This is a genomic window from Sulfuracidifex tepidarius, from assembly GCF_008326425.1.
Taxonomy (GTDB): domain Archaea; phylum Thermoproteota; class Thermoprotei_A; order Sulfolobales; family Sulfolobaceae; genus Sulfuracidifex; species Sulfuracidifex tepidarius.
In genome coordinates, this window is sequence record NZ_AP018929.1 from 1,094,290 (window position 1) to 1,205,115 (window position 110,826).

The 110,826-nt window shown below is 42.6% G+C and carries 135 protein-coding genes, 5 tRNA genes and 3 pseudogenes (2 of these 143 cut by a window edge); 67 read left to right on the forward strand and 76 right to left on the reverse strand.

The window, feature by feature from the left end; translation table 11 throughout:
• The 3 genes in view from pyrH to lysS are tightly spaced (at most 60 nt apart) and all read left to right on the forward strand, a layout consistent with a single transcriptional unit that may run on beyond the window.
• Positions 1–687: the 3' portion of a UMP kinase gene (pyrH, locus tag IC007_RS05185; RefSeq protein WP_149528457.1), read on the forward strand. Its footprint begins 9 nt before the window's first position; the window shows 687 of its 696 coding nt (coding positions 10–696); the start codon falls outside the window, past its left edge; its stop codon occupies positions 685–687.
• 5 nt (positions 688–692) lie between these two features.
• Positions 693–968, forward strand: a complete 276-nt coding sequence (locus IC007_RS05190) for a hypothetical protein (RefSeq protein ID WP_054845568.1) — start codon at positions 693–695, stop codon at positions 966–968.
• 60 nt (positions 969–1,028) lie between these two features.
• Positions 1,029–2,414 carry a homocitrate synthase gene (lysS, locus tag IC007_RS05195; RefSeq protein WP_173569915.1) on the forward strand — a complete coding sequence of 462 codons (1,386 nt, stop codon included), beginning with the start codon at positions 1,029–1,031 and terminating at the stop codon, positions 2,412–2,414.
• Between the two features lie 205 nt (positions 2,415–2,619).
• Here lysS and IC007_RS05200 read toward each other — a convergent pair.
• Positions 2,620–2,713, reverse strand: a tRNA-Leu gene (locus IC007_RS05200).
• A gap of 112 nt (positions 2,714–2,825) precedes the next feature.
• Between IC007_RS05200 and IC007_RS05205 the strand changes: the two genes are divergently transcribed.
• A complete protein-coding gene (locus tag IC007_RS05205) occupies positions 2,826–3,176 on the forward strand; it encodes a DsrE family protein (RefSeq protein WP_054845570.1) in 351 nt (116 codons plus the stop codon).
• Between the two features lie 38 nt (positions 3,177–3,214).
• Positions 3,215–3,601: a HEPN domain-containing protein gene (locus IC007_RS05210; protein WP_054845571.1), complete on the forward strand. Its 387-nt coding sequence runs from the start codon at positions 3,215–3,217 to the stop codon at positions 3,599–3,601.
• Between the two features lie 64 nt (positions 3,602–3,665).
• On the opposite strand, the gene IC007_RS05215 is transcribed toward IC007_RS05210, so the two are convergent.
• Complete coding sequence (locus tag IC007_RS05215; RefSeq protein WP_149528458.1) at positions 3,666–4,226, reverse strand: acetate uptake transporter; 561 nt, start codon at positions 4,224–4,226, stop codon at positions 3,666–3,668.
• A 170-nt stretch (positions 4,227–4,396) separates the two neighbouring features.
• Between IC007_RS05215 and IC007_RS05220 the strand changes: the two genes are divergently transcribed.
• Positions 4,397–4,474 (forward strand) — tRNA-Arg (locus tag IC007_RS05220).
• Positions 4,475–4,794: 320 nt separating this feature from the next.
• Here IC007_RS05220 and IC007_RS05225 read toward each other — a convergent pair.
• The 16 genes and pseudogenes from IC007_RS05225 to IC007_RS05300 all read right to left on the reverse strand — a co-directional run bounded on the left by IC007_RS05225 (position 4,795) and on the right by IC007_RS05300 (position 15,256).
• On the reverse strand, positions 4,795–5,439 hold the full coding sequence (locus IC007_RS05225; protein ID WP_054845573.1) for a DUF434 domain-containing protein: 645 nt from the start codon (positions 5,437–5,439) through the stop codon (positions 4,795–4,797).
• Complete coding sequence (gene alaS, locus IC007_RS05230) at positions 5,411–8,092, reverse strand: alanine--tRNA ligase (protein WP_149528459.1); 2,682 nt, start codon at positions 8,090–8,092, stop codon at positions 5,411–5,413. Before alaS ends, IC007_RS05225 begins: the two co-directional genes overlap by 29 nt.
• Positions 8,093–8,138: 46 nt before the next feature.
• Complete coding sequence (rpl12p, locus tag IC007_RS05235; RefSeq protein WP_054845574.1) at positions 8,139–8,450, reverse strand: 50S ribosomal protein P1; 312 nt, start codon at positions 8,448–8,450, stop codon at positions 8,139–8,141.
• A 43-nt stretch (positions 8,451–8,493) separates the two neighbouring features.
• A complete protein-coding gene (locus IC007_RS05240; protein ID WP_054845575.1) occupies positions 8,494–9,492 on the reverse strand; it encodes a 50S ribosomal protein L10 in 999 nt (332 codons plus the stop codon).
• Between the two features lie 6 nt (positions 9,493–9,498).
• Positions 9,499–10,158: a 50S ribosomal protein L1 gene (locus IC007_RS05245; protein ID WP_054845576.1), complete on the reverse strand. Its 660-nt coding sequence runs from the start codon at positions 10,156–10,158 to the stop codon at positions 9,499–9,501.
• Positions 10,155–10,667 (reverse strand): 50S ribosomal protein L11, encoded by a 513-nt coding sequence (locus IC007_RS05250; RefSeq protein WP_054845577.1) that lies wholly within the window; start codon positions 10,665–10,667, stop codon positions 10,155–10,157. The genes IC007_RS05245 and IC007_RS05250 overlap by 4 nt, the downstream gene beginning before the upstream one ends.
• Before the next feature lie 5 nt (positions 10,668–10,672).
• Complete coding sequence (locus IC007_RS05255; protein ID WP_149528460.1) at positions 10,673–11,131, reverse strand: transcription elongation factor Spt5; 459 nt, start codon at positions 11,129–11,131, stop codon at positions 10,673–10,675.
• A gap of 4 nt (positions 11,132–11,135) precedes the next feature.
• Positions 11,136–11,321: pseudogene (locus tag IC007_RS13820) on the reverse strand (preprotein translocase subunit SecE); the annotation flags it as partial.
• Positions 11,322–11,411: 90 nt separating this feature from the next.
• Positions 11,412–12,320, reverse strand: a complete 909-nt coding sequence (gene ftsY, locus IC007_RS05265) for a signal recognition particle-docking protein FtsY (RefSeq protein ID WP_054845579.1) — start codon at positions 12,318–12,320, stop codon at positions 11,412–11,414.
• A 324-nt stretch (positions 12,321–12,644) separates the two neighbouring features.
• On the reverse strand, positions 12,645–13,076 hold the full coding sequence (pfdA, locus tag IC007_RS05270; protein ID WP_084739665.1) for a prefoldin subunit alpha: 432 nt from the start codon (positions 13,074–13,076) through the stop codon (positions 12,645–12,647).
• A 14-nt stretch (positions 13,077–13,090) separates the two neighbouring features.
• A complete protein-coding gene (rpl18a, locus tag IC007_RS05275; protein WP_054845581.1) occupies positions 13,091–13,351 on the reverse strand; it encodes a 50S ribosomal protein L18Ae in 261 nt (86 codons plus the stop codon).
• 1 nt (position 13,352) lies between these two features.
• Positions 13,353–14,024: a translation initiation factor IF-6 gene (locus tag IC007_RS05280; protein WP_054845582.1), complete on the reverse strand. Its 672-nt coding sequence runs from the start codon at positions 14,022–14,024 to the stop codon at positions 13,353–13,355.
• The gene (locus IC007_RS05285) at positions 14,021–14,287 is read right to left on the reverse strand and encodes a 50S ribosomal protein L31e (protein WP_054845583.1); all 267 of its coding nucleotides are present in this window, start codon (positions 14,285–14,287) and stop codon (positions 14,021–14,023) included. Before IC007_RS05285 ends, IC007_RS05280 begins: the two co-directional genes overlap by 4 nt.
• 3 nt (positions 14,288–14,290) lie before the next feature.
• Positions 14,291–14,446, reverse strand: a complete 156-nt coding sequence (locus IC007_RS05290) for a 50S ribosomal protein L39e (RefSeq protein ID WP_054845584.1) — start codon at positions 14,444–14,446, stop codon at positions 14,291–14,293.
• Entirely contained in the window at positions 14,433–14,765 is a 333-nt protein-coding gene (locus IC007_RS05295) for a DNA-binding protein (protein ID WP_370685231.1), read from the reverse strand. The genes IC007_RS05290 and IC007_RS05295 overlap by 14 nt, the downstream gene beginning before the upstream one ends.
• 29 nt (positions 14,766–14,794) lie before the next feature.
• The gene (locus tag IC007_RS05300; RefSeq protein ID WP_054845586.1) at positions 14,795–15,256 is read right to left on the reverse strand and encodes a 30S ribosomal protein S19e; all 462 of its coding nucleotides are present in this window, start codon (positions 15,254–15,256) and stop codon (positions 14,795–14,797) included.
• Positions 15,257–15,321: 65 nt separating this feature from the next.
• On the opposite strand from IC007_RS05300, the gene IC007_RS05305 reads away from it, so the two are divergent.
• A complete protein-coding gene (locus tag IC007_RS05305) occupies positions 15,322–16,485 on the forward strand; it encodes a nicotinate phosphoribosyltransferase (protein WP_149528461.1) in 1,164 nt (387 codons plus the stop codon).
• On the opposite strand, the gene IC007_RS05310 is transcribed toward IC007_RS05305, so the two are convergent.
• Positions 16,482–17,534: an AbrB/MazE/SpoVT family DNA-binding domain-containing protein gene (locus IC007_RS05310; protein ID WP_054845588.1), complete on the reverse strand. Its 1,053-nt coding sequence runs from the start codon at positions 17,532–17,534 to the stop codon at positions 16,482–16,484. The two genes, IC007_RS05305 and IC007_RS05310, sit on opposite strands and share 4 nt — an antisense overlap.
• Positions 17,535–17,595: 61 nt before the next feature.
• Complete coding sequence (locus IC007_RS05315) at positions 17,596–18,585, reverse strand: DUF711 family protein (RefSeq protein WP_054845589.1); 990 nt, start codon at positions 18,583–18,585, stop codon at positions 17,596–17,598.
• Positions 18,586–18,629: 44 nt separating this feature from the next.
• On the opposite strand from IC007_RS05315, the gene IC007_RS05320 reads away from it, so the two are divergent.
• The 4 genes from IC007_RS05320 to IC007_RS05340 all read left to right on the forward strand — a co-directional run bounded on the left by IC007_RS05320 (position 18,630) and on the right by IC007_RS05340 (position 21,066).
• Positions 18,630–19,043 carry a DsrE family protein gene (locus IC007_RS05320; protein WP_054845590.1) on the forward strand — a complete coding sequence of 138 codons (414 nt, stop codon included), beginning with the start codon at positions 18,630–18,632 and terminating at the stop codon, positions 19,041–19,043.
• Positions 19,040–19,276, forward strand: a complete 237-nt coding sequence (locus tag IC007_RS05325; protein WP_054845591.1) for a sulfurtransferase TusA family protein — start codon at positions 19,040–19,042, stop codon at positions 19,274–19,276. The genes IC007_RS05320 and IC007_RS05325 overlap by 4 nt, the downstream gene beginning before the upstream one ends.
• A gap of 58 nt (positions 19,277–19,334) precedes the next feature.
• Positions 19,335–20,240: a cysteine synthase family protein gene (locus IC007_RS05330; RefSeq protein WP_054845592.1), complete on the forward strand. Its 906-nt coding sequence runs from the start codon at positions 19,335–19,337 to the stop codon at positions 20,238–20,240.
• 154 nt (positions 20,241–20,394) lie between these two features.
• Positions 20,395–21,066: a BUD32 family EKC/KEOPS complex subunit gene (locus tag IC007_RS05340; protein WP_054845593.1), complete on the forward strand. Its 672-nt coding sequence runs from the start codon at positions 20,395–20,397 to the stop codon at positions 21,064–21,066.
• Here the strand turns inward: IC007_RS05340 and IC007_RS05345 are convergent.
• Positions 21,047–21,232, reverse strand: coding sequence for a hypothetical protein (locus tag IC007_RS05345; RefSeq protein ID WP_054845594.1), 186 nt, complete (start codon positions 21,230–21,232; stop codon positions 21,047–21,049). The genes IC007_RS05340 and IC007_RS05345 overlap by 20 nt on opposite strands.
• Before the next feature lie 37 nt (positions 21,233–21,269).
• On the opposite strand from IC007_RS05345, the gene moaA reads away from it, so the two are divergent.
• The 4 genes from moaA to IC007_RS05365 all read left to right on the forward strand — a co-directional run bounded on the left by moaA (position 21,270) and on the right by IC007_RS05365 (position 24,888).
• Positions 21,270–22,187 carry a GTP 3',8-cyclase MoaA gene (gene moaA, locus IC007_RS05350; protein WP_054845595.1) on the forward strand — a complete coding sequence of 306 codons (918 nt, stop codon included), beginning with the start codon at positions 21,270–21,272 and terminating at the stop codon, positions 22,185–22,187.
• Positions 22,184–23,251, forward strand: a complete 1,068-nt coding sequence (locus IC007_RS05355; protein WP_054845596.1) for a M24 family metallopeptidase — start codon at positions 22,184–22,186, stop codon at positions 23,249–23,251. Before moaA ends, IC007_RS05355 begins: the two co-directional genes overlap by 4 nt.
• Before the next feature lie 84 nt (positions 23,252–23,335).
• Positions 23,336–23,962 (forward strand): GTP cyclohydrolase I, encoded by a 627-nt coding sequence (gene folE, locus IC007_RS05360; RefSeq protein ID WP_054845597.1) that lies wholly within the window; start codon positions 23,336–23,338, stop codon positions 23,960–23,962.
• Between the two features lie 29 nt (positions 23,963–23,991).
• Complete coding sequence (locus IC007_RS05365; RefSeq protein WP_054845598.1) at positions 23,992–24,888, forward strand: DUF7343 domain-containing protein; 897 nt, start codon at positions 23,992–23,994, stop codon at positions 24,886–24,888.
• A 53-nt stretch (positions 24,889–24,941) separates the two neighbouring features.
• On the opposite strand, the gene glnA is transcribed toward IC007_RS05365, so the two are convergent.
• The 4 genes from glnA to IC007_RS05385 form a co-directional block, all read right to left on the reverse strand.
• On the reverse strand, positions 24,942–26,354 hold the full coding sequence (gene glnA / locus IC007_RS05370) for a type I glutamate--ammonia ligase (RefSeq protein WP_054845599.1): 1,413 nt from the start codon (positions 26,352–26,354) through the stop codon (positions 24,942–24,944).
• A gap of 118 nt (positions 26,355–26,472) precedes the next feature.
• A complete protein-coding gene (locus IC007_RS05375) occupies positions 26,473–27,081 on the reverse strand; it encodes an ATP-binding cassette domain-containing protein (protein WP_054845600.1) in 609 nt (202 codons plus the stop codon).
• Complete coding sequence (trxA, locus tag IC007_RS05380) at positions 27,078–27,476, reverse strand: thioredoxin (RefSeq protein ID WP_054845601.1); 399 nt, start codon at positions 27,474–27,476, stop codon at positions 27,078–27,080. The genes IC007_RS05375 and trxA overlap by 4 nt, the downstream gene beginning before the upstream one ends.
• A gap of 4 nt (positions 27,477–27,480) precedes the next feature.
• The gene (locus tag IC007_RS05385) at positions 27,481–28,830 is read right to left on the reverse strand and encodes a class I adenylate-forming enzyme family protein (RefSeq protein ID WP_054845602.1); all 1,350 of its coding nucleotides are present in this window, start codon (positions 28,828–28,830) and stop codon (positions 27,481–27,483) included.
• A 44-nt stretch (positions 28,831–28,874) separates the two neighbouring features.
• Here IC007_RS05385 and IC007_RS05390 point away from each other — a divergent pair, with 44 nt between their 5' ends.
• From IC007_RS05390 to IC007_RS05405, 4 genes are read left to right on the forward strand one after another with little or no spacing between them, the layout of a single operon-like run.
• Positions 28,875–29,750, forward strand: a complete 876-nt coding sequence (locus IC007_RS05390) for a beta-ribofuranosylaminobenzene 5'-phosphate synthase family protein (RefSeq protein ID WP_149528462.1) — start codon at positions 28,875–28,877, stop codon at positions 29,748–29,750.
• Positions 29,751–29,758: 8 nt separating this feature from the next.
• Complete coding sequence (locus IC007_RS05395) at positions 29,759–30,760, forward strand: methyltransferase domain-containing protein (protein ID WP_054845740.1); 1,002 nt, start codon at positions 29,759–29,761, stop codon at positions 30,758–30,760.
• 1 nt (position 30,761) lies between these two features.
• On the forward strand, positions 30,762–31,283 hold the full coding sequence (locus IC007_RS05400; RefSeq protein ID WP_054845604.1) for a gamma carbonic anhydrase family protein: 522 nt from the start codon (positions 30,762–30,764) through the stop codon (positions 31,281–31,283).
• Complete coding sequence (locus IC007_RS05405; RefSeq protein WP_149528463.1) at positions 31,267–32,235, forward strand: radical SAM/SPASM domain-containing protein; 969 nt, start codon at positions 31,267–31,269, stop codon at positions 32,233–32,235. Before IC007_RS05400 ends, IC007_RS05405 begins: the two co-directional genes overlap by 17 nt.
• Here the strand turns inward: IC007_RS05405 and xerA are convergent.
• A complete protein-coding gene (gene xerA, locus IC007_RS05410) occupies positions 32,232–33,086 on the reverse strand; it encodes a site-specific tyrosine recombinase/integron integrase (protein WP_054845606.1) in 855 nt (284 codons plus the stop codon). The two genes, IC007_RS05405 and xerA, sit on opposite strands and share 4 nt — an antisense overlap.
• Positions 33,087–33,188: 102 nt before the next feature.
• Positions 33,189–33,962 (reverse strand): hypothetical protein, encoded by a 774-nt coding sequence (locus IC007_RS05415; protein WP_149528464.1) that lies wholly within the window; start codon positions 33,960–33,962, stop codon positions 33,189–33,191.
• A gap of 228 nt (positions 33,963–34,190) precedes the next feature.
• Between IC007_RS05415 and IC007_RS05420 the strand changes: the two genes are divergently transcribed.
• Positions 34,191–35,123, forward strand: a complete 933-nt coding sequence (locus IC007_RS05420; protein WP_149528465.1) for an ornithine cyclodeaminase family protein — start codon at positions 34,191–34,193, stop codon at positions 35,121–35,123.
• Between the two features lie 9 nt (positions 35,124–35,132).
• On the opposite strand, the gene IC007_RS05425 is transcribed toward IC007_RS05420, so the two are convergent.
• Complete coding sequence (locus IC007_RS05425; protein WP_054845608.1) at positions 35,133–35,654, reverse strand: cob(I)yrinic acid a,c-diamide adenosyltransferase; 522 nt, start codon at positions 35,652–35,654, stop codon at positions 35,133–35,135.
• A gap of 15 nt (positions 35,655–35,669) precedes the next feature.
• Positions 35,670–37,190 (reverse strand): cation:proton antiporter domain-containing protein, encoded by a 1,521-nt coding sequence (locus IC007_RS05430; RefSeq protein ID WP_173569911.1) that lies wholly within the window; start codon positions 37,188–37,190, stop codon positions 35,670–35,672.
• A 227-nt stretch (positions 37,191–37,417) separates the two neighbouring features.
• On the opposite strand from IC007_RS05430, the gene IC007_RS05435 reads away from it, so the two are divergent.
• From IC007_RS05435 to IC007_RS05450, 4 genes are all read left to right on the forward strand, one after another.
• Positions 37,418–38,419 (forward strand): acryloyl-CoA reductase, encoded by a 1,002-nt coding sequence (locus IC007_RS05435; RefSeq protein WP_149528466.1) that lies wholly within the window; start codon positions 37,418–37,420, stop codon positions 38,417–38,419.
• A gap of 264 nt (positions 38,420–38,683) precedes the next feature.
• A complete protein-coding gene (locus tag IC007_RS05440) occupies positions 38,684–39,883 on the forward strand; it encodes an amidase (protein ID WP_054845609.1) in 1,200 nt (399 codons plus the stop codon).
• Between the two features lie 15 nt (positions 39,884–39,898).
• Positions 39,899–40,558 carry an archaeal proteasome endopeptidase complex subunit beta gene (gene psmB / locus IC007_RS05445; RefSeq protein ID WP_054845610.1) on the forward strand — a complete coding sequence of 220 codons (660 nt, stop codon included), beginning with the start codon at positions 39,899–39,901 and terminating at the stop codon, positions 40,556–40,558.
• Between the two features lie 33 nt (positions 40,559–40,591).
• On the forward strand, positions 40,592–41,035 hold the full coding sequence (locus IC007_RS05450; RefSeq protein WP_054845611.1) for a YbhB/YbcL family Raf kinase inhibitor-like protein: 444 nt from the start codon (positions 40,592–40,594) through the stop codon (positions 41,033–41,035).
• A 430-nt stretch (positions 41,036–41,465) separates the two neighbouring features.
• On the opposite strand, the gene IC007_RS05455 is transcribed toward IC007_RS05450, so the two are convergent.
• The 4 genes and pseudogenes from IC007_RS05455 to IC007_RS05475 form a co-directional block, all read right to left on the reverse strand.
• Complete coding sequence (locus tag IC007_RS05455; RefSeq protein WP_054845612.1) at positions 41,466–42,116, reverse strand: hypothetical protein; 651 nt, start codon at positions 42,114–42,116, stop codon at positions 41,466–41,468.
• A gap of 4 nt (positions 42,117–42,120) precedes the next feature.
• Positions 42,121–42,924, reverse strand: a pseudogene (locus IC007_RS05460) (ABC transporter ATP-binding protein).
• A gap of 4 nt (positions 42,925–42,928) precedes the next feature.
• Positions 42,929–43,162 (reverse strand): hypothetical protein, encoded by a 234-nt coding sequence (locus IC007_RS05470; protein ID WP_149528469.1) that lies wholly within the window; start codon positions 43,160–43,162, stop codon positions 42,929–42,931.
• A 160-nt stretch (positions 43,163–43,322) separates the two neighbouring features.
• Entirely contained in the window at positions 43,323–43,772 is a 450-nt protein-coding gene (locus tag IC007_RS05475) for a hypothetical protein (RefSeq protein ID WP_149528470.1), read from the reverse strand.
• A 288-nt stretch (positions 43,773–44,060) separates the two neighbouring features.
• On the opposite strand from IC007_RS05475, the gene IC007_RS05480 reads away from it, so the two are divergent.
• Both IC007_RS05480 and IC007_RS05485 read left to right on the forward strand, forming a co-directional pair.
• Complete coding sequence (locus IC007_RS05480) at positions 44,061–45,056, forward strand: replication factor C small subunit (RefSeq protein WP_149528471.1); 996 nt, start codon at positions 44,061–44,063, stop codon at positions 45,054–45,056.
• A complete protein-coding gene (locus IC007_RS05485) occupies positions 45,053–46,333 on the forward strand; it encodes a replication factor C large subunit (protein WP_054845615.1) in 1,281 nt (426 codons plus the stop codon). The genes IC007_RS05480 and IC007_RS05485 overlap by 4 nt, the downstream gene beginning before the upstream one ends.
• Here the strand turns inward: IC007_RS05485 and moaC are convergent.
• The 4 genes from moaC to IC007_RS05505 are packed head-to-tail and all read right to left on the reverse strand — an operon-like array spanning position 46,317 to position 48,863.
• A complete protein-coding gene (gene moaC / locus IC007_RS05490; RefSeq protein ID WP_054845616.1) occupies positions 46,317–46,763 on the reverse strand; it encodes a cyclic pyranopterin monophosphate synthase MoaC in 447 nt (148 codons plus the stop codon). The genes IC007_RS05485 and moaC overlap by 17 nt on opposite strands.
• Positions 46,764–46,808: 45 nt before the next feature.
• Complete coding sequence (locus IC007_RS05495; protein WP_149528472.1) at positions 46,809–47,060, reverse strand: helix-turn-helix domain-containing protein; 252 nt, start codon at positions 47,058–47,060, stop codon at positions 46,809–46,811.
• A complete protein-coding gene (locus IC007_RS05500) occupies positions 47,057–48,316 on the reverse strand; it encodes an ORC1-type DNA replication protein (protein WP_232049047.1) in 1,260 nt (419 codons plus the stop codon). The genes IC007_RS05495 and IC007_RS05500 overlap by 4 nt, the downstream gene beginning before the upstream one ends.
• A 37-nt stretch (positions 48,317–48,353) precedes the next feature.
• Complete coding sequence (locus IC007_RS05505; protein ID WP_054845618.1) at positions 48,354–48,863, reverse strand: THUMP domain-containing protein; 510 nt, start codon at positions 48,861–48,863, stop codon at positions 48,354–48,356.
• A 33-nt stretch (positions 48,864–48,896) separates the two neighbouring features.
• On the opposite strand from IC007_RS05505, the gene gins23 reads away from it, so the two are divergent.
• The 3 genes from gins23 (at position 48,897) to IC007_RS05520 (ending at position 51,870) form a co-directional block, all read left to right on the forward strand.
• Positions 48,897–49,439 carry a DNA replication protein Gins23 gene (gene gins23 / locus IC007_RS05510; protein ID WP_054845619.1) on the forward strand — a complete coding sequence of 181 codons (543 nt, stop codon included), beginning with the start codon at positions 48,897–48,899 and terminating at the stop codon, positions 49,437–49,439.
• Entirely contained in the window at positions 49,414–51,480 is a 2,067-nt protein-coding gene (gene mcm, locus IC007_RS05515; protein ID WP_174861571.1) for a minichromosome maintenance protein MCM, read from the forward strand. The genes gins23 and mcm overlap by 26 nt, the downstream gene beginning before the upstream one ends.
• 231 nt (positions 51,481–51,711) lie before the next feature.
• On the forward strand, positions 51,712–51,870 hold the full coding sequence (locus tag IC007_RS05520; RefSeq protein WP_149528474.1) for an AbrB/MazE/SpoVT family DNA-binding domain-containing protein: 159 nt from the start codon (positions 51,712–51,714) through the stop codon (positions 51,868–51,870).
• A gap of 405 nt (positions 51,871–52,275) precedes the next feature.
• On the opposite strand, the gene IC007_RS05525 is transcribed toward IC007_RS05520, so the two are convergent.
• From IC007_RS05525 to IC007_RS05540, 4 genes are read right to left on the reverse strand one after another with little or no spacing between them, the layout of a single operon-like run.
• Positions 52,276–52,491: a hypothetical protein gene (locus tag IC007_RS05525; RefSeq protein ID WP_054845742.1), complete on the reverse strand. Its 216-nt coding sequence runs from the start codon at positions 52,489–52,491 to the stop codon at positions 52,276–52,278.
• Between the two features lie 19 nt (positions 52,492–52,510).
• Complete coding sequence (locus IC007_RS05530; protein ID WP_054845743.1) at positions 52,511–52,846, reverse strand: hypothetical protein; 336 nt, start codon at positions 52,844–52,846, stop codon at positions 52,511–52,513.
• Positions 52,847–52,854: 8 nt separating this feature from the next.
• Positions 52,855–53,349, reverse strand: coding sequence for a CDP-2,3-bis-(O-geranylgeranyl)-sn-glycerol synthase (locus IC007_RS05535; RefSeq protein WP_054845620.1), 495 nt, complete (start codon positions 53,347–53,349; stop codon positions 52,855–52,857).
• Positions 53,340–53,852: an ATP-binding protein gene (locus IC007_RS05540; RefSeq protein ID WP_054845621.1), complete on the reverse strand. Its 513-nt coding sequence runs from the start codon at positions 53,850–53,852 to the stop codon at positions 53,340–53,342. Before IC007_RS05540 ends, IC007_RS05535 begins: the two co-directional genes overlap by 10 nt.
• Before the next feature lie 54 nt (positions 53,853–53,906).
• Here IC007_RS05540 and IC007_RS05545 point away from each other — a divergent pair, with 54 nt between their 5' ends.
• Both IC007_RS05545 and tmk read left to right on the forward strand, forming a co-directional pair.
• Positions 53,907–54,467, forward strand: a complete 561-nt coding sequence (locus tag IC007_RS05545; RefSeq protein WP_149528475.1) for a hypothetical protein — start codon at positions 53,907–53,909, stop codon at positions 54,465–54,467.
• 77 nt (positions 54,468–54,544) lie between these two features.
• Positions 54,545–55,108 carry a dTMP kinase gene (gene tmk / locus IC007_RS05550; protein WP_054845623.1) on the forward strand — a complete coding sequence of 188 codons (564 nt, stop codon included), beginning with the start codon at positions 54,545–54,547 and terminating at the stop codon, positions 55,106–55,108.
• Here the strand turns inward: tmk and IC007_RS05555 are convergent.
• Positions 55,080–55,439 carry an Sjogren's syndrome/scleroderma autoantigen 1 family protein gene (locus tag IC007_RS05555; protein WP_054845624.1) on the reverse strand — a complete coding sequence of 120 codons (360 nt, stop codon included), beginning with the start codon at positions 55,437–55,439 and terminating at the stop codon, positions 55,080–55,082. The genes tmk and IC007_RS05555 overlap by 29 nt on opposite strands.
• 45 nt (positions 55,440–55,484) lie before the next feature.
• On the opposite strand from IC007_RS05555, the gene IC007_RS05560 reads away from it, so the two are divergent.
• From IC007_RS05560 to IC007_RS05580, 5 genes are all read left to right on the forward strand, one after another.
• On the forward strand, positions 55,485–55,754 hold the full coding sequence (locus IC007_RS05560) for a stationary phase-response protein (protein ID WP_054838775.1): 270 nt from the start codon (positions 55,485–55,487) through the stop codon (positions 55,752–55,754).
• 35 nt (positions 55,755–55,789) lie between these two features.
• A tRNA-Leu gene (locus tag IC007_RS05565) sits at positions 55,790–55,874 on the forward strand.
• Between the two features lie 80 nt (positions 55,875–55,954).
• Positions 55,955–56,051, forward strand: a tRNA-Glu gene (locus IC007_RS05570).
• A 432-nt stretch (positions 56,052–56,483) separates the two neighbouring features.
• Positions 56,484–56,669, forward strand: coding sequence for a hypothetical protein (locus tag IC007_RS05575; protein WP_054845625.1), 186 nt, complete (start codon positions 56,484–56,486; stop codon positions 56,667–56,669).
• 248 nt (positions 56,670–56,917) lie between these two features.
• On the forward strand, positions 56,918–58,018 hold the full coding sequence (locus IC007_RS05580; protein ID WP_054845626.1) for an MFS transporter: 1,101 nt from the start codon (positions 56,918–56,920) through the stop codon (positions 58,016–58,018).
• A 97-nt stretch (positions 58,019–58,115) separates the two neighbouring features.
• Here IC007_RS05580 and IC007_RS05585 read toward each other — a convergent pair whose 3' ends face one another.
• The 7 genes from IC007_RS05585 to IC007_RS05615 all read right to left on the reverse strand — a co-directional run bounded on the left by IC007_RS05585 (position 58,116) and on the right by IC007_RS05615 (position 62,312).
• Positions 58,116–59,234 carry an ATP-binding cassette domain-containing protein gene (locus IC007_RS05585; RefSeq protein WP_149528476.1) on the reverse strand — a complete coding sequence of 373 codons (1,119 nt, stop codon included), beginning with the start codon at positions 59,232–59,234 and terminating at the stop codon, positions 58,116–58,118.
• Complete coding sequence (locus IC007_RS05590; RefSeq protein ID WP_149528477.1) at positions 59,207–59,779, reverse strand: hypothetical protein; 573 nt, start codon at positions 59,777–59,779, stop codon at positions 59,207–59,209. The genes IC007_RS05585 and IC007_RS05590 overlap by 28 nt, the downstream gene beginning before the upstream one ends.
• Positions 59,776–60,345, reverse strand: coding sequence for a hypothetical protein (locus IC007_RS05595; protein ID WP_054845629.1), 570 nt, complete (start codon positions 60,343–60,345; stop codon positions 59,776–59,778). The genes IC007_RS05590 and IC007_RS05595 overlap by 4 nt, the downstream gene beginning before the upstream one ends.
• 58 nt (positions 60,346–60,403) lie before the next feature.
• Positions 60,404–60,631, reverse strand: coding sequence for a hypothetical protein (locus IC007_RS05600; RefSeq protein ID WP_054845630.1), 228 nt, complete (start codon positions 60,629–60,631; stop codon positions 60,404–60,406).
• Positions 60,606–61,526, reverse strand: a complete 921-nt coding sequence (locus IC007_RS05605) for an NAD-dependent epimerase/dehydratase family protein (RefSeq protein ID WP_149528478.1) — start codon at positions 61,524–61,526, stop codon at positions 60,606–60,608. Before IC007_RS05605 ends, IC007_RS05600 begins: the two co-directional genes overlap by 26 nt.
• A 52-nt stretch (positions 61,527–61,578) precedes the next feature.
• Positions 61,579–62,178, reverse strand: a complete 600-nt coding sequence (locus tag IC007_RS05610) for a class I SAM-dependent methyltransferase (RefSeq protein ID WP_054845631.1) — start codon at positions 62,176–62,178, stop codon at positions 61,579–61,581.
• A 59-nt stretch (positions 62,179–62,237) separates the two neighbouring features.
• A tRNA-Arg gene (locus IC007_RS05615) sits at positions 62,238–62,312 on the reverse strand.
• Between the two features lie 47 nt (positions 62,313–62,359).
• On the opposite strand from IC007_RS05615, the gene IC007_RS05620 reads away from it, so the two are divergent.
• On the forward strand, positions 62,360–65,026 hold the full coding sequence (locus tag IC007_RS05620; protein ID WP_149528479.1) for a DNA-directed DNA polymerase I: 2,667 nt from the start codon (positions 62,360–62,362) through the stop codon (positions 65,024–65,026).
• A 106-nt stretch (positions 65,027–65,132) separates the two neighbouring features.
• Here the strand turns inward: IC007_RS05620 and IC007_RS05625 are convergent, their stop codons facing one another.
• From IC007_RS05625 to IC007_RS05635, 3 genes are all read right to left on the reverse strand, one after another.
• Positions 65,133–65,582 carry a DUF2286 domain-containing protein gene (locus IC007_RS05625; RefSeq protein ID WP_054845632.1) on the reverse strand — a complete coding sequence of 150 codons (450 nt, stop codon included), beginning with the start codon at positions 65,580–65,582 and terminating at the stop codon, positions 65,133–65,135.
• Between the two features lie 10 nt (positions 65,583–65,592).
• Complete coding sequence (locus IC007_RS05630; RefSeq protein ID WP_054845744.1) at positions 65,593–66,024, reverse strand: protein-lysine N-methyltransferase; 432 nt, start codon at positions 66,022–66,024, stop codon at positions 65,593–65,595.
• Between the two features lie 71 nt (positions 66,025–66,095).
• Entirely contained in the window at positions 66,096–66,398 is a 303-nt protein-coding gene (locus IC007_RS05635) for a hypothetical protein (protein ID WP_054845633.1), read from the reverse strand.
• A gap of 35 nt (positions 66,399–66,433) precedes the next feature.
• Here IC007_RS05635 and pgsA point away from each other — a divergent pair, with 35 nt between their 5' ends.
• Positions 66,434–67,024, forward strand: coding sequence for an archaetidylinositol phosphate synthase (gene pgsA / locus IC007_RS05640; protein WP_084739675.1), 591 nt, complete (start codon positions 66,434–66,436; stop codon positions 67,022–67,024).
• Here the strand turns inward: pgsA and IC007_RS05645 are convergent.
• Positions 66,935–67,840, reverse strand: a complete 906-nt coding sequence (locus tag IC007_RS05645) for a hypothetical protein (RefSeq protein ID WP_054845635.1) — start codon at positions 67,838–67,840, stop codon at positions 66,935–66,937. The genes pgsA and IC007_RS05645 overlap by 90 nt on opposite strands.
• Before the next feature lie 49 nt (positions 67,841–67,889).
• Here IC007_RS05645 and metG point away from each other — a divergent pair, with 49 nt between their 5' ends.
• Positions 67,890–69,578, forward strand: coding sequence for a methionine--tRNA ligase (gene metG / locus IC007_RS05650; RefSeq protein WP_054845636.1), 1,689 nt, complete (start codon positions 67,890–67,892; stop codon positions 69,576–69,578).
• Here the strand turns inward: metG and IC007_RS05655 are convergent.
• Positions 69,567–71,693 (reverse strand): V-type ATP synthase subunit I, encoded by a 2,127-nt coding sequence (locus IC007_RS05655; protein ID WP_054845637.1) that lies wholly within the window; start codon positions 71,691–71,693, stop codon positions 69,567–69,569. The genes metG and IC007_RS05655 overlap by 12 nt on opposite strands.
• A 71-nt stretch (positions 71,694–71,764) precedes the next feature.
• Here IC007_RS05655 and IC007_RS05660 point away from each other — a divergent pair, with 71 nt between their 5' ends.
• From IC007_RS05660 to IC007_RS05715, 12 genes are all read left to right on the forward strand, one after another.
• Positions 71,765–72,067 carry a V-type ATP synthase subunit F gene (locus IC007_RS05660; protein ID WP_054845638.1) on the forward strand — a complete coding sequence of 101 codons (303 nt, stop codon included), beginning with the start codon at positions 71,765–71,767 and terminating at the stop codon, positions 72,065–72,067.
• Positions 72,068–72,072: 5 nt separating this feature from the next.
• On the forward strand, positions 72,073–72,648 hold the full coding sequence (locus IC007_RS05665) for a V-type ATP synthase subunit E (RefSeq protein WP_054845745.1): 576 nt from the start codon (positions 72,073–72,075) through the stop codon (positions 72,646–72,648).
• Positions 72,649–74,427 (forward strand): V-type ATP synthase subunit A, encoded by a 1,779-nt coding sequence (locus tag IC007_RS05670; protein ID WP_149528480.1) that lies wholly within the window; start codon positions 72,649–72,651, stop codon positions 74,425–74,427.
• Positions 74,424–75,812 (forward strand): V-type ATP synthase subunit B, encoded by a 1,389-nt coding sequence (locus IC007_RS05675; protein ID WP_149528481.1) that lies wholly within the window; start codon positions 74,424–74,426, stop codon positions 75,810–75,812. The genes IC007_RS05670 and IC007_RS05675 overlap by 4 nt, the downstream gene beginning before the upstream one ends.
• Positions 75,809–76,450 (forward strand): V-type ATP synthase subunit D, encoded by a 642-nt coding sequence (locus IC007_RS05680; protein ID WP_054845639.1) that lies wholly within the window; start codon positions 75,809–75,811, stop codon positions 76,448–76,450. The genes IC007_RS05675 and IC007_RS05680 overlap by 4 nt, the downstream gene beginning before the upstream one ends.
• Positions 76,437–76,598, forward strand: a complete 162-nt coding sequence (locus IC007_RS05685) for an ATPase (protein ID WP_149528482.1) — start codon at positions 76,437–76,439, stop codon at positions 76,596–76,598. Before IC007_RS05680 ends, IC007_RS05685 begins: the two co-directional genes overlap by 14 nt.
• 19 nt (positions 76,599–76,617) lie before the next feature.
• Positions 76,618–76,923 (forward strand): ATP synthase subunit C-like protein, encoded by a 306-nt coding sequence (locus IC007_RS05690; protein ID WP_054845640.1) that lies wholly within the window; start codon positions 76,618–76,620, stop codon positions 76,921–76,923.
• 44 nt (positions 76,924–76,967) lie between these two features.
• On the forward strand, positions 76,968–78,413 hold the full coding sequence (proS, locus tag IC007_RS05695; protein ID WP_149528483.1) for a proline--tRNA ligase: 1,446 nt from the start codon (positions 76,968–76,970) through the stop codon (positions 78,411–78,413).
• A 34-nt stretch (positions 78,414–78,447) separates the two neighbouring features.
• Positions 78,448–78,735 carry a 30S ribosomal protein S26e gene (locus IC007_RS05700; RefSeq protein ID WP_054845641.1) on the forward strand — a complete coding sequence of 96 codons (288 nt, stop codon included), beginning with the start codon at positions 78,448–78,450 and terminating at the stop codon, positions 78,733–78,735.
• A 196-nt stretch (positions 78,736–78,931) separates the two neighbouring features.
• Positions 78,932–79,945 (forward strand): pyridoxal 5'-phosphate synthase lyase subunit PdxS, encoded by a 1,014-nt coding sequence (gene pdxS, locus IC007_RS05705; protein WP_054845642.1) that lies wholly within the window; start codon positions 78,932–78,934, stop codon positions 79,943–79,945.
• Positions 79,942–80,529 carry a pyridoxal 5'-phosphate synthase glutaminase subunit PdxT gene (gene pdxT, locus IC007_RS05710; RefSeq protein ID WP_054845643.1) on the forward strand — a complete coding sequence of 196 codons (588 nt, stop codon included), beginning with the start codon at positions 79,942–79,944 and terminating at the stop codon, positions 80,527–80,529. The genes pdxS and pdxT overlap by 4 nt, the downstream gene beginning before the upstream one ends.
• A gap of 62 nt (positions 80,530–80,591) precedes the next feature.
• The gene (locus tag IC007_RS05715) at positions 80,592–82,100 is read left to right on the forward strand and encodes a holliday junction branch migration ATPase PINA (RefSeq protein ID WP_054845644.1); all 1,509 of its coding nucleotides are present in this window, start codon (positions 80,592–80,594) and stop codon (positions 82,098–82,100) included.
• 214 nt (positions 82,101–82,314) lie between these two features.
• Here the strand turns inward: IC007_RS05715 and hjc are convergent, their stop codons facing one another.
• From hjc to IC007_RS05745, 6 genes are all read right to left on the reverse strand, one after another.
• Positions 82,315–82,770 carry a Holliday junction resolvase Hjc gene (gene hjc, locus IC007_RS05720; protein WP_054845645.1) on the reverse strand — a complete coding sequence of 152 codons (456 nt, stop codon included), beginning with the start codon at positions 82,768–82,770 and terminating at the stop codon, positions 82,315–82,317.
• A 43-nt stretch (positions 82,771–82,813) separates the two neighbouring features.
• The gene (gene ilvC / locus IC007_RS05725) at positions 82,814–83,812 is read right to left on the reverse strand and encodes a ketol-acid reductoisomerase (protein WP_370685232.1); all 999 of its coding nucleotides are present in this window, start codon (positions 83,810–83,812) and stop codon (positions 82,814–82,816) included.
• The gene (locus IC007_RS05730) at positions 83,793–84,191 is read right to left on the reverse strand and encodes a hypothetical protein (protein WP_054845647.1); all 399 of its coding nucleotides are present in this window, start codon (positions 84,189–84,191) and stop codon (positions 83,793–83,795) included. Before IC007_RS05730 ends, ilvC begins: the two co-directional genes overlap by 20 nt.
• Entirely contained in the window at positions 84,169–85,887 is a 1,719-nt protein-coding gene (locus IC007_RS05735) for an acetolactate synthase large subunit (RefSeq protein WP_149528484.1), read from the reverse strand. Before IC007_RS05735 ends, IC007_RS05730 begins: the two co-directional genes overlap by 23 nt.
• A gap of 201 nt (positions 85,888–86,088) precedes the next feature.
• Entirely contained in the window at positions 86,089–86,580 is a 492-nt protein-coding gene (locus tag IC007_RS05740) for a magnesium-dependent phosphatase-1 (RefSeq protein WP_054845648.1), read from the reverse strand.
• A 4-nt stretch (positions 86,581–86,584) separates the two neighbouring features.
• Positions 86,585–87,349 carry a GTPase gene (locus IC007_RS05745; protein WP_054845649.1) on the reverse strand — a complete coding sequence of 255 codons (765 nt, stop codon included), beginning with the start codon at positions 87,347–87,349 and terminating at the stop codon, positions 86,585–86,587.
• Between the two features lie 33 nt (positions 87,350–87,382).
• On the opposite strand from IC007_RS05745, the gene IC007_RS05750 reads away from it, so the two are divergent.
• The gene (locus IC007_RS05750) at positions 87,383–88,324 is read left to right on the forward strand and encodes a hypothetical protein (protein WP_149528485.1); all 942 of its coding nucleotides are present in this window, start codon (positions 87,383–87,385) and stop codon (positions 88,322–88,324) included.
• Here the strand turns inward: IC007_RS05750 and IC007_RS05755 are convergent.
• Complete coding sequence (locus tag IC007_RS05755) at positions 88,254–89,156, reverse strand: UbiA family prenyltransferase (protein ID WP_173569913.1); 903 nt, start codon at positions 89,154–89,156, stop codon at positions 88,254–88,256. The two genes, IC007_RS05750 and IC007_RS05755, sit on opposite strands and share 71 nt — an antisense overlap.
• Before the next feature lie 36 nt (positions 89,157–89,192).
• Between IC007_RS05755 and IC007_RS05760 the strand changes: the two genes are divergently transcribed.
• A complete protein-coding gene (locus tag IC007_RS05760) occupies positions 89,193–89,393 on the forward strand; it encodes a PolB1-binding protein PBP2 family protein (RefSeq protein WP_054845652.1) in 201 nt (66 codons plus the stop codon).
• Here IC007_RS05760 and IC007_RS13825 read toward each other — a convergent pair.
• From IC007_RS13825 to speD, 3 genes and pseudogenes are all read right to left on the reverse strand, one after another.
• Positions 89,367–89,930, reverse strand: a complete 564-nt coding sequence (locus IC007_RS13825; RefSeq protein ID WP_232049029.1) for an NAD(P)/FAD-dependent oxidoreductase — start codon at positions 89,928–89,930, stop codon at positions 89,367–89,369. The genes IC007_RS05760 and IC007_RS13825 overlap by 27 nt on opposite strands.
• Positions 89,931–90,185: 255 nt before the next feature.
• A pseudogene (locus tag IC007_RS14075) lies at positions 90,186–90,293 on the reverse strand (NAD(P)-binding protein); the annotation flags it as partial.
• Positions 90,278–90,652 (reverse strand): adenosylmethionine decarboxylase, encoded by a 375-nt coding sequence (gene speD / locus IC007_RS05770; protein ID WP_054845654.1) that lies wholly within the window; start codon positions 90,650–90,652, stop codon positions 90,278–90,280. The pseudogene IC007_RS14075 and the gene speD, both read right to left, overlap by 16 nt.
• 310 nt (positions 90,653–90,962) lie before the next feature.
• Between speD and IC007_RS05775 the strand changes: the two genes are divergently transcribed.
• Entirely contained in the window at positions 90,963–91,253 is a 291-nt protein-coding gene (locus tag IC007_RS05775) for a DUF211 domain-containing protein (RefSeq protein ID WP_054845655.1), read from the forward strand.
• Positions 91,243–92,208 (forward strand): TIGR00269 family protein, encoded by a 966-nt coding sequence (locus IC007_RS05780; RefSeq protein ID WP_149528487.1) that lies wholly within the window; start codon positions 91,243–91,245, stop codon positions 92,206–92,208. The genes IC007_RS05775 and IC007_RS05780 overlap by 11 nt, the downstream gene beginning before the upstream one ends.
• On the opposite strand, the gene IC007_RS05785 is transcribed toward IC007_RS05780, so the two are convergent.
• Positions 92,184–92,711 (reverse strand): cob(I)yrinic acid a,c-diamide adenosyltransferase, encoded by a 528-nt coding sequence (locus IC007_RS05785; RefSeq protein WP_054845656.1) that lies wholly within the window; start codon positions 92,709–92,711, stop codon positions 92,184–92,186. The two genes, IC007_RS05780 and IC007_RS05785, sit on opposite strands and share 25 nt — an antisense overlap.
• An 89-nt stretch (positions 92,712–92,800) precedes the next feature.
• On the opposite strand from IC007_RS05785, the gene leuS reads away from it, so the two are divergent.
• The gene (gene leuS / locus IC007_RS05790) at positions 92,801–95,626 is read left to right on the forward strand and encodes a leucine--tRNA ligase (RefSeq protein ID WP_149528488.1); all 2,826 of its coding nucleotides are present in this window, start codon (positions 92,801–92,803) and stop codon (positions 95,624–95,626) included.
• Here leuS and IC007_RS05795 read toward each other — a convergent pair.
• On the reverse strand, positions 95,594–96,193 hold the full coding sequence (locus IC007_RS05795; protein WP_054845657.1) for a hypothetical protein: 600 nt from the start codon (positions 96,191–96,193) through the stop codon (positions 95,594–95,596). The two genes, leuS and IC007_RS05795, sit on opposite strands and share 33 nt — an antisense overlap.
• A 60-nt stretch (positions 96,194–96,253) precedes the next feature.
• Between IC007_RS05795 and hisC the strand changes: the two genes are divergently transcribed.
• From hisC to serS, 11 genes are read left to right on the forward strand one after another with little or no spacing between them, the layout of a single operon-like run.
• Positions 96,254–97,366, forward strand: a complete 1,113-nt coding sequence (gene hisC, locus IC007_RS05800; RefSeq protein ID WP_232049030.1) for a histidinol-phosphate transaminase — start codon at positions 96,254–96,256, stop codon at positions 97,364–97,366.
• Positions 97,344–98,204 (forward strand): ATP phosphoribosyltransferase, encoded by an 861-nt coding sequence (gene hisG / locus IC007_RS05805; RefSeq protein ID WP_054845748.1) that lies wholly within the window; start codon positions 97,344–97,346, stop codon positions 98,202–98,204. Before hisC ends, hisG begins: the two co-directional genes overlap by 23 nt.
• Positions 98,205–98,903, forward strand: coding sequence for a 1-(5-phosphoribosyl)-5-((5-phosphoribosylamino)methylideneamino)imidazole-4-carboxamide isomerase (gene hisA, locus IC007_RS05810; RefSeq protein WP_054845658.1), 699 nt, complete (start codon positions 98,205–98,207; stop codon positions 98,901–98,903).
• On the forward strand, positions 98,896–99,477 hold the full coding sequence (gene hisBd / locus IC007_RS05815; protein ID WP_149528489.1) for an imidazoleglycerol-phosphate dehydratase: 582 nt from the start codon (positions 98,896–98,898) through the stop codon (positions 99,475–99,477). Before hisA ends, hisBd begins: the two co-directional genes overlap by 8 nt.
• Positions 99,474–100,223, forward strand: coding sequence for an imidazole glycerol phosphate synthase subunit HisF (gene hisF / locus IC007_RS05820; protein ID WP_149528490.1), 750 nt, complete (start codon positions 99,474–99,476; stop codon positions 100,221–100,223). Before hisBd ends, hisF begins: the two co-directional genes overlap by 4 nt.
• The gene (gene hisD, locus IC007_RS05825; protein WP_054845659.1) at positions 100,220–101,425 is read left to right on the forward strand and encodes a histidinol dehydrogenase; all 1,206 of its coding nucleotides are present in this window, start codon (positions 100,220–100,222) and stop codon (positions 101,423–101,425) included. Before hisF ends, hisD begins: the two co-directional genes overlap by 4 nt.
• A complete protein-coding gene (gene hisE, locus IC007_RS05830; protein ID WP_054845660.1) occupies positions 101,418–101,702 on the forward strand; it encodes a phosphoribosyl-ATP diphosphatase in 285 nt (94 codons plus the stop codon). Before hisD ends, hisE begins: the two co-directional genes overlap by 8 nt.
• Entirely contained in the window at positions 101,699–102,286 is a 588-nt protein-coding gene (gene hisH / locus IC007_RS05835; RefSeq protein ID WP_054845661.1) for an imidazole glycerol phosphate synthase subunit HisH, read from the forward strand. Before hisE ends, hisH begins: the two co-directional genes overlap by 4 nt.
• Positions 102,287–102,288: 2 nt before the next feature.
• Positions 102,289–102,645, forward strand: coding sequence for a phosphoribosyl-AMP cyclohydrolase (gene hisI / locus IC007_RS05840; RefSeq protein ID WP_149528491.1), 357 nt, complete (start codon positions 102,289–102,291; stop codon positions 102,643–102,645).
• A gap of 25 nt (positions 102,646–102,670) precedes the next feature.
• Positions 102,671–103,072 carry a metal-sulfur cluster assembly factor gene (locus tag IC007_RS05845; RefSeq protein ID WP_149528492.1) on the forward strand — a complete coding sequence of 134 codons (402 nt, stop codon included), beginning with the start codon at positions 102,671–102,673 and terminating at the stop codon, positions 103,070–103,072.
• A 25-nt stretch (positions 103,073–103,097) separates the two neighbouring features.
• Positions 103,098–104,456 carry a serine--tRNA ligase gene (serS, locus tag IC007_RS05850; protein ID WP_054845662.1) on the forward strand — a complete coding sequence of 453 codons (1,359 nt, stop codon included), beginning with the start codon at positions 103,098–103,100 and terminating at the stop codon, positions 104,454–104,456.
• Between the two features lie 55 nt (positions 104,457–104,511).
• On the opposite strand, the gene IC007_RS05855 is transcribed toward serS, so the two are convergent.
• The 10 genes from IC007_RS05855 to IC007_RS05900 form a co-directional block, all read right to left on the reverse strand.
• Complete coding sequence (locus tag IC007_RS05855) at positions 104,512–106,032, reverse strand: B12-binding domain-containing radical SAM protein (RefSeq protein ID WP_232049031.1); 1,521 nt, start codon at positions 106,030–106,032, stop codon at positions 104,512–104,514.
• A gap of 42 nt (positions 106,033–106,074) precedes the next feature.
• Positions 106,075–106,314: a hypothetical protein gene (locus tag IC007_RS05860; protein WP_054845663.1), complete on the reverse strand. Its 240-nt coding sequence runs from the start codon at positions 106,312–106,314 to the stop codon at positions 106,075–106,077.
• A gap of 217 nt (positions 106,315–106,531) precedes the next feature.
• Positions 106,532–106,834 (reverse strand): DNA-directed RNA polymerase subunit M, encoded by a 303-nt coding sequence (locus IC007_RS05865; RefSeq protein ID WP_054845664.1) that lies wholly within the window; start codon positions 106,832–106,834, stop codon positions 106,532–106,534.
• Positions 106,835–106,888: 54 nt separating this feature from the next.
• Positions 106,889–107,359 (reverse strand): Lrp/AsnC family transcriptional regulator, encoded by a 471-nt coding sequence (locus IC007_RS05870; RefSeq protein ID WP_054845665.1) that lies wholly within the window; start codon positions 107,357–107,359, stop codon positions 106,889–106,891.
• 51 nt (positions 107,360–107,410) lie between these two features.
• Positions 107,411–108,016, reverse strand: coding sequence for a MarC family protein (locus IC007_RS05875; protein WP_054845666.1), 606 nt, complete (start codon positions 108,014–108,016; stop codon positions 107,411–107,413).
• Positions 108,013–108,312, reverse strand: a complete 300-nt coding sequence (locus IC007_RS05880) for a hypothetical protein (protein WP_054845667.1) — start codon at positions 108,310–108,312, stop codon at positions 108,013–108,015. Before IC007_RS05880 ends, IC007_RS05875 begins: the two co-directional genes overlap by 4 nt.
• Positions 108,290–108,598, reverse strand: a complete 309-nt coding sequence (locus IC007_RS05885) for a hypothetical protein (RefSeq protein WP_054845668.1) — start codon at positions 108,596–108,598, stop codon at positions 108,290–108,292. The genes IC007_RS05880 and IC007_RS05885 overlap by 23 nt, the downstream gene beginning before the upstream one ends.
• On the reverse strand, positions 108,595–109,470 hold the full coding sequence (pyrD, locus tag IC007_RS05890) for a dihydroorotate dehydrogenase PyrD (protein WP_054845669.1): 876 nt from the start codon (positions 109,468–109,470) through the stop codon (positions 108,595–108,597). The genes IC007_RS05885 and pyrD overlap by 4 nt, the downstream gene beginning before the upstream one ends.
• Positions 109,448–110,596 (reverse strand): dihydroorotase, encoded by a 1,149-nt coding sequence (gene pyrC / locus IC007_RS05895; protein WP_054845750.1) that lies wholly within the window; start codon positions 110,594–110,596, stop codon positions 109,448–109,450. The genes pyrD and pyrC overlap by 23 nt, the downstream gene beginning before the upstream one ends.
• Positions 110,586–110,826: the final stretch of a hypothetical protein gene (locus IC007_RS05900; RefSeq protein ID WP_054845670.1), read on the reverse strand. The gene runs 317 nt beyond the window's last position; only the last 241 of its 558 coding nucleotides appear in the window; its start codon lies off the right edge, out of view; the stop codon is at positions 110,586–110,588. Before IC007_RS05900 ends, pyrC begins: the two co-directional genes overlap by 11 nt.

A 110,826-nucleotide genomic window follows, 5' to 3' on the forward strand; every position in this document is an offset into this window, starting at 1 on the left:
AGACCATCTATTGTTATAAAAATAAGCGGAAAGTTTTTTGACGAGAATGACGCTTCAGCTAACATTTCATTCCTCAGACAAGTTGTATCATCCCTAGCTGGATCATATAGAATAGGTATAGTTAGCGGGGGTGGAGGTAACGCAAGGAAATACATAAAGTTAGGAAGGGAACTGAAGTTAAATGAGTCCTATCTCGATCTTCTTGGGATATGGGCTTCTAGGCTCAACGCGAACCTTATAGCCTTTGCTTTGGGGGATTTAGCTTATCCTGCGGTGCCTGATAGTCTAGAAGACTTCGTCGAGAAATGGAGCTCAGGTAAGGTCGTAGTTACAGGAGGTTTTCAACCCGGGCAGTCTACTGCTGCTGTAGCAGCGCTAGTAGCTGAGGCAATTAGCGCAAGTAAGCTTGTTGTAGCTACGAACGTAGATGGAGTATACGACAAAGATCCTCGGGATCACGCTGATGCAGTGATGTTGAAAGAACTTACACTTTCCAGATTGAGGGAGATTCTAGAGAGCAGTCAGTCAGTTAAGGCTGGAACATATGAGCTTCTAGATCCCATGTCAATGAAGATAATTCAGAGGTCAAAGATTCAGGTAATAGTCATGAATTACAAGAACATCTCTGCATTAACAAGCTTAATCAAAGAGAATAAAGCCATAGGATCTATTGTAATTCCAGAGTGATGTAAATGTCAGTCTTAGATGAGCAGGAGTTTGTGACGCTTAGGAAATACAAGGGTAAGGTAGACGTTTCCAGGATCACTTCAATACTCGACTCAATAGAGGAGGAACTCAAGAAGACAGACAACGTAAGGACAGCGATCATCTATGTCTTTGCAAATAACGTAGATGAGATCAAGTCGAACAAGGAGCTATACGAGGTTATATTCAGGGCACTTGAGAAATTTAGCCCTAAACTAGGATTTGAGAATGTAGCTGAATTGATAAAAAGTTCCGTTTTGTAGTACGAGGTTAGAACTATCTTTTACGTTATCGTTTAAAATCCTCGTCAATGAGTAGTACTTATCATGAAAGTAGGCATACTAGATTCTACTTTAAGAGAAGGAGAGCAGACTCCAGGAGTAGTTTTCACGGTAGATCAGAGAGTAGAGATAGCGAAGACGATGTCTGAAGTAGGAGTCTCGATGATAGAAGCTGGTCACCCGGCAGTTTCTCCTGATATCTATGAAGGGATAAAGAGAATAATGAGGTTAAGAAAGGACGGCGAAATAAGGTCTGAGATAGTAGGGCATAGCAGAGCAGTAAAGAGAGACGTAGAAGTGGCTGCTGAGCTGGAAGTGGATAGAATAGCCATATTTTACGGAGTTAGTGAGATCCACCTTAAGGCGAAGCATCACGCTACAAGGGAAGAAGCGCTCTCCACAATTTCAGAAGTGATAAGTTACGCTAAGAGCCACGGTGTAAACGTCAGGTTCACCGCTGAAGACGCTACAAGGACAGACTTCGATTATCTAGTTCAAGTGGCCAGAACGGCGAGGGACGCCGGTGCGGATAGGATAGGCATAGCAGATACAGTAGGCATACTTTATCCTTCCAAGACTAGAGAGCTGTTCAGTAACTTGGTAGCCCAGGTACCGAACGTGGAATTTGACATCCATGCCCATAATGATGTGGGACTTGCGGTCGCTAATTCCCTCGCGGCAGTGGAGGGCGGGGCTACAATTATTCACGCTACGGTTAATGGATTAGGAGAGAGAGTTGGGATAACACCATTGCAGCAAGTAGCAGCAGCTGTAAAGTACCATTTCGGGATAGATGTGATAAAACTCGATAGGTTACAACAAGTGTCTACTTTGGTGGAGAAGTACAGCGGAATACCTATGCCTCCGAACTACCCCGTTACAGGGGACTACGCATTCATGCATAAGGCAGGAATCCATGTTGCAGGTATACTTAACGACCCGAGAACCTATGAGTTCATGCCTCCGGAGACCTTCGGTAGGTCTAGGGATTATGTAATCGACAAGTACACTGGAAAACACGCTTTGAAGGACAGGTTTGAGAAGCTAGGAGTAAATCTTTCAGAACAAGAGATAGACCAAGTTCTCGCAAAGATTAAGGCTAATCAGAACACTAAATTCTTTAGGGACGTAGATCTTCTAGAGATAGCCGAAGAAGTTACTGGGAGAGTTCTGAAGCCTAGGCCACCAGAGAAGATTGAGTCGTTGGTTTGGGTCTTATGTGAATCTAACGTCTATACTACAGCTGTAACAAGGAGGCTTTCTGTACTCCAAGGCGTAAAGGAGGTAATGGAGATATCTGGAGATTACGACATTTTGATGAAAGTTGAAGCTAATGATACAGTAGAACTAAATCAAATTATAGAGAACGTAAGATCCGTAAAAGGAGTCAAATCTACCTTGACGTCTTTAGTTCTAAAGAAGATGTGAATATTATGTAATAAAAAAGCATAGAAAGAGGAAAAAAGATAAAAATAAACTATTGATGATATTTTTGCCTTTTATCTTGATAGTTCTTTGATTATTCTTGCAAGTTGATTTATATGTTTTCTTATAGAAAGATGTAGTATTTTTAATATTTTAGCCCAGAATAATATATCAACGTAAAAATGGATTTTTACATAAGTCTATAAGGTGCGGGAGCGGGGATTCGGACCCCGGATGGCCTTCGCCAGCGGATCTCTCAATGGGTCTTGAGTCCGCCCCCTTAACCGCTCGGGCACTCCCGCTGACCTAAATGATTTATTGATATATTACATAAAAAGCTTGTTCTCTATTTTATCAAGTTAAACCTCTTTCTATAAAGAAAACGTTTTAAACGATAAAAAATCACCTTTCGTTATGGCAAAAATCTTCGTTATTTTAACTGCTGGAAAAGACGATATGAATAGGGTAAATATGGGAATAAATTTTGCTATGGGCGCAAAGAAGAATGCAGGTGCTGACGTATCTTTGATGTTTCTCGGAAGAGGAGTGGAGATCTTAATGAAGGACGCAATGTACTTTCAACAAATGTCAAAGCAGATAGAGGGTCTGAAGTCAGCAGGAGTTGAATTGTCTTACTGTACTGTATCAGTCAAAAACTTGGGACTCAGTGAGCAGATGCTTTACACTGACGGAATTAAGGGAGTAATGGGAGGAGTAGAAACAGTGAAGAAGGTATCAGAAGGCTATACTCCTATAACCTTCTGAGCGTCTATTTTAAGTATTTTTTAGTTTGTGTTTCTTTTATGGATCCTCTCATAGAGAAAGGAATTTATTATCTTGAAGCTGCAAGGCTTTTAGTATCTCAGAAACTATACGAGCAAGCATCAATTATGGTATTTTATGGTATACCTTATCTTATAAAAGGGATAGTTAGAGATAAGACAAAGTCATACATTTACACTAGGGATGTAAATTCTATGCTTAACTTCATTGGCAGAAGGGCAGAGTATAGTCAGATAATAAAAAGTTTCCTTTCTAGAAACAAAGAAAAAATGGAAGAACTTCTTCTCCTAAAGAGGTATCTCAATTATGATGTTATAGACGGAATAACAAAGGAGAAAGCAGAGATGTTCCTAACCTTGTACGAGGATGCCGTAAATTTATGTAAGGATCTGGGATCATGTAATTAGAACCTAAATAAAAATTATTGTGATAATAAAAAATAAATTGAAATAAATAAGAGAGAAAATAGATTTAACTTAGCGGAGCTCTTCCTAAAGGAGCTTTAACTCCAAGAGAAGGAGCTACAATTTGTACTAACCCAGTATACCAAGCGACTATTGCAGTCAGTATGCCAATTATTCCGCCCGCATGAGTTAATGTTATTGAGTTATCTATTGCACCAGCCCCTAAAAGGAAGAAAGTTATCCATAGAAGCAGAAAAGTTAAGAATAAGGATAAGTTAGATTTGAAAGTTGCGATCCACATCACAAAAGTGAATATACCGAAGCCTATTAGAACGGCTCCTATTCCAGAAGCTGGGGTTGGACCAGAAAGTCCAGACGCTGTGAAGAAGAACCATTCCCAAAACGCACCGTAGGTGAAGAAAGCTACGTAGCCGAAGTTATTACCTTCTTTCAGTTCCAGAATTCCGGCAATTATTTGAGCTAAACCTCCATAAAATATAGCTAATCCAAATACGCTTGAAGGACTTCCGTGGAGGATATCCGCATTATACAAGCTTAATATTAGTGTAGTTAGGGCGAACCCAGACAACCCTAGAGGGCCAGGATTAGGTTTGTTTTGACTCATGATAGTTCCTTCATAAGAAACTTTAAAAAGTTTATAATTGAGTGTAAATAGCTTAATTTTAAAAATAAATAATACTCTCGCTCTTTTCCGTTATGTTTTCTTGCTGAAGTGTTCTATCGAACATGCAAAAGAAATAAAAATAGACACATCTAAAGAGTAATTAGTCCTAGCGTGGACCCGTAGCTCAGCTAGGACAGAGCGCCGGCCTCCTAAGTCGAGGGTCGGGGGTTCAAATCCCCCCGGGTCCGCCACCTTATGTTTTCAGATTTGAAGTGGCATGTGTTTTTATACAGTGAAGGCTAAAGTACGAACCATCCATCACATTAGTTCCTGTTTCATTCTTTTTGCCGACAAATAGAAGCTCTTAAGTTTGTTCGACCTAGAAGATCTAATATGAGATAGACAATGTCTAAACCGGAACTGACGGAGAGACGTATCGTATTGACATCACTTTAAGGCTTCCAGATGGGAATTACTAAGCTGGTAGTTGCTATGAGCAGAATATTGCACGGAACTCCTCCTGAAGTTCATCTTTATCGCGAGACCTTCCTCTCAGCTCACGCCAAGATAATTATATGTGGAATTTAATTGAGTTAATGTCTATCACGTGCTTTGCTAGATTCGTGCTTTCAGAAAGTAGATTGATAATCCTTTTCGCTTTCATCAAAATGAGGAAATCGTTTGAAGCCACTAAGCTGTCAGAATTTATCAAAAATGAATCAACAGTCTTAGATAGGACAGTTCTAGCTCCTACGACTTGCATGTGTTTGGCTATCTCTCCGCTTTTGCTGACCTGTGCATCCAGCACGAAAGTACATTCTTTGTTCATTGAGAAACAAAGTTCGTTTAAAATAGTTAATGCGGAGATGATTAGGTTCTTCTCTTTCTTGAATTTACCCATTCCTACGTCTCTTATATAACCGTCGTCGCAAGTATACGCTTCACCGAACGAAAGAGAAATCACAGAAAAAGCTAAGTTAAATCCATCTACCAATACCTTCTTGAATGAATCGTTTTTGCTCTCTTCTTCTCTCTTCTTTATCCTGGCGATCTCTTGGTCACTATGGACACATCTATATAGGATTAGCCTTTCCTCCTCAGAGAGTAGGTATCTCGAAGTTAAGACGTATAAGGATACTTGTCTGCTGTAACCTCTATTTAGGAGGAACTTGTAATCTTGGATCGCTTCATTTAAGCGACTTTCTGATGATGTCAACTACGCTTCCGCTCTCTTTGATAGAGAAGCTTGCAAAGGTTCCCTTACCTCCTCCCTTAGCGCCGGCTTTTCTCAGTTCATTTATAACATTTTGTAGATCTATATCAGCAGAGCTAGCTATTTCCACCCTATTCCCCAGAATTGCTAACGCTATACTCTTCTTCCCAGAAGTGAAGTACTTCATGATATCCTTGGTTATCTCCTGGTCTATGGGGGTGAAAACATACAGATAGACGTCACCTATTTTCTCTGGTTCCGTTCTCTCTACTATTTCCTTTATGTACATTCTCCTGTATTCTTGAAGCGCAGTCTCAAGCTTGGCTCTCTCCTCTATCAAACGTGACATTCTCCCCTCTAACTGCTCTGGTGCTGTGTCTACCATTTTTGCAACCCTATTTAGTGAATCCTCAAGCCTATTTGCATATTCTGAAACTCTGTCTCCGGCGACGTATTCTAGCCTTATTACACCATCTTGGATCTTTTCAGCTTTAACGATTTTCACACCTCCTATCTCTGAGGTGTTTCTGACATGAGTCCCTCCACATCCCTCCACGTCCCATCCTTTAATTTCCAGTAACCTAACAGTTGGGGTGTTCGGAACTCCACCTTCGTATATAGAGTCACCGTATTTAGTCTCGGCTTCGGTTCTGCTCAAGTGTATTGCCTTAACCTCCCTGTGGTCATTTATTATGTGGTTAGACATAGCCTCTATTTCCCTTACTTGGTCTGCCGTGAGCATCTTGTGGTGAGTTATGTCAAGCCTACCTTTCTCAGGAGTTTTCTCAGCTCCGGCTTGCCATACATGTTCTCCCAGTAATTTCTTAGCTGACGCTAGAATCACATGGGTCACCGTGTGGTGTCTCATTGTTCTAAACCTGGACTCCCAATCTATTGTACCCTTGACTGAGGTTCCCTCCTGTATTTTGACCTCTCTATCCAAAATGTGGACTATTACGTCTCCAACTTTCTGGGTGTCAATGACATGCACTTCACCTTCAGGTAGGTATAACGTACCTCTATCTCCTATCTGTCCTCCTCCTTCTGGGTAGAAAGTAGTTCTGTCTAAGACTACATATTTTCCGTTAATTACCTTGACTACTCTTCCCTCAAATTCCCTTTGGTACTGGTCCTGATAGTACAGCTTCTCTGTAGCTTGTAATCCCCTTACCTCTTTCACGACTTCGGTGGGAAGCTTGGCTTTCTCTTTTCCTTTTATCGGTGCAGACTGATGCCTCCTGGCTACGAGTGCATAGAAGTTATCTGGGATCTGGATTTCAACGCCTCTCTTTTTCAACTCCTCGGAAAGCATATCTGGAGGAACCCCGTTGGAGTCGTAGATCTGAATCAAATCTTCTGTGGACACGCCTTTCTTGGACAAGCTTGATGCTATTGAGGGAACCTTAGAGTAAAGTTCCTCAAACTTGTTCTGTTCGTTTTCTACTACGTCAAGGATATAGTCCTTGTTCTTGATGAGTTGCGGGAAGTCCTCTCCCCAGAAGTTTATTTGCTCCCGAACTAGCTCGTAGAACCTGATGTCGGATCTCAGTAACTTAGCTACTCTCATAGCTCTCCTCATAACTAGCCTACCTAGATAACCTTCTCCTGAGTTAGACGGTACTAAACCATCTCCTAACATCAATGCGACGGTTTTGGAGTGATCAAGGAGTTGGAATACCCTAGCAGCTCTAGTGAGCTCCTCGTCTACTACTTTGACGTCTTCTCCTATTTCTTTTGCTACAGCTTCCCTATGTTTCTTTATTGTTTCAGGGTTATCAGGATCTATCTTTCCTGCAAGTCTTGAAGCCTCCTTGAACATGGTTTCATCTACGTAATCGACTCCTATTCTCTTGAAGAACTTGTAAACTAGGTCTCCATAAATTGCATGGAAAGCCGTTGGGGTCTTCTGAGTTACCCATGCCAGTCTCTCAACTCCGTATCCAGTGTCGACTATTCTGAGGGATAAGGGAGAATATTTACCGTTTTCTTCTTTCTTATATTGCATGAATACCAAGGTTGCAAGTTCTAATCCTCCCACTGTTACTTCCAAACACGGTCCTGCGTTACCTCCTCCTTCCCACCAAGATTCCTTAAAGTTCAGTTCCTCCTCAGGTATCCCCATTTCCTCTGTAAAGAACCTGGTTGCCAACTCTACAGTTTTCTCCTTCCAATAGATTTCTTTATCGGGATAATTGAAAGCGTGATGTGCAGCCATTTCAAACGTGGTCAAATGCCTTCCGAACGTTACTCCTACGTTGTCTATATCTTCCAACCTTATCGCTGGCTGACTCACTACTAGAGGGTTAGCAGGAGGAGGAACTAGCCCGCTTGTGACGTGAGGTTGAAAATCCACTATGCTCGCTATGGTTAGATATAAGTCCTCTCTCCATCTGGCCAGGACTGGCTTCGGCTTGATTGGTGTATGGCCATTTCTTTGAAAGAATGATATAAACTTCTCCCTTGCTTCTCGTACAGACAGGGGTTTACTCTTTATAGGTATATCAAAGAAATAATAGTCCGTACAAGGAATGTCTGAGCATACTTCCTTTGTCTTATCCTTACTCCAGAATGGAGTCTTACACGACTTACAAGTTCTTCTAAGATAATCTCTTTCTTTGAAAAAATTGAGAGAATACTCGCTTTCACTGATTTGCATTAGAAAAGAAAAGAACGGAGATGGTTAAAGAATTTTTGGCTTCACTTTATCCGAAGAGGGAAGCCAGACCTCCAGCGATTTCCTCCTCGCTTGGTCCCTTCTTCTCCTCTTCTTCCTTCTTCTCCTCTTTCTTCTCCTCTGCTGGTGCTTGTGCAGGAGCTGCTACAGCTGCAACTTGCATCGTAGAAGCATTCTTCAGGACTTCCTCTATATTCACTTCTTTCAATGCTGCAGCTACTGCCTTGACCCTTACATCATCAACTTGTATTCCTGCGGCTGTTAGTACTGCCTTTAGGTTATCTTCTGATATTTCTTTCTTTGAAGCGTGGAGAAGCAAACTAGCGTATATGTATTCCATACCTATTTCACTCTTATGAAGTTGTTACATGTGATATTTAAGCTTACCCAAACAAGGAGGAAATGCTACCTCCTATTTCCTCCTCGCTTGGTCCCTTCTTCTCCTCTTCTTCCTTCTTCTCCTCTTTCTTCTCCTCTGCTGGTGCTTGTGCAGGAGCCTTTGGAACGTTTATTCCCAGATCAACTTTCCCTTCTAGTGCTGAAGCTAATGCATATGCCTTTGCCATAGCTCTGGAGAATACTTGTTCTGCAGTCTCTGACGTTACATAGCCGCTCTCTGCCGCTAAAGCCATTGCGTTCCTGTAAGCTTTTCCTAATGTCAGTTTCAATACTTCTGGAACTGGGTATGCTATCTCCACAGCTACTGCCATTGATTCCTGGTAGGCTTTGGCTATGTTGTTAGTATATTCATTTAGGTCTATCTTCATCTCCTCTGCAGGTATTAGTAACCCTTCATAGTAAGCGCTCTTTAGGCTTAACTTGATGTAGACTGGCATTATGCCTAATTTCTGGAGTATCGGAATTGCGTCATCGGGTATCTTGGAACCCGGCTTAGCTATTACAGTATCTTCAGCTACGAATATTTTCCCTTCTTGCACTCTCGTCTTTATCTTGAGCTTTCCGAAGGTGCTTAACACAGGACCCGCTGCAAATCCTGTATCTCCTGCTGGTATCATAACTTCCTCTTCTGCTATGTCTCCGGCTTTAGCGAACCTCTTTAACTTAAATTTATCGAAGAATATAGAGAAAGTAAATGGATTGTCATTAGTCAAAATGAAAATATTTGGTCCAGTAAGGTATTTCTCTAACTTGCTTACGTCTATACCAGCGTTCTTAGCTGCGATTCCAAATAAGGAATTCTTGGTAACCCTTACTGTTGCTTTTCCTCTCAACTGTTTCCTTATTTCGTGAAGTTTGTCTGCAGGGAACCCCTCTAAGCTGGCTATAATTATGGTCTTGTTTCTCTTTAGTTCTTCAGTGAGTTCCTCTACTTCATCTATCTTCCACTTTGCTATTTTCTTTTCTTGTACTTCCATTGCCATTTGTCATCACCTTGTGCTTACTTTAATTGGCTTACCCATGGTGGTCTTTATATAAATATTTCCTACTTTCGATAAGGCGTTGGAGACTTTAGTTTCTATCACACTTAACACAGCCAAAGAGTTCTCTGCTAAGTCGTCGGGTTTCTGATCTTCCAATCCTATGAGGGCTTGCGCGTGAGGTTGATCCTTAGTTTTCAGCAAAGTGGATCTCTTGTATCTGTTTACGTACTCAGTTACGTCAGCTGCACCAGGTAGGGGAGTAGGAAACTTCCCTCTTGGACCTAGAGCCGGTCCAAGTATACGCCCGGCTAATGCCATGGAATCAGGAGCAATCAGGAACCAATCGTTTTGCGTTGCTATTTTCTTAATTGCCCTCTTATTTCCTTGGAGCTTCTGTAGTTCGTCCTTAGGCAAAAGTAGGTTAGGTTCTGCTTTCTTTGTATATTCTGTTTGCTCGAAAGTGGGAACAACTAAAACCTTCCTTTCTTTTGACGGTGGTTTAGGTAAACTTACTACTTCTCTTAGTTTTATGTCTCCTCTCTTCATGTCAACGTCTCTGAAAGTAACTATCATATCAACGCTCTGTTTAAATTCTCTTTTAGTTTTGTTTTCCTCTTCCAAAGCTTTGCCTATAGCTTCTGCCAGTTTCTCTTTCGCGACTATCATTGAGTTTCACCATTCCACTTTTCTTCATACTTATTTAACACTTCATCAAACTTTCCTTCATCAACTTCCTTTACCATCTCCTTTGGATCTCTTCCGTCAACTGTGATCCCTATTTCGTGGGCTGAACCCAACAAGCTCTTCACGGCACTCTTGACGCTCTTGCATGTCATGGATGGCTTCTTCATTAACGCAACCTTCGCTATACTCTCAATGCTCACGTTACCTATCTTCTTATGGGCTGTGTCTCCGGAAGGTTCATTAGCACCCGCTTCCTTCAACAGTAAAGCGGTAGTTGTAGGAATTCCTACAGATACTGTATATTTCTTTGTATTAGTATCAACTTCTACGCTGACTGGGACGCTCATTCCTTTAAACTGGGCTGTTGCCTCATTAATTTTCTTTACTACTTCTCCAACGTTAAGCTTAAGTTGAGATAGAGCTGGAGCCAACGGTGGGGCTGGCTTCGCATTTCCTCCTTCTACCATAATCTTTATGGTTTTAGTGGGCACATTTTTCACCTCTTTAAAACTTTAACTTGATCTATGGGCACGGTTACTGTCAAAGGAAAAGCAGATTCTAGAATATTTAACACTACCTCTCCTTTCTCCTCCTCTACCCTTACAACTTGTGCCTGCATTCCTCTGAACGGTCCGGAATTAATCTCTACCATCTGATCCTTTTCTAGTTTAACCTTTACCAAATTAGAGGAAATCATCTTAGCTACATCGTTCTTATTTAAAAGGCCCTGCGCTAATCCCTTTACGTTCCTGATTCCATTTATCAACAATTTCACTATATGAGGACCTCCAGCCTCAATAACGATGTATCCTTTTAGAGAGTGTGGCACCAAAATAGAATATATTTCAGACAAGTTGTTGGTCTTTATTCTCTCTTCTAACATGAGGGCCACGTTGATTTCCTGGCCTCCAGTGACCTTGACTGCATAGTAGTTTCTCATCTTGGGCCTTTCCATTGACTCACCCTACAACGTAGGCCATTATTGCTTGTATAGCGAAAGCTAACAACCCAACAACCAATATAATTAAACCTGTAATTCTCAGGTTGAACTTGTAAGTTTCTTTATCAGGTTTCTTTGCTACTGTAATTATTCTGTTCCAATCTTCCCTTCTATGCTGAAACCATGCTACGACAAAGTTGCTGCTACCCTTGCCTTTTGAGCCTGCGTTCTGTTTGCTTTTTGGCGTAGATTTACTTGACATATAGTAAAGGATACTGAATTATAGAATATTAGTTTAACTACTGAATAGCCTATCGATGAACCACTGAGCTGAGAAAGGCTCTAAGTTCTCGTATTCCTGACCTACACCCAGGAATATAACAGGTTTCTTTAGCTCGTAAGCTAAGGAAAGGACAACTCCTCCTTTAGCGTCAGCGTCCACTTTCGTAAGTATCACAGCATCGAAACCAATAGCGTTCTCAAAATACTTAGCTTGTTCAAGCGTGTCGTTCCCTCCCAACGAGTCCAAAACCAATATCTTAAAATTAGGCTTAGCTATCTTCATAACTCTTCTCAGTTCATTGGTTAGGTCTGCATCAGTATTCATTCTTCCTGCTGTGTCGACAAGGACTACGTCTATGTTTCTACTCTTAGCTGATTGGATCGCATCGAAAGCCACTGCAGCAGGGTCGCCACCATATTTTCCCTTAACCATAGGTACTTCGAGTTTCTGTGCGTGTATCGCAAGTTGTTCTTGGGCGGCGGCCCTGAAAGTGTCAGAGGCTGATACTATGCACGTTAATCCGTTCTTCTTCAGCATGTAAATGAACTTCGCTATTGTTGTGGTTTTTCCTACACCATTGACACCGAAGAAAACTATAACGAAAGGCCTTTGAGACTCTTTTATTATTTTTATTATATCTATATTTTCATTTTTTGTTAAAATTTCTTCTATAGATTTTTTTAGTGTATCCATAACTGTTTGCTCCAGATCTTCACTTCGCCTTATTTTCTTCCCGACTATAGCTTTCTTTATATCATCAAGCAATTTCTCGGTTACCTCGTATGTTACGTCGCTTTCTAATAGCTGATACCGGAGCTCCTCTATTAGGTCCTCTACGTCCTTTTCTTTTATCTCTTTATATCTAAAGATATCGAAAAATCCCGTCCTTTTCTTTTCGTCCTTTCTTTCGGTTCCAGTTATGCTGGTCTCTTTCTCGACTTCGTTATCTCCCGCTTTAACTTCTGTGGAATTCTGCGTTGAAGGGTTGGGCTGTTCCGTTGTTTGCGGGACCTCCTTGCTTACCTCCTTGGGAAGATCTTTCTGCTCGTTTCTTGATACATTATCTAATTCAATATGGCTTTCTTCTTCAATTGAGGTTTTTTCCTCAACTTTTGGAGCTTCCTTTTCTCGAGGTGATTGGGAAACTGCTTGATTTTGGGGTGTCTCCTGAGGTTTTTCAGGTTCTTCCTTGAACTTTCCTACAAAATTAGAAAAAGCTTTTTTTAATTTATCGAAACAGGAGAATCACCTTGGCTGTTCTGCCTGCGCCCTTTCAAGAATCTCGGCTATCTGATAGTAGGCAGTAGCAGCCTTATCCCTTTCCGCTATCATACCTTGAAGAGCTTTATTGACCTCGTCCTTCCTACTGTCAAGGAACTTCTTTGCGTGATCTGGAGAAACTTCTGCATAGTATCCTAGACCTATATTCAAAGTTACCTTTGAGTTGTCCTTAACTTCACCTTTAATCAGTAGGAAGCCTTTCCTGTCCACCGTAATCAATTGATCCCCTTTTTCATTGATGTTATCTAAAAACTGCTTCGCCGATTCTATAGACGCAAGTGAATCTGTTAGGTCAGCTATAGATTTTTGTAGCATATCAATGTATCTTTTTAGATAATCTGCTTGTGCTAACAAGTCCTCCAAGGAGACTTGCATCTCTCTATTCTGATCTGCCATTATTAGTCACCTTTTTAGATTACTATATGATCTAATTGCATAAGATCCTTTATTCTCTTATCATTTATAGAATTTGGATCTACTTCCTTTATCTCTTCTATTTTAATGTTCTTCCTCTTTATCTTGTTCTTACTGCCAAAGTTTGAATATATTATTTCCTTTGCTTGATTCTCGCTTAATGCTCTCACATACTTAACGAACTTTTGCCTTACTGGATAATGAGATTCTCCAAATAGAGCTATGCCCTTTACCAGAAATGTTTTTATTTCTGACATTTCAATCACCAAATGCTTTTTGTATTCTTAAAATCTCTGGTCCAGTTGTACTCGAACCTATAAGTATTCCTTTATTGTTTAACACTAAACCGCTTTTTATGAAAGTATTTCCAAAATTTATTGTACCTATATCAAAATTCACCTTAAAAACCCTTTCAAGTCTTTTTATATCATCTTCTGTTGCATCTATATGAACTAGCCCTCCCTTATCGTTTACTGCACCTACCGCGCCGACGCTCACTATGTTGGCTATTGAACCTTTCTCTACATCATCAATGCCAGTTATTTTCTTGAGGAACTTCACTTCAGTATCTGTAAAGTCTGGGTATACAATAGCACCCTTGTTATTAATTAAAATCGTATTTCCGAAAGCGGTTACCCTAGAATCGAAAACCTCGACCCTGCAGTCTTTCAACTCTTTCTTCAAGAAGGACACCTCTTCGTCCGTTGATGTCTTGGGAAGCAGAATAACGTTGTCATTTCCAGCTATGAAAACACCCAACAAGAAAGTTCCAGATATCTGAGTTTCTATCACTTCAGTTTCTAGGTTTTCGTTTATGGCCTCAATCAGTTTCTTGTCGGTACCACGTGGAACTAGAGAATATTTGTTATTTGTAAAAATATAAATTCCTATATTATCTGACCCAAATATGCTTGTTCTCTGCAGATTCATTCACTCTTGATTACGGGTCTTACTAGAAATGTTTTTTCTCCAATTTTAGTTACTGCTATCGTGACTCTGTTCTGTATTTTTTCCCTTCCATTTATAGAGACTACTTGGTTCAGTATCGGATCGAGAACTACCCTCTCAGCGTTAAAATGCCTAGCTACAGTATCTCTTATTATATGCATTGCCCTTCTGCTCCTGACGTTCCTTTTTCCCATTACTGCTCTTCTAAGGTTTATTACCATCTCGAAATTATCCTTCTCCTTCATTTATTACACCTTTAGGTCGTTTCTTCTCCAGTCTCTTCTCATTAAGTTGTACTTATATTTTCCGTTAGTTCTCAATATGACCCATACTGGTACGCTCTCATTGTTCTTCATTGCCTTTCCTAGTCTGAGCTTTTTGCCCAAATTTTTATGCGTGCTCATTCCATCCCCTCTCTCTGATTTGTATCTTAAAATCTCTTCTGTTTTGTTCTGTGAGTTGGCTCAGTATTGCCTTTAGGTCGTCGTCAGTTATGGGAACTCTTATTCTACCGCTTTGTGCCAACATGATGAGCTGGTCACTCAAGGAATTTGCGAAATCAGGCTTCACTAGTTTTATGTTGGATAGCCTCTGTCTAGCTTCTGGAGTTAGGATAGCCCGTAGTGCAGCCTCTCTTTGTGACTCAATTTCACTTTGTTTCCTCTTTTCTGATTCTGCTCTCCTCTGTTCCTCCGCTGCTCTTTTACTTAGGAGCTCATTCAGCTCTTCGTCGTCGTAATCAGACGTACATGTCACCCCTCCATATATACTTTAAGGGATGGGTTAGACTCTGCCAGTTCCTTAAATGCGTCCAATGAGATTCTATCCATTAATGACCTTCCTTTAGAAGACAACATCCTTCCCCTCTTAGTCTTGATAACCAAACCAGCTTTCTCTAACTGTTGCATGATCAACCTGGTAGAGTGCCCGGGAGCCTTGGAGAAATGAGGAGGTCTATTTCCCTTAGATTTAGGACCGCCGTAGACTACTTTGCTTTTACCTACACCTAGGAAAGTATCAATGTACATTCTTCTCATTACAGATGCAGTCCTTACGTACCACCATTCTTCCGGATTGTCAGGTATCCTCTCCTTGAAGCTCGCGGTCTTAGTTATCATGCTCCATTCTGGAGGGTTTACTATGTTGTTCTCCTTCAAGTAAGTTGAGAGTTTTTCTATCAATTTTTCAGGAGGTACCATATTTGCAGTAATCATTCTAAATCGATCTAAGTTACCATGTAAGGTTTAAAAATTATCCTATTACTTACTTTCAGGTAAATATGAAGCTTTACATTGCGGGAGAAGAGGAGATTAAGAATGGGGATATCACAGATGTCTACTTTGATAGGACGTTCAGAGCTTTGACCTATCTTGGTTTAAAAGACATCAGAGTGAGAATGGAATTTCACTGTTACGGACTTCCAAATGGATATTCTTGGGGAGTGTTTTCGGGTCTCGAGGAAGCCCTGAAGCTATTAGAAGGTAGGAACGTTACAGTTTATGCGATGGATGAAGGTACAATCTTCAGGGAAATAGAACCGGTTATGATTATTGAGGGAAATTACTTAGACTTTGGTAAATTAGAGACTGCCCTACTTGGCGTTCTAAGGCATGAGAGCAGCATAGCAACTAAAGCAGCTAGAATAAAGTCTATGGCAATCGACAAGCAGATGACTTTCTTCGGCTTAAGGGCTCTACATCCAGCCATTGCTCCAATGGCAGACAGAGCAGCTTATATAGGAGGAATGGATGGAGTGTCAGGACTCATGAGCGAACGCTACATAGGAATCAGACCTTCTGGAACCATGCCCCACGCACTCATGCTGTCAGTGGGGGACAACGTTACTGCATGGAAGGCCTTTGACGAATCCGTTGAACCTGATGTTCCCAGGGTAGTTCTAGTAGATACTTTCGATGACGAAAGGAACGAGGCATTGAAGGCAGCCCTCACATTAAAAGAGAGACTTTACGGTATACGGTTAGATACTCCCTCCAGCAGAAGGGGTAACTTCAAGAAGATCATCAAGGAGATAAGATGGACCTTAGACATAAATGGTTTTACCAAGGTAAAGATAATCGCTAGTGGAGGTCTGGATGAGAAGGACGTGATGGAGCTTCGCGACGTCGTCGATGGTTTCGGGATAGGTACTTCCGTAGCCTTTCCACCAAGCATCGACTTCAGTGCTGACATAGTAGAGAAGTACGAAGGAGGAAAATGGACACCCTTCACGAAAAGGGGGAAGTGGCCTGGGGCTAAGCAGGTGTTCAGATGTGGAAATGAAGATAAAATAGTCCTTCTAGATCAAGCTGTAGATGGATGTGAACCTCTACTGAAGCCTTACATGAAGGATGGAAAGCTAGTTCGCGAGCTCCCATCTCCGATGCAGATAAGGGAGAAGGTGATATCACAGCTCAAAGTTATGAACCCTGATGGGAATAATTAACCTCTCAATTGGATTTCTTTCAAATTCTCTATGCTCCTATTAAATGCTATTTCCACTATAGGTTCCATCCTCCTTATAGAATTATAGAGCCTTAGATTGAGAGATCTTACTGTAGATACCAAGATGGGTGACTTTATTTCTATGATTTTATCCTCCAGTTCCGAGGCTTCAGCGATGAGCACTCTCCTTAGCGTCCTTAGTTCTTCCATTACCTCATTTATTAACATGACGTCTTCCTTAGAGAGCACCTTGACTGTATGATCTATTACTACAGCGGTCTGCTCTATGAAAATGTTTAATTTATTCCAAAAGTTCTTAAGGACTTCCATGTCCTCCGGGTGTAAAGCTAAGAGATCGCTTGCAGCTTCGCTTATCTCATCCGCAGCCTCTTCTATTGATTTGATCAGTATCCTGTTTCCTATTATCTGAATCCTTTTCACTCCTATCATGTAAGCTAGGCTTCTGTTTATCTGGGCTAACAGGAGCTGTCTCAGGGCTAGGTAGTAGAGCCTGTCTATTTCCTTCTCTAGCTCTATCACTTCTTGCAGGAACGTCCTGCTCGATTCCTTTATGCCTAAGTCTAGGTAGTGAAGCATCTGTTTTATGGAATTTGAGAGCCTGGCTATCAAGCTACTAATGCTGTATTTTGTCGGGTCTAGAAAGGACTGTATCTGAATACTATCTACTGTCTGCGTTATTATTTCTAGCCCAATAAGATTCCTTGATGCTTCCTTTATCTTCCTCATCGTCTCTTCTCCAATTATACCATCCTTTGATGAAATGTCTATTTTATCTATACCTAGGATATAAAGAGAGTATACAGCTCTGCTCACAACCTCAGGCTGAACTTGACCAGAAAGGGTTATTTTCACTTCCCTGCTGTTGGACTCGGACTTGAGATTAGGAGGGTAAACCTTTAAGCTCCCGTCCTCGTCTACTTCCAAATAGACGCTTTCCCCTGCAGACAAGCTGACTTCTTTTACCCAGTCGGCAGGTAAAGATACCATTAGCGTAGATTTGCCAAACTTCTGAACTCTTCTGACTTCCATATAAGTCCACTCTATTATGTATAGTAAAATACAAGGTATATAAAAGTAGTTTAAACTTAGCCTATATTACTTTAACTTCAGGAATATCACCAAACTCCTTAACATGTACTTTTTCGCCGTTGCTTGGTACTATTCTCATACCTATTGGTCTCATTTTAGTGAGTCTTATTGAGTATAATGCTTTAATCAGGTCAAGGAAAGTCTTCCTATCTCTACGTAGGGATATCATGTCAATTCCAGCTGCACATACAAACGTCAATTCCAGCAACTCCTTCAACGTCAATTTTCCCTCTTCTGCCCTTTCCCTCAGCAGGTTATCTTCAGCAACTGGTAACATAAGTTCAGAAAAGCCTAAAGGCTTCACCTTTGACAGAATAGCAGATTCAGTTATTTCACGGTTTATTTCATGTACTGCCCATATGTTTGATATATTGAACATAGTATCGCTTCTCTTCTCTATTATCTCTCCTACACTTTTCTCCATCCAAGGCGAGAGAGATAGGTCAGTTCCCAAGTATTTCACTTTAAGTTCTTTCTCCAGTTCCCTTCCAATTTCATCAGCTGCTGAGAACACCTTCACTATGTTCCCTGACATAGCCTCATCAGTATATAGAAGAGCCAGACCGAAGGAGCTTGTAGCTACGTCGGCAGTGGAGATTGGAAAATAGGGAGAAACGAGAAACCAATCGTTAAAGAGGATTCCAAATCTGGTTGCTTGTTCTGGTTCTAGACTTAAGACAAGATTTAACGTCGCTTCTATGTCTTTCTCCTCTCTAAGCAAGACGTTTACATAGAAATTATCAGAAACTGAAAGGATGTCCTTCACTTCTTTCAATCTGGAATCGTTTGCAGTTAGACTTGCAACACTGTAAATCACGTCTTTCATGGAAGGAATCTCGGAAACTTTATCTAACGTCATATCCTTAGGCGTAGGAGGGAACGAGATTCTCTTGGTCCATATATCCTCCCTTTCAATGCCGGCTAATGTGGTCTCAGCTTTCTCTACTTCTGATAACTCTTTTGCGAAGAAAGTGAATGCCCTTATTTTCATTTCTGAAATCTATCTTTTAATCTGATGACGAGCTTTAATTACCTATGGCAGGTAAGCTTACAATTCTACAAGCAGAGAACAGCATGGATAAGTTTTACCATGCACTTGTTATGGCAACTGAAGCTAGGACTTTAGGATGGGAAGTAGACGTTTTCGTTACATCCCAAGCCGTAGTTTTATTAGCAGAAGGAGAAAAAGGGAAGAAAGCTAGAACTAGACTAAGCATTGGAGGACTGGCTAGATTTTTCGTGAAGAGGCAAATGAAGAAGTTGGGGATAACTGACATAGACACCTTACTTAAAAGGGCTATGAGCGTAGGAGTCCAGTTTTTCGTTGATGAGGCTGGATTGAGAATTGCTAAGATTAGTAAGGAGGATTTGATGGAGAATGTAAAGTTATCCGGCGGTATATCTTTTTTACTCTCAGCTAAGGAATCTGATGTGGTGGTAACTCTTTGAAAGTAATAAAAGCAGACGGCGTTTGTCCGATGGTCGTGATGGATGTGTTCAAGGAATGGAACTCGTTATCAGAAGGACAACAAGAAGAAATCCTGATATCTACAGATTGGGAAGCAGCGGCTCTGGAACTTGAGAAATGGTGCAAAGAGACTGGAAACGAATATGAAGGCTATAACAAGGAGGGTGACAGATTCAATGTTAAAATAAGGTTAGTTAAGAAGCAACTCATATGAAAAAGCTATAAATATAATGGTCTATGTTAATTGTTTTAAGTCGAGGTAGGTCCGTATTGTGTCAAGAGATCTTCATGTATTTGAGGATTCGATCGATCTTTTAGAGGGTATGTGGCCAACCCCTCTCTTAAGGTTAAAAATAGGTAAGAATGTTTGGGGAAAATTGGAGTTTTATAACCCCTTTAGTCATAGCATAAAGGATAGAACTGCATATTTCCTTTTTAAAGAAGCAGTGAAAAAGGAGGCTAAATCACTAGTTGAAGCTACCTCTGGAAACACTGGAATAGCGCTGGCATCGATGGCTGCATCTCATGGAATAGCGTTCACTATGTTCGTTCCATCAACTGCATCAAGGGTATATCCCTTTCTAGCACAACTCTTGGGGGCAGAAGTCTTTTCGGCTGGAGATAAAACAGTAGACTTGATACCTTTAGTCAAGCAATATGCTGCTATAGCTAATGCATTAAATTTGGATCAGTTTAATAACCCTGTCAACGTTCTTGCACATTATAATACAACTGCTAGAGAAATAGATGAACAGTTATCGTCACAGGGGTTAAGACCGGAGAGAGTCATAGCTACTATGGGAACTGGAGGACATTTGGCTGGAATCTCGAAATACTTCAAGGAAAAATACGGAGACCATATAGAGGTTATAGGAGTTCAGCCTGCTGAGGGCTCTAGAATTCCTGGGTTAAAGAGACAAGACTTTTCAAATAACTCCCTCTTGAGCATGGCTAAGATAGATAAGGTCCTTGATATAACGCTAGAGGAGGCGGTGAAAGGTGTGAAGCTGATAGCCCGCTCTACAGGAATCTTGATAGGGATAAGCGCAGGTGCGACTGTATCCGCCTTCGAGAAGGTAAACGATGAGAAAGCCACTGTCCTCATATTTCCTGATGACGCGTTCAAGTACATAGAAACACTGGAACAAATTTTAAAAACAGAAGATAACAACAGATAGTTCGTGTCGGAGCTAATTGTAATTTTAAACAAGAAAGGGGATATTCTAGATTTTTATCCTAAAGTCTCTAATATTTCTGATCTTTTGGATAAGAAGCCTGAAGAAGTGTATGACGACGGCGAGTTAATAAGGATGAGAATATTAACTGACATCAATGAAGAGCATAAAGATAGCGCCGTCGCTGTACACACAGTCTAGGATTGAGTATAGAGATGGAAGGAAGATAGTCTCAAAGTGTTATTCTTCAGTCTTCGGTATAAAATGGTTTCTTATTTCTAGGATGTTCTATACTTTTCCTTATGCCTCCCAGCCATTGGAGAGAATGGGAAGAGAGATCGAGTTCTTCACTTTTAGATGGAAGGACATTGGAGTACCTAAGATTATTGACATGGATTACGATCGTGTATGCTTATTTAGAGAATTTATAGATGGTAAGGAAGTTGATAAGGATAGGAAAAGCTTCGAATTAATTGGTAATGCTTTAAGGAAAATACATGAAGCCGGTTTCGTCATGGGAGATACTAAGTTATCAAATTTCATGATAAAGGAAGACAAGGTATTTGTAATAGACGCTGAACAGGCAATAAGGAGCTCATCAAAGGACTATATAGCATGGGATATTCTGGTCTTCTTCCTCTTCTCTAGTTTCGCCTTCGTCAACGAGGTCAAAGATTACAGGGACTGTATAAGGTCTTTCGTCACAGGATACGGAATCGATGGCGAAATAGCCATGAAAATTACTGATATAAAAAACGTACCTTTGTTGGCTCTGTTTTCTCCACTCCATTTAATTGAAATCAAGAAGATTAGCGCAGAGTTTCTATGATTACCTTCTCGTTATCTTTTCTGGTTCTAACTTCTTGGTCGAGTACTCTGGCGCCGCAAGCAGGGCATTTATAAAAATATTTTATAGTCTTACTGGAGTCACCTAGCTCAGCTTCTACTAAGAACTCCATTTTCACTCTGCACCTTGGGCAATCAACTTCGTCCATAGCGTGATTTTTAACTAGCGAGAATATAAGAATATATATGCTTGACAGGTTCGGAAGGCCGGTTGAAGACCTAAGGATAACATTAACTCATACTTGCAACTTCAAGTGTTTCTTTTGTCACATGGAAGGCGAAGGCGACGCAGTATCCGGAGTATCTAGACGTGGGATATTTAGGGTAACGGAGATTTCAAGGGATTATGGAGTCAGGTCGGTTAAACTTACGGGTGGAGAACCCACGCTCAGGAAGGATTTGTTCCAGATCATCTCAGACATATCTTCCTTAGGGTTGGAAGTTTCCATGACTACTAATGGCTTTCTCTTATCTTCAATAGCGGGAAAACTGAAGGAAGCAGGATTATCTAGGGTTAACGTGAGCCTCCACGGGTCTGATCCTACGTCATTTAAGGCTGTGACCGGTGTAGACGCCTTTCAGAGGGTAATCGATGGAATCAAGGCAGCGTTGGAATATCATCTCAGACCATTGAAAGTGAACATAGTAGTGACAAGGAAGAACTTGAGCGATATAGAAAATCTGCTTTCCATGGTTGAGAGAATAGGAGTTGATGAAGTTCACTTGATAGAGATGCATCCAGTGGGTCATGGAAGGGAGGCATTTGAGAACCATATATTCCTAAAGGATCTGGAAGAAAAACTAGAGAAGGTATCCGTCAGGAAGGAGCTTAGATCCAAACACATGAGGCCTAGATACGTCATGAGCTCAGGTATGGTGATCGAGGTTGTAAAGCCTTACGCCAATCCCCTGTTCTGTGCTGGATGCAACAGGATAAGACTGACTGCAGACGGAAAACTAAAGACTTGTTTATACAGGGACGAAAGGGTTATAGATATTTCCTCTGTCCTAGACGAGATTGACGATGTAGCCTATCCGTTGATAAGGTCTGCATTTGAAATTGCGATAGCTATTAGAGAGCCCAACTTCAAATATAAGTTATGAATAGACTCGGGAAACTCCAGAAGCTCCAGGAAGAGAACGGACTAGATTGCGTCATGGTTGCAGCAGAACCAAATCTGTACTATTACTCTAACTTTGAAGGTGCAGGAGTACTCACTTTGAAGGACGGCAGATTTACCTTAATAGTTCCAGAGCTGGAGAAGAACCGTGCCCTAGAAGTAAAAGGAGTTGATGTGGTTAGCTATTTTCCATTCAAGATAGCGGAGGACACATTCGAAGGATCTCTAACTACAGCATTAAAGAACGTTTTAGGGAATTGCGGTAAACTAGGCGTGGATTTGGGATGGGTGAACACTCCTTCTTATCTTCAATTTAAGACCTTGGTAGACAACATTTCTGATATCTCTGACGTCATCCTGAATCAGAGGTCAATAAAGGACGAGGAGGAGATAGCGATGATAAAAGAGGCAGGTAAAATCACCTCGTCTGCGATGAAGGTTGGTATGGACAAAGTTCTATCTGGGAAAGTTAACGAGAAACAGGTCGCAGGTTACATAGACTTAACAATGAAGGAAGAAGGTGCGGAGGATTACGCTTTTCCTTCCATAGTAGCCTTCTCTGAGAACTCAGCTAAGCCTCATCATATTCCTTCAGATAAGGTATTTGAGATGGGAAAGCCAGCAGTGGTAGACATAGGAGCTAAATTCGGCGGCTATTGCTTCGATAGCACTAGGACATTCATCCCTTCACCTCTGGAAGAAGTGAAGAAAATCTACGAGATAGTTCTACAGGCTCAGTTGGAGGCAATCGATCTAGTGAGAGACGGAGTCAAGGCATCGGAAATAGACACGGCAGCGAGAAAGGTGATAGAGAAGGCTGGCTTCGGGAAGTATTTCGTCCATTCCACTGGCCACGGCGTAGGTATAGAAGTGCATGAGAAGCCTTACGTTTCATTCACGTCGAAGGATACGCTAAAAGAGAACATGGTGATAACGGCTGAGCCCGGAATTTACATTCACGGTAAGTTCGGGGTCAGAATTGAAGACACGCTGATAGTAAGGAAAGGGAAGCCTGAAGTGTTGGAAACCACTTATAAACTACTGTAATCTATAGAGGCATTAAAAATAGTAGTTAGATGTTCTGTAAAAAAGTATTAATTTTAAGGAAGTACATAGTAGGTTACGGTCACAATGGAAAAGATAGAATACAAAGAGAAAGCCATAGAAGAGATATCAGTTCGTGTCAAAGAAATCCTAGAGTTATTAGGAGAGGATGTAAACAGGGAGGGACTGAGAGAAACCCCTACAAGGGTAGCGAAGGCACTTTACGAGATGACCTCAGGATTGAGGACAGAACCACCCGAGATAAAGGTATTCAAGTTGTCGGAAACCGGAGACGTGGAATACGAGGAAGATCAGCTAATTGTAGCTAAAGATGTAGGCTTCTCATCTTTATGTGAGCATCATTTACTTCCATTCATAGGTAAAGTACACATAGCGTATGTTGTTGGTAAAGGAGGAAAGGTAGCAGGATTCAGTAAGCTAATAAGGATAACCAATTATTACGCTTCCAGACCCCAGATTCAGGAAAGACTGGTATCGCAAATAGCCGATGCATTGATGAACAGCGACGTGGAACCTAAAGGAGTTCTAGTAATAGGGAGTGGAGTACACATGTGTTCCTTTGTTAGAGGCGTAAAGGACAGGGAAGCCAACTTGGTCTCCATCGCTACTAGGGGAGTTTTAAAGACAAATAGGTCATTGAGAAACCAAGCTATGAGGTTGATAGAATCCTCCACTAAGCAAAACTTATTATAAGTTATTTACAAACATATTTTATACACGACATGTCAAGTAAGAAGCTTATTTTGTCAATACTTAGAGAGAATGGAGGCTACCTTCCGCAGTCCAGACTCAAGGAGATCACCGGTTTATCTAAAAGTAGGTTGTCGGAAATCCTTTCTGAGCTAGAGAAGGAAGGTGAGATTTCAAGAGAAAAGATAATTGGAAGGAACCTCTCCGTCTCTCTGAGGAATTCGCTTAGAATAGGCATAATAAATGCTGCAGAGTACCCTTTCATTATTCCTTTTTATAAGAAGGTGAAAGAGAAAGGTTATAACCCGAAGCTGGAAGTCTATAGTGATGGTGTTTCTCTAACTAAAGACTTAGTTCTAGGTAAGCTCGAAGTTGTCATGTCACCTCTCGTGACTCAGATTTTCTTCAATAGGATATTTGGTAACATAACAATTCTATCTGGCGGAGCTAAAGGAGGAGGGGGTATTGTGGGCGAAAACTGTGGCAAGGTAGGCTCCACGTTTATTTCTAGCATGGAAGCTTGGACATTGGAGTACTGTAAAGAGGCCGACATAGTTCACATGAGAAGTCCTACTGAGCTCATTGAGAAGCTCGATAGGAAAGAAGTTGATGCAGTAGCTATCTGGGAGCCTTATCTTACTTTGCTAAAGAGTAGAGGAATAAAGGTAAATTACTTTGAGCATGAACATTGCTGTACATTAGCAATAAGGAAAGATGTCACTAAGGCTGAGGAAATTAAGAGGATTTATGAAGAGTCCTTCTCAGAGTTCCTCAGTTCAAAGGAGAGATGGATAAGTGATTACTCTAATTTCCTTAATTTCGACCATAACGTGCTAAGTGACGCAGTCAAAACATATGAGTTCGATAGTTATCTTGATCCTAAGGAGATGCAGAAAAACAGAAAAATATCAATCAGTTTAAAAAATTAATCTATAGAAGAAAAATGAAATAATTAAATAAAATTCTTAAAAATCTTCTTATTTCAGGAGTCCAAGTAGTAGTAAAGCTCCATCGGATGTGGGTACATTTGCATGGTCTTAGCTTCCTGCCTCTTAAGGTCTATGTATGTATCGATTATGGAATTACTGAAGACTGGCTTCAAGAACTCCTTGTCGCTTTCTAGCTCGTCGAGAGCCTCGTCTAAACTTCTGGGAAGCTCCCTTATTCCTTTCTCCCTCCTCTTTTCAGGTGTCAGGTGGTAAATGTTCTCGTCTACAGGATTGCCTGGGTCAATCTTTCTATTTACTCCATCCATTGCAGCCATAAGAACTGCAGAGAACAGAAGATATGGATTACATGAAGGATCAGGAGCTCTGTATTCGATTCTTTTAGCTTTCTCGATGCCTCTAAAATACGACGGTACTCTAATTATTGCACTTCTATTACCTTTGCTCCATGCAGTGTAGACTGGTGCCTCAAAACCTGGGACTAGTCTCCTGTAACTGTTTACAGATGGAGACGCTATTGCTGACAAAGCTCTAGCGTGATGAAGGATGCCTCCTATCACGTATCTGCCAATCTGGCTTATCTCAGCATATTCGTCGTTAGGATCGAACATCAAGTTTTTACCTTCATTACTCCACAAACTGAAATGAGTGTGCATTCCCGTCCCGTTGTCTCCGTAAATTGGCTTGGGCATGAATGTGGCTGTTAAGCCGTGTTTAGCTGCTATGTTCTTAGTAACGTACTTTAACGTTTGTACTTTGTCAGCTGTGTCGGTTAAAGTAGAGAACCTGAAATCTATTTCTCCTTGACCTGCAGTGGCTACCTCGTGGTGTGTTGCCTCAATTGTGAATCCGAAGTATTTAACTAGGGTATCTACAATTTCCACCCTCACATCCATTAGTTTGTCTACAGGAGGAGCGGGATAGTACCCTTCCTTATATCTGATCATGAACGAACCGCTGTTATCCCAAGGGGACTCCCTTGCATGGACTTTGTACCCTGTGCCAGACTGAGGTGTAGCTACGTCTAAATCTACCTTATCGAAAAGGAAGAACTCTAATTCAGGGCCGAAGAATGATTTGTATCCACGGTCTTGCTGAAACTTCTCTGCAGTGTTAGCAACTCCTCTTGGATCTCTCTCAAACCTTCCCTTTCCTCCACCCCAATATACGTCAGTGAGTATTCTCATGACCCCAGGGGACCAAGGAATTAGGGACGCGGTTTCAGCCAACGGCATTAATACCATGTCGCTCTCGAAGATCTCTGTGAAACCTCTTATACTGCTACCATCGAGCTTTCCAAATCCGCTCTTGAAGCTTTCAAGCTCAACATCTGTGGACGGTATAGTTATGTGATGTAACCTACCCGGTAGGTCTGTGAACTGGAGATCTACCCATCCTAAGTTGTTCTCTTTTATTAACTTGAGCACATCCTCTGCTGACTTTGGCATGCACGCCATTATTGATGAAGAGTATAAAAACTTTCATTATTATTTGAGTAAAAACTATTCAATTTCTTATGCATGAAAACACCGTGAATGTTAGAAAATGATGAAATATATTTTAAGTCTAGTATTCTCTTTCCAATCTACCGTTTCTCATGATATAGTGGTGCTCAGCATGGTTAACGTCTTTTATATCTTGTGTGATATAGATTAATTGTATAGAATTCTTTTTACATAAAGAAATGAAACTTTGCATGAACGACTCTCTATCATTTATGTTAGAGAAGGCCTCGTCCGCAATTATGACGTCAGGTCTCCCTATTAACGCTGTGGCAAGGGAAACTCTCTCTCTGTTGCCTAGACTTAGTTCGCTGAGCTTCTTCTCAGTTACGGGTAACTTCAGCTCCTGAATTACCGTCTCTAAATCTAGAATGTTACCTCTTTTCAGTCCTGCTTTATATCCCCATTTCAAGTGCTTAAAAGGAGTGAAATTCGGAACGAAAGAGGAAGGAGTAACTAGAACCACTCCTCTCTCTCCCGGTTTCTTGTGGGTCACGTCTCTTCCATTTATTCTAACGTAACCTTCGTCCTGTTTAAGTGATCCGCTTACTATTCTAGCGAGCGTAGATTTCCCGCTTCCGTTTTCGCCCGTTATAGCGATGTTCCCCTCTTCTTTGAGGTTAACATCGAGGAAGAAGTCTTTCAGCCTCTTCTTAACGGAACACTCCATCATTGCAGATATTTAGTTATAGCTTTCTCTAAAGTTTCCTCGTCTATAGCTCCTACGAGAGTGTCCTCAAGCCCTCCATTGACAAATATTAAGGTAGTAGGTATGTTCATGATATTATACTTGTCTGCGGTCTTATTGTTCTCGTCCACATTTACTCTGCCGAAGAAAGCTTTCTCCTTGTACTTGGACGCTACTTTCTTGAACACTGGCTCATAAAGGTGGCACGGGGCACACCACGTTGCCCAAAAATCCAGGACAACTACCCTGTTGTTCTTAAGTACTTCATCAATGTTCTCATCTTCAACTTGTTGCAGTTCAGATGGGACTTCCTTTATGGAATTAGCTAAACTCGAAAGCCTTTCAGAGACCTCCTTTACCAGCTTGTCTACTTCCGACATCTTCTCATCCTTCTATGTAAATTCTCTTCAGCCTCTTATAAAACGCTACCTTAGAGTTCACGTAGTTCATAAGGTCTTCCTCCTTCACGTTTCCCTTTACCTTCACGTAGGCTACAGGTTGCTGACCAAGGTTCCCTGCGTCCTCTCCCTTTACCTCCACCGATATCACGTCTGGGTGAGTCAGGAGGATCTCTTCTAGATCGCGAGGGAATATAGGATATCCTTTATACTTCAGCATCCTCTTCTTAACGCCTCTGAAATAGAGGAGACCTTTGTTGTCCATAGATACTAAGTCACCGCTCTTCAGCCATCCTTCGTGGAACACTTTCTCCGTTTCTTCTTGGTCATTATATCCTAACATGAGCCAAGGGGCTTTGATCAGGAGTTCTCCAGTTTCGTTTTTCCCTACTTCCTTGTTTTTATTGTCCACTATCTTTATTTCCGCGTTAGGTAAAGGCTTTCCTAAGGAGATGACCCCTGAAAGTTCCTTAGGTTGGAAAGTGATCACTAAACCCTCTGTGAAGCCGTATTGCTGTACTATGTCCTTGCCGTATTTTTGTTTGAACTGCTCTACCGTCTTAGGGAACAGCGGTGCCGCGGTACTGACGCATAGTTCTAAACTACTTAAGTTAGAATCTGAAGAATTGAAAGAGTCGTAAATCATTGGTACTGTAGCCAAGTAATTTAAACTGTATTTCGATATTGCCGAGGAAGCTTCAGCAGTAGAGAACTTTTTCATGACGTACATTTTTCCGCCCGCCTCTAACGTAACTCCGAAAACGCTATTTCCGAGCACGTGGGCTATAGGGACTGTAAGTATCGACTTAACTTCAGTTAGTGAAATAGCTTTAAGCAGAGATATGGCATTGAGCCTGACCCTTTGAGCGCTGTGTTTCACCTGCATTGTCTTTCCGGCTATTCCGGCATAATAGTAAATCAGGCCAGTCTCGTCTTCTGTGTAAGAGTAAGGTGTATTAACTTTGTTCCCTGTGTCCACATCCGTGATAGCCTTATACCCTTTCAGGTATTCTTTTTCGCGTTGAAGTATTTCCTCATCAGTGAACACAATATCAGGCTTAGAGTCGTCTAAAATGAACTTCAGATCCTCCGCTGAAGTCAGAGGATCTATAGCAACGATTTTAGCCCCAGCCCAAAATGAGGCTAGGTAAAAGAGCACAGACTTCAATGAATTGTTCATGATATGTGCTACCGTATCTCCTGGTGAGAGGATTGACGCTATACTTGATACTCTCTCTTTTACCTGTTCAAAGGTCATGGAGGTTTCCGAATCTATTAAAAACGTAGAAGAAGGTTTTTCCTTATACCATTTTTCTAGGGCTTCTCCATAGCTCAAGACTATCAGGATACCCTTTAATCCTACCCTATTATTTTTTGGTAATGATCGAAGTTCAGGGGCTTTCCAGGATCCATATTACGCTCATCAATATGGATAGAAGGTTGAACAGGATAGACGGAGGCGTAGGTATAGCGTTGAAGGAACCGAGGGTAGTTGTCTCTACTGGGAACTGTATGGAATTTCCCTTAGATCTGGATTTCAAAACTCCAGGGATATGCGTGAAGGAAGATTACCCAGAGCACGTTGGATTAGGTCATACCACTCAGTTCAGACTTTCACTTGCTAAACTAGCCTCTGAGTATAACCACCTACCTTACTCCGTTAAAGAATTAGCCTCCAAAGTCAAAAGAGGAACCACGTCTGGCGTTGGTATCTACGCATTTCATTACGGGGGGCTAGTGTTGGACGGAGGGCACTCTCTGAAAGTCAAGAAGGACATCCTCCCCTCCGATTTCGCCGATTCTCCACCCCCAGCTTTGCTGGCCAGGATGGATTTCCCTTGGAAAATATACATTAATATTCCCAGAGGCAAGAAAGTGTTCGGTAGGGAAGAGCTGGATTTCTTCAAGTCTGCCAAGCCTGAGAACATAGACGAGCTTTCCAGGGTAGTATTGATGGGACTTTTACCCTCAGTCGCAGAGAGGGATCTCGAAGGCGCGTTAGACTCTATCAGGAGGATACAGACGCTAGGTTTTAAGAAGCTCGAAGTGAGTCTGCAATCTGAAGAAGTGAAGACACTAATGAGGAACATGGAGATAGCAGGATTCCCTGGCGGGTTATCCTCATTCGGACCCTTAGTCTACACTTTCCTTTCTTCCAGAAGGGAAGGCGAGGAACTAGTGTCTAGATTCGGCGGTTCGGTAGTTGAGCCCAACAACGAAGGGGCGAAAGTCAGATGGATTACGACGAATTCGTGATTGAGGAGCTGAGGAAAGTATATGGAAACTACGTGGATTCATTTTTGAGAGAAATAACGAGACCTAACCCGAGGCTTTACGTTAGGGTCAACACTATCAAGGCCGATCCAGGGGAAGTAGCTGACAGGATAGGTTTCAAGAGGGACGAAGACTTCCCAGAAGCCCTCTTCACACCAATAAAAGGCCCGTTTAAGGTAGAGACGTATGATGATGTAGTGATTGTGGACAAAAAGACTGCTGAGAGTGTAATGGTAGGTGCAGACGTCTTTAGACCTGGGGTCAAGAAGGTTAAGGCAAGAGTAGGAAAAAGGGTTACTGTAATAAGCGAGCGCGGAGATGTGGTAGGAGAAGGTGAATTCATAAACTCACCAGACCTCGTAGTTAAGGTAGATAACTCTCTCTATTCCTCTGTCAAACTCTCAGAACTGCCAGAGTTAGCTAAGGGAGAAATTTACGTCCAAGGCAAGTCTTCCATGTTTGTAGCTAGGTTATTGGATCCGAGACCTGGGGAAACGATAGTTGACATGAATGCTGCGCCGGGAGGAAAACTTACGCATGTAGCGCAACTTCAGCCCAAAGCCAAGGTTCTAGGTTTCGATCATACAGCGAGGAAGGTAGATAAAATGAGGTCTTTGTTGGCGAAAATGAACGCTGTGGCTCAAGTATTCGAGGGAGACTCCAGATACCTTTATGAGGATTTCAACCTCAGGGACGTTGACAGGGTCATCATAGACCCACCTTGCTCTGCGATGGGGCTGAGACCCAAACTTTACGATAAAAAGACGAGAAAGGATATCCTCACGTTCTCAGAGTATCAAAAGCAATTTCTAAATTCAGCATACAAGATACTTAAAAAAGGAGGAACATTGATCTACTCTACATGCACTGTTACCGAGATGGAGAATGAGGCAGTGGTTGAAGACGGACGCTTCGAGGTCGAGAAGGAGGTGAGGTTCCATCCAATGCAGGGGATGACAGGCTTTTTTATAGCTAAACTGATAAAAAAATGACATGCCTCTAGAAAGTTTCATGGGAAAGTTTCCCAGGGTAAGTGAGAACTCCTTCATACACTCAACTGCATATGTGATCGGAGACGTAGAAATAGGGGACATGTCCAGCGTTTGGCACTACTCAGTGATAAGAGGCGACAACGATTCCATACAAATAGGTAACGGTTCAAACATACAGGAGAACTCCTCAGTACACACAGATCCCGGATACAAAGTTAGAGTAGGGGACAAGGTAACTATAGGTCATAATGCAGTAGTTCACGGAGCTACTGTGGGGTCGAATGTGATAATCGGAATGGGGTCAATATTGCTCAACGGATGCAGAATAGGGGATTTCTCTATAATCGGTGCCGGTGCAGTTGTACCAGAAGGGAAGGAAATTCCCGACTATAGCCTAGCCCTAGGAGTGCCGGCAAGGGTAGTGAGGAAGCTTCAAGAAGAAGAAATAAAAGTTATAGAGGAGAATGCAACAGAATATATAAATCATGTGAAGAGGTTATCATCAAATGGGCAGAGACATTAAAGCAGTAAAGTGGTTCTTTGATACTCAAGTACTTAAGGATCCCTTCAATCCGGGTTACGCTACTTTCAAAGTAACTTCGAAGTGCAACCTGAGATGTACTTTTTGTAACCCCTCATATTACAGCGGTGAGTTAGGCGAAGCACCTACAGAGAGGGTCAAGAAGATGATAGATAACATGAGGGACTCCTCCGTGATAGTCCTCTCATTTGAGGGAGGAGAACCCACATCAAGACCAGACATACTAGATCTCTTGAACTACGCTCACGACGGTTCATTCTACATCATGTTGACCTCAAACGGCTATAGACTGAGGGATGAAAACTTCCTTGCTAAGGTCGCCGACAAGATAGATTTCTTGCACTACTCTATAGACGAGTATCATTGGAACGTGAAGAACTTAGATGACCTTTGCAGGTTCAGGAAGTACGGAATTAAGGTCAACGTCCAGACAGTTGTTACCAGATTCAACTTGGATAAGCTAGAGGAGAAGGTCAGAAAAGTGAGGGAATGTGGGTACAAGATACTCGCAATGCCTGCAGTAGACTACCCCGACTCAAAAGTTAAGTTAGCTCCAGACCCAGAGAAGTTCTACAAGGTAATGTATGAGCTCAAGAGCAAGTATGGCTCTACCTTGAACAACTCGTGGGGCTTCATCAATGCGTTAGTGGGGAAAACACCGTCCAGAGTTACTAGTTATGCTATAACTGTATACCCCAACGGTGATATACCTTACCCTGACGATATAAACGGAGAAGTCGTGGGCAACGTAGCAGAGAACAGACTGAAGGACATAATGAAGTCGGAAAAAGTTAGATCTCTGCAAAAGAAAATGCTAGAGAACCAAGCCAGGTTCGAGTACCTTCATCTCCAGACAGCTTCTTTCAATAGCTTAAGGGACCTCATATCATACGCGACTGAGATGGCTAAGTGGCGCTTTACTGGAAGGGCTTAACCGAAGGCTTTTTTGTAGATTTCCTGTGCGTCGTCGTTAACCAGATGCATATATATCTGAGTTGTCTTAATGTCGTGATGCCCCAGTATCTTCTGTAATACGGGAAGAGGTATCCCTTTCTTTATTGCCATGGTAGCAAATGTATGACGTAATATGTGTGGTCTTAAATCCTCTATCCCGCATCTCTTTCCTGCCCTTCTGATCAGTTTGTAAAGAGCTTGGTAACTTATGTCGAATAGTCTACTCTGTGGGTCCTTTCCGCGGACGTAGGATCTAAGCTGGGTCGCAGTTTCTTCAGTGAAGAAGACCACCCTCTCCTCACCGTTCTTAGTATTTCTGAGTCTTAAGAGGTTGTGATCTAGGTCCACATCTACAACTCTGAGGGATAGGAGCTCATTAGAACGTATTCCTGTATCGAGTAATAATCTAACAGCTAGTCTACCTTTTCTTCCTCTAACTGCGTTAAGTAATGCGAGAGCTTGTTTTTCATTCAATGCCTTGTATTCTCTTCTTCTTATGCGAGGTAGAGGTCCCTTGACGTCTTTTCCTACCCATTTCAAATACCTTTTTACCGCTATAGCGTAAGACCTAACAGTAACGGTTTTAGCCCTTTTCTCCTCTATCTCATCCACCTTACTTTTTTTCCCCTTCCTTGACATTAGTGACATCATCCAACGATTGAAGTCCGATGTTGAGACCTCTCGTGGATCCTTATTTACAAAGTTCAGGAAATCCTTAATTGCGGCGGAATAGAGTTTAACTGTTCCCTTTCCTGCCCCAGCTAATACGAGCGAATTAACGAATGATTCGAGACTGACATCATCTGCAGCAGATCCTATATCGAGCTTCATAAAAATGGACTTCTTAAGGATGAGTTAAAAAGGAAAAGGTAGAGAGAAAGGAGAGAGAGGAGAGGGAAAAAATTATATCATGACAAAATATAACTGTTACTCTCAGTTTTCTTTCTCCTCCACTCTCTTCTTAGATGCACCAGCTAGATATACGTATACATTCACCTTAAAATTCCCCTTTAGATTATTCAACATAGTCTCATCCCTTTTCTCCGAGCTTCCGTCATTGATATAAACTTCCTTAAACTCCCCATTTATCATAAGAACCCTAAAAGACATCCCTTCTCCAAGTCCTGAGATGTACACTACTGGGTATTTAGACACCTCACTGTACATATTCTCTAGGAAAACAGCGAGGTTGGGTTCTGCATCTATATTTTCTGTCTTTTCTAATTTTGATTTCAATAATATCTTTGACACATCGGAAATTTTGCCAAGATCGAGATTACCGAAGTCCAATCCAGTTTCCATAGGTCTTTCTTCCTTCACTTGTTCACCTACTGTCTTAGCAACCTCATTTCCGATTGTTGGTAGTGCCTTAGAGACTATCCATTCCTTCTCTCCTACATACTTAAGCATTACTTTAATGTTGCATTCCTTAGGAGTCTGATTTAGAGAAAACATTAGCTCTAGAAGAGAGCTTTTCGCCTTCAGTTTATATTCTATGAAGTCCTTTCCAATTAGTCCTATTTCAGTAGAGAACGTTTCTTTATAACTGAATATCCCCATTCTGTTAAACCTTAAAGTTACATCATCTCCCTTCAGACCCACCAGATAAGGTAAATTGCTTACCACATTAGTCTTATCCATGAGCCATTTCTCGACGGTTTTGCATGACGTTTCTGTTGAGACCTCTTGTGAGTATAATTTTGTCATGCTATGTTCTATAATAAATCATGATTTTAAGTATGTCTATTATGTTGAAATTTTTAATATATTGTTCTTCCTTAACGATGTTAAAGAAGAAACTTATTAAAAAGCTAAAAAAAGTAAGATATAGTAAAATCAAGAAGGAAATGTAAAAATAAGAATGCGTGTGTCAACGAAGAGTCCATCATAACTTAAAAGCTCTTTAAATAAATCCCTGCTCTTTAAGATAGAATCATGAACGTTTTAGTTCTCTCAAAGGATGATCTGTTGAAAGTGGCTGATAGCTCCACGCTAGTTGAGTCAGCGAAAGAGGCTTTCTCTTCTTTCTCGACTGGCAAAATAACCCAGCCTGAAAGGCAAGTTTTCACTGTTAATGGCAATTGGTGGGGTTCAATGATAGGATTCAACCAGCACTCGTTCGGGACGAAGATAGTTAACGTAATTAACGAAAATAAGGAAAAAGGAAAGGCTTCAGTCAATGGGATAGCAGTCCTTTTTTCCTCTGAAAGTGGCGAAGCGGAATGCATAGCAGAAGGCTCAACTCTTACCGCTTTGAGAACGGCAGCAGCCAGCGTCCTTTCTACGTGGATTGCGTTAGGCAGAAGATATTTCAACTCTCTAGGGGTTATAGGAGCTGGAGAAGAGGCTTACTACCATGTGAGAGTAGCCAGAGACTTCTTTTCAATTGGTGACATAATGATAACCGCCAGATCTTCTCATGTAAAAGTGGCGAAAGAATTAGGTTTAATTTCAACGGACTTAAAGACACTCCTTTCTTCCTCCGAGGTTATATACTCTACTACCTCTTCACGTGAACCAGTGGTTTTAGGGAGGTTCTTGAAGCCTGAATTCCACGTTTCCAGTATAGGGGCTCATACTCCAGATTCTAGGGAACTTGATGATGAAGTCATATCTAAAGCCAGAACTGTCATTGTAGATTCCAAGGAAGCCACCTCGAAGGAGAGCGGAGATATAATAGTTCCGGGCAGGTTAGGGTTACTCAATGATAAGCTGATCGAAATAGGAGAAGTCATATCAAAGGGCATAAAGGTTGAAAGGCCATCTGTCTTCAAGACAGTAGGGATTGCCTCTCAGGATCTTATGGCGATGAGTTACCTCTGTAAGAAGGCTGAGAAAGAGGGAATAGGGAAAGAAGTTAGCATTTAATTATTTCAGTTACTTACCTTTCCAAATCACGTCAGGGTTATTCGTTTCTTTGTTTACCCACAGTGCAAGCACGAAAAGTAGAGATGACAAACGGTTCAAGTAAACTATGTGAACTTCCTTTACCATCAAGTTTTCCTCTCTAATTAGGCTCACCACGCTTCTCTCTGCCCTTCTGCAAACGCTTCTAGCCATATGAAGAAAGGAAGCAGCTTCATGTCCTCCAGGCAGGACGAAATTCTTGAGGGGAGGGAGGTTCGCAGACGTCTTCTCTATAGACGTTTCAAGGAATTTCACCTTATCGTAACCGAAGTTCATGTCAAATCCTGCTATCTCAGATGAGAGCGAGAAGATGTCTGACTGTATCTGAGTTATTAAATCATAGAGCGGGGGATACAGAGACATGACTATACCGAGTATGGAATTCAATTCATCTAGATTACCTAGGGCTTCGACTATTCTATCGTTCTTCCATACTTCACCCATCGAAGGCACTTTCGTCTTTCCTTTATCGCCGGTTCCAGTGTACCACATTATACTGAAGTATTTCTATCCGCTGATTAAAAGCCTCATTATTTCTCTTTCATAAAGCACGTTTGTGAGCTTCCCTTCTTTATCTACTACTGCTATCAACGGTTTCTCGGTCTCTCTGAATTTCTTCAAGACGTTAGAGACTTTCACTTCCTGATTTACTGTCTCTATTTCGTCGAGGTATACGTCGCATATTTTAAGTCTATCGTAATCGTTAGGGTCTATTGCTATCACTGTGTTCATTGACATGTATCCCATAGGTCTTAAATTCTGATCCACAACCACGACTCCCCTGACTCTCTTCTCGGTCAGGATCAACACGGCATCTTTCAGAGGGCTTTCACATGTAACGTAAACCAGTTCTTTAGCTAGGTCGGAAACGCTTTGAGATAACTTCACCTTTCTGTTCTCTTCTGTTTTCTTTCCCCCTCTAACGTTAATTCTCTTAAAGAGTATTGGTATCACTATTGTGGAAAAGGTTATGGCTAATACAGTCTGTGAGTATTCCTTTCCATTTATGTAACCCGCTGAAAGTGCAGTAATCAGAAGTGAAGTATCGACGCCTCCTTTCACTGCAGTCCCTAACGCGTTGAAGGTTGAGTTCAGATTAACCAGCCTTGACGTTATTCCTCCAACTATTACCTTAGACGACATAGTAATGGCAGACAATAACAAACCAACTACTAATATATCTGCTGTAATTTTAACAAAGTACAATCCTATACTTACGAAAAATAACGGTTCGAAGAAACCGTATGTGAAGGCGTGAAGCTTCTCCTTCAGTTCTGGCCTATCGCTGAGGTAATCCCTGAGAAGGAACCCTAGGAAAAGAGCTGCTATAGCTGAGTTAAACCTGTAAGTATCGGCCAAGAACCCTATCACGAGAATGGTGGAGATCAGGGTTGCGAACTCTATCTCCCTTACTTTGAAGACAGACTCCAGTCTTTCCAGCCCCATTGAAATATATCTTCCTATTAAAATTATAGCTACAACAATCGCAATCACTTCAACCGTGGAGATAACGATATGGCTTATGTCTTGAAGAATTGCAAACATCACAACTGCAATTATTTCGTCTATTATGACTTGGTAAAACAGATAGTTTCCTTGTAACCTCTTGCTCATCCCTACATCGATCAGAAGTCTAGTTAGAGGTCCAGCACTGCTCATAGCTAAGGGGACAGATATTAGAAGGATGTTGTCGAAACCTCCTAATGCGTACAGACTCAAGACTATTATTAAGAAAGGGAAGGAAAGTTGCAGTATAGCGGAAAGGAAGAACTTCTTCTCAATTTTAGTCTTGATTTCGAACTCTTCAGCCCCAGCTAAAAAAAGGAGGAAGACTATACCCAGAGATGTGATGAAAGAAATGATACTGTTTACATGAACTATCCCTAGTCCACCTTCTCCCATCACTATTCCAGTGACTATAGAGCCTACGAAGGGGACTAGTCCTATCCTCCTGAATCCCTCTTCTAGTGCTTTCGCTATGAAGAGCAGTATTCCTATGAAGAGTAAAGAAGTGACTTCAATAGACATTTGCGTAGAGATGGCTTTTGGGTCAAATATCTTTACTTATCATGTAAAATGGTTTACTTATAGCAGTTAGGAATTTCTTGATATTAAATGAAATAATTTATAAATATTATAAATATTTTATTATATGCTTTTAAAAATAATTCGTAAGAATAATCCAAGATCCTTCAAGCCTATGTTCGTTCTAGAGAATAGTAGTGCTTATATTTTTTAGACAATATAAACAAACCATGAAAGCTGTAGTAGTAACTGGACACAAACAAGGGTATAAAGTTCAGGACGTCAGCGACCCTAAACCAGAGAAAGGGGAATTGGTAGTGAAAGTAGATAGGGCTGCACTTTGTTACAGGGACACACTCCAGCTAAAGGGTTTCTATCCCAGGATGAAATACCCAGTAATCTTAGGTCATGAGGTAGTAGGTACTGTGGAACAAGTTGGCGAAGACGTGACCCAATTTAAAGAAGGAGATAAGGTAATATCCCTGCTTTACGCTCCTGATGGAGAATGTGAGTATTGTAGAGCTGGAGAGGAGGCTTATTGCCATCATAGGCTCGGGTACTCAGAAGAACTAGACGGGTTCTTCGCAGAGAAGGCAAAGCTGAAAGTCACGAGCGTGATCAAGGTTCCTTCAGGTGCATCTGACGAAGGGGCAGTTTTAGTCCCTTGTGTCACAGGTATGGTGTATAGAGGTCTCACAAGGGCAAAACTGAAGAAAGGAGAAACTATCCTAGTCACAGGAGCCAGCGGAGGGGTAGGCATACACGCTATACAAGTCGCGAAGGCTATGGGAGCCAAAGTGATAGGTGTGACCACTTCGCAGGAAAAGGCTGATGCTGTAGGCAAATTCGCAGATCATGTCATAGTAGGTAAAGAATTTTCTTCTGAAGCAAAAAAGATTTCCGATATAAATGTAATTGTAGATACGGTAGGTACGCCTACTCTGGAGGAAGACCTCAAGTCCCTTTGGATGGGTGGAAGGATAGTTCAGATCGGCAACGTTGATCCGTCAGCTCCTTTCAATTTGAAGCTAGGTTACGTAATACTGAAGGATATAGAAATCATAGGGCATGCGTCGGCAACTAAGAAGGACGCTGAGGGGGCCCTGAAACTTACAGCTGAGGGTAAGATAAATCCAGTGATAGCAGGCACTCTTCCTTTGGAAGAAGTAGATAAGGGGTATGAGCTACTTAAGGATAAATCCAAAGTGGGCAAAGTCTTGTTGAAGCCTTGACGTTAAATTAGATATAACTTAAAGGATATAACTTAAACGTAGATAGTATTACTAAAACCAGTGTTTTTTCACTTATTTATTCAGTAATTCATTTTTTAAAGAAAGGAGAAAGTATTTGGTTGGGTTTCAGCAATCTCGAGATCTAGTCATTAAGAGATCTGAATGTTTTTAAAAGGTTTATCGACTAAATTAAGTACATGGAGAAAGAGATCGATGACCCTCTATCTATAAAAATGCCCCCTCCACTCTTCTGCATGACCGAAGATGACGTTAGAAGAATTAAACTCGAAATACAATGCATTCATAACATTTCATGAGATCCCCCCTGAAAAGGAAGGGTCACTGTCAGGCCTCACGTTTGGAGTTAAGGACATTTTCCTTACAAAGGGAGTAAGAACTACAGCTGGATCTAGGGTATTAAAGGACTACGTGCCTAAAGAGAACGCTTATGTTGTGGATCAAATTTTAAAGAACGGTGGTAAGATAATTGGAAAGACCAACACACACGAGTTCGCCCTTGGAGCGACTAACACGTCTTCTATAGCAGGCCCGGCTAGGAATCCCCATGACCCAACTAGGATAAGTGGAGGTTCGAGTGGAGGTTCAGCTGTAGCTGTAGCTCTAGACATGGTGGACGTAGGAATTGGATCCGATACTGGAGGGTCAACGCGAATACCTGCGTCTCTGTGTGGTGTCATAGGTTTCAAGCCTACCACTGGCCTGATACCATTAGACGGTGTCATTCCTTTCAGTTGGTCCATGGATACGGTAGGCATACTGTCTAAGGCATTTGACAAGATATTGTTAACTTTCAATTCATTATTACCTTACGATAAGAGGAAAGTCTTAGTTTCTCAAATGCCCTCCAAACTTAAAATAGGAGTTTACCTCTTCGGGGACGACCAAGGCTCCTCATCACTCTCTAGAGTGTTAGATAAGATCTCTTCTGAATTCGAAGTGAAACAAGTCAATCTCAATATGCTTACATACTTCGGAGGTCAAGTCAGACAGACCATAGCCGTAGCTGAGGCTTCCTCGTATCATAAGGAGTGGATAAATTCGTACGCAGGCCTCTACTTTGATGATACGAAGAACATTCTCCTTTCAGGATTTAAGATATCTGCTGTAGACTATGTAGATGCCATGAGAGCTAGGAGGGCATTACTAGAGGAGTACCTAAGGGCCTTTAGGGACGTAGACGTGATAATATCCCCTACAACCAAGATAGTTGCACCCAAAATAGATGAGGTCAAAGGAAGGGAATCTCAGTTCAGGTACCAACTCATTTCAAACACAGAACTATTCAGCGTAGTTGGAGCACCATCAATTTCGATACCGTTAGGATCAGGACCAGAAGGACTTCCTTTAGGGCTTATGGTTAGCGGTGAGCCGTTTGAGGATGGGAAATTACTCAGGATAGCGTCCTTTCTTAATGAGCAATTTGGTTCTAAGCAAGTTTCTTAAGCTTTCAAGATAATCATGACTAGGTGCATCTATAACTTGAGCGAAGTTAACTTGAAAGACAAGATATTAAAGGGAACTACAACAGTAGGACTGAAAGTTAGAGACGGAGTTGTACTAGCTGCTGACAGAAGGGCTAGCGCTGGAGTCTATGTAGCTCATAAATTTGTGAGGAAAGTGCTTTACGTTACTGATACCATAGGAGTTACTACAGCAGGGAGTGTTGCAGATATACAATTTGTATATAATATTTTAAAGAATATATATAACTATAATAGGATAAGCGGTAGCGGTCCAATAACGGTGAAAGGACTAGCCATGTACCTAGGTACCATGCTTTCAAGAAATAAATACTTCCCTTACGTAGTGCAGATCCTTTTAGGCGGATATGACAGTAACGGCTCATCTCTATATAATTTAGATTACATAGGCGATGTCACAGAGGAACGTTACACCGCTACAGGTTCAGGATCCCCAGTAGCTGTAGGTGTATTAGAGGATGGCTATAGGGAAGACCTATCCTTAGATGAGGCTGCAGACCTAGCTAGAAGAGCAGTTTTCTCCGCAATAAAGAGAGATTCCTTCACTGGTACTGGAGTTATAGTTACAAAGCTAAGCAAATCAGGTCATGAAGAGAGGGAGTTCTACATCAAGAAAGGGATAACAGAGGGGCAGTAGCGTTTTTATAACGAGTTTTTATATATATCTTATATGATAGTAAAATCGGTTTTCAAAGAAGGGGAATTTATTCCATCGAAGTACACGTGTGATGGTGAAGATATCTCTCCGAAGCTTTCATGGGATAAGGTCGAGAACGCTAAGTCTTATGCCCTCATCATGGAGGATCCGGACGCTCCTTCAGGGATTTTCATCCACTGGATAGCCTATAACATGAAGTCGAATTCCTTAGACGAAGGTGTACCTAGAAGGGAGAAGATCGGTGAGATGATACAAGGGGAAAACGATTTCGGAAACGTGGGCTATGGTGGGCCATGCCCACCGAGGTCTCACGACGCTCATAGGTACTTCATCAGAGTTTATGCCCTAGATTCCGATGTAGGCAGGAAGATGACGTTAGAGGAGCTCAGAGAATTCATCGGAGCTCATAAGATAGATGAAGGATATATAATGGGGAAATACAAGAGAGCAAAATGAATATATAGAGAGATAAGATCACAAGTTGTCAAGACTCTGAAATAATCTCTCATTAGATGTGCGTGACGGCCTAAATCTGCTTTTTCTTTCCAGATTTCTTTAATGTCTGGTGATAAATGGCCAGATCTATCGGCCGATTCAGGTCTACATTGCAGATTGTAATTATGGCAAGAAAACAGATCGAATAAGGGAAATTGTTAAGCCTGAATCCTTACTAACCCATACGTTCTTTCGATTAAATTCATTCTATTTCGATAAATAAACTGAATTCGCAAAGGAGACGTGAATCTCCCGATCTGTCGATAAAGATAGCTTTGTTTCACCTCAAGAGGAGAAGTTGGAAATTATGATAGAGCCTTGATCCTGTCGAACGTTTCAGGCGTGGTGTATAGAGTCTTGAATCTATGGGCCCTCTAAAAAGTGAAGAAGATCAGGCAATCAATTTGTCCGGTTTTATGGATCTACCTAACACGAACGTGAGGACTATCGCGAGGATCAATGTGGAGACCCCTACATAAAGCATGGCTTGGCTTATGGCACTGCTTCTCACTGCAACTCCTAGGTAAATATATGAGAAGAGGATTACATATCCGATGTATGTGCCTAGGGGAGATCTAGAGGAACCCACATTAGCCTGAAAATACGAAATATACAGCGATATAGGTACTACTATCCATGAGATTCCGATAGCATTGATTAGAATGATCAAGGTGTAATACAAGTTATTTAGCAGGAGTCCCAGTAGAGCTGATACTACTATTGTAGTTGGAATTGATATTAGGAGGAAGCTGTAGATGTAACTAACGTAAAGTTTCGCTGGAGAGAGGCCTTGCGAAACCAAGAACTCTAAAAGCCCTGACTGTCTGTCGTCATTGAAGAGCGATATCACTAGAGACGAGAACGTTATCCCGAAGAACGAGGGAGATAGAACCAATGAGCTCAAGAGGAAGTACGCATCCTCTCTGATCCTGAATATCTCGTAGAGGTTCAGCAGGAGCATCACAGCGGACGCCGCGATTAGATACACTGTGGTGGTCTTGCTTCTCCTTACAGTTCTCTTGAGGAAAGTTAAAGGTATCATGAGATCACCTGAGCAGGTCCTCGAGAGGGTTACTCATTTCCTTTATCTCGTATATCTTGATATTCTTGTTCATAATTTTCTGGATGATCGGATTTACTTCTTCTGGGTCCTTTAATTTTATCACGAAATAATCTCCTCTCTTAGTACAGTCTACTATGCCGGAGATGTCCTCTGAAGCCCTTATTCCTATCTCGTAATCCGATGTCCTCAACTCGCTTATAGGGAGGAAGGTTGAGATCTTTCCTTCGTTAAGAACGATTACGAACCTACCCAGTTCTCTAGCTTCATATAAGTTGTGTGATGTATAGAGTATCACTTTGTCCTTGGAGAGTTGCGTTATCCTCTGCCTGAGCTTAGACGCGACCTCAGGATCCAAGTTCTCAGTAGGTTCGTCCATGAGGATGACGTTGTAGTCCAGCATCATAGACTTGGCTATGCTTACCCTCTTCTTTTGACCTTGAGAGAGCTGAGATATCTTCTTGTCCAACAAGGGTTGAAGCTCCAAGTCTTGGATTACCTTATCCTGATCGCCGCCTATCATTTCCTTGAAGAACGATAATGCTTCCCTCACAGTCATCTCTTGAGGTAGTCCTAGTGAATGGGAAAGGTAGCCTACCCTCTTTCCCTCAACTGAGACCGAACCTCTCCACGGGGAAAGGATTCACGCTATTACCCTAAGGGTCGTGGTCTTTCCAGCCCCGTTCTTTCCCAGGAGTACATATATCCCTGGCTCGTTTAAAGACATACTTACCCCGTGAAGAACTTCTTTGTTGCCGTAACCGGCGTAAACGTCTTTTAGGGAGATCACAATATCACCTCCTTCTCGGAAGGAAGATCAGCGAGACTACGAAGGTGAGAACTCCTACCATTATCATGAAAGGATAGCCGGAGAAACCTAAGATTTCCATAACCCCACTAAGTACAAGAAGAGCCACGCCTACCTTCTTGTTAGGCTTTACCTTAACTACGTAAATTATCAGAGGCACGGCTAAGAACACAGCTAAGGGCAGAACGAAAAAAGTGATCTCTTGGCTCAAGGTAGGCATTACGTTACACCTAGCAGAAAATTTCGCATGCGGATATCGCTGCTGCTTCGCCTGCGCATACATATCCGCACTCTAGGTTATCAGTTACTATTTCATAGGGGTTTCCGTCGCACTCTATGTCGATGCAACCGATATATGCTTCAGCGTCTAAATAAGGCATTTAGCTCACCCTCTCCACATGTACAAAACTGAACCCCTCGGTTCTTATTTTTTCTGCAAGTTCTTCTCCCTCAAATTTATTCTTAGATAGTTTGTATCTGCCATCAACTATTTTTACTAGCTTAGTCCCGTCCTCAAGCATTTTCATTACCTTCATGTTAGTTTCTATGGAATCAGCTCTCCTTTCGGTTTTCCAGAATTTCTCTAGTATCATGGTCAATTTTTCTCCAAATTTAGTCACAACTACAACGAAGTGAGTTCCATTACCTGCGTCTATAGTTACTTCATAACCCTCTGCTTTTTCGCTAATTACATGACCTATCTCAAATTCATCCATCTTTACTGAACCATAGTCTATTATTTTGAAGTTATTGGGTCTATATAAAATATTTCCTTTTATCTTTTCAAAAATATCTCCATTTTGAGTTATATCTTCGGTTTTTATTTCCATCTTATCACCTAATAGATAGGTAGACTTCTGCGTTTTTTTTTTTGCTGGTAATACTGAGCATGTCAAATCTGAAGAGGAGTATCACTTTTACTAAATAGAGGACTTTAACTGAATAGTCTTCATGTTAACAACAATTTCTGAAAGGAAAACTTCTAATCTCGTTTATAGGTAGAATTATATAGACAAATAGTGCGTTTTAACTGAAATCTCTTTCATGACCTTTTTGATTCTCCTTGTGATCTTTAAGGCAGGATACATTAATAGGCATATCAATTAAAACAATAACACATGAGTACTCTTGAAGATGCTTTATGGACCGAGAAGTACAGACCTAGAACTCTAAGCGAAGTAGTTAACCAGAAGGAGATAGTGGAGAGGTTGAAGAGGTTTATCTCAGAGAAGAACATGCCGCACCTCCTTTTCGCGGGGTCACCAGGCACGGGAAAGACAACCATAGCTCTTGCCCTAGTCCGTGGCATGTTCGGGGAGAACTTTAGGGATTATTTCTTAGAGCTCAACGCTAGTGACGAGAGGGGAATAGACGTGATACGTAATAAAGTGAAAGAGTTCGCTAGAGCCTTGCCTGGCAAGGAAGTTCCTTTCAAAGTGATACTCCTTGATGAAGCGGACAACATGACCTCAGATGCACAGCAAGCCCTCAGGAGGACGATGGAACTTTTCACCTCTACCACTAGGTTCATACTGGCTTGTAATTACCTGAGCAAGATAATCGAGCCTATCCAATCGAGGACGGCGTTATTTAGGTTCTATCCGTTGAAAAAGGAGGATGTAGTTGCCCGGCTGATGTATATTGCAAACAAGGAAAAGGTATCTTACGACGAGGAAGCATTGAACGCAATATATGACGTCACCATGGGAGACATGAGGAAATCGATAAACCTGCTTCAGGCGTCATCTGCCTACGGCAAGGTCACGGTCGAATCGGTCTACAAGGTACTTGGTCTAGCTAAACCTAAGGAAATAGAGGAAATGATGAACTATGCGATCCAAGGTGATTTCACTAACGCCAGAAGCAAGTTAAGGGAACTTCTGATCACTTACGGCCTCTCGGGAGAGGATATAGTGAAACAAATGCACCGCGAGATAGTGGGAGGTAATTCCCTGAAGATACCTGAGGAGCTGAAGGTAGTCATCGCAGACTATTTGGGAGAGGCAGAGTTTAGAATAATAGAAGGAGCTGATGATGATATTCAGCTAAGTGCAGTTTTAGCTAAACTTTCCATATTGGGAAGCAAATATGTGGGAGAGAGTGTGCATAAGTGAGCAACCTTCAATGGTTCATAAAGTATAGACCTAAGTCACTGTCAGAAGTGGAAAACCAGGAGGAGGCCAAGGAAGAGCTGAAGTCTTGGATAGAGAGCTGGATTCAAGGGAAGCCTAAATACAAGGCGGTTCTGCTTAACGGCCCTCCTGGAGTAGGGAAGACTACCATTGCTGAGGCATTAGCGAGGGATTACAACATGGAACTCTTGGAGATGAATGCGAGCGATTCCAGGAGGCTTAACGACATTAGAGAAATAGCCGAGAGGGCTTCCACCTCAAGTAGCTTGTTCGGAAAGGGAGGAAGGTTAATTCTCCTGGACGAAGTTGACGGGATAAACAGTAGGCAAGACGCTGGGGCGATACCAGGAATATTAGATGTTATAGAAAGATCTAGGTTCCCGATAATTCTGACCGCAAACAATGCGTGGGATCCGTCGTTAAGGGAACTTAGGACAGCTACAAAGATGATAGACTTACAGAGGTTAGGCAAGATACCTTTGAAGAAAATATTGGAAAGGATATGCAAGGCGGAAAAGGTGATTTGTGATCCTAAAGGGATAGGTGCAATAGCGGATCTCAGTGAAGGTGACGCTAGGTACGCCATCAACATGTTGCAAAGCGTAGCGGAGGTTTATAGGAAAGTCACGGAGGATCTAGTCAAAGACCTAGTCAGGAAAAAGGACAGGACTTTAGATCCATTCGAAACGTTAAGGGGAATATTTTGGGCCAAATACTTCTGGCAGGCTAGGGTGGCCGCAACTACTTCAGAGGTAGACTACGAATTGTTGCTGAGATGGCTTTCTGAGAACGTCCCAATTCAGTTCGACGACATGGGGGACGTTTTCAGGGGGTTCGATGCTCTCAGTAGGGCGTCAGTTTTCCTGAAGAGGTCTAAGCTAGGTGACTGGGACCTCCTCAGTTACGTGTTTGACCTCATGGGGCCAGGTGTAGCTTTCGCAGAGTACTCTAAGTTGGGTGGACAATGGAAAGCTAAATGGAAGAAATACCAGTTCCCTACATACGTACAGCAGATGTCTAAAAGTAAGGACAGTAGGGACGCGCTGAAGACAGCTTCAGAGAAGATAGCGAAGGCCACTCATTGCTCATCCGATAAGGTCATAACGGACTACGTCCCTTTCATGAAATTCATGAAGGTTGAGGGCTTCTCTCCTGAGGAAATCAAAGTCATGGGAAACTTGGAAGGACGGGAAACGGATGAGCACGAAGAAGGGAAGGAAAGGACAACGAGAGCCAGGAGAACTAGGAAGAGGACTTAACCTTTTTTACTACTTCTATGTCCTCGATTTTAGTCTCCGGATACTGACCCTCAGGATCCTTTTCGTATTTCTTTACCATATCCCATACCGTGAGCAAGGCTACTGACACACCGGTTAGGGCTTCCATCTCGACTCCGGTCTTGTAGTGTGCTAAGACTTCACAAGTAACCTCCACGAAATCGTCTCCTATATTCAACTCCACATCAACATGTTCTAAAGGTATAGGATGACACATAGGTATCAAGTCCGCTGTCCTCTTCACCGCCAATATACCTGCTGTCTTCGAGACGTTTACAACGTCTCCCTTCTCAACTTGATTGTTCCTTATAAGCTCAATTGTGCTCCTCCTAAGTCTTATTCTTCCCTTAGCTATAGCTTCCCTTCTCACTTCCTTCTTTTGCGATATATCGACCATCTTAGTTTCTGCCATGTTTAGACACTTGACTTCTATTTTTTAAAAACTTTCTAATTAAAATCACTCAAAGATATCCTTAACTTCCTCTATCAAGTCCTTTAGAATTATGACCTTCGGGTTGGAATAGTTGAGCCTTATCACCTTTGCCCTGCTTTCTCCGGATATTACTTCGACGATTCCTTTCTTCTCTAGGAAATCGATCTCGCTCCTCAGCACGTCGTATCTCATTGAGCATTTCTTCGACAGTTTAGTGATGTTTGTGTCCCCTTCTTCAAATAAGGTCAGTATCACTTTCCATCTCGATGTGGTCATCGTGATGACATTCTCCCCCTTATTTGAGAGTTGACGAAGTCCTCGAACTTTGAGTCTAGAGGTAAAGTGAAAGAGATCAACGTAGTCCTCCCCCGCATACCCTTTCCGCTCTGTCTTGTGTTGAGGACTCCGTACTGCCTGAGCCTCCTTATATTCTCATATATCTGTGTGTGCTTCCTGGGCTCCTCTCCAAAGTCGATACAAAGCTTTTGGTATTCGTTCTCCAAAGTACCCATCTGCACTTCCTCGTTTCTGTTTCTCTTCACGAGCTGAATCAACGCCTTGATGATCAGGAGCTGGTGCAGATCAGCGTCTACCAAGTTATCCAAGATCTGTGGAACTTCTGGGTTCACGCTCCCATTTGCCTCTTTTGCATGTTCTACAGTTACCATGAACGCACCTTGTTTTTCAGCTATCTCCCCCGCTACTACTAGGGTCTCTATCGCGGCTCTAGCGTTTCCGCTTCCTCCCTTATCTTGCCCGTAGATGTCGGAAATGAACCTTAATGCATCGTCTAATATCGCGCCTTTAACGAAAGCCTCCTCAGTCCTTGCTTTCAGTATGTCGAAGAGCTCGTTCGAAGAATAAGGAGAAAACTCTATTACACGCTGTACTATATGATCTTTTATTGACTTATCTAACCTATAAAGTGAATACGGGTCATTTACGATAAAAATATAACTAATTCTTTTTGTAGTAGCAGATATTTCGTCGTAGATCCTAGCTAGGAAATAGATCTCCTCCTGCGGTGCGGTATCTATGAATTGGTTGAACTCGTCCAAGGTGAGTATCAAATGCATGTTTCTCTTCTCGAGGTAATCATGAATTATCTTGAAAATTTCTTGAGAGGACAGCCCTCTAGTGGGAACCGGTAACCTCAGTCTGTTCGCTATTTCCAAGCTTATCAGGTAAAGCGTCCTCTGCTTATGGCAATTCACGTGAACGATTTCTACCTTAGAGCCCCTTTCGTTAGCAATCTTTTTGAACTCGTTCTCGAAAGCTGACGTCGTGGCAGTCTTCCCGGTACCAGTCTTCCCCATCACGACAGTCCTTATTGACCTAATGTAGCCGTCGTTGAGGATGTCCTTGAAGACTATTCCCAGTTCCTTTATTTTATCCTCCCTATGAGGGAGGAAACTGGGCACGTAGTCGAGCTCTAATTTCTTTCTACATGAGAAAATTGAAGACTGAGAGCTGATCACGTCGTTCAGGATATCCTTAGTTGTAGGTCTGCTATTTTCCCCATTGCTGTTCAGCAAAAGTTTCACCCTTATGTTGATAAGGATTGTTTTTTCAGATATTTAACTTAAGAGTGGAAGCCGAAAGTTTTTCTTGACCCTTTTTAAGCACAGAGAGCCCGATGAAATTTCTCATCACGTTTATGAACAACACCGAGTCTGGATCGGTGTAGTTCACAGTCCCCTTTCCTCTCATCCCCATACCTATGCCGATTTCCAGTTCTCTACAGTTTATCTCCCCTCCTCTTTTATAACACTCAACATAGAACTTCTGTATCTTTTTATTTTCCAGCGTGATGATACCTTCTTTTATAGCCTCTTTAGCGTCAGCCCCAGTTGTTGTCATTAAGGGGAATATCTTGAATGCAGAAGAAGGGGGAGCAGAACGCAGAAGCCCGTATAAAGTAAGCGGGTCCAACTTAGAATACACTGAGATCACGTTTCTAACTTCCTCTTCAACTCTCGCATTCTCGTCATAAGGGATTACCCTGTTTAAAACCTCCGCTGCGCACTTCCTTCCCTTGTTGTTACCCGTCGTGAGTATAACTTTCGGATAAGAGTTCACAGTTATTATCTTTCAGCTACCTAGCTTAATATAATGATGCTGACGAAGATCAAGGCTATAAGGAGTTCTTTGCTCTCGGATTCGAGGAAAGTGATGGTGCTTGAAGAATGGGGACCAAGGCAGACAATTCACGGAGAGATCCATCTGAACAAGGGGAGTGAGGCAGAGCTTCCGGACTGGTTGGCTAAGAGGCTACAGAAGGATGGAATAGTGAAGATAATTGATTATTTAACCTTAGACGACCTCGGGAGGATATTATTTCAGGAGAAGCAGAAACCCAACGTCCCAGCTTCTCTTACGAAGACTGACGAGAGAATATATCAGAAAGTGAAAGAACTGGTCTATTCCCTGAAGGAGAAGAACGACATCGAGTCACTTGAGCAAGTAAGAAAGGTAACATCGATGGCGACGGAGATCTCTATGGTGAGAATTAGAAAGGTAGTCCAGTTGAGCCTCCTTGGTATAAACGACGAGAAAGTTATGGAGAAGATGACAGAGGAAGAGCTTTTAATATTTCGCTCTATAAGAGAAATACTATGCTCTATTAGCGGTGAAATATATGGAAAAACAGATTGACATAGGAGATTCGTTCATAGACTTCATAACGTCGTTCACAGACAGGAGGGGGGAAAGGAAATACGTTGAAAAGATAAATAAAATGATAGGTTACAGGAACAAGAGCATCGAAGTAGACTTCAACGATGTCCTGTCATATAGCGAAGACCTAGCAAATGTCATGATTGTAGACGCGAAACACGCAATTCCGTTAGCCGAGAGGAAGCTCTTCGACCACATAGCAGAAATTGACCCCGACTACCAACTTGAAGTAAATAAGGTGCATGTAAGGCTGGTTAATGTACCTAGGTCTATTCAGCTCAGGAAGATACGTAGTGATGACATCAACAAGCTGATTAGCGTTGAGGGGATACTGGTCAGAGCGACGCCAGTGAAAGAAAGGGTCGTTAGAATATGGCTTCAACACATACCTCCAGGATGTGGAGAGGAGTTCGAGTGGCCCGCTGACGGGGAAGAGTTGCAAGAGACCATTGAAATGCCCGCGATGTGTCCTAAGTGTGGCAAACCGGGTCAGTTTAAGTGGATCAAAGAGAAATCCGAAATAGTTGACTGGCAAAAAGTAGTAATTCAGGAAAAACCCGAGGAAATACCTGCAGGTCAATTGCCCAGGCAGTTAGAGGCAATCCTAGAGGACGACCTGGTGGACTCAGCGAGGCCAGGTGATAGGATAAAAATGGTAGGTGTGTTAGAAATAAAAGAAGACTCCCCCATTAAGAGGGGTATTAGGTCGGTTTTCGACTTTCATATGAAGGTAAACAGCGTTGAGATCTCACAGAAAGTTTTAGACGAAGTAATGATTTCGAAGGAGGACGAGGAGAAAATCAAGGATCTAGCGAAAGATCCGTGGATAAAGGAGAGAATAATTTCGTCCATATCCCCATCAATCTACGGGCATTATGAGATAAAGGAAGCCGTAGCATTAGCGTTGTTTGGAGGAGTCCCTAAGGTAATGCAGGACGGAACTAGGATAAGGGGAGACATACACCTTCTGATAATAGGCGACCCGGGTACCGCAAAGTCACAGACGTTACAGTTCGCAGCGAGGGTAGCCCCAAGGTCAGTATACACCACGGGGAAGGGGTCAACCGCAGCAGGTCTCACTGCAGCAGTGGTGAGGGAGAAGAACACCGGAGACTATTACCTTGAGGCGGGAGCCCTAGTTCTAGCTGACGGAGGGATAGCGGTCATAGACGAAATAGACAAGATGAGGGACGAGGACAGGGTAGCAATCCATGAGGCTATGGAACAACAGACTGTCTCAATAGCTAAGGCAGGCATAGTGGCCAAGTTAAATGCTAGGGCTACTATCATAGCTGCAGGCAACCCGAAGCTGGGGCGTTACATCTCGGAGAGGTCTATCTCCGATAATATAAACCTTCAACCCACTATACTTTCAAGGTTCGACTTGATATTCATTTTGATAGACAAGCCAAGCGATAACGATAAGCTACTCGCGGACTACATACTTAACGTACATAGAGGACAGGGGTTAGAGGGCTTCATAGATATAGACATGTTGAAAAAATATATAGCTTATGCAAGGAAGTACGTAACCCCTGTAGTCTCGGACGAAGCTAAGGAACTAATCCAAAGCTTCTTCGTGGAAATGAGAAAGAAGAGTAGCGAGAGTCCTGACTCTCCTATCCTGATAACACCGAGACAGCTGGAAGCCCTGATAAGGATGAGCGAAGCCTACGCTAAGATGTCGCTCAGAAACGTAGTCACCCGTGACGACGCAGAGAGGGCGATAAACATCATGAGAATATTCCTTGAGAACGTAGGTTTGGACGTGGAGTCGGGGAAGATGGACATAGACACGATTATGACCGGGAAACCGAAGAGTGCTAGGGACAAGATGACCGCAGTTTTGGAGATAATAAACGACATATCGTCCATGGAGGAATGCGCTAAGTTAAGCAAAATAGAGAGGGAAGCAGAAAAGCGTTCTTTAGATAGAGACAGCGTTCATAAGGTGGTCCAAGACATGAAGAAGAGCGGGCTAATTTATGAAAGCAAACCGGACTGTTACAAGACGGTGTAACGGTTCATAAGGGAAATCTCTCTATGAGCTAAGACCACTCTGCACGCTTCTCCATCTTGACCGGTTGGTTTTTCCTTGAAACTTGTCGGAAACATGGTAAAAGCCATTCAGCAATAAGTTTAGTATTTATGCTCATATCTCCTTGTTACATATCTAGAGTTTTTTATAGCTAGATGTACCTTTTTAAAGAAAATTTATTAAGTAGTACTCAGTAAGTTTTCTGGAGGAAACATGTCAACAGAAGAGATCGTAAAGGTATCAAGAAATTATCAAATTACTATACCAGCAAGGATAAGGCAAAGGGTGGAAGTGAAGGAAGGAGATCTAGTGAAGATAGTATACGACGAGAGCACCAACCAATTAAAGTTGAACATACTTAAGGTATCATAATTTTTTATAAAATTTTCTTCTTTGTGTTAAATTTGAGTTTTTCTTCCTCTCTCCTTTTGAGTCCAGGGTTCCTTTAAATAGTATAAGAAACGGCAATAATCATGTGAGCATGAGGAAGCTTGTGAAAAAAGGAGCTCAACTAGGTAGAAGTCTTAAGACTCAAACTCATTACCCAAGTAACATGAATGAATTTAATTGAAAGCTATGTATGGAATAGAAGGACTCACGCTTAACAATTTCCTTTATCTGATCCACTTTTGCCATAATTACAATTTGCAATGGTAACCTGAATTGCCCTTATAAAACCTATTGAGCCTGAAGAAACAAGAAGAGGAGACAAAAATACGTATAATATACATATACAGAGAGATAGTTGCAATCCCTGCTTTCAATCACGGGTTGAGATTAAGTCCTCTTATAGATCGATATTGGAGTCCACATTACCCATGCAGGGACTTGTTTTATCAGCTCATACGCCTCCTCCCAGCTAGTTAGTCCAAGTCTTCTGGTCATCTCTTCGAGGGTTATCTGTGTCCTTACGTATTCATTCAATACTGTGACTGCTTCCTCGTTTATCTCAACTTCTCTGCCGGAAGAAAGTTTGACCTTGAAAGATTCCATTTCTATCACCAGTTCTCTTTCAGGTGTGGAATATAGAATTAACCATCTGTACACCATATATGCTCCATACCATGATAGTGAGGATTATCATAGCGGTTATTATGGCGAATGAAGCGAGGTCGTTCTGTTTCCTTTCCATGAGCAGGATACTAGTAAGAATAATGATTATCACTATTACACCAACTGTTAGGTACTGTGCAGAGGAGAACGCCCCGCTTGATAATGGCGATATGTAATATGGAAACGCGATGACTCCCATTATTCCGACCAGGAGTAAAAGCACGAGGACGATCGTAGTGTAACTTGAGATAACTTGGCTGTAAAACTTGCTCTGTTCCCTTGGAGGCTTTGGCATTGATACTATTACCACGGAACAGTTTTAATTTTTAATCGATATGCTTCGTAGTTCGTCGCCATGTGCATGAGGAAAGCTATAAACGCGACGAAGGCGAACTGGAAAAGCGTCGGCACTTCCCCCAGGATTACTAGGGCTAGAGTGGAACCCAAGACGAAGTCCAGCTGGTCCAAGCCCCAAGCCCTTCCCCCACGTGGTATGTTGAGCCTCCTCTTTATGAAAGCACCAGTCATGTCCCCTACCATAGCGAAGACGGACTCCACAAAGCCTATCCATATCCAGTGCGGCCCAAGGAACCTGGATATGATTATCCCAACGTCAGTCCCGAAGGTGATTGAGAGCAGCAACCCTTCGAACGACTTTCCGTCCCCAAAAACCCTTCTCCCATCTGTGAAGTTCCTGTGGAAGTCTATTGGAGTGCCGTTCCTAACGAAAGTCGCCCCTCCGTTAGCTGCAAATGCAGGGAGGTACATGACCAAACCTATCAGGAGGCTTATAAGCATCCTATCACTTTATCTCGATATATCTTGAACCTGCATTCCCTTAAATTTCCTATCAAACTGGTCCCTGTAATGAGAATGACGTCGTCCGAGACCCTTCTCATGAATTTTTCTCCGCTTACTTGATTTCCCCATGTCATTTCCCACGAAAGGAGGACTTTTACACCTGACAACGATACGGAAGTGAGTAACGTCATTAGCTTCATGAAGTCCATGTAATCTCTTTCCCTCCTGTATGACCTATTTACGGGGTCTATAACTAACAACCTCATGCCAGAGACCCCTTGTACTGCAGCCTTCGCTATTTCGAAAGTCGAGGAGACCTCAACGAACTTCGTTTTAGAGCTTAACACGGGTTTCCTCATGTAATCGTTACCTTCTGAAATGAAAAGCGAAGGACAGACCTCGTTAGTCACCTGAAGCGACAGTGACGTCTTCCCAGCCCCAGCTTTTCCGTATATAGAGACCAGGTTTCCCTTGGAGAAGATGAACTCTGATATCTTCAATACTGTTCGACTTTTTACTGAAAGTATTTAAAACGTTATTCCCTTAATTAATCTGTGGTAGATGGAATCACCATAAACGTAAGAGACCCTAAGCTATATCATGCCCTCCTTATGGAACTCAAATCAAAGGGGTATAGAGTGGTCAACGACGGAAACATAGTCCTAACTGACGGGGACGATAAGGGGTTTGAAGCTACCGTGAAGGTCAGGTCTGAAGACGACATTCTTCCGGCTATCGGGAAGGTCGCAGTGCTCAGCAGGAGAAAGGAGAAGTTCAACGAGCTCCTAATAGGGGTCGATACCAATCCCCCTTACAACACGGTTGCAATAGTCGGAGACGGAGAACTAATAGATTACTACGTCAGGATCGACATTGAGTCCCTATGCACGCTGTTCGCCAAGGTGATATCGGCGTACCCGCACAAGAGATATTTAATAGGAATAGGTACCGGGAACGTGTTCGGTCATGAAGTCCTCAGCTTCACGAGAGAGTTCTTCCCCGACGCTAAGAAAGTGAACGAGTTCAAGTCTAGTTCAAGGAACCACTTCAACAACATAAAGGACGCTGATTTAAGGGCAGCTTTCGCGATAGCTATCAGGGCTTCCAGGGAATGAGGAAGTCGAGTCTCGTGTGTCCATTTACTCTTAGCTAACCGAAAACCATATTACGTCTGTTTCCCACATTTAACAGATTGTTCCTAGTCTCTATAGAGGGAATAGACGGGTCGGGGAAGACCACGTTAGCTTTGAAGCTAGTGGAGAGGTTACAGAAGACCGGGAGGAGGTCTCTTTACACTAAAGAGCCTTTCACTCCAGAGCTAACCGGGATGATTGAAAGGCTCGGGTGGAACGACCCCGTAGCATTGACGTTGCTCTTCTCTGCAGATAGGAGGATACACGTGAAGTGGATGGAGGAACAGAACGCAGAGGTCGTGATCACAGATAGGTACGTACACTCCACCATAGCGTATCAAAGCGCGATGGGTATAGAGAAAGAGTGGATAGCTCTGGTCAACTCTAAATTTCCTCAACCACAACTGACGGTTCTCTTGGACGTTGACCCTAACGTAGCAGTGTCGAGAATAAAGAAGGGGGACATCTTCGATTTCCCGGAAAAAAGAAGGTTGCTTGAAAAGGTCAGGGAGAAATACCTTGAGTTAGCTAGAGGGGACACGTTCCTGGTAGTCGACGCTAACAGGCCAATCGAGGAAATCCAGGAGAGGGTCTTCACTTACCTCCTTGAGAGGTTACCTTAACTCTCCTTATTCTCTCTATTGCATCAAGGTATCTAATTACCTGCATGAGGGAGTCCTGATCCATCGGGTCTTCCTTTACCTTGCTTGAAAGGTAGTACAAATTATTCACGAGGATGTCTTCCACCTTGTCCATGGTCACGTTCTTCTTTATTGCCTCTTCCTCTTCATCGCTCTTCACCAAGTAAATTTTGCCGTGAGTAGGACACAAAACGTCCCCGTTCTTCAGCCTGAAGAGCGGCATCCCGCACTGGGGGCAAGCGTCGCTCAGCATGGTAGCGCCTTGTCTTAAAAGATCTGCCGCTTTCTTAACATTCTGTTCTGTGCTGGACATAAATAAACCTAAAACTCAGTAGATAAAAAATAGTATGGTGAAAACATGGCATCCCCCTACGATAACGAGGCTAAGCTAAAGCAAGCTGTGATCCTTCTTCAAAAGATAGTGAACGACACAAGCGTTCCGAGGAATATAAGAAGAGCTGCAACAGACGCAATAAGGAACCTACAGGACAACGGAATAAGTCACGCCGTTAGAGCTGCAAACGCTATAGGAATACTAGAGGACATAAGTCAAGACCCTAACATGCCCATGCACGCTAGAATTTCCATATGGAACGTTGTATCCGTGCTAGAAACGATAAGAGATTAATCTTTAAATACAGTGAGGAGAAGTATTTTTGGAGAGCGGGGGTGCCCGAGTTAGGCCAAAGGGGACAGGCTTAGGCCCTGTTGGAGCAGTCCTGCGTGGGTCCAAATCCCACCCCCCGCATCTTTTTAATTTCCTTGAGGTTTTCGCTTCTGTCCAAGGCATTAACTTTAAAGCATAGACGTTACAAGATGATAGTGGTTGCCGCGGTAGTATAGACCGGTCATGCAAGTTCGTCCTGCGCTGAAAGTATGCGGGCCTTTCGAGCCCGTGACCCGGGTTCAAATCCCGGCCGCGGCACTAATTCTTCCTAAGGAACTTAATTAACTTTTCAACTCAACAAATCTTTATCTCGAAGAAGACTTAGGAGTACATTCTCTGAATACTTCTTCAAGACTCTCTGTACACTGTTGAAGCTCTTCCTAGGTGATTCAGGTTTTCCATATAGGTTAACAGTCGAGTACAATACCTACTTGACTAATAAAGGCATTTTGAAGGTCAGATATAAAAGATCAGAATTGCCCGCAACATGTTTGTACATGTATATAGACTATATGAGTTATATACAAAAAGGATTTAAGTCTTCTTATTTTTATTTTTAGATAAATATCACAGGAAGAGGAATTAACTCAAGCTTTAATTAAATTGGGCATGTCGAGAGATGAAGTAGCTGGGATATATGGGGTGATAGCAGCCCTCGCGTTGCAGATAGCTGAGATAGTCTAGAACGCTTTGTGCATAGAGCAGAAATGGGGGTTATTTAGCAGGAAGTCTTATGCTACTTACGTACCCGCAGTCCTGGTTTCCTACACAATAAACAAGGCCACTTACAACCAGCTAGCCACAGGGGACGTCCAGCAGAGCAACTCGTCCCTGTTGAAGAAGCCGGCTAAACAGGGGATCGTGGTGTTTAGCTGAATAATGTTTTAAGATAGTTTATTATAATTGACCACATAATATTCACATAATAATTTAGTTTATATTTGCTATATGATAGTAATAGAACTAGGCGCATTATAAATTCATTTTTTCCGTGTAAACACTTTTGTTTCCTCACACGGTAACGTGAATTCCGTTTTTGGAGTGATTAATCAGGTTTGTGACTAGAGGAACCAGCCTAAGCACGAAAGATCGGTATTTTTAAAGAGTACTTACTTCTTATCCTCATGAGGTTGATTCTGGGAAATTTGCTTTTGACGATTTCCCAGTGGTATTCCTTCTTCCTAGTTTCCCAGCTTTCCCTCTTCATCTTCCCTGTTTTTTGCGGTGTGGCAATATTCGCCTTAGGTTTCGTAGGAAGGATAGCAGGAAGTATGATATTCGGTTACATTGGAGATAAGGTCAACAGGAAGGTAGCTTTGTTTCTGACCACAGCAATACTAGTGGTTTCCTCTTTATTAATAATTCTAGTATACAACTATTACTCTATCATAGCCTTCAGGTTCCTTCAAGGTCTAAGCTTGGGAGGTGAATGGGGAGGAGCTAGCACGGTCATAGCCGAGGCATACGGCGAATCTAAGTTCAGAGGACTTGCAACTAGCATGATTCAATTAGCTGTTCCGATCTCAGTAATCTTGTCTTCCTTTTCAATATTCCTTCTCTCAACCTCGTCATCGGGAGAGTGGAGGTTTTCTTTGATATTCCCCATAATTATCTCTTTGTTTTCCATTTCGCTCGTCAGGGATATGAAAAGCGTTGATATGGAAAATAACTCTGGCATCCCTATCCTTAATGCTATAAGGAATGACTGGAGTAACGTGTTAAAAGCTATAGGAATAAAAATAAGTGAAAGCGCAAATTTTTACATCTTTACTTCCTTTGTCTTTTCACAGTCCATCTCTGCTGGTGCAGTCTCCATGGTTGTCATAATAGCCGTATCATTACAACTAATTCTAATGCCCATGTTCGGGTATTTGAGCGATGTAATAGGCAGACGAATGGTAGTCCTCATCGGAGCAGGGATCATGCTCTTTGGATCCATTCTATTTCCTTCTAACTTCGTGCTGGGAGAAATGTTGCTTTCAGTTTCTGACGCGTCTCTATATGCGCCACAGTCGTCGATATTCACTGAATTATTTGATAAGAAATACCGCTTTACAGTGTCCAATTTCTCTTATCAGGTGGCAAGCATAATAGGTGGGACAGTTGCCCCGGCGGTTTTGAGGGTTACAAATTACGGAGTATCAGTAGTAGCTTTGCCTTACATCGCTGTCACATTACTGAGCCTTACTTTAGTGGCAGAAACTAAGGGTAAGAGAATGCAGTGAAACCGTGAGAGACTAATTTTCATGTTGCTGTGCATACGCTGAATACAATAGATAGAAAGAGACATACACTCGCCACGGAGCATGAGAATTTACCTGCCTAAAGTTGTATTACTCTGTTACACAGAGGAATTATGTCATCGTCATTAGTAGTGATTATGACTCCCCTTCCTTCTTCTAATACGCCCTGTAGGATTGACCTGAACTCCAACAACGAGAAGCCGTCCAGTCCTGACGCTGGTTCGTCCAGAGCTATTACCCTCGACTTTGACGAGATGGCTGACCCTATGAGGACCTTCATTTTCTCCCCGTGGCTTAGGGAATAAGGGCTCCTATCAGCCTCCTTCCATAGCCCCAATCTTTTCATTACCTCTGGGTCCTTCATCTCTTCTCTTACTGTTTGATTAAAAAATTGTAGATCAGGGTTTTGAAAGATTACATACACGTCCTTCTTTCCTATTAGTCCTTTGAGAGTCGTGGTCTTCCCTGAACCGTTCTTTCCCTTTATACATAACGATTCGCCCTTGTGTAGAAACTCGTTAGACCCTTTGACCCTGAACTGTGTCAGCACCTCCTGTGAAGGTTTGGTCTCTAATGGATCTATCTCAAACCCCCTCAATCCTTCTCTCCTCAGGAAGTTGTTTTCGAGGAAAGCTCCCTTATCCTTTTCCACGAGGTTTCCGTCCTTTATTAGGTAACTTCTATCAATAAGCGATAAGGTCTGCTTTACTCTGTGTTCTGAAAGCAAAGTTCCTCTTGGGATGACCTTCACTAACGTCGATATCCCCTCTTCGTCTAAATTAGCGAAAGGTTCGTCAATCAGGAGGTACTCAGGGTGGGTAGACAGTGCTGACGAAAGGACGAACCTCTTCTTGTACCCGTCCGAGAGCCTCTTGAAAGGGACAGAGAAGAAATCTCCCATTAATTTCCTCGCTATCTCTCGATCTGAATCCACGAAGTTGGAAAGTATCTCTATCTCATCCTCACAAGTCTCTCCTAGGACTTGTGAGTTAGGGTTCTGGGACACATATCCAATCCTTGTATAGTCGGGCTTAGCGCAGAAGTCCTCTCCATTTAGGTTGACCTTACCCTCCATTAGACATAAAGCGGTCATCATCACTGTTGTCTTACCAGCTCCATTCCTTCCGAACAAGCCTACAACCTCGTCTTTCTGGAGCTCAATCCTTCCCTTCAGAAATGAAGGCTCAACGACAAGCAAATAGTTCCGACCCCGTAGACCAGCAGTATAATATCGTTTCTCCTGGGTCTTATTTCGAATTTTCCTTTATATTTACCGTTCAGCTTCAATGTCATTGTAAGGTAGAGGTCTTCAGCTGTCTTGACTATGAACACGATTATGGGTAATAGGATTTTGTCTATTCTGTATATTTTAACTCTTCTAGCTTTGGCGTAGTTCACTATGTCCTTCACGACCTCGTAAAAATAGGGGTAATACGCCATCGCAACTATCACCGGGACTGCCTTCCCCTTTGTTAGGCTTATCAAAGACTTGATGTCGATCAACTGTGAGGAGATGAGGTAAAGGTTGACTAGCGTGATTACCCTTAAGGTGAATGACACTAAGTAAACCTTACCTAGATAGAAAAGGATCACTGATGACAAGACAGCTATTATTACCTCTATGACGGAAACCCTTTTCCTGTTCCAGATCAAGGTGCTCGCGAAGGCGATCAAAGGTTGAAAAAGGGATGAAATATAAATTAGCAAGGCGAGAGAGATCACGTATGGAAAGGAGGCTTTCAACGACGGTTCACTTTGTTTTCCTGTGCCTTCTTTCTCTCTTCTTTTATTACCCCACTCCTTATTACGTAATTACCTACCTTAAACGAGATCGCTCCCATCGCAGCGCTTTCAATTGCCATGATAACTGAGAAGACCACCCAATCCAACAACCCTGGCATTGGAACCGGGACCTTTACCATGAAGTAAGCTAGGTAAGTGCTCAGTATGCCTTCTCCTGTTCCTGCTATTGTAGTGTAAGTAATAACCGCGCTCAGGCTCCTATAACCAATTTTTCTTGTTACGATTTCCACTATTATACCTACGGCGAGGAGGGAAACTGAGAGGAAGGGAAGGAAAGCTATTGTGTAAAGCAACGCACTGATTAAAGCTATGAGTATAGGACCGTATTTCTCATTTATTATTTGTATTCCAATAGCAAGAATTATTAAAGGTAAAGTCAGGTTAGCTATCGGGTCTGCAAACGCGTTTATTGCATATCCGTTGAAGGTAGTAGCAATCGCAGCTGCGGCAGCGAAGGAAGCCACAGAGAATACAGAAGCATATAGAACTTTTTTCCTCGTCTCCATAATACGGAGATTTATTTTCAACAGTTTAAAAATTATCTTTAATGATCCTTCCTTTGTGTTACTTTCTAGATATTAACATTATTAAACCTATATAAGCTAAGTAACCGAAGATGCCTAAGATTATGAGGAAATTTAATACCTTTATGAAATATTTAGCTACGTCCACATCTCCAACTGTGAGATGGAAGTTCAAGAAAATGATTCCGAACGATAAGAACACAATAAATACGGAAATTACAAGGAGCGAGACGCCAATTAATTTAATTTTCACGTTTCCTATATCCATGAATTAAGTCCCTCGTTGCTAACCTAACCGCATCGCTTGACGTTAACCTCGGTCTCCACCCGAGAGAAGTAATCTTCATGCAATCTAATAGCATGAACCTTACGTCTCCCTTCCATCCCCTACCTTCTAGCTCATCCTTGTACACGTGAGCTGGCTTTAACTTCATTTCCTCTTCTATTATTTGAGCTATCTCATTTACGGTTATCCAGTCCTCGTTGCCCACGTTGAATTCGTCATACTTACCTTTGTAATAACTTTCGAGGAAAATGAGGGAATCGACAGCGTCTTCTATGTAGATATAGCTTTTCCTTTGCTTACCGTTTCCAAGTATCTCAAGCTTTGAAGGATCCCTCCTTAGCTTCTCGATGAAGTCCTTTACAACACCGTGAGATACCCTTCCTCCAGTGACGTTAGCGTACCTCACCGAGATACCTCTTATTCCATAGTTGTTGGAGTAAAACCTTAACATGTCTTCTCCCATGACCTTGAAGAGGCCGTAGTTGGAAATTGGTTTTATAGGAGCCCATTCAGGAGTTGGTATTCTAGACTCACCGTACACCGTGGAAGACGAAGCGAATATCACAGTTTTTACGTCATTTTTCCTAGCTATTTCCAGTAGGTTGAATGTAGCCTTCACGTCTCTGTCGAAGTGTTCTATGGAATCCATCATGGAAGTTCTTACGTCTGGGTTCGCAGCTAGGTGATAGATTACGTCAACCCCATCAAGCTTCAGGTCGTTCCCTCCTCTTAGGTCAAATCTCTTAAGTTCTGCCTTGGGATGAACATATGTTCCTGATGACAAGTCATCTATTATCATCACGTCATATCCTTCGTCAATTAATGTATCAGTTAAATGCCCGCCTATGTACCCTGCTCCTCCGGTTATGGCGATCATGTGCTTACTGTGTTATGATCATTTTAAAATTATTATCGGAATCTCATCAAATCTAGGTGGATTTTACATTTTTTAAAAGGAAGAAGGAGAAGGCGTTCTCTTCTCCGTACCAAAGCTGCTGGAACCCGTGAGAAGTTAGCTCTCTCTTCATTTTGCCCCTGAAAATGAAGTTGTCAACTACCACGAATTTACCGTCTTGAGTCAGAACCCTTCTGGTTTCCTCTAAAAGCAAGTCTCTCCTCTCCTTCGGGACGTTGAAGAGGAACATAACTGAATACACAGCATCGAAATGGTTGTCCTTATATGGTAAGCCTTGATCTTGTTTCATTTCTCCTATTTCGAGTTCCACCTTATCTATACTTGCGTTCCTCTTCGCCGTATCCACGCTCATTTCCTTCCATTCATCAATTACGAAAATCTTTGACGAAATCAACTTAGCTATTAGGGTAGCTATTAAACAATTTCCACACCCTATGTCAAGTATGTCTCTGGAGCCCTGAAGTAGAGGAGAGATCCTCCTCGCAAGGTAGATCATGTCATCGTGTGAAATTCCCATCCTCATGAGCGTTGGATATCTCTTCTCCATCTCAGGTATCTCTATTCCAAGCCTCTTCAGCTCGGGATGCGTCTCCTTAAAGAATTCGCTCGACATAAATTTTAGTTATAAAATATAATTTTTAAAATTTTTGTTAAAACATGTAAAAGAACCAGCGGGCCCGGGGGGATTTGAACCCCCGACCTGAGGCTCCGAAGGCCCCCGCTCTACCCTAGCTGAGCCACGGGCCCTCTTAAAGCTTATAGAGTATTTCTTATAAAGATATATATTGTTACAGATGTCCAGACAACTTACTTTATTTGACGTAATTACATCACAGGAAGAGAGCAAGAAGGAGAAACAAGACAAGAATAATGGCAAAAACGAGAATCGAAACGCTAAAGAAGTTAAAGAGAGATCACAAGTCTCAGCTCCTAGGAGAAAAACCAAAAGCTGGATGAGTGAAGCTCAGGAGGGCAAGGTATATTTCCTTCTGCAGGTGGACTATGACGGTGAGAAAGGTAAGGCAGTCTGTAGGCTTTACGATAAAGAGACTCAAAAGATCTATTACCTTTACGACAATACTCACCACAAATCCTATTTCTTAGTAGACCTCGACCCAGACAAGGTAAACAAGATCACCAAGATAACGAAGGATCCTTCTTTCGACCATATGGAGAGAGTAGTTAAAATAGATCCATACACGCAGGGTAAGATAACGTTGACGAAGATAGTAGTCAAAGACCCTTTAGCAGTAAAGAGGATGAGGGACCATGTACCTAAGGCATATGAGGCCCATATAAAGTATTTCAATAACTACATTTATGATTTAGGTCTCATACCAGGGATGCCTTACGTTGTGAAGAACATGAGCTTGAGGGAGGCTAAACCCTCTCTTTCTGACGAAGAGGTTCAAGAAGTGGAGAAAGCTTTCAGCGACTCTGACCAGATGACTAAAGATACCTCAAAGGAATGGATGCCCATTTTCGAGTCAGAGGTCCCAGATCTGAAGAGGGTTGCCATAGACATTGAAGTGTTTACGCCTATAGAAGGAAGGGTTCCTGACCCTGAGGAGGCGGAATTCCCTATAATAAGCATAGCCCTAGCTGGAAACGACGGGAAAAAGATAGTGCTAGCGCTAAACAGAGAAGACGTATCACTCGGGGACGAATCAGTTCCAGACGGAGTAGAGGTCAGGACTTTCAATACGGAATTTGATCTACTTAATGAGTTCTTCAATCTAGTGGTAGATTACCCAGTCCTTTTGACATTTAATGGGGACGACTTCGATGTACCTTACATATTCTTCAGGGCATTGAAGCTAGGGTATTTCCCTGAGGAAGTCCCCTTTGAGATAAACCCTGACGACACGAAATACTTGGCGGGAATTCATATCGATTTATACAGATTTTATTTTAATAAGGCTGTAAAGACTTACGCTTTCGACGGAAAATATAACGAGTATAGCTTAGACGCGGTAGCGTCTTCGATGCTCGGCCTGAGTAAGGTCAAGCTGGACAAGTCAATTTCTGCTCTCGACGTAAGGAAGTTAATAGAATACAACTACAGAGACTCAGAAATAACACTTAAGCTAACTACCTTTAATAATAACATAACAATGAAACTTATTATCCTCCTTGCTAGGATGTCGAGGATGGGGATAGAGGAACTTACAAGGACGGAGGTATCTACGTGGATAAAGAACCTTTACTACTGGGAGCATAGGAGAAGGAATTGGTTGATTCCATTAAAGGAGGACATTAAAGAGAGGTCGTCCGCCATAAAGACGGCTTCGGTGATCAAGGGTAAGGGATATAAGGGAGCAGTTGTAATAGATCCGCCTGCAGGAGTATTCTTCAACGTGGTCGTCTTAGACTTCGCTTCCCTGTATCCATCGATAATAAGAACTTGGAACATAAGCTACGAGACAGTAGACTTGAACCAATGTAGGAATATTAAAGAAGTAAAAGACGAGACAGGTAACGTTCTTCACACCATCTGTTTCGATAGACCCGGGATAACAGCAGTAATCACCGGGTTATTGAGGGACTTTAGAGTCAAAATTTACAAGAAGAAGGCTAAACAGGCGAAAGACGTTGAGCAAAAGACTTTCTACGATGTAGTTCAGCGCGCAATGAAAGTGTTCATTAATGCTACGTATGGGGTCTTCGGGGCTGAAACCTTCCCACTTTATGCTCCCGCAGTAGCTGAGAGTGTCACAGCACTGGGGAGATACGTAATTACGAGTACAGTATCTCACGCTAGGTCATTGGGAGTCAGGGTTCTTTACGGAGATACTGACTCACTGTTTCTCTACAATCCTACGAAGGAGATAGTAGATGGTATGATAAAGTGGGTAAAAGACACCTTCGGGCTCGACATAGAGATAGACAAGTCTTACAAATTCGTAGCTTTCTCCGGTCTCAAGAAGAACTACTTCGGCGTTTACCCAGACGGTAAAGTAGACATAAAAGGTATGTTAGTGAAAAAGAGGAATACCCCCGAATTCCTTAAGAAATCTTTTGCTGAAGTAAAAGATATCCTTGTGAAGGTTAATACACCAGAGGAAATGAAGGGTGTGAAGCAAGAAGTTACTGATAAAGTGAGGAGCATTTACACAGGTCTGAAGAATAAAGACTACAATCTGGACGAGTTAGCATTTAAAATAATGTTGTCAAGAAGCGTAGAGCATTACAAGAAGACCACCCCACAACACGTTAAGGCCGCAGAGCAATTAAAGGAAGCAGGGGTCCAAGTTCTACCGAGGGACATAATCATGTTCGTCAAGGTCAAAACTAAGGACGGAGTCAAGGCCGTACAACTCGCTAAGTTGAACGAGATAGATTCTGATAAGTACCTTGATGCGGTGAGGTCCACGTTCGAGCAAATACTTAAGGCTTTAGGAGTAAGCTGGGACGAAATAGCTTCTGGCCTTTCGATAGATAGCTTCTTTAGCGGATTTTAGGCTCGAATCGATTCTAGAATAAGATAAGTGTTTTTTAAAAATTTTTGGCAAGTCCTATCTTGATTTTTATTTAGTTTGGTAAAAATGCATTTTTTCCTATGTAGCCTCAGAGTTCCTCGTCTTCTTCCTCTTCGATCTCAGCCTCCTGTTCCTTCTCTTCTTTCTCAGGAGAAGTGAGTTTCACCGCATCCTCCATTAGCTCCTGTTTGGTCTTGTCGTCAAGGAAGTACGAAACCACATAAACTTTTCTATCTATAGAGTCATTGTCCATCCATAAATTATCGAAACTTATAACATAAGATGGTATTTTCACTATTGCGAATTTCTCTTGCTTGCTCATTGAGAACTTCTTCAGTACATCATACATTTTCGGATTGAGAGGAAGCGGAATTCTTACTTCATGAAAGTCTTTTATGATAATGAAGTCTGAGGACTCTTCGTTCCACTCTGAAAGTGCCTTATTCGCTGTGTCTTTCACTACCTGACCTATTTCTCCTTCTACGGTTTCGTCAGAAGTTATTTTACCGTCTTCGCTTTTCAACACCAATATTTTCATTTAATCACCGCTACCCTTTGTTTTCCCCGATAATATAAAGGTAAACTGTGTGGTTCATATTTCCGTCCTCAACCTTTATCACTTCCTTCGGTATCCATTCCCTCATCTCGAACTCGTGAGATACTATCCTGGTTCCTGGCTTCAGATCTCTCTCGAGCTTCGGCTTGAGCATTTCATTTACGTTTGGCAATAAGAACATTGTTAGCACGGAAGCCTCAGAAAGAGGAGCCTCAAAGAAGCTTCCCTTCACTATGGAAACTCTTCCCACAACTCCGTTTTTCTCTATGTTAGAATTAGTCTCCTTTATCCTCTCATCATTTATTTCTATACATACTGCCTTCTTAGCGTTGAATTCTTTCACAGCAGTTATAACTATTCTTCCATCCCCGCATCCCATATCGTAAACTATGTCGTCTTCTTTAGTCTTAGCTAACTCTAACATCGCTTTAACTACTTTCTCTGGTGTAGGCACGTAAGGTACAGTGCTCAAAACTATCACTTATGCTATTGCGTCTATGAGTTTTTAACTTTACTAAGAGCCTCTAATTTGGCCTTCTCCTTGTCTGGCTTAAGTGAGTCGTTGAAAGGTATTGACGTTAGAATGGGCTTTATAGACCCGTCCTCTTGAAGGAAAAGTTGAGGTAACCAAGGCATTCCGAACTCGTCTTTTTCTCCGTAATCAGTTACGAAGGCGTAGTCCTCCTTCCTAACTTCGCTCTCTATTCCTACCTCCTTTGAGACCTCGTCAGTTATCTCTAAAAATAATTTATGCATGGGGTGAGATTCCGTTGTTACTAAAATCAACTTTTTAGCCATTTATGGAGGAGTTGATGAAGTAACTTAAATCAGTAGTGGTTAGCTTGATCACAAAGCTAAGGAAGCAGTCAAAGAAAATCCTCACACCGGTCGCGAAGTCTATCGCTAAAAGTAATGTGTCGGCAAACTCTATAACAGTCACGGGTTTAGCTCTATCAGGAGTTTACGCCTTATTGCTCTTTCTGACGAGAAACCCTCTCTTAGGTATCTTGATTATAGCGATCTCCTCTTTCATGGACGCGTTAGACGGAGAAGTTGCGAGGGTGAAAGGTGAGACCTCGAATTTCGGAGCTTTCCTTGACTCTAGCTTCGATAGAATAGAAGATATCTTCTTCATTTCCCCTCTCATCTTCCTCGGCTTTAATCCCTTCTTAGTGTCTACCTTAGTAGGTTTCTCTCTCACTATCTCTTATTTGCGATCTAAAGCGGAGCTCGTAGGTATTAAAATGGAAGGTAAAGGAATAATTGAAAGAGGGGAGAGAATAATCTTCATTGTGGTTATACTGCTGGCTTTCTTTCTCGACCATTTCGCCGGGTTAATGGTCTTCTACATCCTTTACTTTCTTTCTATCGTCACCGTGGTTCAAAGGTTCTACGCTGTGGCCACTTCTAAAGACAAGTTGTAGAGGGTTCTTCACTCCACAGTCCGCTACGCATAGTCCTTTCTCTTTCATTTTCTCACAGGAGTAAACTATGACTTTCGAACCGTTGATTTCCTCTCCCATATCAATCATGTATGCTTTGAGAACTCGTGTCTCCTCTTCAGTTAGGCTTTCCTTCTCCTTTTTTTCTCTTAACTTCTTGATACACGGCGGAGTGTTAGTTGATCTTCCCCTTACCATGTCTTCAAGGGTCTTCGGGACCGAGACCTTCAACGGTCTTAGTGTCTCTTGTAACTTTGTCTTCAGTATTCTTTTCAAGATGACTGAGAGATAATGTTTGTTGAAATATACGTTTCCGTGTGTCAAGATTTGCTTTGATAGTTTAGCCTCAGTACCCTTTGAGGCCCTGATGTAAGTCACGAAGTCGGAACAAAGCTCTAGGGATATCGTTACCTTATCGTTCAGGTAACTGATCTTCTCACAACGTTTAGCGTTGAAACCAAGTATGTGGGAGAGTTCGAGTAAGTCTTCCTCGTTTTCCTTTTCCATGAGCCTTGAGAACATTTCAACTTCGGCGTTCACGTATTTCGAGGCTATTTCGTCATCCTTTATTGCCGCTAGAGCTAGGAGCGTAGTGTAAAACATTAGGACTGGGTTCCTTACGTTGAGATAGGGTTTTGCCTTCCCGTGTTCTACAGTTTCCTTAATCCTTCTCTTGACTTGTTCCAATAGCTCGCTATCACTCGCTAACACGTCAGATAATCTAACAGATGAGCCGTAGGTTCTTCTGAGTTCAGCATCAGGACTTTTAATGAAAGGATATTTATATTCGTCAAGCATCGCTGTTGCCTCAATTTATTTTTTAACCTTGTAACTAGTTAAGCTCTAAATGAAAATCTTTGTGGCTTCAGCTTGGCCTTACGTGAACGCTGTACCTCACTTAGGCAATATGATAGGGTCGGTCCTATCAGCTGATGTATTCGCAAGATATGCTAGGTTGAAGTACGGTAAGGACAACGTAGTTTTCGTAAGTGGTAGCGATGAACACGGAACGCCGATTGAGGTCGAGGCACTAAAGAGGAAGGTCAGCCCTAAGGAACTGACAGACCAAGCACATGAGTATGATAAGAAGCTCTTCATCGACGTCTGGGAGATAAGCTATGATAATTACACCCGAACTGAGTCAGAGGTTCACAAGAAGTTTGTGAGGGACTTCCTTCTGTCAATTCAGAGATATGTCAAGACCCAGGAAGAAGTTCTCCCTTATTGTGAAAACGACAAGATATTCCTCCCCGATAGGTTCGTAAAGGGGAAATGTCCTTACTGCGGTTTTGAGGACGCTAGGGGGGATCAATGCGACAACTGCGGTAGGTTGCTCACGCCTTCCTCGTTAATTGATCCTAAGTGTTCCATCTGCGGTTCTAAGCCAGTTTTGAAGAACACTACACATTGGTTCTTTGATTTAAGCCAATTCAATGACAAGATAGCCGATTGGATAAAATCATCTAAGACTATGCCCGACTCAGTTAAGGCTGTAGCACTGAGCTGGGTAAGTGAGGGGTTGAAACCCAGGGCGATCACGAGAGATAACTCGTGGGGAATACCAGCACCTTTTGATGGAGCAGAGAAGAAAACAATATACGTGTGGTTTGAAGCCCTTCTGGGATACATTTCTGCTACAATAGAGGTCAATCCAGAATCATGGGAGAACTTTTGGGCTCACGACGATGTTACAAGCTATTACTTCATTGGAAAGGACAATATCCCCTTCCACGCTGTTATCTTCCCAGCCATGTTGATGGCTTCAGGGAAGTATCATCTGCCTGACGTAATAGGCGCGACTGAGTACCTTCTCTATGAAGGTCAGAAGTTCAGCAAGAGCAGGAAAATAGGAATATGGGTAGACGAAGCCCAATCGATCATGGACATAGAGTACTGGAGATACGTTTTAATCAGGCTTAGACCAGAGGAAAGGGATACTAACTTCACTTGGAGGGAAGTGGTGAGGATAGTGAACACGGAACTCAATGACGACATTGGAAACTTGTCGAATAGGACTCTGACGATGATAAAGCGCTATTTCAATGGAGAAATACCAAGGGTTCACTACGATTTGCTCGATGAGAGGGATAAGTCGCTAATATCGCTCATGAATGAAGCACCATTGAAGATGGGAGAACAATTCGAGAAAGGTAAGCTCAAGGCCGGAACTGATGAGCTTCTACGTTTGGCTAGAGAGAACAACGCATATATCAACTCGAAAGCACCGTGGGAGTTGGCTAAGACTGACGTGAAGAGACTTTCCAACGTTTTAGCAATATCAGCTGGAGTATCGTATACATTATCTCTCATGTTGTACCCATTGATGCCTAAACATAGCGAGAGATTGATGGAGATGCTGAACGTTAAAGTCAATTCCTGGGAACCGGTTAATCTGGACTCTCTAGCTGGTAATAGGATAGGTAAAGTTGAACCGCTCTTCTCCAAGTTACCTGCTGACATAGAAAGCAAGATATCTGAAATTCTTAAAGAAACTAGAGATAAAGTTGAAAAAAATAGACCTATTTTACTCAAGTGAAACATAAGCTACTGCAGGCTCGAACTTCTTACCTTTTCCTTCATAGAACTTGCTGAACATTTCGTAAAAGTGAAGCCTCATATCCTGAATGAAGACTACTAAGCCCTCGAGACCTATTGCTAGGAGGTTCCCAATCAGTATCAGGATTATACCGAGAGGATTGATCAACACGCTTATTGTAGAAGTCGTAGCTCCCACGAATGGCTCGCTGGCGAAGTATGCCATGAACGAGAAAGCATCTAGGATATAGTAGTGTGCCAGAGCGAATACCAAAACTCTTACGAAGGATATAGTATTGGAGAGAAGGAGCAACCCACCTTCGAAGCCACCGTCTATGAACCCGAATATGAGAGACCCTCCTGTGGAAGCGTTCTCATACCTCTTTAATAAGATTGCTTTAGAAGCCCAGTTGAATAGTAGCGTGAACGCTGTGTACCAGATTATCAAATATCCTGCTAAGTTAGACGAGATGGGCTTCAGGAGTAATGCATTAAGTACTTCTCCCAATATGGATTCGTCAGCGTCGAAGAACCCTGTAGTACTTGGTAATTTAGGCAAACCCCACATGAATATGACTAAAGGAACAATATATATTAGGAATGTTGGAAGTTTCTCGAAGAGTAAGAAGTCCTTGTCCTTTTTCCTTATTGCGTTAACTAAGCCTAAAAGTCCGCTTGCGAAGAGGAGGATAGCCCCTATCATTATTGAAAATATTATAGCGTAGTCTATGCTAACGTTAGTTGCAAACTCACCGAAGGGAAGTAAGAAACTTATAGCCTTGTCGACCGAAGGAGGTACTGGCCACACGCTGTAAAGAGGACCTACGGAATACTTAGAAGAGGCAAATATCTCTCTAAGACCTCCTACAGGCAGAGGTCCGAAGAAGTCCCTAGCGAACAGTCCTGTAATCATTGCGACTACGCTAGAATATATTAAGACCAGCGAGAGTTTAGGTATGTTGTCACTCCCTTTCCTTTTCCCATATTTGTAGAACCAGATAGAGAACAAGAATACTACTATAGCGTCTCCGAGATCTGGGAACATCAGTCCGAAGAGAATAGGGAAAGTTATTACCAAGAAAACTGTGGGTGAGATCTCCCAGTATGAAGGAGTACCGTATATTTCCACGACTGACTCTAGAGCACTTATGCTCTTCGGCATTCTGATGTAGACTGGAGGTTCTTCCTTCTCTCCAAACCTCTTGGGTCTCTCACTGCTCACATGAGCGTCGTCCTTTAGTTGTTCCGCGTATTTCTTGAAATCCTTCTCCGGAACATATCCTTCCAGCTGAACGAAGAACTCTGAGACCTTAACCTTTGACATTATTGTAAGGGCGCTGATCACTGTAAGTAACTTTCCATATATTGTAGTGAACTCCTTCTGGTCTTCCTTGGCGGACTTGGAAAGTTCTTCTCTACTTTTAGAAATTAATTCAGTTATTTTGTCGACCTTCCTTTTGGTTTCTATGTATATAGTAGCAGGAGCCTTTCCCTCTTCTAGCTCTAACCTCTGTATTCCGATCTGCTTAGCTTTCTCAATTATCCCGTCCTTTTTCGATCCTATAACGAGGATAGCCTCCTCTTTTTCATTTAATGGGTAAGACCAGAAGTATACGTTCTTAGTCTCTGACCTGAGTTTATCTGCTTTTTCCTTACTTCCTATGGCTATCAGAATATCGAAGAAGTTCATGTTATAAGCGTTCGAAAGAGGTACGTCAATATCCTTGAATGGTTCTATTTGCTTCATCTGCTCCGCAAGCAGGTCCCTCTCAGCCCTCAGCTTATTGATCTCCTCTAACAAGTCTTTGTACCTCTCTTCCAGTTTCGATGCCAATACTGATACTTCGTCTGACGCCTCTAACCAGTCTTTCACTTTCATTGAACCAGATGGCTGTACCGTTATCTTGCTTATGTCCATGATCGACTTTATCTTGTTCAGTTGTTCCTGTAGCACCCCGAGCTTTCTCCTAGCATCCTCTAACCTGCCTTCTCCTATAGGATTCCTAGGCTCCTCTGGTTGAAACGACCCTATTTTGACTATCTTTTTCACTACGCTGTTGAGCCTTTTCTTATCTGCTATTATTTCAACTCTTAACATGTTCTCTGGAAAGAGCACAGTCTAGTTCACAACATTCTTAATTACAGATACCTTATAAGTATTTAACCTCTGTAACAAAAGTACCTCCGATGGGGAAAGTAGTTCTAGTAGGCGATAAATACACGGTAAACCTCTTCAAGATGATGGGAGCTGAAGGAACTATAGTAGAAGACCCTTTAGCTTTACCTCAAATTATAAACGAAGTCAAGAAGAGGCAAGACGTAGATCTGGTTCTAATAACCAAAGACATATATAATCCGGTAAGGGAGAGCGTTGACAGCATAATTCTCAATCAAAAGAAACCTTTAATAACAATCATTCCTTCACCTTTTAGCGAGGCTGAGGCATTGGACGTAAAGAGAATGATAATGGCAGCCTTAGGTTTCGGGTGATAGTAATGGAAATAGAGGAACTATTTAATAGAGTGGTGAAGGAGGAACTTGAGGGTGACACGCTAAACGAGATAGAGAAGGCATTTGAAGAGGCTAAAAAGATAGTTGAGGACAACTATAGGAAAATCGAAGCAGAATATCTAGGCAAAGTCGATAGCTATGTGAAAAAGAGTATTGAAGAGATAGAAGGAGAGAGAGCCAAGTTAGAAGTCGAGAACAAGAGAGCTATTCTTTCTGAGAAGGAATTCTGGATAAACAGGGTTTATGAGGAAGCCATGAAGAGGATAGAGAAGGTAGTTGGGTCTCAACAGTACAAGGAATCACTTTCAAACATCCTTAAGAGAGAGGCTACCCAGAAGAGCATAGTATATTGCTCAAAGAGGGACGTTCAGACAGTCAAGTCTGCCTTGAAGGGTTTGAAGTTGAATGCCGAAGTCTCAGAAGCAGACATGATAGGCGGTCTGAAGATCATGAATAAGGAAACGGGGGAAGTGAAAGATTATTCATTAAAGCTTTTCTTAGATCAGGTATTTGATAATATGAGAGGAAAACTCTCGGATATCCTGTTCGGTGATTTATAAATGGAAAATGGTAGAATAATAAGGGTAAATGGGCCTCTGGTTGTCGCAGACAACATGAGGTCAGCCTTAATGTACGAGGTAGTCCAGATAGGAGAAGGAAGGCTAGTGGGAGAAATAACCAGAATCGAAGGGGACAGAGCCTTCATACAAGTATATGAAGACACGTCAGGTGTGAAACCAGGAGAGGCAGTATACCGTACTGGGTCTCCACTTTCCGTAGACCTCGCTCCGGGTCTTATGGGTAGACTATTCGACGGACTAGAGAGGCCATTAGATACCATAGCGTTAACTTCTAACTCCCCATTCGTGAGCAAGGGAATAAAGGTAAGTCCTCTGGACGAAAATAGAAAATGGCATTTCATTCCCTCAGTGAAGAAAGGTGACAAAGTAGAGGAGGGAGATATAATAGGCGTCGTACCTGAGACCGGGTTAGTGGAACATAAAGTGATGGTTCCACCCGGTATTCATGGGACAGTGAAGGAGGTCGTCCAAGAAGGAGACTATACGATCAAGGAGAATGTCCTCATCTTAGACATGGAAGGAGATGAGAAGCCGATTTCCATGTTACAACGCTGGCCTGTAAGAATTCCAAGGCCTTATAAGGAGAAGCTGGAACCTACAGAGCCACTTTTGACAGGAGTGAGGGTCCTAGATACGATATTTCCCTTGGCTAAAGGAGGGACAGCTGCAATTCCTGGGCCTTTCGGAAGCGGAAAGACGGTCACACTGCAGAGTTTAGCTAAATGGAGTGCTGCCAAGATAGTGATCTACGTAGGTTGTGGTGAAAGAGGGAACGAAATGACAGACGAACTTAGGGCTTTCCCCAAGCTGAAGGATCCGTGGACTGGAAAACCCCTACTTGAAAGGTCAATACTTATAGCCAACACGAGTAACATGCCTGTAGCTGCTAGGGAAGCGAGTATCTATGTTGGTGCAACCATAGCAGAGTACTTCAGGGATCAAGGTTATGACGTCTTGCTGGTTGCAGACTCCACCACCAGATGGGCTGAAGCTCTGAGGGATCTTGGAGGGAGAATGGAGGAAATGCCAGCAGAGGAAGGATTTCCGAGCTATCTTCCTTCAAGGCTAGCAGAATACTACGAAAGGGGAGGGAGAGTAAAGACCCTAGGAAAGCCCGAGAGAATAGGGTCTTTATCCTTGGCTTCAGCAGTCTCTCCACCTGGAGGAGACTTCACTGAGCCAGTTACAAGCAACACGTTAAGGTTCGTTAAGGTCTTCTGGCCTTTAGACGTGTCTTTAGCACATGCAAGGCATTTCCCCGCCATAAACTGGCTTCAAGGTTTCTCGGCTTACGTAGACCTAGTGGCTAAATGGTGGAACACCAACATTGATCCGAAATGGAAGGAAATGAGGGAGATCATAGTTAATGATTTGATAAGAGAGGACCAACTGAAGCAGATAGTCAGGCTCGTAGGTCCCGACTCTTTGGCAGAGAAGGATAAGTTGACCCTTGAGAGTGCTAAGTTCATAAAGGAGGCGTTTTTGAAGCAAAACGCCTTTGACGACATTGATGCCTTCTCATCTCCTCAGAAGATGGCTAAGATAATGAACGCCCTCGTTCTCTTCCACGAAAGAGGCTTAAAGCTGACAGAGAAGGGATTCTCGGTGAAGGATATAGTGGAAAAAGCAACACCAGTGATGACCGAGATAATAAAGTCCAAAGCAATAATTAAGAATAACGAACTTCAGAAGTACGACGAGCTCATAGCAAAGCTTAACTCGGTCTTTGACTCTATGGAGAAAGGTGGTTCTTCATGATGAACGTGAGAGAGTATTCGAAAATATCCACGATAAAAGGAACTCTGATGGCGGTAGAGGGAGTGTCAGATGCATCCTATAACGAACTTGTTGAGATAGAGACTTCCTCAGGTAAGAAAAGAGGAATAGTTGTGGACTCTCAGCTAGGTGTATCAATAGTTCAGGTATTCGAGGGGACTACCGGAATTTCCCCAACCGGTACTAAGGTCAGGATGCTTGGAAGGGGTCTCGAGGTAAAGATATCAGAAGAAATGTTAGGGAGGATATTCAATCCTCTAGGCGACCCTTTAGATAACGGTCCAGAGATAATCAAAGGAGAGCGCAGGGACATAAACGGCGAACCAATAAACCCAGCAATGAGGGAATACCCAGAGGAGTTCATTCAAACTGGAATATCGGCAATTGATGGACTTAACCCTCTAGTGAGAGGACAGAAGCTTCCAATTTTCAGCGGAAGTGGAATGCCCTCAAATCTCCTCGCAGCTCAGATAGCCAAACAAGCCACAGTTAGGGGAGAAGAAGGGAGTTTCGCTGTCGTGTTTTCAGCTATAGGTGCCAGATACGACGACGCAGTTTTCTTCAGGAAATTCTTCGAAGAGACCGGTGCAATAAACAGAGTTGCAATGGTGGTTAGCCTAGCTAACGAACCTCCAGTCATGAAAATACTTGCACCTAGAACAGCGTTAACGCTGGCAGAGTATCTAGCGTTTGAGAAGGATATGCACGTTCTAGCAATTCTCATTGATATGACGAACTACTGCGAAGCTCTCAGAGAAATAAGCGCTTCGAAGGAGGAAGTTCCAGGAAGGGGTGGGTACCCAGGTTACATGTACAGTGATCTAGCTACGATATATGAGAGAGCAGGGAAAGTTAAGGGTAAGAAAGGGTCTATAACGCAGATGCCGATCCTCACAATGCCAAACGACGACATGACTCATCCAATACCTGACCTCACTGGTTACATCACTGAGGGCCAAATAACCTTTGACAGATCTCTTTACAACAAGGGTATATATCCTCCCATAAATGTACTACTCAGTTTATCCAGGTTAGGAAAGGACGGAATAGGAGAAGGGAAAACTAGGGAAGATCATCCTAACGTGATGAACCAGCTCTTTGCAGCGTACGCTAGGGCAGTGGATACAAGAGGGTTGGCAGCAATCATAGGTGAGGACTCCCTCACTGAAATGGACAAGAAGTATCTCCTCTTCGGCGAGATGTTCGAAAGGAAGCTTATAAATCAAGGGTTGAACGAAAACAGGAGCATAGAGACCACGCTGGACATAGGATGGGATTTACTTTCTGTATTCCCCGAAAGCGAGCTGACCAACATCAAGGCAGAATACATCAAGAAGTACTATCCTCCATATCGTGGTAAGAAATGAGCCAGAGAGTTCTCCCAACTAAGATAAATTTAGTACAGTTGAAGAATCAAGTCAAGGTAGTAAGGAACATAAAGAGGCTGCTTGAGAACAAGAGGGAAGTCCTCTTACTTTACCTCAGAAACTACGCTGCCGAATACGAGAAACTCTACAATGAGGTGAACGAGACCCTTAGCGTGGTTTATACGAGTTATCTCAAGGCTGTCAGCGCTGAGGGGTTGGGAAACATAGAGACAATTGCGGAATCTCAATCTCAATCACTTTCAGTGTCATCGTCTACCAAAGTAATATTTGGAGTTAAAATTCCTATTATTCAACTAAATTCAGACACGATACCTCCTAAACCTTTCAGCGAAGTCGAGACTTCACCCTACCTTTCTGAGTCCTATGATAGAATGAAGGATGCTCTGGTGAAAGTCATGGAATTAGTAGAGCTCGAGTCTACTATAAGAGCTTTAGTTGCGGAACTTAAGAAAACTCAGAGGTTAATCAACTCTATAGATACGTCGATTTTACCTTTCTACACTAGGTCAATAAAATACATAAAGCAAGTGTTAGACGATAGGGCTAGAGAGGACTTTATAAGATTAAAGGTAATTAGAAAGATCTTGCAGAGGAAGAAGACATATGCAGGCATATGAGAACCTTAAGAAAAGCCTCTCGGTTTCACTAGAACAAAAGAAGAATGAAATAATACAGAATCTAACCAAGCAACACGATGAAATTTTGTCCAAGAGGAAGAGAGAGCTAGAAGAGCTAGGCAGAAAGGTTTTAAAGGAATTGTCATGATATATCGGTGGGATTGAATATGAAGAGAACAACCCTTCTAGCTTTGTTACTTCCTATACTAGTTTCAGGTGTAATAGCAGGAGCGCAGACTGCTGGTAGCTCGGGTGTAGGATTTGCAGGGCTTAACGTCGGAGCAGGTCTTTCAATAGGTCTAGCTGCAATAGGAGCAGGAGTAGCAGTAGGCATGGCTGCCGCAGCTGGAATAGGCGTTTTGACTGAAAGGAGAGACATGTTCGGTACCGTTCTAATCTTCGTTGCAATAGGTGAAGGAATAGCAGTATATGGTATCTTGTTCGCAGTCCTCATGATATTCGTGGGCAAGTAAAAAGTCAAGAAGATTTTTTATTTTGTATTAATTCGTTTTCTATCGTGAAGGTAACTAGAGAAAAGTGGTCTAAAAATTTCAGTGAATGGTTTGACAGGGTTTTAGCAGAAGGGGAATTTTACGATTATGGAAGATACCCTGTCAAAGGAGTGGGAGTATGGATGCCGTATGGTTTCAGGTTAAGACAAAATGTAGTATCCTTGATTAGAAGGATGCTCGATTCAACGGGTCATGAGGAGATCCTTCTGCCATTGCTCATACCTCAGGAATTGCTCAGCAGAGAAACACAACACATAAAGGGTTTCGAGTCTGAAGTCTTCTGGGTCACCAAGGGAGGTTCTCAGGAGTTGGACGTCAAAGTCTCGTTGAGACCTACAAGTGAAGTCGCCATAACGTACATGGAGTCCCTTTGGCTTAATAGCTACAAACAGCTTCCTAAGAAATACTATCAGATAGTGAGCGTGTTCAGGTATGAGACCAAGGCTACAAGACCTATGATAAGGTTAAGGGAAATAACTACCTTTAAGGAAGCCCACACAGTTCATGAAACATATGAGGACGCACAGAAACAAGTGGAAGAAGCTATATCCATTTACAGCAAGTTCTTTGATGAGTTAGGTATACCATACCTGCTTTCCGAGAGGCCAGAGTGGGATAGGTTTGCAGGGGCTTTGCACACATACGCCTTCGACACTTTGATGCCCGACGGGAAAGTGATACAGATAGGTACAGCCCATCATCTAGGACAGAACTTCACTAAAGCGTTAGACTTCAAAGTTCAAAGGCGTGACGGTTCCCTTTGTCATCCTCACCAAACCAGTTATGGAATATCTGACAGGGTAGTAGCTGTAATCATATCCATGAATGGGGATGACCACGGTCCGATAATCTCGCCAAAGGTAGCCCCGATAAAAGTTGTGGTAGTCCCGATCCCTTCAAAGGACGACGAAGAGGTAACAAAGCGGGTCTTTGAGTACTCCAAGAAAGTAGGGGATATGCTGAGAGAATCTGGAATTGAAAGCGTTGTAGATCTGGACCCTGAAAAAACTCCTGGAGAGAAATATTACGTATGGGAATTGAAGGGAGTTCCGTTGAGGGCTGAAGTGGGCCCTAAGGAATTGGAAAAGAACTCAATATTTCTGAAAAGAAGAGATACCTTTCAAGGAAAATCAGTTCCTTTAGAGGATGTAATCGAAGCTGTAACGGAGACCTTGAATTCCATGTTCTTGGATCTCAGGAAGAACGCGGAGTCCTTCCTATTGAACAATGTGAAGTACGAGAAAGATCCAGACAAGGCTAAGTCCCTTCTAAGCTCTGGAGGAATAATAGAGATACCTTGGTGCGGAGATAATACGTGTGGAATGAAACTAGAGGAGATCACTGATGCTAGAGTACTAGGATATCCATTGCAGGACAGAAAAGTGAACGACCCATGTGCTATCTGTGGAAAGCCTGCTAAAACAGTACTTAGAGTGGCAAAAACTTATTAGACATTATATAAGCTATTGAAATAGGGTTATAAACTTGCCAAAGAAGAGGGAAAACAGAGGTCGCAGGAAAGGCGACAAAGGCCACGTAGGCTATATTTTCTGTGATAACTGTGGTGCTAGAGTACCTGAGGATAAGGCGATATGTACGACTAGAATGTACAGTCCAGTTGAACCTGCTTTAGCTCAGGAGCTGGAGAAGAAAGGGGCTATAATAACAAGGTACCCTATAACTAAGTGCTACTGTGTTAACTGTGCAGTGCATTTCGGGATAGTCAAGATAAGAGCTGAAAACGAGCGTAAAAGCACTCGACCTAGGTTTTAAAGAAGACCTAATTGCTCTATTTCTATGAAGCTTTAAGGGAAGATTTTAGAAAGGTTTGGTTTACATTCCTGATTGAAGGTTGAAATAGTCTGAATTTTATAAAAGTATTTTTATTTGATTGATATAAATTATTTAAGGCAATATACGGGAACAAGATTTAATAAAAGCTTAAAATTTTTGCTCATACTTGATCATTATGAGACTGTACGAACTCTCGTTCTCAGAAGTGGAAGACTACTTCTATAAGCTTGCTGAGGTCAGAGATTCTCTTAAGGATCAGGGGTTACTAACAGAAATGCCAGAACTGAAATCTAACTTGAAGATTGCAGAAGGCACAACCATGGTGAAACATGCATTCCCTATATTTCAAAAGGGAGGAGTCGTCATGGATGTCACAAATGTAAAGCAGGCTGAAATAGCGGAAGAAGGAGGCGCAGTTTCCGTCATGGTTCTGGACAAACTCCCTTATGATGTAAGGAAGATGGGAGGGGTAGCTAGGATGGCCGATCCAAAGATAATAGAGGAAGTGATGTCTTCTATAACAATACCAGTTATGGCGAAAGTCAGAATAGGTCACTTTTACGAAGCTAAGGTATTGGAGGCTCTAGACGTGGACATGATAGACGAAAGCGAGGTATTGACTCCTGCAGACGAAACCCATCACATAAACAAGTGGCTCTTCAAAGTTCCATTTGTTAACGGAGCTAGGAGTTTAGCGGAGGCGTTGAGGAGAATATCTGAAGGAGCATCAATGATAAGGACTAAGGGAGAACCAGGCACAGGAAACGTGAGTGAAGCAGTAAGACATATGAAGCTCATAAACAGTGAGCTGAGGTCACTTGTGTCCATGTCCGAAGAAGATAGGAACATGAAGGCAAGGGAATATCAAGTTTCATACCAACTTTTAGAGTTAGTAGCTAAACTTGGTAGGCTTCCCATAGTGAACTTCGCAGCAGGAGGGATAGCAACTCCAGCAGACGCAGCGCTTATGATGTGGCTTGGATCTGACGGTTTGTTTGTAGGCTCAGGTATATTCAAGAGTGAAGACCCCGAAGTCAGAGCTAGGGCCATAGTCATGGCAGCCTCAGCATGGGAATACCCGGAAGTGGTATTGGAAGCTCAAAAAATGATAAGTGAGCAGAAGACCATGATGGGTATAGACATCAAGTCCTTACCCCCAGAACAGCTTTTGCAGGTGAGGGATACATGAGGATAGGAATAATAGCATATCAAGGTAGCTTTGAGGAGCATGCCCTCCAAACTAAGAGAGCTATGGGTACAGGAGACATAGTACCCGTAAAGACTTCAAAGGATATGAGACAACTTGACGGCATAATAATCCCTGGAGGAGAGAGCACCACGATAGGCATGTTAGCGTCTAAGCTGGGAATAATCGATGAACTTAGAGAACAAATATCCTCAGGCCTTCCGGTACTCGGAACTTGTGCTGGAGCTATATTTCTAGCTAAAGAAGCTTCAGACTCCAAGGTGAAGAAACAGCAGGATTTGCTTAAAGTAATGGATATTACGGTAGTTAGGAACTACTACGGCAGACAAAGGGAGAGCTTCGAGGCTGAGGTAGATCTCTCAGAGATAGGAGAAGAGAAAGCAAGAGTAGTCTTCATAAGGTCCCCTGCGATCACTAAGGTATGGGGAAACAGCAAGTCCCTATCTAAACTCAACGGTGTCACGATCATGGCACAGGAAGGAGGGATTCTAGCTACTACGTTCCATCCAGAACTTTCCAATACCTTGGCTGTACACAAGTACTTCCTTTCCTTAGTGAAAAAGTAAGTTTTTTTATTCAAATCGTCCTAATATTTCATCAAACGGGGAATCACGTTTTGAAAGATTTGATGCTAGACAAGAGTTCTCTCCTGAATGGCGTGTCGAGATACCTCGAAAAGAATGTGATATACGGAAACATCCTGATCCATAAATCTCTGGTCAGAGAGCTAGAGGAAGAGAGCCGAGACGGAATGGTGAGCGGAGACATAGCACTTGAGGAGATAAACAAAGTGAAGGAAATGTCCGAGAGGCTCCTCATAGGTTTCGACATAGTAGGAGATGGAACAAAGGAGTCTGACGTTGCATTAAGGGAATTTTGCCAATCTAAAGGCTGTACAGTGGTCACTTCCGACGACCTCCAGAGGAAAATGTGCGACTTAATGAAGGTTCAATGCATTCTTCTTCAACCACTTCCTGAAGATAGGATATCCATTGAAACTTACTTCGATGAAAACACTATGAGCGTTCACCTTAAAGAAGACTCCAAGCCTAAAGCTAAGAGGGGGAAACCAGGAGAATGGGAATTCGTGGAGCTTTCCAGCGACCCTCTCACGAAAGCGGACATGAAAAGGATTGTTTCAGATGTCGTAAATAGCGTTCGTTTCGTTAAAGGATCTTTTATAGAAATAGAAAGAAAGGGCTCTATGATTATTCAGTTGGGTAACTATAGGATAGTTGTAACTCGCCCACCTTTGAGCGATGGGTGGGAAATGACTATCACCAGACCCGTAGCCAGGAGGTCCATGGACGACTACTCCCTGGATCAGAGGCTTCTCGATAAGTTCCGCGACCACGCTGAAGGAATAGTGATAGCCGGGTCCCCTGGGATGGGAAAGACGACTTTCGCCCAAGCCTTGGCGGAGTACTACATGAGGCTCGGGAAGATAGTGAAGACCATAGAAAGCCCCAGGGACATGCACTTACCCCCTGACATAACTCAGTACTCGAAGAACTACGCTGAAATAGGTGAGCTTCACGACATACTTCTGTTGAGCAGACCAGACTACACAGTTTACGACGAAATGAGGAACGATGAGGACTTCAAACTCTATACTGACCTGAGGCTAGCTGGAATAGGAATGATAGGAGTAGTTCACGCTACTTCTCCTATAGACGCAATTCATAGGTTCGTTAGTAGGGTTGATCTCGGAACTATACCTAACATTTTAGATACTGTCGTATTCATTAGAAATGGGACAGTAGAGAAGGTTTATTCGTTAGAGATGATTGTTAAGGTTCCCTCTGGCTTGAGGGAAGCAGACCTAGCAAGACCAGTAGTGGAGATAAAGGATTTCCTGAGCGACAAGGCTGAATACGAAATGTATGTGTTTGGAGAACAAACAATGATAGTTCCAGTTAAATCCGCGTCAGGAAAGGGAGGAGACTCTATGGAGAGTAGACTTAACAGGATAGTGGAAAACATAATTCCCGACGCATCTGTAAAATATGAGGAAGGGGAATATGTTGTTAACATACCTAAAGAACAAATAGGAAAGTTCAACAGGAAATTGACATCCAGACTGAGAAAGCTGGAGAAGAAACACAATATTAAGATAAGGATAAGGCTATCAGAATGATCTATTAGATGTAAACAATAACTAAGTATATCTAAAAAGTGAAATTTATAAATTCAGACACTAATTCTGTATAAAATATAAATTATTAAAAACTCTTTTTCACACTTGAGGAAGATAAAAGGAAGAGGAATGACATTCCCTTGTAGTATTAAATGTTGTAGTACTAAATGTTGTAGGTATGAAAAACCTTAAACCAGTTTTTCTTCTAATGCCATCATCCATTATTTCCATCAGCAAAGAACGTATCTAGCGAAATTCCCAGCTTGTTATCTACGAACTTCAGGAGATCCTCAAAGGAGAGACCCTCCTTATCTACAGTAGGCTCATCTGCGACGTAGTTGCCTCCTTTAGTTGATCTAAGTTTCGAGAAGTCTAAGAACTTAAACGTGGATGGAGTCTTTATTCCCAGGAAAAGATAACCTCCACTTTTATCCGCAAATTCTTTAGCTCCTTCAGCCTGTTCCTTACTGACGTATATCTTGCCTTCTTTGGATCGGCTCTTTAATTCAATGAGGACAATAATCCCTTTCTTCATAGCTATTATATCAGGTATGGGATCCTTTCTCTTACTCCCGCTTGCTGGAGCTCTAGTTACTGCAAACCCCTTGTCTCTAAGTTTCTTGAAAAGAAATAGTTCTACCGAAGTCCCTTTCCTTTTTCTGGGGTTCACAACCTAAAAAGGTGTAATGTATATATTTATATATTGTTATTGATTATTTTTTAGGTTTTCCTCTCTCTATTAGATCTCTCAGCTCATTTGCTACCTTCTGTTCTAGGCTATTGTCTACCTCTTTTAGTCCATTCACTACTGTAGGCATTCCCCTGTTATACTCCTCAACCCATTCGGAAGCAAACTGGCCGTCCCTTACCCTTTCCGCGGCTTCTCTTATTCTCTTTCTCACATCCTCGTTTATCACTTTCTTCCCTACTGTCATTCCACCGTATTTAGCAGTGTCAGATACTGCCCTAAGCATTCCGCTGAGTCCCTTAGAGTGTATTATGTCGACTATCATTTTTACCTCATTTATTGTCTCGAAGTATGCGACCTCTGGTTGATATCCCATCTCAACGAGGGTTTCGAAAGACGCTCTCATTAGTTCCATTATTCCTCCCACTAGGATAGTCTGTTCTCCAACTAAGTCAGTTTCAGTTTCTTCTTTAAAGGAACTCTCCAGTGCTCCTGATCTAGTAGCGCCTATTCCCTTAGCAACTGCAAGTGCTTTCTCCATGGCTTTCCCCGAAACGTTCTGGTACGCTGCGACTAAAACTGGAACTCCTCCACCCGCAACATAGTAGTCCCTTACTGTGTCTCCAGGTCCCTTAGGGGCGACCATGTAAACGTCAGAATCTGCGGGAGGTTCAATCATTCTGAAGTGTATGTTGAACCCGTGGGCGAATACTAGGTCAGCTCCCTTCTTCATGTTAGGCTTCACTTTCTCTAGCCAGATCGTCCTTTGAATCATATCGGGAACTAGGAATATTATAACCTCTGCATTCCTGACAGCCTCGTCAGTCTTGACGGGGGTGAACCCGTCTTTTGTAGCTTTTTCCCATGACTTCCCTTGCCTTTCGAGCCCCACTGTTACGTCTAAGCCTGAATCCCTTAGGTTCAAGGCCCAAGCTCTTCCTTGGTTTCCGTAACCTAAGACTGCTATTTTCTTGCCTTTCAAAGCGTCTAGAGACGCATCTTTATCAGTGTAGATTTTTGCTATATTTATCACCCCAACTGTATCCGACTACTTTAGAAAAAACTGGTACATAAATTATGAGGTTCTCTCCATCGTTCCATTCCTCCTCACTTCCTCTCCTTATGGTACCGTCATGAGACGCTATGTAAGGCTCGACCTTGGCATCTTCTAGAACCTCAACTTTCTCTACCTCTACAGTTTTGCTTAAGTTAGCTACAGCTATCTCGAAGTTGTTGGTATAGGGAATTCCCATGTAAATTTCATAAAGACCTTCGTCATTTATTTTCTTGCCGTAGATCCAGTCTATGTCTACTAACAATTTCCTTAGGTTTGACGCTATCCTCTCTAAGTAACTAGCGTCGTGGTAATAGCCTAGGATTCTAACTACTTTTTCTTGGGTCAGTTACGATCACCTGCTTAAGTCTTCCTCCTGGTGGTAAGGTTGGTAATGCCAGCTCCTGTTTGTCTATAGGCACTCTTATTAGTGCTGGATGGTTTTCCTTTATTGCGCTCTTTATTGACTTCTCTATCTCCTCATAGGTCGTTGCGTTATATCCTAGAGCTCCGAATGACTCTGCGAACTTCACTAGATCTGGAGACGGGCCATAGTCTACACCTACTACACGTTTATTGAAGAATAAATCTTGTACTTGCCTCACTAGACCTAAGGATCTGTTGTCGAACACTATTGAAATGACTGGTATATGCTCGTCTACCGCAGTGGCGAAGTTCGTTCCTGTCATCATCATTGAACCGTCTCCGTCTAGGTCTACTACTACCTTGTCAGGTCTGGCTAATTTAGCCCCTATTGCGGCAGGTAAACCGAATCCCATAGTTCCCATTCCAGTGGAGCTTAGGAACGTCCTAGGCTCGAGCACTTCCCAGAACACTTCTGCCCACATTTGATGTTGCCCAACTCCAGTGGTAACTATTGCATCACGTGGTAGGCTCTGTCTTATAGTCTTCAATACCTTCCAAGGCCTTAGCTTAGTATTGTCGTCATTGAAGTAAAACTGTGAGTAGTACTCTTTCAGCTCTTTCACTCTCTTCATCCACGCTGAATGGTCGTTCTTCTTTCCCAACTTGAGTACCGCGTTATAGATTTCCCTCAGTAGGATTTTCGCATCTCCGTATAAGGACACATCCATCTTTATTGTTCTTTCAGAATCTGTTGGATCGATATTTATCATGATGAATTTCTTGCGAGTCTCTACCATTTCATCGTAGGAAGTGAAAGTCCTGTCGCTCAGTCTAGCTCCTATCACGAACATTAAATCAGATTCTAAGGCAGCCATTGAAGCTTCCGCTCTGCCGTAGTAGCCCATTGCACCTAAGTAGAGCGGATGGTCATGCGGTATGGCTGACTTTCCTGGTAAGGTTGAGACTATAGGTGCTATCAATGTCTCAGCTAAGTCCAATACTTCCTTCGTCGCGTTAGACCATACTACTCCTGTACCTGTCATTATTACCGGTCTTTCGGCGTTTATCAACATCTCAGCTGCTCTCTTGATCGAGATTGGATCTATAATTGTTCTGAAAGGTCTATATCCCTTGATTGTGGGCTTCTCAGGCCATTTGATCTCGTCTGACTTCTCGTAGAATATATCACGTGGTATGTCTACAACTACAGGTCCAGGTCTTCCAGTACTTGCAACATAGAAGGCATTCTTTATTGCTGCAGGAATTTCATCAAATTTTCTAACTTGATAGGCATACTTTACTACATCCTCGGTCGAACCTACAGCGTCTGCCTCCTGGAAGGACATTTTGCCTATGGTAGATCTAGGCACTTGCCCAGTTATCGCAACTACCGGAGAGCTATCCCAGTACGCAGTTATCAGTCCAGTCACTAGATTCGTGGCTCCTGGACCAGATGTAGCTGTACATACCCCCGGTATTCCAGAAGCCCTTGCATATCCGTCAGCTGCATGCGCTGCTGCTTGTTCATGTCTCATCAATACGTGCCTTAACTCGCCATTCATTAGGTCCTCAACGAAAGCATCGTAGAGTTGCATATTAGATAGGCCAGGTATTCCGAAAATGACCTTTGTTCCTTCTCTTTTTAAAGCATCTATAGTTAATCTAGCTCCTGTTGGCATTCCCTTTCACCTCTTTTATATAGTTCTTTTCCAATTGACCCCACGAAGGGGTTTCCTTTAGAAGGAGTTTTGAATTTAGTATCCGACTTGGAGGATACGGCCACCCATCATCCTTTTTCACTGGAAGTAAGTGAAGAGTAATCAGTTTTAAGCATTACTATATCTTCGGATTAAGATATATGATATTATTTTAAAAATCATTCAATCCTCTTGCTCTAAAATTTTAAACATGTCCATATGATCTTGAATATCGTGCCACATTTCCATGCATTGTATTCCAGGTAAGTAAAGCCATACGTTTCCGAAATGAATCCTTCTATCATCAACGAAGACGACTTCTTCTCTCCTTACGTTAAGACCTCTTCTCCTAAGTTCTATGAGGATATCACCTAACATTATGAACTTGTATGGAAAAGGTCTGGAAATGATTACGTCGAAGAAGTCTTGAAGCTCTAATGTTCTGAGAACTTGGGATGTCTTCTCAGGTAAGTTCCACGTAGCCATACCTGTTATGAAGCCTCTCCTTTTAAGCTCCTGAAGCGAAGATCTAACATGAGGGAACAACTTTAGTTTGTTTCCTGTAGAATCTTCTACTTCGTCAGTAGAAATTCTCTTCAGAGGTTCGACGAACTCAGAAATGTTATAGTGGTCCCAAAGTGTTTTATCAGCGTCGAAGACTACTACTTTAGCCATCAGGTCATTCTGGGGGAAGAGTATAATAAGTTATTTTTCCGTTATGATAGTCCTTAATTACCGTCTTAGCAGCAAGGTCTACGTCAGGTTCCTTGTCGCTCCTGTCTATCCATCCTCTATGTTTTGCTAAGTCTTGAAGGAACTGCATAGGGGAAATATAATTGACCTTGTATGTGGTTTCGAGTAGCGCTGGGGATATTTGAAATGCTTTCTCAAGAATCGAGACAGCAGGAGGAATAGGATTATCTAGGTTATCTGGATTAGTTCCTCTTATCGCTTTTTCAAACGGATTTCCGTGTGGGGGAATCACTCCAGGAGTATCAATTGCATATATCTTAGAGTCTATCTTAACTAACTGTATTCCCTTGGTGAAACCAGTTGACATGGGTTGTGTGGAAACAGAGGCAGCTTTCTTCCCCTTGAGTACGTTGATGATAGACGACTTACCGGTCTTTGGATACCCAACGAAGGCGACCTTTCCTTCCCCTTTTAGGGATTCCTTTATTGTATCCCTGAGTATCCTAGTTCCCTGTCTCATCCTTGTGGAGACGTATATGGTGGGAAAGTCCTTCGAGAGGTAGTCCTTCCATCTGTCTGCTACCTCTCTCGGAATGAGGTCTATCTTATTAAGTACGAGTATCACTTGTTTCCCGTTCTTTATGGCATATCCTTCTATCTCCCTAGATCTAGTTAAGTCGGGTTCCCTAGAATCAAGGACCTCAACTATGGCATCTACTCTCCTTATTGAAGCGAGGACTTTGCTCAACATTCATTTTATTTTGTCTATTCCAGACTTTAATATATGCCGAAAGGAGACTTACCACTATTTGACAAGGGCTGTTTTAACGGTTCGATCGAAGTTCAATCTTTTACTAAAGGGATCAGTTTAAGGGATTCAAACAGGAGCGTGTCTTATACGTTTGAGCTTGAAAAAGAACCCTTAAAGCTTTACATGATAGCTTCAGCTGAGAGGAGCTTCACGGTGATGCCGAAGCTTCGAATATGGCTCAATGACTTTTCTCTAAGCAAGGAATTCAAACCAAACGTTGAGATAACCGACGGCAATAGTGTTTTCTCCACGATAATTTACGATATTTCACCTTTTGGGAAGAAGGGTAGGAATGAGCTGAACTTTGTAAGATCCTCTAACGATTCCATGAACATAATTAACGTTACTGTTGTCTCCTTCTACAAAGACGACGATCTGAAAACGGACTACAAGCTTAACGCAGGGACAGTCATGCTAGGAAACAGGGAGACTATGGAGCTGGAGAATATAGGTAAGGGGATTTTGGTTTTAGGAGGAAAGAAAGGTTCAGCTAAGGTGTTCACGGCTAAGGACGTCCTCACCTCAAGTTACTTTATGGAGTCTGACGAGCTTGAGATAACCACGGAGGGCAAATTGAAGGTAGCTAATGAGGAAGGTAACTCTACGCTGGTGTTCTTTTATGGCACTTTTTCAGTTGCTTCGCCTGAAATTAGGATAAGCCCTCAAGTGACCCACAAGGACGGTTCCATTTTTTTGAGCGTTAGAAACGAAAGTGATGTCCAATTAGACAAAATGGTCATGAATCTAACTGTAAATGGCGTTACTAAATTCTTCAAGGTTTACTCGTCGGTGAAACCAAACGAGGAGTTGAGGGAGAAAGTGGACAAGGCGGGGGAGAAGTTACTCAATGTAAATTTGAGGGTAGTAGGAGTAAAATCTGGAATGAGAATTGTAATAGATAAGCCTCTGGAATAGGGATACTACCAAATAGAAACGCAAGTATCCCAGTGAGCATAGATATCTTTAGATATCCTCTGGCTTTAGAGGCAGAGCTTATAGAAGGTTTTTGCATGATAGAGATTATCACTGATGGAATGAAAGCCAGGACAAGTATAGCGAGATAAATGAAGTTGAACCCGAAGAAAATTGGTAAAGGTGAGATAACAAGGACTAATACAAGAAAGGTCTTACTTATCGTCCATGCTTTTTCGACCCCTGAAGTTACAGCTAGTGTCCTAACGTTATTGGCCTTGTCTCCTTCGTAGTCTTCTATCCCTTTTACAAACTCCCTTACAAGTGTGAGGAAGAAAGAGTAGAACGAGGGGAGGACGACTCTAATAAACCACTCTCCTTCCATGAAGGCCGCTCCACCGTAGAATATTGAAAGTCCGTTAGTTAACGCGACGGTCAAGTTTCCGGGTACTCCTGTCTTCTTTAGGTCCTTCGCGTAGAAATACAGCATTATAGAGGTAAATAATGCCAAAGCCAAAGGCAGAGGGCCTAACATTATGGAAAATGCGTCTCCCAACACGAACATGCCCAGTGCAAGGACCATAGCAGTCCTTTCACTTATTTTACCTGAAGGTAGAGGCCTATCAGGCTTGTTTATCCTATCTATTTCTATATCGAAGTAGTCATTTATAACGTAGCCTCCTGCGGCAACTAGACCAACTACGGCCATGGAAACGACGACCTTGAAAGGGTCTATGTTCCAAAAAGATGACACCAGATACCCCATGAGATCTCCTAACATAGCTCCTATGACGTTGTGTATCCTCACAAGTCTAAGTAATGCCTTAAGATCCACGAAAACGTTAAATCACGCAGACCTTAAAAGTTTGTTATGTTGACAGAGAAGGAAATTGAGGTTGCTAAGAAATACTTTTCTACCTATATTTCCGTTGGAGAAATAATTGCTGTAAAGGAACTCAGAACCCAAGGCATCAGGAACCCAGAAGAGGTCATCTCGAAACTCATTCAGGAAGGTTTCATAGAGAAAGGGGAAGGCTGTTATAACCTAGTGAGGAATAGAGGGAAGAAGTGAATGAAAGTCGAACTCTTCGTATGCTCTTATTGTCCTCCCGTTGAAGAACCTTAAACTGAGGAGGGCTAACTTCCATGTCTTCTCGAGGACGGAAGTTAGCCTGAACTGTTTTTCTATTTCTCCCGAGAGTTTCTTATATTCAGTTTCATATTCTTCTCTATCTCCTTCTATTATATAACGTACCAGAGGGTCAGCTAGCATAGAAATTCCGAATATGCCCCCTCCCGTAAATGTTTTAATGTTCCCAGTCACATCTCCTAAAGATTTTCCGCTCAACTTTTTGGGTTTAGGTCTTGGAATAGCGCCTCCGTGTATTTCGGTTACCCTTCCATCAACCTTAGGGAGAAACGCTCTAGGATCTCCATATGAGATAGCTCCTACTAGAGACCCGTAAGGTAATGGTACTATCCATGAGAAGCCTGCGGTGTTCCTCTCATCTAGGTAAACCCTTATGTCTTCGCCTAAATCTTTGTCAACTAGTAATTCTATTGCCTTGATCCACTTCGCACTACCTTTCCAACCAGAGCAATCTACCACCTCACCTTCATAGGACTGCCCGTCTGCATTAACTCCTCTTTGTGTTATTGTAGCGTTTCTCCTCTCTATTTTCAGGTTCCTTGAAACTTCACTCTCAAATTTAGCTCTATTGAACCTGACAACGTTAGTAGAAATGAAAACTTCATTCTTCTTATAATTTATAATGATGTTTTTGAATTCTCTATCTATGAATTCATTGCTAACTCCAAGTTTGGAGAAAGTTGACTGGCTTATTACTCCAGTACACTTTTTACCAGAGAATCTTCTTCTATCAAAAACTATTGTGGAAAAACCTTGATTTTGAAGCTTGGATGCAAGTAGGACTCCTGCTATTCCTCCTCCTATTATTAAAACTCCGATGATCTATCAGCCTCTTTTATCTCATATCTCTCACTTTTTAGTTCTTCCGCAATATAATAGAAGGCTTTCTTCGGATCTGTGTGAGCTCCACATGAATAAACATCCACTGTAGCGAACTTGTATTCAGGCCAAGTATGGATTGTGATGTGGCTTTCCAGTATTATCGCAACTACGCTTACTCCCTCTCCTATCTTCCATGATTTTATGTCTAACAGAGTCATATTGCCCTCTTTTGATGCTTGTCTTACGATCTCCTGTAGTTTTTGAGTATCCTTTAAAACGTCTTCATCGCATTCGTAAAGGCTCCCATATACTTGCTTCCCTACCACCTTAGGAACATATTTTACCTCTGCCCCCATCATATTCTCTCACCCCCCGATGCTATCTTATAGCGTACCCCCCTTCCTATTTAAAGTTAATTGATGATTTTCTTTTTTAACGTGACATTTCAGATAATGTTTGCTTAAAAGATGTCGCTTGTTTAAAGGTAATAACTTAATGATCTTTTTACTTAAGAGCTAGTAATCTATCTACTTTGATATTAATCCTGTATAATATATAATCTACTTTATTTCTATAAATACAGTTAAAATCTTATCTTACTAGGCGTGAGCCTACAGTTGTGGAAAACTTTTAACGTAGACAGCGAAATATATTATCATCTGATGTGAGTTGGCTATAAAACGACTTGTTCTGGATGTTCTGAAACCCATTAAAGGGATATCAATCGTTGAATTGGCAGAAAAGATAGTTGAACATCGTGGTATAGATGGAGTAAACATAAGCGTAACTGACATGGACGTAGAGACCATGGGTCTCATGATAGTGGTTGAGGGTGAAAACATAGATTTCGATAACGTAAAGAACACCCTTGAAGAGGAAGGCTGTGCAATTCACAGTATAGATGAAGTTGTAAGCGGATCGAAAATGGTTGAGGGCAGGAGAGGAAGGGATGAAATGTGAAGTGTGTGGTAAGGAAGAGGCAGTTATATTTCAGGCGCACACTGGCAGGTCTCTATGTAAAGAATGCTTCTTTAACGATATAAAAAAGAGAGTCGCCGAGGAAGCTAAGAAACAAGGCATAACCGAAGCAAGGAAAGTATTGCTGGCAGTTTCAGGAGGCAAAGACAGCCTAGTGTTGGTGGACACTCTCTCCTCCCTTATTTCGCCGTCTAAGATAGTCGCGTTCAATATAGTCGAGGGTATCTCTGGTTACAACAGAAAGGAACAAGCGGATAAATTAGCAAGCTATATGAAAGGTCTGGGCGTTGAACTGATATCCACCTCGTTCAAGAAGGACGTAGGGTTTACACTAGACGAGATGGTGAACTCTTCCAACGCTAAAGGACTGAATGTTTCCCCTTGTACTTTCTGTGGAGGTTTCAGGAGGAAGCTCATAAACAATGCCGGTAAGCTTGCAGGCGCAGACCTCGTGGCAACTGGACATAACCTTGACGATGAGGTACAGACAATCATGATAAACCTAATAAGAGGAGACCTAACCAGGCTGGTGAGGATAGGAGATAGCCCAATGAAGGTGAGCGAAAATTTCGTTACTAGGGTTAAGCCATTGAGGAAAATATATGAGTGGGAGACGACTATGTACGCCTATTTGAAAGGTTACTCCTTCCAGGAGGTGGAGTGTCCTCACATAATTACTAGGCCAACGCTGAGGGCCAAGGTGAGAGAGCTCATGTATTCCCTTGAGGAGCAAAGACCGGGCACTCTACTCAACATCATAGATGAGTTCGATAAAGTGTCCGAGAGTATTAGGTCTTCCTCAAAGTTTGAGGAACTACCTAGATGCGAAATATGCGGAGACCCCACAAGTTATGGTAGGAAAATTTGCAAGAACTGTGAACTCTTAATACGATCTGGGTTACTCCCCCAATATCAGAAGTACCTTCCAATGTCGTGAATCCTCTCTTGCACGTTATCTCTCTTGTTAGATGCTGTAGCCATTGAGAAAAGCATTGATGAAGCCCTGTTGAGGTAGACTATTATCCACTTGTTGAAAGGTTCTAGCTCCTTTGAGTACTTGACTGCATTCCTCTCAACTCTCCTGCAGACAGCCCTAGCCACGTGAATTGAAGCCCCACTTTCACTTCCTCCGGGTATAACGAAGAGCCTTACCGGTCCGGTTTCCTTTCTATACTCTATTGTCCTTTCCTCTATCCATTTCACGAAGTCTTGGTTTACTTTATTTGACCCTGTTGACGCGTCCTCACCTATTATGAAGATCTCATCCTGCATTCTGCCTATATCGTTCCTCATGTCGTCCCATTTAGTCCTTAAGTAAGCCAACCCCAAGAAAGAGTTAAGCTCGTCTAGATCTCCCAAGAAGTTAACTAAAGGAGAGTCTTTCCCTACTCTCTTTCTTATTACGTCTGTCTCTCCCGAGTCTCCCTTTTTAGTGAACATTATATGAATAGGAAATATAATGTTTATAATTTATTTGCATTACTTCACTATGGTGACGAGTAATCTCATCAAGCGAGTTTATAAGCTTCCTGAATTCGATAGCTCCTAAATGGCAGGAGGAGTGGGATAAGCAACGAGTTTACCAAGGTAACCCTGATCCGTCTAAACCTAAGTTCTACTCTACTGCTGCGTTTCCCTATCCCAATAGCCCTATGCATATAGGTCACGGAAGATCCTACGTCACTGCTGACGTGTATTCGCGTTTCAAGAGGATGGCCGGTTACAACGTGCTATTTCCCATGGCTTTTCACTTCACCGGTACGCCGATCATAGCCATGGCAGATGACGTTGCGAAGGGTGATAAGGAGCTAATCTCCATATTTAAGGAAATATACGAAATCCCAGACAGCGTAATACCGAAGCTTTCGGAACCTCTGTTTATGGCTACATACTTTAAGGAAGACATAAAGAAGGCAATGAAGGAACTCGGGCTAGGCATCGATTGGAGAAGAGAATTCACTACCATTGATCCAGAATTCTCTACTTTCGTGTTATGGCAATTCCAAAAATTGCATGATAAAGGGTATATCGTAAGGGATACTCATCCCGTCGGTTGGTGTCCAGTTCATAACATCCCCGTGGGCATGCATGATACGAAAGGAGACATGGAGCCGGAAATAGGGGAGTATGTTCTGATATACTTTAACTCAGGCGACTTAGTCCTCCCGGCCGCCACATTGAGACCCGAAACTGTTTTCGGTGTTGTAGCAATCTGGATAAACCCTAACGAGAAGTATAAGGTAATTGAGGCATACGGGAAGAAAATGTTGGTGTCAGAAAGGGCTGCGCTGAAATTCTCCTTCCAAACCGATAACGTGAAAGAGATAGACGAGATCAAGGGCTCAGAACTGAAAGGAAGAGAAGCTGTGAACCCTGTGACTGGTTCAAAGGTTCCCATACTCGGAGCTGACTTCGTTGATCCTATGATGGGGACAGGAGTGGTCATGAGCGTTCCAGCGCATGCACCCTTTGACTACTTCTACGTCAAAAAAGTAAAACCAGATTTAAAGATTATTCCAGTTGTTAAATTAGATGGATACTCGGAAATACCAGCAAGTGACCTGGTTGAGAAGAACAACCCGTCTGGGAAAGAGGACCTACAGAAGCTTACTGAACAGTTATACAGGCAGGAATACAACAAAGGAAAGGTCAGGGATGACGTCCTCAATCTAGCTAAAGCAGAATACGTCGAGAGCCTAAAGCCCATAGTAGGGATGAGTGTACCCGAAGCGAGGAAGCTAGTGACGGACTTCATAATATCTTCAGGTCTTGGTAGAAAAATATACGAGATAATGAACAGACCGGTCTACTGTAGGTGCGGAAATGAGGTTGTAGTGAAGATATTAAAGGATCAATGGTTCCTAGACTACGGAAACGAGGAGTGGAAGTCCTTAGCCAGGAAACTTCTCTATTCAATGAGGGTAATTCCAGAAGAGGCGAGAAAAGAGTTCGAGTATGCTTTAGGCTGGCTAGAGAAGAGGGCATGCGCAAGGACGCGTGGATTGGGGACTCCTTTACCTTGGGACAAGAAGTGGATAATCGAGAGTCTGAGCGATTCTACCATTTACATGGCGTTCTATACCGTAGCTCACAAAATAAGGGAGTATAAGATCCTTCCGTCTCAGATGAAGACCGAATTCTGGGACTATGTGATGCTAGGGATAGGAGACTTGGACGAAATATCATCCATCACCGGGATAAATAAGGACGTAATAGAGGAACTAAGGAAGGAGTTCAACTATTGGTATCCACTAGATTTCAGGCACAGTGGAAGAGACTTGGTTCCGAACCACTTGAGCTTCTTCATATTCAATCATGCAGGGATATTTCCAGAGGAGAAGTGGCCCAGGGGCGTTGCTGTGAACGGTCTTTTACTCTATGAAGGGAAGAAGATGAGTAAGAGCCTTAGAAACATAGTCCCGCTTAGAAAGAGCATAAGAATGTACAGCGCCGACCTAGTTAGGGCTGTTCTCTCTGCAACGGCAGATATGGGAAGCGACGTCAACTTCTCTGAAAGCCTAGTGAAGAGCATAGGTGACTCTTACAGATATTTCCTCCAACTGGCGGAACAGTTGAGCTCTTTCACATCAGATCAGCACGGATTTCCAGAGAGGTGGATCTCATCCGTGTTCAACTCCATGGAAAGAGACGTGACTAAGTACATGGAGGAGATGAATTTCAGAGACGCGTTCAATGAGGCGGTCTTCGTGTTGAATTCACAACTTCAGGAGTACTTCGAATTAGTTAAGAGCGAAGGAAGGTCTCCAAACGGCGAGCTTATGAGGCACATCGTCTCTGACTGGGTGAAAATCATAGCTCCCTTCTCGCCCCACTTCGCCGAGGAGATGTGGCATAAGCTGGGAAACAAATCTCTAGTTGTAACCGAACCCTGGGTGAAACCAGATCTCAAATTAATTGACGAGGTAGCTGAAATGGAACATGAATATCTGGAGAGGCTAGTCTACGACGTGAAATCCATTCTCTCTATCTATAAGGGGAAGCCTAACAAGGCAACTATACTGGTCTCGAACGAAGGTCAGTTCAGGATGTTGAGGGAAGCGATTATGTCTATAGAGAGAGGAGAAGGAATGAAAGGCTTCATGGGCAGTGTTAAGCCATCCAAGGCTGAGATGAAGTATGCCCAAAAGGTTTTCAACTACGCTATGACCATGGATGAGAAGTTGAAGAAGTTCATCAAGCTTCAATTCAATGAGATCGATATAGCTAAGGAGATATCTCCTTACCTAAAGGCTAAGCTGGGAATAGAAGTGGAGATAAGGTCTTACGATAAGGAAGACTTGGAGAAGTTCAAGAAGGAACCTTTACCCATGAAGCCTGCCATTATTATCGATTGAGACTCGGTTCCCCTCTATCCTGATCATGCCCATTTTCTTCATCCTAAAAAGGACCTGTCTAATCTCGTCCCTACTTGTCTTAGCTCTGGGCGACAGCACGTCACAGATTTCTTTTATAGTGGAAGTGCCGAACTCGCCTAAAAAAGATAGGACTTCATTCTCGATGGAGCTAAGCTCTGCGTCAACTATATTTCCGTTTAAAATCCTGAATCTAAATCCTTCTTCGCTAGAAGCGAAATACAAGTTCTGTCCTATTTTATCCACGCTGATCTCCGTCACATTCTTGAATTTCAACCTTCTATCGAAAGTGGTGAGTATGAAAAATCTGTTAGGGACTAAAGCCTTGTCCTCAATCTCGTAAGCTAGGACTGTAGAGGTTTCGTCGCACTGGATGGGGAATTCTAGGTCTACGTTTTTGCTCAAATTATCCCCGTTGACGATGCAAACTTTTTCACCTTTATCGTGAAGTGCTTTTCCCACGTTCACAACGACTGCGGTGTTAACTAGCTTATAGTACGAATATATCACGCTAGCCCTTTGTCCCAGGATGAAGTCTATGAACTTCATGTATAAAATAAATGAGGGAAAAAGACAAAAATCATTCTACCTGTCTTGGGTTTCTCGTAAGTGCATGCTAGTAACATTTTTAAGCAAAGAGAAAGAATAGGGGACGGGTTTGTTATTGCACCAACCGAGATAAAAGATAAAATAAAACCTTGGCTTCTACAAGCTAAGGAATACGACTTCACGGATATAAAGGAAGGAATACGACTTCACCTAAATGAATCTCCCTATAGACCTCCAGATGTAGTGCTTGAGGAAGCGTCAAAGGCAATGGTGAACTGTAATAGATATCAACATCCTGAATTGGTACAGAATTTCAGGGAGTTAGTTTCTGAGTATAACCACGTAGACTTCAACATGGTCTATCCCTCCCCTGGAGCCGACGGATCCCTCAGGTCTATTTTCTACAATTTCCTTTCCCCTGGATCAAAAATTGTCATCAACAACCCATCTTACAGCATGTACAAGGTCTATTCATCTGTGATGGGGCTTAAAGTGACAAACATAGCCTTGAGACCGGAAGGAGAATGGTGGGTCGAGGGAGAAGAGCTAACTAAGGAGAGCACTGACGCCGAAATGGTGATAATCGATAATCCCAATAATCCCACCGGGTCGCCCTTACTTGACAAATCAAAGGTTAAGGAACTAGCTGAAACCACAAAGGGTTTCGTACTGATAGATGAAGCATACTTTGAGTTCTACGGAAGTACCGTATCTGACCTAGTGAATGAGTATCCCAACCTTATGATAGTGAGGACTCTCAGCAAGGCTTTCTCCATGGCGTCTTTCAGGGTCGGATACACGATTGCGCATGAGGACGTGGTCAAGGCTCTTCTCAAGAGCTCCACACCATTCGATATAGCGCTTCCTTCCATAGTTGCCGGGATAAAGGCCATGGAAAACAGATGGTACGTTAATGATGTCGTCAAACAAGTGAAAGAAAACAGAGAGGTTCTCCTCAAAGGCTTGAGGAACCTAGGGTTGAGGGTATACAATTCAGTGACCAACTTCCTTTTGGTCGACACTGATAAGGACTTATGGACTCCTCTATGGAACCATGGTATAGCCATAAGGAGGCTAGGGAAGTACTACAGGATCAGCGTTGGGACTAGAGAAGAAGTAAACCTCCTATTGAAAGTGCTAGGTGATTTCCTTGAGAATAGCAATACCAAATAAGGGTAGACTTAAGGAGCCTTCTTTGCAGTTTCTCATCGATGTAGGGATCAGACCTCTTGCGAGTGACGATAGAGCGTTAATGATACCGACAAGCTGGGAGAACACCGAGCTGGTCATGATAAGGACAGAGGACATACCAAGTATAGTCGAAGCGGGGGCAGCAGATCTAGGAATAACGGGAGTTGATTACATAAAGGAGGCAGGGGCAAACGTTGAGGAACTCATCAGGTTGGACTTTGGTAAGTCTAGGATAGTTTTGGCCGTTCCTTCCTCCTGGGACGTGAATGACATTGAAGATCTGAGAGGAAGAGAGATAAGGATAGCCACGAAGTACTACAACATCACCAGGTCTTATCTAGAGGAGAAAGGGCTTCACGCTAAGATAGTCAAGATAAGCGGTGCAGCTGAGGTAATGCCACTCTTGGGTGCAGCTGACTGTATAGTGGATGTGACAAGTACAGGTACCACTTTGAGGCTTCACGGCCTGAAGCCTATCGACGTCGTGATGGAGTCCTATGCGTCTGTCATAGGTAACGAGAGGTGGATGAAAGGCTCAGAGTCGGAGAGAGTGAACTTGCTTCTAACTATCATGAAGGGAACTCTCAGCGGGAAAGGGAAGAAGATGATCTTCATGAACGTGGAGGACAGTAAACTGGACTCCGTTATAAGATCGCTTCCTGCGATGCTCGCTCCATCTATATCGAAATTAGGAGGAACTAATGCATGGGAAGTGATGACGGTAGCAGAGGAGAAGGATATACCAGAGATAGTATCCAAGGTAAAGAATAACGGTGCCAGGGATATAGTTATCCTAGATATAGAGAAGGTGATAAAGTGAATGAAGGTAATTCCCAGTATAGACATTAGCGAAGGCAAGGCTGTGAAAAGGATCAGAGGTAAGTCAGGTTCTGGAATTGAAGTAGGAGACCCGTTTGAGGTCGCAGAGCAGATTTTCAGCATGGGTTACGATTCAGTTCACGTTGTAGACCTTGACGGCGCTGAGGGGAAGGGTAGGAATCTCTCGGTCATTAAGAGAATATGTGAGATAGGATTCTCCTCAATTCAAGTGGGAGGAGGAATACGTGACATAGAGTCTGCCTCGTCCATTATAAAAGCAGGTGCGTCTTCGATAGTCATGTCGACTCTCCCGTTTCAAGACGAAAACAAATTTCTGGAGATCAAGAGGAACATAGGAGACGAGAAGATCCTCGTTTCACTGGACTACAACTCTGAAGGGAACATCATGGTCAGGGGGTGGTCGACAGCCGTAAACGTTTCCTTGGTCGAAGCAATAGAGAGGTCCAATCGATGGAACCTGAGGGGGGTAATTTTCACCTACGTGGAAAACGAAGGCACTAAGAAGGGGATCGACGTGAACTTAGGGAGATATACCCACCTAGTTAAGGGTATTAAGGAGTATGCAGGAGGTATTTCCACAATGGAAGATCTGAAAACCTTGAAGGGTGCAAGAATTGATTACGCAATAGTAGGCATGGCATTTTACACTAACTCTCTTAAGGGTGTAATAGATGTCTAGATCTGTTCATAAGGAAAGGGAGACCAAGGAGACTCGCATATCAGTTTACCTGGATCTAGACGTGAAGGGTGATGTTCAGGTGACCACACCAGTTCCTTTTTTCAATCATATGCTATATTCCATGCTGTTTTATATGAACTCTAGCGCCAAAATAGACGCTGAGGATAAACAAAGCTTTGACGATCACCACGTGGTAGAGGACGTAGCTATAGTTCTCGGTGATTCAATTGCAGAGATACTCGGAGACAGGAAAGGGATAAGGAGGTTTTCCAGTGTTATACTCCCCATGGACGAAACTTTAGTTCTGGTATCTCTTGATATTTCGGGTAGGGGGGCTTCGTATGTTAGGCTCAAGTTGAGAAGGGATTCCGTTGGAGGACTTTCGATGGAGAACGTCCCGCATTTTCTAGACACACTTTCGAAGCACGCAGGCTTTACCTTGCACGTAGAGCAAATGAGAGGGAAGAACTCCCATCATATAGTAGAGGCAGTGTTCAAGGGGTTAGGTATGTCAATTTATGAAGCTACTAGAGTTGTCTCAAACGAGGTTAGGAGCACTAAGGGGTCTTTATGAAAAGGATAATAGCATGTCTTGACGTAAAGAACGGAAGAGTAGTTAAGGGTGTGAACTTCCTTAACTTAAGAGATAAAGGAGACCCGGTGGAGCTGGCATCTAAATACGAAGAAGAGGGGGCTGATGAGATAGTGTTCCTAGATATATCAGCTACGATTGAAGAGAGGAAGACGCTTTTCAACGTCGTGAAGGATACTGCAAGCGTTTTATCAATACCTCTCACAGTTGGAGGAGGAATACGTTCATATGAGGATTTCAGACATGCGTTGTCATCAGGAGCTGACAAGGTGAGCATAAATACTGCAGCAATAGAAAACCCAGCTCTTATCACTAGAGCGTCTCAGGACTTCGGAGCTCAGGCAGTAGTAGTGGCTATAGACGCTAAGAGAGTAGGGAACAGTTGGAGAGTGTTTACTAAGTCTGGATCATATGACACTAAACTGGACGCTATCAGTTGGGCAACGGAAGTTGTCGACCTTGGTGCGGGAGAAATTCTTCTCACCAGCATTGACAGAGACGGAACTAGAAAGGGGTATGATATAGAACTTACGAGGGAGATATCCTCGAGAGTGAGGATCCCTGTCATAGCAAGCGGGGGCGCAGGGAAACCAGAACATTTCCTTGATGTCTTCAACTCAGGTTTGGCAGACGCTGCATTAGCTGCGGGAATCTTCCATGACGGGACAGTGAAAATAGAGGAGCTTAAAATCTACCTGAAAGAGAAAGGTGTCGAGGTAAGACTTTGATACATGATAAATTGCCTGAAGTAAGGCCGAACAGTTTAGAACCTTTCCTTGATAAGGTCAAGGAAATAATAAACGACGTAGTAAGAGACGGAGACCAAGGCCTGATAGACTTAACCGCAAAATTTGACAACGTGAGGCTTTCTTCTGTGAAAGCCTCTGACGAGGAAATCAAGGAGTCCTCTGAGTCTCTTCCTGAGGAAGTTAAGAGTTCCATTGACATGATATGGGATCAGTTAAAGAACTTCCACGAATCTGCAAAGCCACCTAACTTCGGTGGAGGAAGAAACGGAATTTCGTTCGGAATAATGTGGAAGCCTATAGACAGGGTAGGGATTTACGTCCCTGGCGGTCTGAAATCTTATCCATCAACGTTAATGATGGCTGGGATTCCAGCTAAAGTTGCGGGAGTGAAGGAGGTTCATGTATCAACACCGACTAAGGGTAAGTTAGATCCAGCGATAGCCTATGTAGGTAGGAAGCTAGGAGTTAAAGCATTCTATAAGATAGGAGGGGCACAAGCGATAGCTGCGATGGCGTATGGGACGTCCAGTGTGGCGAAAGTTGACAAGATTGTGGGCCCTGGTAACGTATTCGTTCAGGCAGCGAAGTTCCTGGTGAGCAACATGGTAGGAATAGACGGGATTGAAGGACCTACTGAATTAGTCGTCTTAGCTGACGATAGCGCTGATCCTTCCTTGATAGCTAAGGACCTAGTTGCCCAAGGTGAGCATGGTCCTTTGAGCTTTCTGGTGCTGATTTCGTGGAGCGAGGCTTTACTGAATAAAGTGAGGGAGGCTCTCATTTCACTCGGGCAAGATAAATCCAAGGAGAACTTCTACCTCGTGTTAGTACGCAGTCCAAACGAAGGAATAGATCAGGTTAACCAGATTGGGCCTGAACATTTGTCTTTGTATGTATCCAAGCCCAGGGAAATTCTTTCCTCCGTAAGGAACGTAGGTGCAGTAAGTTTAGGTAGGACGCCCCCAGCTATAATAGACTACGCTGCTGGTCCTAATCACATCTTGCCAACTAACGGCTGGGCAAAGTTCAGGGGAGGTGTAACTGTATATGACTTCCTCAAGCCAGTGATGTATGCAGAAGCAGACTCTCCATCTACGGAATTAATAAAGGCGTCAATCACTCTCGCCAATTATGAGGGTTTCCGCGTTCATGGGGAGAGCATAGGCGATAGATATGAATGAAAACGAGATAGACCAACTCTTCGCTACTATAAAGAAGAGACTTAAGGATATGCCAGAAGGTAGTTACACTGTAGAGCTGTCTAGGAAAGGGTTAGGTTATGTAGCCAGGAAAGTAGGAGAGGAGGCAGTAGAGACAGTTGTGGCTTCACTTTATGAGAGTAACGAAAGACTGGTGAGCGAGTCTTGTGATCTCATATATCACCTCTTGGTATTACTTGCAGTTAAAGGGGTGGAACTAGAAGATGTATATGAGGAACTGAGGAGGAGAAGGAAATGAAGGCTTTAGTCCTAAATTACGGGGTTGGAAACCTATTCAGTATATCTTCAGCGCTTAAACGGAACGGATTCGAGGTAAAAATAGGCGATCTGGAAAGAGGATACGACTTGATAGTGATGCCAGGAGTGGGTTCATTCTCCGCTGTCTCCTCGTTTCTTAGCTCTAGACTAGACGTCCTCCGAGACCTAAAGGGGAGCAATGCCTTTCTAGGTGTATGCCTGGGTTTCCAAGTCCTATTCGACTACGGAACTGAGGGAGGTCAATCTAAAGGTATCGGTTGGTTTAAAGGGAAGGTGGACCTTCTACACGTCAACGAGAAGTTACCTCACGTAGGCTGGGAGAGGCTACACGTGAAGGGATGCAACGATTTACTTCAGGAAATGGACCAGGGATATGTGTATTACGTCCACAGTTACGTAGCTTATCCTGAGAGGGATCCAGACGCTTTTTCCAATTACGGAGGGACGAGCTTTCCAGCTGTAATGTGCGAGGGAAACGTCGTTGGTACGCAGTTCCATCCAGAGAAAAGCGATAAAACAGGCAGGATATTTTTCGATAACTTGTCTAGGTGGTTGAAACGTTAACGATGAACGAAGAGGAGGCTAAGGCTTTAGCTTCAAAGATGAACTTCAGACACGAGGAGAACACGATAATAGCTGTCCTTCAGCACTTTCAGACTAAGGACGTATTGATGGTAGGAAACATGAACTATGAAGCGCTTTTCCTTACCCTCACCACGGGAAAGGCACACTTCTATTCCCTATCCAGGAGGAAACTCTGGCTCAAGGGGGAGACCAGTGGTAACTTCCAGATAGTTGAAGGTATGAAGGTTGACTGCGACGAAGATGCCGTAATCCTGCTGGTCAGACCTTTAGGGCCTACATGCCACACGGGAAACAGTTCCTGTTTTTATAGAGACCATCTAGATATCCGCAACGGTTAAAATCTATCTTTTACACTGTTAATGTATGTCTCAACAACAGAAGATCGATAAGGAAGAGTGGAAAAAGAAGATAATGGAAGGGTTAACTCAAGTTTATGACCCAGAGATCCCCGTTGACATAGTAAGTCTAGGACTTGTCTACGAGTTGAAAATAGGAGACGATGGGTCAGTTTACATAAAGATTGGCTTGACTGCCCCAGGTTGTCCCGTAATAGACGATCTGGTTTACACAATAGAGCAAGTGATAAAGGAAAGCGTTCCTGCAACCTCAGTAGACATAGACGTTGATCTGGATACTCAATGGACTCCCATGAGGATGAGCCCAGAGGGTAGAGAGAAGTTCAAGAAGCTTTACGGCTACGATATAGTAGAAATGTGGGTACAAACATACGGTTTACCTGAACAGAAAGAGGAACAGAAGGCATAAAAATCAGCCATTTTTCTACTACATTGTGTCTTGGAGCATTCTAGAGCTCTTGAGGAATAATCCTGATGAGCTAAAGGAGAACCTGAAGCGAAGATATATAGATGTCTCGATAGTTGACAGAGCGGTAGAGCTTGACAAGAAATGGAGGCAGATATTGCAGGAAGTCGAGAAATTACGTCATGAGCATAACGTGATCAGTTCTCAGATTCCTAAGGCCAAACCTGAGGAAAGGAAAGCCAAGATAGATGAAGCCAAGAAACTTCTGTCTGTTCTAGAAGGTAAGGAAAAGGAACTGAACGAAGTGGCAGAACAACGCGACTCCCTTTTATCCAGTCTGCCTAATCTGATTCAAGGGGATGTCCCTGAAGGACCGGACGATACTTACAGTAAGCCAGTGAAGTTCTGGGGGAAGTTCAGAGTTTACAAGGAAGACGTCAACGGTTTCTTGGAGAAGGTCAAGGGAGTTGAATATGAAGTACTGGACTGGAAACCTAAAGGGCACGCGGAGATGCTAGAGAACGTCTTAAAGCTGGGAGATACAATGACAGCGTCAAGAGTAGCAGGGTCCAGATTCTATTACTTGTTCGACGATCTTGTGTGGTTAGACATGGCCCTTCTCATGTATGCGATAGACTTCATGACTTCCAGGGGATATACCTTGGTTCTTCCGCCCTACATGTTGAAAGGTGAAGTAATTTACTCCATAATAGATATGGATACGTTCAAGGACGCAATATACAAGCTCGAGAACGATGACCTTTACCTGATTTCCACAGCTGAGCACCCTCTGGGGGCCCTGCACTTCAGGGACGAAATAAGGAAGGAAGACCTACCGATAAAGCTCATCGGTGTCAGCCCCGCCTTCAGAAGGGAAGCCGGTGCAGCAAACAAGGATATGAAAGGTATATTCAGGGTTCACCAATTCCACAAAGTAGAGCAGTTTATCTTTGCGGCTCCGGAACAGTCCCATCAGTTACATCTGGAATTGCTTTCCAATGCGGAACAGATACTACAGGGGCTAGAGATACCTTATAGGGTGATAAACATAGCTTCAGGTGATCTCGGAGCATGTGCTACTAAGAAGTACGATATAGAAGCATGGATGCCTGCCCAGGGTACTTTTAGGGAAATGGTGAGCTGTAGCAACTGCACTGACTGGCAATCGTTTAGAATGAAGATAAGATATGTCGAGAAAAACAATAGGGGGTACGTTCATACCTTAAATAGCACTGCCATAGCCAGTACAAGGACAATCACAGCGATCCTTGAGAACAATCAACTGGAAGACGGCAGAGTGAAGATCCCTAAGGTTCTCAGGAAATATTTGGATGTATTCACTATGGCTCCAAAGGAATTTATAGAACCACGGAAGAAGGTAATTTAACACGAGAAGAGATTTTATAAAATACTAAAAATGATAAATAATATCTCTATATATTTTATTGCTTCATGTTAGTTTCTATCCACTTCTCTACTTGCTTCATCTTTCTCTTTGACGAGGCCAGGAAGATCTTTAGACCTGCTCTAACTGGAGCGTATAATGGTCCTTTCAAGTAGAACGAATTAAGTATGTCTTGCGCCCAGTAGATATCGTGCCAGAAAACTTTCTTATAGAGCTCTATGTGCGCAGGGGAAAGCTTGGCTTGCTCTCTCCAATCACGGAACCAGTTCTTGTTCTTGAACATTCCCATTGGTACGAAGAACATTGGAACTAGGATGCTTCTGTACTGTCTCAAGCTGTCCACAAGCTCTACCGTTCTAATTACGTCTTCCTCCTTCTCCTCTGGAAGGCCTACTATCATAGTTCCTGCTGGGACTATATGTTTCTCGTGCATTATGCTGAACGCTTCCTGGACTATCTCGGGATACTCCTCAGGTTTGAAAGGAGCCGACTTAGCTGGCATTATCTCTTTTGCAAGCCTTGTTGATCCAGTCTCTATTCCTACTTCGACTCCTATATAGTCCTGGTTGTCGTCGTAAATTATCTCTCCCAGTTTTGTTATTAGACCGTACTTTTCCTCAGAGTACTTTATTGCAGCTAGACTGGCATGGCTCCAGGCTATAATCTTGTAGTATTTTTTCACTAACTTATGTAACCTTATTAAAGGCTCTGGTCTGGGGAATATTCCGGTAGCTCCATAGAATAGGATATCATCGCTATGTATGACTCCGTGTTTAACTCCGTTCTTGACGTTGACTTGAAGTTCCTTCTCTATTTTCTCCAGCGAGTAATATCGTGTCGGTCTCAGAGTGACAGAACAGAACCTGCAAGACCTAGCGCATCCTCTCATTACTTCTATCATTCCGTTTACGCTTGCTCCTTTGATCTCCGGTATGTCATCCACATCAGGTACGTCTTCCCCGCTTACGTATGCATATTTCGGTAAAGGTTCACCGTCTAAGATCTTTTGGGCTAGCTTCACTACTATCTTCTCTCCCTCACCGTCAACAAAAGAGTCGACTCCCAAGCTTTCAATAGCCTCGGGCGTCCATAGCCATTGCCACGTAGAAGGTCCTCCGACTAAGATCTTCATTCCTTTGGATTTAGCCTCCTTTATCTCAGGCTTATTCATTAAGGCTAAGAAACTTCTCCTATTGATTGGTTCCTTCTGAGTTATTGCCCACCATGTGGACGATGGCGGGCCATATCCGAAGTAATCATGGTGTGAAAACATTAACGCTTTAGCGTAACTCAAGTGTTTGTTCAAGTGATCTGGATCAATTATAGCAGCACTGAACCCTTCATCTATTAGCTTAGCTTCGACTTTCCTCATTCCGTAAGGTGCCTGCCAAGGTCTTCCGAGTTCATCAACCTTCATCTTAGGGCAGGCGATGTATTTCCAAGCGAATTCCGGGACTCCAACTGAGGGTCCAGTACCTAAAAAACCTAGGAATTCCTTCCCATGGTGGTTTGTCATCAAACATCTGTCCGTTGTAAGGATGAAGTCGAAATGCTCCATGAGAATCACTCTATCCTTAGAGTTAATAATTTAAAAAGGTTACTATAAATAAGCTAATACTTTATTCAATATTGGCTTTAAATTCGCATCAGCTTCTTTGGGTTTAATTTCCTTAGCGTCGTCCTCCTTAAGCGTCCAAGTGTTGTCGTCATTTAGCTTCACCTCTTTCAGGGAACTCAGGACGAAGATTTTCTCTCCTCTCTCGTTTTTAACTTCCTCAATCAAGAGTTCCTTTCCATTCTTAATTACTTTGTATTTTCCCGTAGTTTCTGTCACTTTCACTTAAACCACCTTATTAACTTCGTAAAACATAGTTAAAGGTTTAACTATAAAAGATATATCTTTAGCTCAACACATTAAGTAATAAATAGTTTCCATTATTATATGTAGAGAAAATAATGTAAATTAATTAAATTTCAGATAAATCTCTTCAAAAATTTTTGCTGAAGTAAGTTTTCATTCTATGCTATTCTAAGATAAAGGAGAACACTTGATGAGGCTATTCTCCTCCTTCGTCTTCTTCTCCTTCTTCGAATTCTTCCCTTAAAAGTTCTAGTCCTACTTCCTTGTAATACTCTTCTCTTTCCTGCTCTAGGTCATCGCTAAGATTTCTAGAACTACTTTCGCTCACTAGCGACGTTGTTTTAACGTTTTTCTTCTCAGAATTGGCCTTGACGCTGTATTCCTTCTTTTCCTTGTCGCTGACTTCCTTCTCAAATCCGCATTTGTTACACTTCAATATTTCTTTCCCATCCTTCTTTATTGGCATCATCACTCCGCCACATTTGGGACAGAATTTCATTCTATTTCACCAATAAGACTAACTTATGCTTCCTTAGAATATAAAAACCTTTTCCTAGAAAATCCTTATCCTAGGGTCTTCCTTGACTATGTTTAAGACTACGCTCGTGTGCGTTCTTTCTATCCTAGAGTTCTTCAAAAGCTGTTTAAGGAAGTCGTCTAACTCCTCCACATCTCTGAACTTAGCTATAATTATAACGTCGTACTCTCCAACTACATCGTAAACTGCTACCACGTTGTCTGCGTTGGCTATCTCTCTTTCAAACTCTACTAGATGCTTGCCGTCTACCTTAGCCATGATTATCCCAGTCAATATGAAGCCTAACTTGGAGTAATCAAGCAACGCTGCAAACCCCTTCACGATTCCTTCTTGGACTAATCTGGTCATTCTGTTGTGCAAAGTGGCGGGGGATATGTTCATTTCCTCAGCTAATCTCCTGAGGCTAGCCCTCGCGTCTCTTAGGAGTTCTATTAACAATCTTTTATCCACTGTGTCCAGATCTATTCTGTTTTTATTTTCTGCCATGACTGAACTAACTATTACTCGTTAAAAAATTTTCATCTAATCTATGTATTCTCATATCAACTTTATCTGAGATACCCCGTTTATTATTAGCTGAACGCCAAAAGCTGCAATGATTATTGCAACGAATCTTCCAGCAGCTACAGTCCCAGTGTTGCCCATTACCTTCACTATTAGAGGACCTAGAGAGAGGACTACGAACACGAGCGCAGATGCAATTAAACTGCTTATTATCACATTGAAAATCCCGTTAGTTACACCTAAAGTCACAAGGGCACTCATTGCCCCTGGGCCTACAAGGAGTGGGGTTGCTATAGGTGTTACTACGGCCTCTTCTATTCTCGTTGACATGAATTTCAATTGCTGGAATCCTCCAAGCGTATCTACGCCTAGATAGATCAAAATGAGACCTCCTCCTATCTCAAGTGATGCTACCGATAATCCCAAGTAATATAGCATGGGCCTGCCAAGAACGGAGAACACTACCATTAACCCAGTCACAGCTACGCTTATTTTCTTCACCAGGAGGTTCCAAGGTATTTTCGTCTGTGAGTTCCTGTTGAACTCTTCATGTAGAGAAAGTAAATAAGGCAAAATGGAAAGTGGATCCATTATTGCAAACAATTTCACGGCTAGCACAAGCGGTAGTTCGAAGTTCATTTCAGTAGGGTTAGCAAATCTTTCAGATTTTTAATTTTGTCGTTTTCGTTGTTCGATGATACTAGAAGAACAACCTTTGATAGTACTAAATAAATACGTGATATCTCCTTCTTGATTTCATTTATATCTGACTCATTTTGTGAAACTCTATTTTGGAGACTCTGGATTGAAGTTATCAGTTCAGCGACTATGTGTTCTACGTCATCATGGTCGTCGTGCTGATGTTCAAGTTCTCTGCTGAGTTCCTCTAGATCGTCTTCATTTTTAGGTAGCTTAGGAATTCTGAGATCCATCATCTTCCTCCTCAGTGTCTAGATTAGAAGAAGACACTTGCTCGTTTGATATTATATAATTCCCAACTCCTAACCTAAGGTAGTGTTTTATCACTGTGGATATTTTCCCAGCGGCGCGTATAGGTATGCATTCAGTTGACACTTTTTCATTGGTATCTGTTATTCCAACCACCTTAGCTAGTTTCTTCTCGTCATCACAGAACTCTACGTTCACTGACTTCAACCTACCCATAAATACTAGGGATTCCAGATCCCTTCCCTTCATAATTATCTCATTATCATCTGTCATTTTTTCACTGCTCTTCCTATTACATCAGGGAATCTTAAACCCTTTTCTGAAAGGAAATCATTAACTCCTTTTCTGATCTCTGTCAACACTGAGAGACCTTCGTCCAGAATTGCGGTTCCGACACCTATGATTTTAGCTCCAACCGAAGCTAATTCCAGAGCGTCTTCCCAGTCGAAAACTCCTCCAATGCCTATTATTTCAGGTTCGTACTCTCTATAGACGTCATGAATTATCCTAACTGCTAGGGGATGTATACACTTGCCTGAGATTCCTCCGGTGGTATAAGATAAATACGGAGAGAACGAATTCAAGTCTATTTTCATACCCTTCAAGGTATTTATCAGGGTTAAACCATCGGCTCCTCCCTCCAAAGCCTTACCCGCTAGTTGCAGCGTTTCGTCCCACGGTCCAAGCTTTATGAAGACGGGCTTGTCGTTGATAATGTCTTTTACAGCTCCCGCTACCTCCTTTGTGTACCTTGCCATGGACTCCCCGAACCCCTTCCTGTTAGGGCTGCTGAGGTTCACCTCTATTATCGTTCCATACTGCTTTGCAATTTCCGCTACCTTGACTATTTCATCTATTGATGAACCTCCTATACTGACTATGAGCTGACATGGCTTACCAATGTTCTCAAGTGATCTAACTCCTGGGTTACCCAACCCTATGGCGTTCATGTAACAGCTGTCGTGGAATTTCAGGACAGTGGGAGGTCTATGAGGTTCAACGCCGTTCAGGGTTAGCGTCTTCAACGTAAGAGATGCCGGTTTGATTTCATTGCATACCTTAGATATGTACTCAGGGACGTCAGGCACTATCCCGGAGGCTACGGTGAGGAAATCGTTCATTTCAACGTTGGCTATTCTTATCAAATACGTTCACCCCCTTCACGGGAAGAACCTCGCCGTCCATGTAAGCTATCTTACCCCTCACCACTGTCATGTAGACTCTCGCATCAAGCGGATAATTATCAAGAGGGGTCTCTCCGGCTTTAGTGAACATGGTGGAATACCTCCAGTTTTCCTTCCTTATTACTGTGAAATTAGCAGGGTATCCTTTCTCTATTTCCCCGTATTTTATTCCAAGAATTTTAGAAGGATTTCTAGAGATGAGATCTACAACTCTATCGAGGTCTAGAATTCCCTTGAACGCGAGAGAGTAAGCGAAAGGTACAGTGAAAGAGATACCCGCTATTCCAGGGGGACATAATTCATATGGGAGTGATTTCTCCCATTTGGAATGTGGCGCGTGGTCGCTCACCATCGCGTCTATTTGAGGTATAGAGCTGAGGAGTTTGCTTCTCTCCGTTATGTCCCTTATGGGAGGATTCACCTTGGTCAGACAGTCTCTCTCTCCTGGGACTAACAAGTGGTGAGGTGTAACGTCTACAGTGAACCCCATCGCCTTAGATATCCTCACGGTTTCAGAGTTAGTAGCATGAGTAATGTGAACCCTTTTTCCGTTGATCATGTATAGAGACGCCAGCTCCATCCAAGTGCCCCTCATGTTCCTGAAAAGATATAAAGGAACTTCAGGATGTAAGACTTTCAACTTCTCTGACTTAAGGATTAACTTAGTTTCCTCCTTTTCCAGATCCTCCGGAAAGATCTTGTATCCTGCGATAGGCATAGTCTCAACGTCCTCTCGGGGAACACCAGAGTATATTCCGTAGTTACATCTAGAATAATATTCAAATTCGCTGAGCTTTTCTTTTATTGTGTTCCTATCATTTACGTAAGGCGACGTGTTAGGCATGTCCATTATGAGAGTCAACCCACCATAGGTGGCCTCTTTTGTGGCTGAAGTAACGTCCTCTTTGTATGAGAGCCTCATTCCCCTGACGTGCACGTGCATGTCTACAGCTCCTGGGAAGACTATTGTACCCTCTGGGATCTCCACGTCTGGGACGCAGTTAGCCCTTATCTGCTTTATTGTTGTGTCGAACTCAATGCAAGCCTCCCTTATTTCGTCCAGGTAAAGCTTCCCTTTAAGCCACAAGTTTTTCACCTTTCAGGAAAGGTCCATCAACACAAGGGAGAGATCCTCTGTAGTTACATACTCCACAGACCCCAACAGCGCAGTTCATTTTCACCCACCTGATGTATACGAAGGATTTCCTTAACACGTTAGGTGGAATCATGGTTAACTCTTCCTTTGGAAGCGAGAAAAGAATCATTGTATCGTCATCTACGTGTTCGGGAATCTTGTGGACGAGGGAAGATTCTAGC

Bases quoted from the DNA above. Each gene is read 5' to 3' on its own strand.
- xerA (WP_054845606.1), bottom strand. From the start codon at position 33,086: ATGAAGCTCGATATAGGATCTGCTGCAGATGATGTCAGTCTCGAATCA.
- IC007_RS05205 (WP_054845570.1), top strand. From the start codon at position 2,826: ATGGCAAAAATCTTCGTTATTTTAACTGCTGGAAAAGACGATATGAAT.
- IC007_RS05290 (WP_054845584.1), bottom strand. From the start codon at position 14,446: ATGAGCACGCATAAAAATTTGGGCAAAAAGCTCAGACTAGGAAAGGCA.
- IC007_RS05530 (WP_054845743.1), bottom strand. From the start codon at position 52,846: ATGCCAAAGCCTCCAAGGGAACAGAGCAAGTTTTACAGCCAAGTTATC.
- IC007_RS05685 (WP_149528482.1), top strand. From the start codon at position 76,437: ATGCAGGCATATGAGAACCTTAAGAAAAGCCTCTCGGTTTCACTAGAA.
- IC007_RS05305 (WP_149528461.1), top strand. From the start codon at position 15,322: ATGAAGCTTTACATTGCGGGAGAAGAGGAGATTAAGAATGGGGATATC.
- IC007_RS05520 (WP_149528474.1), top strand. From the start codon at position 51,712: ATGTCAACAGAAGAGATCGTAAAGGTATCAAGAAATTATCAAATTACT.
- hisI (WP_149528491.1), top strand. From the start codon at position 102,289: ATGAACGAAGAGGAGGCTAAGGCTTTAGCTTCAAAGATGAACTTCAGA.
- IC007_RS05780 (WP_149528487.1), top strand. From the start codon at position 91,243: ATGAAATGTGAAGTGTGTGGTAAGGAAGAGGCAGTTATATTTCAGGCG.
- hisBd (WP_149528489.1), top strand. From the start codon at position 98,896: ATGTCTAGATCTGTTCATAAGGAAAGGGAGACCAAGGAGACTCGCATA.
- IC007_RS05345 (WP_054845594.1), bottom strand. From the start codon at position 21,232: ATGGACGAAGTTGATTGCCCAAGGTGCAGAGTGAAAATGGAGTTCTTA.
- IC007_RS05440 (WP_054845609.1), top strand. From the start codon at position 38,684: ATGACGTTAGAAGAATTAAACTCGAAATACAATGCATTCATAACATTT.
- IC007_RS05670 (WP_149528480.1), top strand. From the start codon at position 72,649: ATGGAAAATGGTAGAATAATAAGGGTAAATGGGCCTCTGGTTGTCGCA.
- folE (WP_054845597.1), top strand. From the start codon at position 23,336: ATGGAAAAGATAGAATACAAAGAGAAAGCCATAGAAGAGATATCAGTT.
- gins23 (WP_054845619.1), top strand. From the start codon at position 48,897: ATGATGCTGACGAAGATCAAGGCTATAAGGAGTTCTTTGCTCTCGGAT.
- IC007_RS05745 (WP_054845649.1), bottom strand. From the start codon at position 87,349: ATGTTGAGCAAAGTCCTCGCTTCAATAAGGAGAGTAGATGCCATAGTT.
- IC007_RS05415 (WP_149528464.1), bottom strand. From the start codon at position 33,962: ATGACAAAATTATACTCACAAGAGGTCTCAACAGAAACGTCATGCAAA.
- IC007_RS05315 (WP_054845589.1), bottom strand. From the start codon at position 18,585: ATGAAAATAAGGGCATTCACTTTCTTCGCAAAAGAGTTATCAGAAGTA.
- IC007_RS05365 (WP_054845598.1), top strand. From the start codon at position 23,992: ATGTCAAGTAAGAAGCTTATTTTGTCAATACTTAGAGAGAATGGAGGC.
- IC007_RS05630 (WP_054845744.1), bottom strand. From the start codon at position 66,024: ATGTTAGAGTTAGCTAAGACTAAAGAAGACGACATAGTTTACGATATG.
- IC007_RS05795 (WP_054845657.1), bottom strand. From the start codon at position 96,193: ATGAAGTTCATAGACTTCATCCTGGGACAAAGGGCTAGCGTGATATAT.
- IC007_RS05240 (WP_054845575.1), bottom strand. From the start codon at position 9,492: ATGGCAATGGAAGTACAAGAAAAGAAAATAGCAAAGTGGAAGATAGAT.
- IC007_RS05845 (WP_149528492.1), top strand. From the start codon at position 102,671: ATGTCTCAACAACAGAAGATCGATAAGGAAGAGTGGAAAAAGAAGATA.
- IC007_RS05400 (WP_054845604.1), top strand. From the start codon at position 30,762: ATGCCTCTAGAAAGTTTCATGGGAAAGTTTCCCAGGGTAAGTGAGAAC.
- pdxT (WP_054845643.1), top strand. From the start codon at position 79,942: ATGAGGATAGGAATAATAGCATATCAAGGTAGCTTTGAGGAGCATGCC.
- speD (WP_054845654.1), bottom strand. From the start codon at position 90,652: ATGATGGGGGCAGAGGTAAAATATGTTCCTAAGGTGGTAGGGAAGCAA.
- moaC (WP_054845616.1), bottom strand. From the start codon at position 46,763: ATGGCAGAAACTAAGATGGTCGATATATCGCAAAAGAAGGAAGTGAGA.
- IC007_RS05535 (WP_054845620.1), bottom strand. From the start codon at position 53,349: ATGCTTATAAGCCTCCTGATAGGTTTGGTCATGTACCTCCCTGCATTT.
- hisF (WP_149528490.1), top strand. From the start codon at position 99,474: ATGAAAAGGATAATAGCATGTCTTGACGTAAAGAACGGAAGAGTAGTT.
- pdxS (WP_054845642.1), top strand. From the start codon at position 78,932: ATGAGACTGTACGAACTCTCGTTCTCAGAAGTGGAAGACTACTTCTAT.
- rpl12p (WP_054845574.1), bottom strand. From the start codon at position 8,450: ATGGAATACATATACGCTAGTTTGCTTCTCCACGCTTCAAAGAAAGAA.
- IC007_RS05750 (WP_149528485.1), top strand. From the start codon at position 87,383: ATGCCGAAAGGAGACTTACCACTATTTGACAAGGGCTGTTTTAACGGT.
- IC007_RS05390 (WP_149528462.1), top strand. From the start codon at position 28,875: ATGATCGAAGTTCAGGGGCTTTCCAGGATCCATATTACGCTCATCAAT.
- IC007_RS05420 (WP_149528465.1), top strand. From the start codon at position 34,191: ATGAACGTTTTAGTTCTCTCAAAGGATGATCTGTTGAAAGTGGCTGAT.
- IC007_RS05865 (WP_054845664.1), bottom strand. From the start codon at position 106,834: ATGAAATTCTGTCCCAAATGTGGCGGAGTGATGATGCCAATAAAGAAG.
- hisH (WP_054845661.1), top strand. From the start codon at position 101,699: ATGAAGGCTTTAGTCCTAAATTACGGGGTTGGAAACCTATTCAGTATA.
- IC007_RS05320 (WP_054845590.1), top strand. From the start codon at position 18,630: ATGGCAGGTAAGCTTACAATTCTACAAGCAGAGAACAGCATGGATAAG.
- alaS (WP_149528459.1), bottom strand. From the start codon at position 8,092: ATGCAAATCAGTGAAAGCGAGTATTCTCTCAATTTTTTCAAAGAAAGA.
- hisE (WP_054845660.1), top strand. From the start codon at position 101,418: ATGAATGAAAACGAGATAGACCAACTCTTCGCTACTATAAAGAAGAGA.
- IC007_RS05680 (WP_054845639.1), top strand. From the start codon at position 75,809: ATGAGCCAGAGAGTTCTCCCAACTAAGATAAATTTAGTACAGTTGAAG.
- IC007_RS05435 (WP_149528466.1), top strand. From the start codon at position 37,418: ATGAAAGCTGTAGTAGTAACTGGACACAAACAAGGGTATAAAGTTCAG.
- IC007_RS05665 (WP_054845745.1), top strand. From the start codon at position 72,073: ATGGAAATAGAGGAACTATTTAATAGAGTGGTGAAGGAGGAACTTGAG.
- glnA (WP_054845599.1), bottom strand. From the start codon at position 26,354: ATGCCAAAGTCAGCAGAGGATGTGCTCAAGTTAATAAAAGAGAACAAC.
- IC007_RS05660 (WP_054845638.1), top strand. From the start codon at position 71,765: ATGGGGAAAGTAGTTCTAGTAGGCGATAAATACACGGTAAACCTCTTC.
- trxA (WP_054845601.1), bottom strand. From the start codon at position 27,476: ATGTCGGAAGTAGACAAGCTGGTAAAGGAGGTCTCTGAAAGGCTTTCG.
- IC007_RS05495 (WP_149528472.1), bottom strand. From the start codon at position 47,060: ATGACCACATCGAGATGGAAAGTGATACTGACCTTATTTGAAGAAGGG.
- IC007_RS05560 (WP_054838775.1), top strand. From the start codon at position 55,485: ATGGCATCCCCCTACGATAACGAGGCTAAGCTAAAGCAAGCTGTGATC.
- IC007_RS05340 (WP_054845593.1), top strand. From the start codon at position 20,395: ATGAAGAGCATAAAGATAGCGCCGTCGCTGTACACACAGTCTAGGATT.
- IC007_RS05740 (WP_054845648.1), bottom strand. From the start codon at position 86,580: ATGGCTAAAGTAGTAGTCTTCGACGCTGATAAAACACTTTGGGACCAC.
- pfdA (WP_084739665.1), bottom strand. From the start codon at position 13,076: ATGGCAGATCAGAATAGAGAGATGCAAGTCTCCTTGGAGGACTTGTTA.
- IC007_RS05525 (WP_054845742.1), bottom strand. From the start codon at position 52,491: ATGGAATCTTTCAAGGTCAAACTTTCTTCCGGCAGAGAAGTTGAGATA.
- IC007_RS05470 (WP_149528469.1), bottom strand. From the start codon at position 43,162: ATGCCTACCTTGAGCCAAGAGATCACTTTTTTCGTTCTGCCCTTAGCT.
- rpl18a (WP_054845581.1), bottom strand. From the start codon at position 13,351: ATGTCAGAAATAAAAACATTTCTGGTAAAGGGCATAGCTCTATTTGGA.
- IC007_RS05870 (WP_054845665.1), bottom strand. From the start codon at position 107,359: ATGGCAGAAAATAAAAACAGAATAGATCTGGACACAGTGGATAAAAGA.
- IC007_RS05760 (WP_054845652.1), top strand. From the start codon at position 89,193: ATGTTGACAGAGAAGGAAATTGAGGTTGCTAAGAAATACTTTTCTACC.
- IC007_RS05375 (WP_054845600.1), bottom strand. From the start codon at position 27,081: ATGATGGAGTGTTCCGTTAAGAAGAGGCTGAAAGACTTCTTCCTCGAT.
- IC007_RS05620 (WP_149528479.1), top strand. From the start codon at position 62,360: ATGTCCAGACAACTTACTTTATTTGACGTAATTACATCACAGGAAGAG.
- IC007_RS05555 (WP_054845624.1), bottom strand. From the start codon at position 55,439: ATGTCCAGCACAGAACAGAATGTTAAGAAAGCGGCAGATCTTTTAAGA.
- IC007_RS05610 (WP_054845631.1), bottom strand. From the start codon at position 62,178: ATGTCGAGCGAATTCTTTAAGGAGACGCATCCCGAGCTGAAGAGGCTT.
- IC007_RS05310 (WP_054845588.1), bottom strand. From the start codon at position 17,534: ATGGAAGTCAGAAGAGTTCAGAAGTTTGGCAAATCTACGCTAATGGTA.
- IC007_RS05450 (WP_054845611.1), top strand. From the start codon at position 40,592: ATGATAGTAAAATCGGTTTTCAAAGAAGGGGAATTTATTCCATCGAAG.
- moaA (WP_054845595.1), top strand. From the start codon at position 21,270: ATGCTTGACAGGTTCGGAAGGCCGGTTGAAGACCTAAGGATAACATTA.
- metG (WP_054845636.1), top strand. From the start codon at position 67,890: ATGAAAATCTTTGTGGCTTCAGCTTGGCCTTACGTGAACGCTGTACCT.
- IC007_RS05425 (WP_054845608.1), bottom strand. From the start codon at position 35,654: ATGTGGTACACTGGAACCGGCGATAAAGGAAAGACGAAAGTGCCTTCG.
- IC007_RS05245 (WP_054845576.1), bottom strand. From the start codon at position 10,158: ATGATAGTCGCGAAAGAGAAACTGGCAGAAGCTATAGGCAAAGCTTTG.
- IC007_RS05480 (WP_149528471.1), top strand. From the start codon at position 44,061: ATGAGTACTCTTGAAGATGCTTTATGGACCGAGAAGTACAGACCTAGA.
- hisA (WP_054845658.1), top strand. From the start codon at position 98,205: ATGAAGGTAATTCCCAGTATAGACATTAGCGAAGGCAAGGCTGTGAAA.
- IC007_RS05210 (WP_054845571.1), top strand. From the start codon at position 3,215: ATGGATCCTCTCATAGAGAAAGGAATTTATTATCTTGAAGCTGCAAGG.
- IC007_RS05855 (WP_232049031.1), bottom strand. From the start codon at position 106,032: ATGGAGCATTTCGACTTCATCCTTACAACGGACAGATGTTTGATGACA.
- IC007_RS05675 (WP_149528481.1), top strand. From the start codon at position 74,424: ATGATGAACGTGAGAGAGTATTCGAAAATATCCACGATAAAAGGAACT.
- IC007_RS05405 (WP_149528463.1), top strand. From the start codon at position 31,267: ATGGGCAGAGACATTAAAGCAGTAAAGTGGTTCTTTGATACTCAAGTA.
- IC007_RS05625 (WP_054845632.1), bottom strand. From the start codon at position 65,582: ATGAAAATATTGGTGTTGAAAAGCGAAGACGGTAAAATAACTTCTGAC.
- IC007_RS05280 (WP_054845582.1), bottom strand. From the start codon at position 14,024: ATGAATCTGCAGAGAACAAGCATATTTGGGTCAGATAATATAGGAATT.
- IC007_RS05300 (WP_054845586.1), bottom strand. From the start codon at position 15,256: ATGATTACTGCAAATATGGTACCTCCTGAAAAATTGATAGAAAAACTC.
- IC007_RS05645 (WP_054845635.1), bottom strand. From the start codon at position 67,840: ATGCTTGACGAATATAAATATCCTTTCATTAAAAGTCCTGATGCTGAA.
- IC007_RS05885 (WP_054845668.1), bottom strand. From the start codon at position 108,598: ATGACAGATGATAATGAGATAATTATGAAGGGAAGGGATCTGGAATCC.
- IC007_RS05715 (WP_054845644.1), top strand. From the start codon at position 80,592: ATGCTAGACAAGAGTTCTCTCCTGAATGGCGTGTCGAGATACCTCGAA.
- psmB (WP_054845610.1), top strand. From the start codon at position 39,899: ATGACTAGGTGCATCTATAACTTGAGCGAAGTTAACTTGAAAGACAAG.
- IC007_RS05605 (WP_149528478.1), bottom strand. From the start codon at position 61,526: ATGATCGCCATAACCGGAGGAGCAGGGTACATAGGCGGGCATTTAACT.
- IC007_RS05255 (WP_149528460.1), bottom strand. From the start codon at position 11,131: ATGGAAAGGCCCAAGATGAGAAACTACTATGCAGTCAAGGTCACTGGA.
- IC007_RS05635 (WP_054845633.1), bottom strand. From the start codon at position 66,398: ATGGCTAAAAAGTTGATTTTAGTAACAACGGAATCTCACCCCATGCAT.
- IC007_RS05580 (WP_054845626.1), top strand. From the start codon at position 56,918: ATGAGGTTGATTCTGGGAAATTTGCTTTTGACGATTTCCCAGTGGTAT.
- IC007_RS05875 (WP_054845666.1), bottom strand. From the start codon at position 108,016: ATGAACTTCGAACTACCGCTTGTGCTAGCCGTGAAATTGTTTGCAATA.
- IC007_RS05475 (WP_149528470.1), bottom strand. From the start codon at position 43,772: ATGGAAATAAAAACCGAAGATATAACTCAAAATGGAGATATTTTTGAA.
- IC007_RS05455 (WP_054845612.1), bottom strand. From the start codon at position 42,116: ATGATACCTTTAACTTTCCTCAAGAGAACTGTAAGGAGAAGCAAGACC.
- IC007_RS05595 (WP_054845629.1), bottom strand. From the start codon at position 60,345: ATGGAGACGAGGAAAAAAGTTCTATATGCTTCTGTATTCTCTGTGGCT.
- IC007_RS05600 (WP_054845630.1), bottom strand. From the start codon at position 60,631: ATGGATATAGGAAACGTGAAAATTAAATTAATTGGCGTCTCGCTCCTT.
- IC007_RS05430 (WP_173569911.1), bottom strand. From the start codon at position 37,190: ATGTCTATTGAAGTCACTTCTTTACTCTTCATAGGAATACTGCTCTTC.
- IC007_RS05285 (WP_054845583.1), bottom strand. From the start codon at position 14,287: ATGAAGGAGAAGGATAATTTCGAGATGGTAATAAACCTTAGAAGAGCA.
- IC007_RS05880 (WP_054845667.1), bottom strand. From the start codon at position 108,312: ATGATGGATCTCAGAATTCCTAAGCTACCTAAAAATGAAGACGATCTA.
- IC007_RS05355 (WP_054845596.1), top strand. From the start codon at position 22,184: ATGAATAGACTCGGGAAACTCCAGAAGCTCCAGGAAGAGAACGGACTA.
- IC007_RS05690 (WP_054845640.1), top strand. From the start codon at position 76,618: ATGAAGAGAACAACCCTTCTAGCTTTGTTACTTCCTATACTAGTTTCA.
- IC007_RS05190 (WP_054845568.1), top strand. From the start codon at position 693: ATGTCAGTCTTAGATGAGCAGGAGTTTGTGACGCTTAGGAAATACAAG.
- IC007_RS05785 (WP_054845656.1), bottom strand. From the start codon at position 92,711: ATGTTCACTAAAAAGGGAGACTCGGGAGAGACAGACGTAATAAGAAAG.
- IC007_RS05735 (WP_149528484.1), bottom strand. From the start codon at position 85,887: ATGCCAACAGGAGCTAGATTAACTATAGATGCTTTAAAAAGAGAAGGA.